The organism is Micromonospora sp. NPDC048909 (assembly GCF_040649635.1).
Classification (GTDB): domain Bacteria; phylum Actinomycetota; class Actinomycetes; order Mycobacteriales; family Micromonosporaceae; genus Micromonospora.
This window is the reverse complement of record NZ_JBEZFU010000008.1, coordinates 1-115,343: the sequence shown is the minus strand read 5'-3', so window position 1 is coordinate 115,343 and position 115,343 is coordinate 1. Positions and strand designations below refer to the sequence as shown.

General features: G+C 72.6%; 95 protein-coding genes (1 of these 95 running past the window's edge). 42 read left to right on the top strand and 53 right to left on the bottom strand.

What is annotated here, in order from left to right; all coding sequences use genetic code 11:
- From AB0C04_RS21995 to AB0C04_RS21950, 10 genes are all read right to left on the bottom strand, one after another.
- On the bottom strand, window positions 1-1,038 hold the 5' portion of the coding sequence (locus AB0C04_RS21995; protein WP_357057483.1) for an ABC transporter substrate-binding protein. 156 nt of this gene lie to the left of the window's left edge; 1,038 of the gene's 1,194 nt are visible here — the first part of the coding sequence; its start codon is at window positions 1,036-1,038; its stop codon lies beyond the left edge, outside the window.
- Between the two features lie 55 nt (window positions 1,039-1,093).
- Window positions 1,094-1,498 (bottom strand): roadblock/LC7 domain-containing protein, encoded by a 405-nt coding sequence (locus AB0C04_RS21990; protein WP_350870304.1) that lies wholly within the window; start codon window positions 1,496-1,498, stop codon window positions 1,094-1,096.
- A 17-nt stretch (window positions 1,499-1,515) separates the two neighbouring features.
- Complete coding sequence (locus AB0C04_RS21985) at window positions 1,516-3,912, bottom strand: nitrate- and nitrite sensing domain-containing protein (RefSeq protein WP_357057481.1); 2,397 nt, start codon at window positions 3,910-3,912, stop codon at window positions 1,516-1,518.
- Between the two features lie 256 nt (window positions 3,913-4,168).
- Complete coding sequence (locus tag AB0C04_RS21980) at window positions 4,169-4,627, bottom strand: helix-turn-helix transcriptional regulator (protein WP_357057479.1); 459 nt, start codon at window positions 4,625-4,627, stop codon at window positions 4,169-4,171.
- Window positions 4,628-4,898: 271 nt separating this feature from the next.
- Complete coding sequence (locus AB0C04_RS21975) at window positions 4,899-6,191, bottom strand: cytochrome P450 (RefSeq protein WP_357057477.1); 1,293 nt, start codon at window positions 6,189-6,191, stop codon at window positions 4,899-4,901.
- Window positions 6,192-6,662: 471 nt separating this feature from the next.
- Window positions 6,663-7,379, bottom strand: a complete 717-nt coding sequence (locus tag AB0C04_RS21970) for a phosphatase PAP2 family protein (RefSeq protein WP_357057475.1) — start codon at window positions 7,377-7,379, stop codon at window positions 6,663-6,665.
- A gap of 232 nt (window positions 7,380-7,611) precedes the next feature.
- Complete coding sequence (locus AB0C04_RS21965) at window positions 7,612-8,574, bottom strand: carbohydrate kinase (protein ID WP_357057473.1); 963 nt, start codon at window positions 8,572-8,574, stop codon at window positions 7,612-7,614.
- Window positions 8,571-9,458: an ATP-binding cassette domain-containing protein gene (locus tag AB0C04_RS21960; protein ID WP_357057471.1), complete on the bottom strand. Its 888-nt coding sequence runs from the start codon at window positions 9,456-9,458 to the stop codon at window positions 8,571-8,573. The genes AB0C04_RS21965 and AB0C04_RS21960 overlap by 4 nt, the downstream gene beginning before the upstream one ends.
- Window positions 9,455-10,483, bottom strand: a complete 1,029-nt coding sequence (locus AB0C04_RS21955) for an ABC transporter permease (protein ID WP_357057469.1) — start codon at window positions 10,481-10,483, stop codon at window positions 9,455-9,457. The genes AB0C04_RS21960 and AB0C04_RS21955 overlap by 4 nt, the downstream gene beginning before the upstream one ends.
- Window positions 10,484-10,575: 92 nt before the next feature.
- Window positions 10,576-11,637 carry a substrate-binding domain-containing protein gene (locus AB0C04_RS21950; protein WP_357057467.1) on the bottom strand — a complete coding sequence of 354 codons (1,062 nt, stop codon included), beginning with the start codon at window positions 11,635-11,637 and terminating at the stop codon, window positions 10,576-10,578.
- Between the two features lie 312 nt (window positions 11,638-11,949).
- Here AB0C04_RS21950 and AB0C04_RS21945 point away from each other — a divergent pair, with 312 nt between their 5' ends.
- Window positions 11,950-12,972 (top strand): LacI family DNA-binding transcriptional regulator, encoded by a 1,023-nt coding sequence (locus AB0C04_RS21945; RefSeq protein ID WP_357057465.1) that lies wholly within the window; start codon window positions 11,950-11,952, stop codon window positions 12,970-12,972.
- Between the two features lie 39 nt (window positions 12,973-13,011).
- On the opposite strand, the gene AB0C04_RS21940 is transcribed toward AB0C04_RS21945, so the two are convergent.
- From AB0C04_RS21940 to AB0C04_RS21905, 8 genes are all read right to left on the bottom strand, one after another.
- Window positions 13,012-13,461 (bottom strand): VOC family protein, encoded by a 450-nt coding sequence (locus AB0C04_RS21940; protein WP_357057463.1) that lies wholly within the window; start codon window positions 13,459-13,461, stop codon window positions 13,012-13,014.
- 59 nt (window positions 13,462-13,520) lie between these two features.
- On the bottom strand, window positions 13,521-14,315 hold the full coding sequence (locus AB0C04_RS21935; RefSeq protein ID WP_357057807.1) for an SAM-dependent methyltransferase: 795 nt from the start codon (window positions 14,313-14,315) through the stop codon (window positions 13,521-13,523).
- 161 nt (window positions 14,316-14,476) lie between these two features.
- Window positions 14,477-15,514: a zinc-dependent alcohol dehydrogenase family protein gene (locus AB0C04_RS21930; RefSeq protein WP_357057461.1), complete on the bottom strand. Its 1,038-nt coding sequence runs from the start codon at window positions 15,512-15,514 to the stop codon at window positions 14,477-14,479.
- The gene (locus AB0C04_RS21925; RefSeq protein ID WP_357057459.1) at window positions 15,511-16,395 is read right to left on the bottom strand and encodes a carbohydrate ABC transporter permease; all 885 of its coding nucleotides are present in this window, start codon (window positions 16,393-16,395) and stop codon (window positions 15,511-15,513) included. The genes AB0C04_RS21930 and AB0C04_RS21925 overlap by 4 nt, the downstream gene beginning before the upstream one ends.
- Complete coding sequence (locus tag AB0C04_RS21920; RefSeq protein ID WP_357057457.1) at window positions 16,392-17,327, bottom strand: sugar ABC transporter permease; 936 nt, start codon at window positions 17,325-17,327, stop codon at window positions 16,392-16,394. The genes AB0C04_RS21925 and AB0C04_RS21920 overlap by 4 nt, the downstream gene beginning before the upstream one ends.
- A 61-nt stretch (window positions 17,328-17,388) precedes the next feature.
- On the bottom strand, window positions 17,389-18,756 hold the full coding sequence (locus tag AB0C04_RS21915) for a sugar ABC transporter substrate-binding protein (RefSeq protein WP_357057455.1): 1,368 nt from the start codon (window positions 18,754-18,756) through the stop codon (window positions 17,389-17,391).
- Window positions 18,757-18,813: 57 nt separating this feature from the next.
- Entirely contained in the window at window positions 18,814-19,575 is a 762-nt protein-coding gene (locus AB0C04_RS21910; protein ID WP_357057453.1) for a DeoR/GlpR family DNA-binding transcription regulator, read from the bottom strand.
- A gap of 274 nt (window positions 19,576-19,849) precedes the next feature.
- Window positions 19,850-20,704: an alpha/beta hydrolase gene (locus AB0C04_RS21905; protein ID WP_357057451.1), complete on the bottom strand. Its 855-nt coding sequence runs from the start codon at window positions 20,702-20,704 to the stop codon at window positions 19,850-19,852.
- A gap of 163 nt (window positions 20,705-20,867) precedes the next feature.
- Here AB0C04_RS21905 and AB0C04_RS21900 point away from each other — a divergent pair, with 163 nt between their 5' ends.
- Window positions 20,868-22,307 carry a nitroreductase family protein gene (locus AB0C04_RS21900; RefSeq protein WP_357057449.1) on the top strand — a complete coding sequence of 480 codons (1,440 nt, stop codon included), beginning with the start codon at window positions 20,868-20,870 and terminating at the stop codon, window positions 22,305-22,307.
- 9 nt (window positions 22,308-22,316) lie between these two features.
- Here AB0C04_RS21900 and AB0C04_RS21895 read toward each other — a convergent pair whose 3' ends face one another.
- The 9 genes from AB0C04_RS21895 to AB0C04_RS21855 form a co-directional block, all read right to left on the bottom strand.
- On the bottom strand, window positions 22,317-22,658 hold the full coding sequence (locus tag AB0C04_RS21895) for an MmcQ/YjbR family DNA-binding protein (protein WP_357057447.1): 342 nt from the start codon (window positions 22,656-22,658) through the stop codon (window positions 22,317-22,319).
- Window positions 22,659-22,706: 48 nt separating this feature from the next.
- The gene (locus AB0C04_RS21890; protein ID WP_357057445.1) at window positions 22,707-23,261 is read right to left on the bottom strand and encodes a gluconokinase; all 555 of its coding nucleotides are present in this window, start codon (window positions 23,259-23,261) and stop codon (window positions 22,707-22,709) included.
- A complete protein-coding gene (gene manD, locus AB0C04_RS21885) occupies window positions 23,251-24,480 on the bottom strand; it encodes a D-mannonate dehydratase ManD (protein ID WP_350870344.1) in 1,230 nt (409 codons plus the stop codon). Before manD ends, AB0C04_RS21890 begins: the two co-directional genes overlap by 11 nt.
- A 35-nt stretch (window positions 24,481-24,515) precedes the next feature.
- Window positions 24,516-25,463: a sugar kinase gene (locus AB0C04_RS21880; protein WP_357057805.1), complete on the bottom strand. Its 948-nt coding sequence runs from the start codon at window positions 25,461-25,463 to the stop codon at window positions 24,516-24,518.
- A gap of 2 nt (window positions 25,464-25,465) precedes the next feature.
- A complete protein-coding gene (locus tag AB0C04_RS21875; RefSeq protein WP_357057442.1) occupies window positions 25,466-26,104 on the bottom strand; it encodes a bifunctional 4-hydroxy-2-oxoglutarate aldolase/2-dehydro-3-deoxy-phosphogluconate aldolase in 639 nt (212 codons plus the stop codon).
- Window positions 26,105-26,109: 5 nt separating this feature from the next.
- Window positions 26,110-27,258 (bottom strand): galactonate dehydratase, encoded by a 1,149-nt coding sequence (gene dgoD / locus AB0C04_RS21870; RefSeq protein WP_357057440.1) that lies wholly within the window; start codon window positions 27,256-27,258, stop codon window positions 26,110-26,112.
- 6 nt (window positions 27,259-27,264) lie between these two features.
- Window positions 27,265-28,080: a carbohydrate ABC transporter permease gene (locus AB0C04_RS21865; protein ID WP_357057438.1), complete on the bottom strand. Its 816-nt coding sequence runs from the start codon at window positions 28,078-28,080 to the stop codon at window positions 27,265-27,267.
- Window positions 28,077-29,027, bottom strand: coding sequence for a sugar ABC transporter permease (locus AB0C04_RS21860; protein ID WP_357057436.1), 951 nt, complete (start codon window positions 29,025-29,027; stop codon window positions 28,077-28,079). Before AB0C04_RS21860 ends, AB0C04_RS21865 begins: the two co-directional genes overlap by 4 nt.
- A 74-nt stretch (window positions 29,028-29,101) precedes the next feature.
- Window positions 29,102-30,283: a sugar ABC transporter substrate-binding protein gene (locus tag AB0C04_RS21855; protein WP_357057434.1), complete on the bottom strand. Its 1,182-nt coding sequence runs from the start codon at window positions 30,281-30,283 to the stop codon at window positions 29,102-29,104.
- A 244-nt stretch (window positions 30,284-30,527) separates the two neighbouring features.
- On the opposite strand from AB0C04_RS21855, the gene AB0C04_RS21850 reads away from it, so the two are divergent.
- A complete protein-coding gene (locus AB0C04_RS21850; RefSeq protein ID WP_357057432.1) occupies window positions 30,528-31,289 on the top strand; it encodes an FCD domain-containing protein in 762 nt (253 codons plus the stop codon).
- Between the two features lie 4 nt (window positions 31,290-31,293).
- On the opposite strand, the gene AB0C04_RS21845 is transcribed toward AB0C04_RS21850, so the two are convergent.
- Together AB0C04_RS21845 and AB0C04_RS21840 are read right to left on the bottom strand one after the other, a co-directional pair.
- Window positions 31,294-32,460, bottom strand: coding sequence for a CapA family protein (locus tag AB0C04_RS21845; RefSeq protein WP_357057430.1), 1,167 nt, complete (start codon window positions 32,458-32,460; stop codon window positions 31,294-31,296).
- 125 nt (window positions 32,461-32,585) lie between these two features.
- A complete protein-coding gene (locus AB0C04_RS21840; RefSeq protein ID WP_357057428.1) occupies window positions 32,586-34,187 on the bottom strand; it encodes a glycosyltransferase 87 family protein in 1,602 nt (533 codons plus the stop codon).
- Window positions 34,188-34,346: 159 nt separating this feature from the next.
- Between AB0C04_RS21840 and AB0C04_RS21835 the strand changes: the two genes are divergently transcribed.
- Window positions 34,347-35,939: a GMC family oxidoreductase N-terminal domain-containing protein gene (locus AB0C04_RS21835; protein ID WP_357057426.1), complete on the top strand. Its 1,593-nt coding sequence runs from the start codon at window positions 34,347-34,349 to the stop codon at window positions 35,937-35,939.
- Window positions 35,940-36,092: 153 nt separating this feature from the next.
- The gene (locus tag AB0C04_RS21830) at window positions 36,093-37,097 is read left to right on the top strand and encodes a hypothetical protein (protein WP_357057424.1); all 1,005 of its coding nucleotides are present in this window, start codon (window positions 36,093-36,095) and stop codon (window positions 37,095-37,097) included.
- 13 nt (window positions 37,098-37,110) lie between these two features.
- Here AB0C04_RS21830 and AB0C04_RS21825 read toward each other — a convergent pair whose 3' ends face one another.
- From AB0C04_RS21825 to AB0C04_RS21810, 4 genes are all read right to left on the bottom strand, one after another.
- Window positions 37,111-37,740: an LUD domain-containing protein gene (locus AB0C04_RS21825; protein WP_357057422.1), complete on the bottom strand. Its 630-nt coding sequence runs from the start codon at window positions 37,738-37,740 to the stop codon at window positions 37,111-37,113.
- Window positions 37,722-39,143 (bottom strand): LutB/LldF family L-lactate oxidation iron-sulfur protein, encoded by a 1,422-nt coding sequence (locus AB0C04_RS21820; protein WP_357057803.1) that lies wholly within the window; start codon window positions 39,141-39,143, stop codon window positions 37,722-37,724. Before AB0C04_RS21820 ends, AB0C04_RS21825 begins: the two co-directional genes overlap by 19 nt.
- A gap of 17 nt (window positions 39,144-39,160) precedes the next feature.
- Entirely contained in the window at window positions 39,161-39,931 is a 771-nt protein-coding gene (locus AB0C04_RS21815) for a (Fe-S)-binding protein (RefSeq protein WP_357057801.1), read from the bottom strand.
- Between the two features lie 66 nt (window positions 39,932-39,997).
- Window positions 39,998-43,384: a glycoside hydrolase N-terminal domain-containing protein gene (locus AB0C04_RS21810; RefSeq protein WP_357057420.1), complete on the bottom strand. Its 3,387-nt coding sequence runs from the start codon at window positions 43,382-43,384 to the stop codon at window positions 39,998-40,000.
- A 301-nt stretch (window positions 43,385-43,685) separates the two neighbouring features.
- On the opposite strand from AB0C04_RS21810, the gene AB0C04_RS21805 reads away from it, so the two are divergent.
- The 10 genes from AB0C04_RS21805 (at window position 43,686) to AB0C04_RS21760 (ending at window position 53,398) form a co-directional block, all read left to right on the top strand.
- Window positions 43,686-44,534, top strand: coding sequence for a fumarylacetoacetate hydrolase family protein (locus tag AB0C04_RS21805; RefSeq protein ID WP_357057418.1), 849 nt, complete (start codon window positions 43,686-43,688; stop codon window positions 44,532-44,534).
- Window positions 44,531-45,916 carry an L-fuconate dehydratase gene (locus tag AB0C04_RS21800; RefSeq protein ID WP_357057416.1) on the top strand — a complete coding sequence of 462 codons (1,386 nt, stop codon included), beginning with the start codon at window positions 44,531-44,533 and terminating at the stop codon, window positions 45,914-45,916. The genes AB0C04_RS21805 and AB0C04_RS21800 overlap by 4 nt, the downstream gene beginning before the upstream one ends.
- A complete protein-coding gene (locus AB0C04_RS21795) occupies window positions 45,909-46,670 on the top strand; it encodes an SDR family oxidoreductase (RefSeq protein ID WP_357057414.1) in 762 nt (253 codons plus the stop codon). Before AB0C04_RS21800 ends, AB0C04_RS21795 begins: the two co-directional genes overlap by 8 nt.
- 165 nt (window positions 46,671-46,835) lie before the next feature.
- Window positions 46,836-47,885, top strand: a complete 1,050-nt coding sequence (locus AB0C04_RS21790) for a sugar ABC transporter substrate-binding protein (protein ID WP_357057412.1) — start codon at window positions 46,836-46,838, stop codon at window positions 47,883-47,885.
- Between the two features lie 68 nt (window positions 47,886-47,953).
- Window positions 47,954-49,420 (top strand): sugar ABC transporter ATP-binding protein, encoded by a 1,467-nt coding sequence (locus tag AB0C04_RS21785; RefSeq protein WP_357057410.1) that lies wholly within the window; start codon window positions 47,954-47,956, stop codon window positions 49,418-49,420.
- The gene (locus AB0C04_RS21780) at window positions 49,417-50,442 is read left to right on the top strand and encodes an ABC transporter permease (RefSeq protein ID WP_357057408.1); all 1,026 of its coding nucleotides are present in this window, start codon (window positions 49,417-49,419) and stop codon (window positions 50,440-50,442) included. Before AB0C04_RS21785 ends, AB0C04_RS21780 begins: the two co-directional genes overlap by 4 nt.
- 51 nt (window positions 50,443-50,493) lie before the next feature.
- Window positions 50,494-50,829: an L-rhamnose mutarotase gene (locus AB0C04_RS21775; RefSeq protein WP_357057406.1), complete on the top strand. Its 336-nt coding sequence runs from the start codon at window positions 50,494-50,496 to the stop codon at window positions 50,827-50,829.
- On the top strand, window positions 50,826-51,836 hold the full coding sequence (locus AB0C04_RS21770; protein ID WP_357057404.1) for an aldo/keto reductase: 1,011 nt from the start codon (window positions 50,826-50,828) through the stop codon (window positions 51,834-51,836). Before AB0C04_RS21775 ends, AB0C04_RS21770 begins: the two co-directional genes overlap by 4 nt.
- Entirely contained in the window at window positions 51,833-52,684 is an 852-nt protein-coding gene (locus AB0C04_RS21765) for an amidohydrolase family protein (protein WP_357057402.1), read from the top strand. Before AB0C04_RS21770 ends, AB0C04_RS21765 begins: the two co-directional genes overlap by 4 nt.
- Before the next feature lie 42 nt (window positions 52,685-52,726).
- Entirely contained in the window at window positions 52,727-53,398 is a 672-nt protein-coding gene (locus AB0C04_RS21760) for an FCD domain-containing protein (protein WP_357057400.1), read from the top strand.
- A gap of 31 nt (window positions 53,399-53,429) precedes the next feature.
- Here AB0C04_RS21760 and AB0C04_RS21755 read toward each other — a convergent pair whose 3' ends face one another.
- From AB0C04_RS21755 to AB0C04_RS21715, 9 genes are all read right to left on the bottom strand, one after another.
- Complete coding sequence (locus AB0C04_RS21755; protein WP_357057398.1) at window positions 53,430-54,878, bottom strand: rhamnulokinase family protein; 1,449 nt, start codon at window positions 54,876-54,878, stop codon at window positions 53,430-53,432.
- Window positions 54,875-55,093: a LuxR C-terminal-related transcriptional regulator gene (locus AB0C04_RS21750; protein WP_357057396.1), complete on the bottom strand. Its 219-nt coding sequence runs from the start codon at window positions 55,091-55,093 to the stop codon at window positions 54,875-54,877. Before AB0C04_RS21750 ends, AB0C04_RS21755 begins: the two co-directional genes overlap by 4 nt.
- A gap of 16 nt (window positions 55,094-55,109) precedes the next feature.
- The gene (locus tag AB0C04_RS21745) at window positions 55,110-57,152 is read right to left on the bottom strand and encodes a bifunctional aldolase/short-chain dehydrogenase (RefSeq protein ID WP_357057393.1); all 2,043 of its coding nucleotides are present in this window, start codon (window positions 57,150-57,152) and stop codon (window positions 55,110-55,112) included.
- 25 nt (window positions 57,153-57,177) lie between these two features.
- Complete coding sequence (gene rhaI, locus AB0C04_RS21740; protein ID WP_357057391.1) at window positions 57,178-58,359, bottom strand: L-rhamnose isomerase; 1,182 nt, start codon at window positions 58,357-58,359, stop codon at window positions 57,178-57,180.
- The gene (locus AB0C04_RS21735) at window positions 58,356-58,709 is read right to left on the bottom strand and encodes an L-rhamnose mutarotase (RefSeq protein ID WP_357057389.1); all 354 of its coding nucleotides are present in this window, start codon (window positions 58,707-58,709) and stop codon (window positions 58,356-58,358) included. Before AB0C04_RS21735 ends, rhaI begins: the two co-directional genes overlap by 4 nt.
- A 65-nt stretch (window positions 58,710-58,774) precedes the next feature.
- Window positions 58,775-59,860 (bottom strand): rhamnose ABC transporter substrate-binding protein, encoded by a 1,086-nt coding sequence (gene rhaS, locus AB0C04_RS21730; protein WP_357057387.1) that lies wholly within the window; start codon window positions 59,858-59,860, stop codon window positions 58,775-58,777.
- 37 nt (window positions 59,861-59,897) lie between these two features.
- Complete coding sequence (locus AB0C04_RS21725; RefSeq protein WP_357057385.1) at window positions 59,898-60,956, bottom strand: ABC transporter permease; 1,059 nt, start codon at window positions 60,954-60,956, stop codon at window positions 59,898-59,900.
- On the bottom strand, window positions 60,946-62,007 hold the full coding sequence (locus AB0C04_RS21720) for an ABC transporter permease (protein WP_357057382.1): 1,062 nt from the start codon (window positions 62,005-62,007) through the stop codon (window positions 60,946-60,948). The genes AB0C04_RS21725 and AB0C04_RS21720 overlap by 11 nt, the downstream gene beginning before the upstream one ends.
- On the bottom strand, window positions 62,004-63,527 hold the full coding sequence (locus AB0C04_RS21715) for a sugar ABC transporter ATP-binding protein (protein WP_357057380.1): 1,524 nt from the start codon (window positions 63,525-63,527) through the stop codon (window positions 62,004-62,006). The genes AB0C04_RS21720 and AB0C04_RS21715 overlap by 4 nt, the downstream gene beginning before the upstream one ends.
- Window positions 63,528-63,841: 314 nt before the next feature.
- On the opposite strand from AB0C04_RS21715, the gene AB0C04_RS21710 reads away from it, so the two are divergent.
- Complete coding sequence (locus tag AB0C04_RS21710) at window positions 63,842-64,873, top strand: LacI family DNA-binding transcriptional regulator (protein WP_357057378.1); 1,032 nt, start codon at window positions 63,842-63,844, stop codon at window positions 64,871-64,873.
- 60 nt (window positions 64,874-64,933) lie between these two features.
- Here AB0C04_RS21710 and AB0C04_RS21705 read toward each other — a convergent pair whose 3' ends face one another.
- From AB0C04_RS21705 to AB0C04_RS21695, 3 genes are all read right to left on the bottom strand, one after another.
- Window positions 64,934-69,580: a family 78 glycoside hydrolase catalytic domain gene (locus AB0C04_RS21705; protein ID WP_357057376.1), complete on the bottom strand. Its 4,647-nt coding sequence runs from the start codon at window positions 69,578-69,580 to the stop codon at window positions 64,934-64,936.
- A gap of 83 nt (window positions 69,581-69,663) precedes the next feature.
- Window positions 69,664-72,477, bottom strand: coding sequence for a family 78 glycoside hydrolase catalytic domain (locus AB0C04_RS21700; protein ID WP_357057374.1), 2,814 nt, complete (start codon window positions 72,475-72,477; stop codon window positions 69,664-69,666).
- Window positions 72,478-72,674: 197 nt separating this feature from the next.
- Entirely contained in the window at window positions 72,675-74,174 is a 1,500-nt protein-coding gene (locus tag AB0C04_RS21695; protein WP_357057372.1) for a phosphoesterase, read from the bottom strand.
- 253 nt (window positions 74,175-74,427) lie between these two features.
- On the opposite strand from AB0C04_RS21695, the gene AB0C04_RS21690 reads away from it, so the two are divergent.
- From AB0C04_RS21690 to AB0C04_RS21675, 4 genes are all read left to right on the top strand, one after another.
- The gene (locus tag AB0C04_RS21690) at window positions 74,428-74,886 is read left to right on the top strand and encodes a DUF5709 domain-containing protein (protein ID WP_357057370.1); all 459 of its coding nucleotides are present in this window, start codon (window positions 74,428-74,430) and stop codon (window positions 74,884-74,886) included.
- Between the two features lie 114 nt (window positions 74,887-75,000).
- Complete coding sequence (gene bla, locus AB0C04_RS21685) at window positions 75,001-75,945, top strand: class A beta-lactamase (protein ID WP_357057368.1); 945 nt, start codon at window positions 75,001-75,003, stop codon at window positions 75,943-75,945.
- 148 nt (window positions 75,946-76,093) lie between these two features.
- Window positions 76,094-77,653: an alkaline phosphatase D family protein gene (locus tag AB0C04_RS21680; protein WP_357057366.1), complete on the top strand. Its 1,560-nt coding sequence runs from the start codon at window positions 76,094-76,096 to the stop codon at window positions 77,651-77,653.
- 133 nt (window positions 77,654-77,786) lie between these two features.
- Window positions 77,787-78,392: a TetR/AcrR family transcriptional regulator gene (locus AB0C04_RS21675; RefSeq protein ID WP_357057364.1), complete on the top strand. Its 606-nt coding sequence runs from the start codon at window positions 77,787-77,789 to the stop codon at window positions 78,390-78,392.
- 96 nt (window positions 78,393-78,488) lie between these two features.
- Here the strand turns inward: AB0C04_RS21675 and AB0C04_RS21670 are convergent, their stop codons facing one another.
- From AB0C04_RS21670 to AB0C04_RS21660, 3 genes are all read right to left on the bottom strand, one after another.
- Window positions 78,489-80,087 (bottom strand): DHA2 family efflux MFS transporter permease subunit, encoded by a 1,599-nt coding sequence (locus AB0C04_RS21670; protein ID WP_357057362.1) that lies wholly within the window; start codon window positions 80,085-80,087, stop codon window positions 78,489-78,491.
- A 238-nt stretch (window positions 80,088-80,325) separates the two neighbouring features.
- On the bottom strand, window positions 80,326-81,129 hold the full coding sequence (locus AB0C04_RS21665) for an IclR family transcriptional regulator C-terminal domain-containing protein (RefSeq protein ID WP_357057360.1): 804 nt from the start codon (window positions 81,127-81,129) through the stop codon (window positions 80,326-80,328).
- 3 nt (window positions 81,130-81,132) lie between these two features.
- Window positions 81,133-82,569: an amidohydrolase family protein gene (locus tag AB0C04_RS21660; protein ID WP_357057358.1), complete on the bottom strand. Its 1,437-nt coding sequence runs from the start codon at window positions 82,567-82,569 to the stop codon at window positions 81,133-81,135.
- A 195-nt stretch (window positions 82,570-82,764) separates the two neighbouring features.
- On the opposite strand from AB0C04_RS21660, the gene AB0C04_RS21655 reads away from it, so the two are divergent.
- From AB0C04_RS21655 to AB0C04_RS21620, 8 genes are all read left to right on the top strand, one after another.
- Window positions 82,765-83,901, top strand: a complete 1,137-nt coding sequence (locus AB0C04_RS21655) for a CoA transferase (RefSeq protein ID WP_357057356.1) — start codon at window positions 82,765-82,767, stop codon at window positions 83,899-83,901.
- Entirely contained in the window at window positions 83,886-84,656 is a 771-nt protein-coding gene (locus AB0C04_RS21650; RefSeq protein ID WP_357057354.1) for a citryl-CoA lyase, read from the top strand. Before AB0C04_RS21655 ends, AB0C04_RS21650 begins: the two co-directional genes overlap by 16 nt.
- A 27-nt stretch (window positions 84,657-84,683) precedes the next feature.
- Complete coding sequence (locus AB0C04_RS21645) at window positions 84,684-85,550, top strand: extradiol ring-cleavage dioxygenase (RefSeq protein ID WP_357057352.1); 867 nt, start codon at window positions 84,684-84,686, stop codon at window positions 85,548-85,550.
- Window positions 85,547-85,906, top strand: a complete 360-nt coding sequence (locus AB0C04_RS21640; RefSeq protein WP_357057350.1) for a hypothetical protein — start codon at window positions 85,547-85,549, stop codon at window positions 85,904-85,906. The genes AB0C04_RS21645 and AB0C04_RS21640 overlap by 4 nt, the downstream gene beginning before the upstream one ends.
- Window positions 85,903-86,868 (top strand): zinc-binding alcohol dehydrogenase family protein, encoded by a 966-nt coding sequence (locus AB0C04_RS21635; RefSeq protein ID WP_357057348.1) that lies wholly within the window; start codon window positions 85,903-85,905, stop codon window positions 86,866-86,868. Before AB0C04_RS21640 ends, AB0C04_RS21635 begins: the two co-directional genes overlap by 4 nt.
- Before the next feature lie 179 nt (window positions 86,869-87,047).
- Window positions 87,048-88,013, top strand: a complete 966-nt coding sequence (gene ligD / locus AB0C04_RS21630) for a non-homologous end-joining DNA ligase (RefSeq protein ID WP_357057346.1) — start codon at window positions 87,048-87,050, stop codon at window positions 88,011-88,013.
- Window positions 88,014-88,251: 238 nt separating this feature from the next.
- Window positions 88,252-89,343 carry a glycosyltransferase family 2 protein gene (locus tag AB0C04_RS21625; RefSeq protein ID WP_357057344.1) on the top strand — a complete coding sequence of 364 codons (1,092 nt, stop codon included), beginning with the start codon at window positions 88,252-88,254 and terminating at the stop codon, window positions 89,341-89,343.
- A 7-nt stretch (window positions 89,344-89,350) separates the two neighbouring features.
- The gene (locus AB0C04_RS21620; protein ID WP_357057342.1) at window positions 89,351-90,493 is read left to right on the top strand and encodes a glycosyltransferase; all 1,143 of its coding nucleotides are present in this window, start codon (window positions 89,351-89,353) and stop codon (window positions 90,491-90,493) included.
- Between the two features lie 166 nt (window positions 90,494-90,659).
- Here the strand turns inward: AB0C04_RS21620 and AB0C04_RS21615 are convergent, their stop codons facing one another.
- Together AB0C04_RS21615 and AB0C04_RS21610 are read right to left on the bottom strand one after the other, a co-directional pair.
- Window positions 90,660-92,222, bottom strand: a complete 1,563-nt coding sequence (locus AB0C04_RS21615; RefSeq protein WP_357057340.1) for a hypothetical protein — start codon at window positions 92,220-92,222, stop codon at window positions 90,660-90,662.
- Complete coding sequence (locus AB0C04_RS21610; protein ID WP_357057799.1) at window positions 92,219-93,106, bottom strand: hypothetical protein; 888 nt, start codon at window positions 93,104-93,106, stop codon at window positions 92,219-92,221. The genes AB0C04_RS21615 and AB0C04_RS21610 overlap by 4 nt, the downstream gene beginning before the upstream one ends.
- A gap of 244 nt (window positions 93,107-93,350) precedes the next feature.
- Between AB0C04_RS21610 and AB0C04_RS21605 the strand changes: the two genes are divergently transcribed.
- Genes AB0C04_RS21605 through AB0C04_RS21595 form a run of 3 tightly spaced genes read left to right on the top strand, consistent with a single transcriptional unit; the run spans window position 93,351 to window position 95,625 of the window.
- Entirely contained in the window at window positions 93,351-93,677 is a 327-nt protein-coding gene (locus AB0C04_RS21605; RefSeq protein WP_357057338.1) for an STAS domain-containing protein, read from the top strand.
- 27 nt (window positions 93,678-93,704) lie between these two features.
- Window positions 93,705-94,667: an RNA polymerase subunit sigma-70 gene (locus tag AB0C04_RS21600; protein ID WP_357057336.1), complete on the top strand. Its 963-nt coding sequence runs from the start codon at window positions 93,705-93,707 to the stop codon at window positions 94,665-94,667.
- A gap of 55 nt (window positions 94,668-94,722) precedes the next feature.
- A complete protein-coding gene (locus AB0C04_RS21595) occupies window positions 94,723-95,625 on the top strand; it encodes an SgcJ/EcaC family oxidoreductase (RefSeq protein WP_357057334.1) in 903 nt (300 codons plus the stop codon).
- A gap of 22 nt (window positions 95,626-95,647) precedes the next feature.
- On the opposite strand, the gene AB0C04_RS21590 is transcribed toward AB0C04_RS21595, so the two are convergent.
- Window positions 95,648-96,472, bottom strand: coding sequence for a DUF3152 domain-containing protein (locus tag AB0C04_RS21590; protein WP_357057332.1), 825 nt, complete (start codon window positions 96,470-96,472; stop codon window positions 95,648-95,650).
- 143 nt (window positions 96,473-96,615) lie between these two features.
- Here AB0C04_RS21590 and AB0C04_RS21585 point away from each other — a divergent pair, with 143 nt between their 5' ends.
- The 4 genes from AB0C04_RS21585 (at window position 96,616) to AB0C04_RS21570 (ending at window position 100,445) form a co-directional block, all read left to right on the top strand.
- The gene (locus AB0C04_RS21585) at window positions 96,616-97,119 is read left to right on the top strand and encodes a SigE family RNA polymerase sigma factor (RefSeq protein WP_357057330.1); all 504 of its coding nucleotides are present in this window, start codon (window positions 96,616-96,618) and stop codon (window positions 97,117-97,119) included.
- On the top strand, window positions 97,116-97,859 hold the full coding sequence (locus AB0C04_RS21580; RefSeq protein WP_357057328.1) for a hypothetical protein: 744 nt from the start codon (window positions 97,116-97,118) through the stop codon (window positions 97,857-97,859). Before AB0C04_RS21585 ends, AB0C04_RS21580 begins: the two co-directional genes overlap by 4 nt.
- An 83-nt stretch (window positions 97,860-97,942) precedes the next feature.
- The gene (locus AB0C04_RS21575; protein WP_357057326.1) at window positions 97,943-99,367 is read left to right on the top strand and encodes an aldehyde dehydrogenase family protein; all 1,425 of its coding nucleotides are present in this window, start codon (window positions 97,943-97,945) and stop codon (window positions 99,365-99,367) included.
- Window positions 99,368-99,611: 244 nt separating this feature from the next.
- Entirely contained in the window at window positions 99,612-100,445 is an 834-nt protein-coding gene (locus AB0C04_RS21570; RefSeq protein ID WP_357057324.1) for a helix-turn-helix transcriptional regulator, read from the top strand.
- Between the two features lie 34 nt (window positions 100,446-100,479).
- Here AB0C04_RS21570 and AB0C04_RS21565 read toward each other — a convergent pair whose 3' ends face one another.
- Both AB0C04_RS21565 and AB0C04_RS21560 read right to left on the bottom strand, forming a co-directional pair.
- The gene (locus AB0C04_RS21565; protein ID WP_357057322.1) at window positions 100,480-101,301 is read right to left on the bottom strand and encodes an alpha/beta hydrolase; all 822 of its coding nucleotides are present in this window, start codon (window positions 101,299-101,301) and stop codon (window positions 100,480-100,482) included.
- Window positions 101,302-101,435: 134 nt separating this feature from the next.
- Window positions 101,436-102,299, bottom strand: a complete 864-nt coding sequence (locus AB0C04_RS21560; protein WP_357057320.1) for an AraC family transcriptional regulator — start codon at window positions 102,297-102,299, stop codon at window positions 101,436-101,438.
- Between the two features lie 50 nt (window positions 102,300-102,349).
- Here AB0C04_RS21560 and AB0C04_RS21555 point away from each other — a divergent pair, with 50 nt between their 5' ends.
- The 7 genes from AB0C04_RS21555 to AB0C04_RS21525 all read left to right on the top strand — a co-directional run bounded on the left by AB0C04_RS21555 (window position 102,350) and on the right by AB0C04_RS21525 (window position 114,954).
- Window positions 102,350-102,772, top strand: coding sequence for a DUF2000 domain-containing protein (locus AB0C04_RS21555; RefSeq protein WP_357057318.1), 423 nt, complete (start codon window positions 102,350-102,352; stop codon window positions 102,770-102,772).
- 146 nt (window positions 102,773-102,918) lie between these two features.
- On the top strand, window positions 102,919-105,177 hold the full coding sequence (locus AB0C04_RS21550) for an esterase-like activity of phytase family protein (protein WP_357057316.1): 2,259 nt from the start codon (window positions 102,919-102,921) through the stop codon (window positions 105,175-105,177).
- Between the two features lie 303 nt (window positions 105,178-105,480).
- A complete protein-coding gene (locus tag AB0C04_RS21545) occupies window positions 105,481-107,094 on the top strand; it encodes an RICIN domain-containing protein (RefSeq protein ID WP_357057314.1) in 1,614 nt (537 codons plus the stop codon).
- Window positions 107,095-107,184: 90 nt separating this feature from the next.
- On the top strand, window positions 107,185-107,967 hold the full coding sequence (locus AB0C04_RS21540) for an SDR family oxidoreductase (protein ID WP_357057312.1): 783 nt from the start codon (window positions 107,185-107,187) through the stop codon (window positions 107,965-107,967).
- Window positions 107,968-108,376: 409 nt separating this feature from the next.
- Window positions 108,377-110,818, top strand: a complete 2,442-nt coding sequence (locus AB0C04_RS21535) for a hypothetical protein (RefSeq protein WP_357057310.1) — start codon at window positions 108,377-108,379, stop codon at window positions 110,816-110,818.
- Window positions 110,819-110,973: 155 nt separating this feature from the next.
- Complete coding sequence (locus tag AB0C04_RS21530) at window positions 110,974-111,720, top strand: hypothetical protein (RefSeq protein WP_357057308.1); 747 nt, start codon at window positions 110,974-110,976, stop codon at window positions 111,718-111,720.
- A gap of 492 nt (window positions 111,721-112,212) precedes the next feature.
- The gene (locus AB0C04_RS21525; protein ID WP_357057306.1) at window positions 112,213-114,954 is read left to right on the top strand and encodes a M36 family metallopeptidase; all 2,742 of its coding nucleotides are present in this window, start codon (window positions 112,213-112,215) and stop codon (window positions 114,952-114,954) included.
- Window positions 114,955-115,343 lie beyond the last annotated feature (389 nt).

Below are 115,343 nucleotides of genomic sequence, written 5' to 3'. Positions count from 1 at the left end.
GATGGCCTGGTTGATGCTCTCCGGGGTGGGGTTGTCCCCGGCGGCGCCGATCGCCCGGTCGAGCACCGCCGCGGCGTCGTACGAGGCCATGGCGTAGGTCGTGGGTGAGCCGTCGTGCTTGGCCTTCCAGGCGGCGACGAAGGCCCGGTTCTCGGCGTTGTCGAGGTCCGGCGAGTAGTTGAGCACCGAGTAGATGTCCCGGGCGGCCTCGCCCTGCGCGTCCAGCACCCCGCCCTCGGTGAGGAAGCCGGCGGCGTAGAGCGGAAGGTCCTTGATCTCCGACTGGGCGTACTGCTTGACGAAGTCGACCGCCGCGCTGCCGGCGTAGAAGGTGAAGACGGCCTTCGCGCCGGAGGCCTTGATCCGGGCGAAGTACGGGGTGAAGTTGGTGGTGGCCGGGAACGGGGTGAAGGTGGTCTTGCCGTCCGGGTTGGCCAGCGTGCCGCCGGTCTTGGCGAAGGCCTCGGTGAAGCCGCGCAGCTCGTCCCAGCCGCCCTGGTAGTCCGGGCCGATCGCGTACACCGAGCCCTTCACGTTGTCCCGTACGTGCTGGGCTATGGCAGCGCCCGGCTCGTCGGAGAGGTAGGAGGTGTGCCAGATCCGGGAGACCTCCTTGAGCTCCGGGCGACCGTTCGACCCGACGAGCGGCACCTTGGTCTCGTTCAGCAGCGGGTAGACCGCGGCGACCGAGCCGCCACCGACGATGCCGGTGAGCGCGACGACCCGGTCCTGCTTGAGCAGCTTGGTCGCGGCGGGCACCGCGGTCGGTGCGCCGTTGCCCTCGTCGGCGACGACGAGTTCGACCGTGTGCCCGCCGAGCTTGCCGTCGTGGGTGGACAGGTAGAGCTCGAAGCCGTCCCGGATCTCGGTGCCGACCGCCTGGTAGGTGCCGGAGAGCGACGCGAGCAGGCCGATCTTGATCGACCCGGCTTCGCTCGCGCCCGAGCCGTCCTGGTTGCAGGCGGTCGCGGCGAACAGGACGAGGGCGAGCAGCCCGGCGGTGCGGGCGCGGCTGCGCCGAGGGGTGGTCACAGACATGTCTTCTCTCTCCAGAGGGGATGGCAGGCCGGCGTCGAGGGGTGTCGCCGGGGTGTCAGCGGCTGCGGGCGAGGGCGGCTCGGGCGGCCGGGGTGAGCGCGTCGCCGATCCGGTTCGCCAGCTCGGTCATCTCGTAGGAGACCTGGCCGACGTCGCACTGCGGCGAGGCGAGCACGAGCAGGGAGGCGCCGTCGTTGAAGGCCATCGAGAACATGAACCCGCCCTCGAGCTGGGTGACGTTGGAGATCACCGTGCCGGCGTCGAAGAACGCGGCGGCGCCGCGGAGCAGGCTCACCAGGCCGCTGCCGGTCGCGGCGAGCTGGTCGGCCCGGTCGGCCGGCAGGTCGCGGGTGGCGGCCACCATGAGGCCGTCGCTGGAGATGGCGATCGCATGACTGACCTCGCTCGCGCGTTCGGCGAAGCTGTCCAGCAGCCAACCGAGGTCCTGGTGGTCGGTCACGTGCACTCCCTGTGGCGTCATTGGTTGCCGAGGTTGGTCAGGGTGGGGCGGCGGGCGGCCACGCCCCGGGCGTACGCGGCCATCGCGCTGGCCACCTGGGCCGGGTCGCGGTACTCGGGGCGCGGCGGCGGGGCCGGCACGGTGACCGCGCCGGGGACGAGGTGCCGCTGCGGCTGCCGCTTGGGCAGCCCGGTGGTGGTGGTGGCGACGACCTCCGGCGCGGCGACCTGCGCGGCGGTACGCCACGCGTCGTCGGCCGGGCTGGCCCACCCGTTGCCCGGCTGAGCGTCCGGCTGTTCGGTGCCGAACCAGTGGTTGACCTGCTGGAAGATGAGCAGTTCCTCGGTCGGCGCGTCGCACCGCCCGGGCGGTGCGGTGGCCGGCCGGAACACCGGGGCCGCGGGCAGCACCCGGTCGGTCGAGGGTCGCCCGGCCCGTGGCTGCGGCACGGTTGGCGGCGCGTACGGCGGTGGCGGGGCGGCGGCGCGCGCCGCCCGCCGGGAGGGCCGCGCCGCGCTGAGCACGTACTCCTCCGGAGGCAGCGGCCGGATCATCGCCGCCGGCAGCGCCGCCTCGGCGATGGTGCCGAGCCGGGGACCGGGGCGCAGCTGGACGTTCACCCCCAGCCGGACCGCGAGCTGCCCGACCACGACCAGCCCCATCGCCCGCACGGCGGCCACGTCGATGGCGGGCGGCCGGGAGAGCAGCTCGTTGAGCTGGTGCAGCCGCTGCGGGGAGAGCCCGACGCCCTCGTCGCTGATCTGGATGATCACCCGGTCACCGAGGCTGCGGCCGGTCACCCAGGCCTCGCTGCCAGGCGGCGAGTAGACGGTGGCGTTGTCCATCAGCTCGGCGAGCAGGTGCACCACCTCGTCGACCGCTTCGGCGGCGACGGCCACGTCGCCGTCGACCATGCCGAGCCGGATCCGCGCGTAGTGCTCGATCTGGGACTGCGCCGCCTGGAGAACCTTCTGCAGCGGGACGTCCTCCTGGCGTACCCGGCCGACGCCGACCCCGCCGAGCACCAGCAGGCTGGCGTTGATCCGGCCCATCCGGGTGGCCAGGTTGTCGAGGGTGTAGAGCTGATCCAGCCGCTCGGGGTCGGTCTCGTCCCGCTCGACCCGGTCGACCTGGGCCAGCACCGCGTCGACCAGCCGCTGTTCGCGCCGGCTGAGGTGGATGAAGATGTCCGCGGTGTTGGCCCGCATGACCGCCTGTTCGGCCGCGGTGCGCACGGCCGCCCGGTGCACGGCGCTGAACGCCTGACCGAGCTCGCCGATCTCGTCGTCGCTGGAGGGCTCCAGCGCCTCGGCGGACTGCCGCCGGGCCAGTTCGTCCGGGTCCACCGCGCTGCTGCCCGGCTGTTGCAGCCGGGCCACCACCTCGGGCAGCCGCTGGAAGGCGACCGCGTTCGCGGCGTCGCGCAGTCGACGCAGCCGGCGGGTGATCTGACGGGCCACCGCCCAGGTCACCACGGCGGTCAGCAGCAGGGCCACCACCACGGCGGCGGCCTCCGCCGCCGCCCGGCGCCGCTGGTCGGCGTGCGCGGACCGGACGTCGTCGAGCACCGCCGCGTCGACCCGTTGGCGTAGGTCGGAGAGGCGCCCGGACCACTGCTGCGTGGCGGTGATCCAGGCGTCGACGTTGAGGCTGAGTCGGCTGCCCGCCCGGGTGCGGGAGACCTCGTCCTGCATCCGCTGCAGCAGCAGCGCCGCTTCCCCGCTGCCGGCCTGCTCCCACCAGACGCCCCAGTCGGAGCGGGCGAGCGCCAGGAACGACAGGCTGGACTCGGTGAAGCTGGTACGGGCGGCGGTGATGTCCTGCTGGAGGGCGGGCGTCAGCTCGCCGGCGGCGACCGCCCGCAGCACGGCCACCTGCTGCTGGCCGACCGCCTCGGCGGTCTTCGACAGCGCGGCCGAGGCGCGGATGCCGTCGGCGATGCGGGCGTTGACCACGCCGAGGGTGACGCTCTCCCGGAGGTTGAGCAGGTCGGCGATGGCGATCCGGTAGCTGAAGGTCATCGCCGAGACCGAGGCGTGCGCCGCTGTGCGGACCTGGGCGCGCAGCGGCGGGAGCGAGTCCAGCGTCGCGTCGATCCGGGTCAGGATCGCCCGGCTCGCGGCGGGCCCGGACGGCACCCGGGCGCGCTGGGCGCGGTAGCCGGCGGTCACCGCGTCGGTGGCCGCGGTGGCGTCGGCGAAGGCGTCCTGCTGCTGCGGTCCGCCGCGGCTGAGCAGGTCGGCGGCGGCGCTGCGTTCCCGTTGCAACCGGTGGGCCAGGTCGCCGGCCTCGGCGCCGAGCCGGGCCAGCTCGCCGAGGTCGCTGGCGCGGGTGGTCTGGCGGGCGCTCTCGGTGAGGGCGAGGCCGGCGAACCCGATCACGGCGACCAGCGGTGCGGCGACGATGAGCCGCATCCGAGCCGCGATCTTCCACCCGCGTCGTCGGCTCGGGTAGGGTCGGGCCGCGTGGGACCTTGTGCTCGTCGCCAAGACTGACTCCCACGGGCTAATCGACGATCGCCTATGTGCACGTTGCTTTATGCACGTCTCATTGCGCCGGAACCCGTGCCGTCAGACCAGACCCACCGCTGGTACAAACAGCCCGTACCAACATCTGTACCCAGAGTCAGCATCGCCGGCGGACCGCACCTCGGGTCGACGCCGGCGAGGCTTACGACCGGCCGGCGCCGCGTCCGGCCGGGCGCTCGCCCGACTCCGGCGGCGCGCTGAGCACCTGACCGATCAACTCGCGCAACTCGTCGATCGCCGCCACGACCGCGCCCGGGTCGCGAGCGTCCCGCCGCGCCGGCGGCACCGGCGGATCCGACGGCGCCCCCAGGAACCGGGGGCCCCGGCGACCGTCCGCCGCCAACTGCTCGGCCGCGACCTGGGGCCACAACGCCGCCAGGCACCCGCCGGTCTCCAGCACCTCGTCGCACCGCACGGCGAACTCGTGACTGCCGAAGCGGCGGCCGGACTCGACGGCGGCGACCGTCTCCCGGCTGAACCGCACCCGCTCCGCCAGCGCCCGCTGGGTCAGCCCCTGCCGGGTGCGCCAGGCTCGCAACTCGGCCCGGAACCGATGGCTGGCACCGGAATGGGCGGCGTTCGACGGGGTTGTGCGATCCATGTGCTCACCTTCGCGACACCGCCGGGCAGGCGCGGCATCAGATCGAGGTCGGGCAATGATTATGCATTCGCAGGTGACAATTCTTAACCCATGGACGGACGGGTGTGAAGACGTGACTCAGATGCGGGCCTTTGCCGCGGGCGGATTCCCGCGGCCGATGAACGGCCCGTCCGGTGGCGGCGGACGCCGCGCCAGGCGCCGCCGACGCCGCCGACCGACCGTTGCCCCGATCGAAGAATGGGCAGGCCAGCACGGTCGACTAAGGCGCTGCTCAGGCGGCGGGCACCTCGGCGCCGGCCGGGTCCGGAGCCACCGCGCGGCCGGTCGGTGGCGCGACATCGATGATCGCCGGCAGGGCGCGGTGGGCGCGAAATGCAACATTCGGCTTGTATGAACGGCGGTGGTCGGGTGTTAACCGCAGCCCCGGAATGGCTGCGGTCAGCCGCGCCAGGGCGATCCCTGCCTCCAGTCGCGCCAATGCCGCGCCAATGCAGAAATGCGGCCCGTGCCCGAACGACAGGTGATCCGCCGCGTCCGGCCGGCCCGGATCGAACCGGTCGGGGTGGGCGAAGACGGCCGGGTCCCGGTTGGCCGCACCGATCAGCAGCAGGCAGCGCGCGCCGGCCGGGATGGTGACCTCGCCGAGCGTCACGGGCCGAAGGGTGATTCGCAGCCAGCCGTCGATGGCCGGCGCGTAGCGCAGCGTCTCGCTCAGGAAGGCCGGGATCCGGGCCGGCTCCTCGACCATCGCCCGCCACCGGTCCGGCTCCGAGAGCGCCTGGTCCAACGCGTGGGCGAGCAGCCCGGCGGTCGTCTCGTGCCCGGCGACCAGCAGGTTGAAGACGATGCTCGCCACCTCGGTCACGGTCAACCGGTCGTCGTCGCCGTCGCGGTACTCCAGCGCGAGACTGACGTAGTCCTCGCCGTACCGGCCGTCGTCCAGGCGAGCCTGGACGAGCCGTTGGCAGTAGCGCCAGAACTCCAGCAGGCTCTCCGCGAGGCGCACCTGCTCAGCCGGTTCCGGGCGCCCCCAGATCAGCGCGATCTGCCCGTCGGCCCAGTCCCGCACCCGCCCGATGTCCTGCTCCGGGACCCCGAGCAGGTCCAGCAGGACGAGCAGCGGGAGCTCGGTGCTGAACTCCCGGACGAGGTCGACCCGCTCGCCCTGACGGGCGACCAGCCGGGCGACCAGCTCGCCGACCCGGCGGCGGACGATTGGGCCGTAGCGCTGCTCGACCCGGTCCGCGGTGTTCGCGAAGGTCACCCGCAGGGCCCGACGGGTCCGCGGGTGCACCGGCGGATCGGCGGCGGCGGTCGTCGGCGGGGCGTCGATCTGCATGATCAGCTGCAACGCCTCCGGGCAGACGTCGTAGATGGGCGCGAGGGTGAGTGCGTTGCCGAAGGTCGCCGGGTCGGCCAGCGCCCGCCGGACGTGGGCGTGGCTGCTGATCAGCCAAAGCCCCAGATCGGGGTCGTGATGGACTCCGCCGGGTTCGTCGAGAATGCGTCGCCAGACGCCGGCCGGGTCGGTGAGATAGGGCTCGTCGAATGGGTTCAACCGCATGACCGCCTCCTGGTACGTTACGCCGACGGACCGGGCTCACCAGTCCGGCCACCGAGCCCGCAATGGCGCCCTAATGGCTGCGGCGACTTCACGGTGCGCCAAATTAACAGGCAAGTCAAGATTTGCCGACGTCAATGGAAATTGGGCCGGGAATTGCGTGGGACGCAGGTCGCATCGACACCGGAGAATGCAAGTTGCGAGCCGGCGCTTGCCCCGCGCATCCCGCGCTGAGCAGTTCAGATGGGCTGCTCCTGGGTCCTCGTCGACCCACCTGAGCCGATCCTGAGCGCCGGTACGGAACGACCGGCGGACGGCGGCCGAACCAGACGGCAGCGGCCACGACGGACCGCCGGAATGACATCCGGGCGCACATTTTCCACGACCCAGAAAACGACGCCCACCGGCACGGGTGACGGCACCGCGGCAATGACCTGAACCACGATTGCCCGGTGGCAGGGTCGACCGGGCGGATCAGCCGGCCCGGTCGAGCCAGTGCGGCAACGGCAACGTGCGCCACGGCACCCGGAGCAGCAACCGGATGATCAGCAGCCCGAGCAGGTAGCCGGCGATGCTGTCGGTCAGCCAGTGCCAGCCGAGGTAGGTCGTACCGATGAAGACCAGCACGCCGGGCAACCACTGCACCACCCGGCGCACGGTCGCGCCCAGATAGGGCGCGAGCAGCGCCACCAGCACCCCGTAGTAGACGATGCCGTTGCTCACGTGGCCGGAGGGGTAGTACTCCTCCCAACCGTCGCTGAACATCTCCACCGAGCCGTGGTGCGGGGCGCCCCGTGACGTCCACCCCTTCAACCCCACGATCAACAGGGTGCTGATGATCGGCGCCAACCCGGCCAGGATGATCGGGCGCACCGTCCGGTGCCGCCAGGCCAGCCAGAACGACACCCCGACGGTCACCGTGGTGAGCAGGCCGCCCTGTCCGACGTGGTCGAAGACCCACATCAGCCACCACACCGGAACGGGCCGGTGCTGGTCACACCAGTCGCGGACGATGATGTCGAGCCGCAGCAGCGGTGGCCACCAGACGAGCGCCGCGGTCAGCGCGGCCAGCGCGGCGAGCAGCAGCCCGTCGAACCACCAGCCGGCCGGCACCAGCCTCGGGGCGGGCACTCCCAGCGGCCGGGGCGGCCGATCCCGGGCGTGTCGTGGCGACGCTCTCCCCGCTGGCATGGCCCCTCCGCTCTGTCGCCCGCCGACGTCCGGCGCCTACAGCAACGACGGCGGGGTGCCGCGGGTGACCGTTGAGCGGCTTTTCGGGTACCGCCGGACCAGGGGCTGGGCGAGCTCCCGCGCAGCACGGCACGCCGGACGGGCCGGGCGACAGCACGTCGCCCGCCCCGTCCAGCCTTCCTCCGGCCACCGTGCCCACACCTGTGCCCGGCGACACCCCGTCAGCGGGCGGTCAGCATCCCGTGCCGGGCACCGCGGCACTCGGCTGGGCGGCCTGCGGTGTTGCCAACTCGGCTCGGGTCGGTGGGTCCGCACCACGGCGGGCACAGGTGCGGGCGGCGACCGTGGCGGCGTGGTCGAGCACGGCGGCGAGGGTGGCCCGGTCGGCGGCGGCGAGCGCCGACCGGCGCTCGGCGCCGAGCAAATCCGCCCCGGCGAGCGCGGAGAGCATCCCGGCGGTGAACGCGTCACCGGCGCCGATGGTGTCGACCACCGTCACCGGGTGGGCGGGCACACTCACCTCGTACCGCCCGGTGCACGCCCAGGCCCCCCGCTCCCCCAGCGTCACCACCACCAGGCTGGCCCCCCGGGCCAGCCAACTGCGGGCCGCCTGCTCGTGCGCCAGCCCCGGGTGGAGCCAGGCGAGATCCTCGACGCTGACCTTGACCACGTCGCTCAGGCCGACCAGCGTCTCGATCCGCCGCCGCGCCGGCGCGCGGTCACCCATCAACGAGGGCCGGCAGTTCGGGTCGAAGCTGATCGTCGCCGACCCGCGCGCCTGCCGCAGCAACGCCGACACGTCGTCCGCGCCGGGCGGCAGGACCGCGGCGAGCGAGCCGGTGTGCAGGCAGGGGCCGACGGGTGCGGTGTCGTCGCCCGGCGCCGCGAACGACCGCCACTCGACGCTGAAGTCGTAGCTGGCCTGCCCCGCCGGGTCCAGCACCGTGCGCGCCACGCTGGTCCGCGCCAGGTCCCGCACCGAGCGCGGGTCCAGGCGTACGTCGTTGGCGCGCAGGTGCGCGAGGAGCATCCGCCCGTGCTCGTCGGCACCCAGCTGGGTCAGCAGGGTGGTGGGGTGGCCGAGCCGGGCCAACGCCACCGCGACGTTGGCCGGGCTCCCACCCGGTCGGGCGGTGACCGGCGCCGGAGCGACGCCGATCAGGTCCACGAGGGCCTCACCGACGACCGTGATCACGTCTGCTCGTCCGCCTCGGTCGTCGGCGTCGCGCCCCCGGCGCCTCCGGGCCGGGCGTCCGCCGGCGGTTCGTCGAGCGTCGCCGCGCCGGTCATGACGGCCACCGCCTCCGGCATGGTGTGCGAGGCCGGGGTCACCACGCCGGCGCAGCGACCCAGCCGTTGGATGTGGATGCGGTCGGCGACCTCGAACACGTGCGGCATGTTGTGGCTGATCAGGATGACCGGCAACCCGCGGGACCGGACCTCCTCGATCATCCTGAGCACCTGGTTGGACTCCTTGACGCCGAGCGCCGCGGTCGGCTCGTCGAGGACGATCACCTTGCTGCCGAACGCGGCGGCACGCGCCACCGCGACCGCCTGGCGCTGACCGCCGGAGAGGGTCTCCACCGCCTGGGTGACGTTCTGCAGGGTGCCGATGCCGAGTTCGGCGAGCGCCTCGGTGGCCTGGCGCCGCATGCCCTTCTGGTCGAGCATCCGGAACACCGAGCCGAGCAGCCCGGGTCGACGCCGCTCCCGACCGAGGAAGAGGTTGCTCGCGACGTCCAGCGCCGGCGCGACGGCGAGGGTCTGGTAGACCGTCTCGATGCCGGCCTCGCGGGCGTCCTGCGGCCGCTTGAACACCGTCGGCCGGCCCTCGACGAAGATCTCGCCGGCGTCCGGGGTGAGCGCGCCGGTCAGGCACTTGATCAGCGTCGACTTGCCGGCGCCGTTGTCACCGATCACGGCGAGCACCTCGCCGGGGTAGAGGTCGAGGTCCACCCCGTCCAGCCCGACGACCCGGCCGAACGTCTTGACCAGGCCGCGGGCCGAGAGCACCGGCGTGCGCTCCACGCTCTCGGCGGCCTCGCGCTGGCCGGCCGACGGAGAAATGGTCGTGGTCATGCCCGCACCTTCCTGATCCACTGGTCCACGGCGACGGCGAGGATCACCAGGAGACCGACGGCGAGCACGCGGTACTGGTCGTCGACGCCGGCGAGTGACAGGCCGCTGCGGAAGAAGCCGACGATCAGCGCGCCGAGCAGGGTGCCGAGCAACGCGCCGCGCCCGCCGAAGAGGCTGGTGCCGCCGATCACCACCGCGGTGATGCTCTCGAGGTTCGCGTCGGTGATGGCGTTGGGGCTGGCCGCGCCGGCGCGTCCGATCAGGATCCAGGCGGTGATGCCGTAGATCGCTCCGGCGACGAGGTAGACGCTGAGCAGCACCCGGTCGACCCGGATGCCGGCGAGCCGGGCGGCCTCCTTGTCGTCGCCCACCGCGTAGACGTGCCGGCCCCACGCCGTGCGGGACAGCGCGAAGCCGACCACGAGGTAGAGCAGGACGACCGCGACGACACCGGTGGTGATCCGGAACGGCCCCACCGGGATCGACTCTCCGGTCCAGCTGAGCACCGGGGGCAGATCGGTGGCCTGCACGCTCTGGCCGCCGGAGTAGAGCAGCCCGATGGCGGTGAAGACGCTGAGCGCGCCGAGCGTGACGATGAACGGCGGCAGTTTCAGCCGGGTCACCAGCGCGCCGTTGATCGCGCCGGCCGCGGCACCGACCGCGATGGCGAGCACGATCGCGAGAGCGCCCGGGATTCCCTCCCCCTCGGCCAGCTTGGCCGAGAGCATCATGGCCAGGATGACGATCGCGCCGACCGACAGGTCGATCCCGGCGGTGAGGATGATCAGCGTCTGGCCGACCGCGAGCGCACCGATGACGGCGACCTGCTGCAGCACGAGGCTGAGCGAGTTGGGTGAGGCGAACCGCGGGTTGAGCGTGGAGAAGACGACGAACGCGATGACCAGCACCAGGAAGGGGCTGATCGCCGGGTGCGCGTGCAGCAGGTGCTGTACGCGTTGCAGTGGCGAGTGCCGGCGCAGCGCGAACTGCTGCGCGGCGGTGGTCGGTGGTGTCGTGGTGGTCACGGCGGCTCCCTGCCGTTGTCGACGGAGGTGGACGAACTGCCGGGGCGAGGCACCCGGGACGGCGCGACCCGGGTGCCTCGTCGGCGGCTGACTCAGCCCCAGCAGCGCTGGGCGCCGTCGGCGCTGGTGATGCTCTCGACGCCGGTGCTCGCCTTGTCGGTGACCAGTGCGACGCCGGTGTCGAAGAAGTCCAGGCCCGCCGAGACCTCGGGCTTCTGCCCGTCGTTTGCGATCTTCTTGATCGCCTGGACGCCCAGCTCGGCCATCTTCACCGGGTACTGCTGGGAGGTCGCGCCGATGACCCCGCCGGCGACCTGGCGTACGCCGTCACAGCCGCCGTCGACCGAGACGATCAGGACGCCCTGCGCCTTCGCCGCGGCCTGCAGGGCCTTGTGCGCGCCGACCGCGGCCGGCTCGTTGATGGTGTAGACGACGTTGATGGCGGGGTTGCGGCTCAGGCAGTTCTCCATCGCCGTCCGGCCGCCGTCCTCGGCGCCGTTGGTGGGCTCGTTGCAGGCGATGGTGTAGCTGCCGCCCGAGTAGCTGCCGGTCTTCGCCTCGTCGCCGTTCTTCTTCTTGTCGCCGGTGGCGATGCCCATCCCGGTGAGGAAGCCCTGGTCACGGTTGTAGTCGACGGAGACGACCTTGTCGTTGAACAGGTCCAGCAGGGCGATGGTCGCCGGCTTGCCGGCGAGCTGGCCGGCCGTCCACTTGCCGATCAGTTCGCCGGCCTTGAAGTTGTCCGTCGCGAAGGTGATGTCCACGGTGTCGGCGGGGTCGGGTGGGGTGTCCAGCGCGATCACGTAGAGCCCGGCGTCGCGGGCCTTCTTGATGGCGGGGTTCACGCCGGGGCCGTTCGGAGTGATCAGGATGCCCTCGTCGCCGCGGGCGATGGCGTCCTCGATGGCCTGGACCTGACCGGCCTCGTCGCCGTCCTCCTTGCCGGCCGCGACGGTGAGCTTCACGCCCTCGGCCGTGGCGGCCTTCTTCGCACCCTCCTGCATGGTCACGAAGAACGGGTTGGTCGAGTTCTTGGTGATCAGCGATACCGCGACGCCGCCGTCGGCGGAGCCGCCGTCCGAGCCGCTACCGCATGCGCTGAGGGCCATGCCGCCCGCGAGCGCGGCGGCAAGCAGGACGCCCGACCGTCCCATGCGTCGAATCATGTTCTCTCCCAAGGAAAAGTCCCGGACCGGCTCGCCGGGCAAGCACGACAACGATGTCACGGCAGTTTCCAGACGGTTGCCGCCGATGTCAATGCCTGCTCGACAGCTCTTGCGAAACGCGCACGTAACCCTGTGGACACTCTTGACATCGATGTCAAGACTGGGCCACCATGCCCGGACGGCCATGGCGTCGCAGCACGGCGCGACATCGGCGTCCCTGATGGAGGGAGGGCACGGGATGGGAATCCGTCCACCTGTTCGCGGCTCGGCCGCCACGTGAGCGCTGCCGTGCCCACCCCGATGGTCACGCGGGCACGACCCACACTCCGCGACGTCGCGCTGCTCGCCAAGGTCAGCCCCAAGACCGTCTCCCGCGTGGTGAACGGCGAGCCGGGGGTCTCCCCGCAGAAGCTGGCCGCCGTGCGGCGGGCGATCGCCCAACTGGACTACCGGCCGAACTTCACCGCGAGCAGCCTCCGCCGGTCCAGCGGCCGGACGGCGGCGATCGCCGCGGTGCTGGAGGATCTCGCCAACCCGTTCTCCGCCGCCCTGCACCGGGCCCTCGAGGACGCCGCACGGGACCGGGAGGTCCTCATCTTCGCCGGCAGCGTCGACGAGAACCCCGAGCGGGAGCGCGAACTGATCCGCGCCTTCACCATGCGGCAGGCCGATGCGCTGGTCGTCGTACCGGCGAGCGACAACCAGAGCTACCTGATGAGCGAGGTCAGCGCCGGCACACCGGTGGTGTTCGTGGACCGGCCACCGATCGGCCTGCCCGTCGACGCGGTGCTCGCCGACGGCCACGACGGTGCCGCGGCGGCCGTGCACCACCTGGTGCGGCACGGGCACCGCGACATCGCCTACCTCGGCGACCTGCAGAGCATCCAGACCGCACGGCAACGGTTCCAGGGTTTCAAGGAGGCGCTCAGCGACCACGGCATCCGGCCGGCGCACATCGTGCACGACCTGCACACCGAGCGGGAGTCCGCGGCGGCCGTACGCCGGTTGCTCGCCGCCGCCATCCCCCCGACCGCGATCTTCACCTCGCAGAACCTGGTCACCATCGGCGCCATCCGCGCGTTGCAGCAGCTCGACCGGCACCGGGACGTCGCGCTGGTCGGCTTCGACGACTTCCCCCTCGCCGACCTGCTGCACCCGGCCGTCACCGTCATCGCCCAGAGCCCGTCCGAGATGGGGCGGGTCGCCGCGGCGCTGATCTTCCGGCGGCTCGACGGCGAGCAGTGGCGGCCGACCACCCACCTGGTGCCGACCCGGCTCATCCCCCGCGGGTCGGGGGAGATCGCCGGACCGCATCGCGCGTGAACCGGCGGGTCAATGCAGCCGGCGGCGGTCCGCGCGCGCTCAGTCGCCGGCGGTCCCGCCCGGGTCGGCCAGGATCCCGGTGCCCTGGCCGAGTTCGATCAGATAACCGTCCGGGTCCCGCAGGTAGCACCGGATCTCCACGCCGTGGTCCTTCGGCTCGGTCAGGAACTCCCCGCCCCGGGAGCGCCACTGCTCGTAGACCGCGTGCACGTCGGTGACCCGGATGTTCATCGCGCCGCTGAGCGTGTCCGGGTCGGCCGGGGCCTGCGCCCGCACGGTGGGCTTGTCGTCGGTCGGGCCGCCCTCGTCGTTGATCACGATGTAGCTGTTGTGGAACAGCAGGATCGCCGGCTGGCGTTCGCGCACCACCGTCGCGCCCAGCACCCGCCGGTAGAACTCCCGCGAACGGTCCACGTCGCGCACGATCAACAGGTGGGTGAGGACCATCCCGCTCTCCGGCCGGAAATAGTCCGGCGCCTCGATCGCCATCCGCGCCTCCCGGAGGATCTCGTCCGGCGGCGCGTACCCGTTCGGGGCGCCGGCACACCTCACGGTTTCCGGGCGAGGCCGGCCCAGTAGTAGGCCGCGTGCGGATCCGCCGGGACGCCGTCCTCCGGCTGCCAGGCCATCACGGGCACGATGCCCGGCTCGACCAGTTCCCAGCCGTCGAAGAACCGCTCCACCTCGGCCCGGGTCCGCGGCACCAGCGTCATGTGCCCCTGGGTGGCCGCGGCGACCGCGGCGGCCATCTCGGTCGGGTTGAAGTCCTGGGTCGGGTGGGTGATCGCGAGGTAGCTGCCCGAAGGCAGCGCCTGCATCAGGGTACGCAGCAGGCCCGCCGGGTCGTCGCTCTCCCGCAGCAGCATCAGCACCGCGATCAGGGTGAGCGCCACCGGCTGATCCAGGTCGAGCGTCTCGGTGAGCCGGGCGTCGGCCAGGATCTTCTCCGGCTGGCGCAGGTCGGCGTGGATGTACTCGCTGCGCCCCTGCTCGGTGCTGATCATCAACGCCCGGGCGTGCGCCAGCACGATCGGATCGTTGTCGACGTAGACCACCCGGGTCTCCGGCGCGACCGCTTGGGCGACCTCGTGCAGGTTGGGCCGGGTGGGGATGCCGGTGCCGATGTCGATGAACTGGCGGATGCCCGCCTCACCGACCAGGTAGCGGGCGACCCGGTGGACGAACCCCCGGTTCTCCTTCGCCATGGTGCGCAGCGTGGGAATCGCCTCGATGAGCGCGGCTCCCATCGCCCGGTCGACCGCGAAGTTGTCCTTGCCGCCGAGCCACCAGTCGTAGACCCGCGCCGAGTGCGGCACGGTGCTGTCCACTCCGGACGGCGGAATCTCCTCGGCGTTGGTGTCGGTGCCATGGTGCGACACGATCGTCTCCCCTCGATCGGCCGATATCGACGTGCGCAGCCTAGAGGACGCACACCGCACCGGTGCCCAAGGCCCGGCCCGGCCGCCGCCGCTGCGGCGGCCGGGAACGCGTCAGCGGTGGCGGATCAGGCCTGCCCGGCCCCGGCCCGATCCGGCTCGGGCACCGGGTCGGCCGCGCCGACGATCGCGATCTTCCGGCCGACGCCGGCCCGGAACTGGGCGATCGCCTCGGCGTAGCTCTCCAGCGGGAACCGGTGGCTGATGAACACCTCGGGGTCGAGCAGCCCGCCGGCGAAGAGTTCGCCGGCCCGTTCGAAGCTGTGCAGCACCGCCATCGAGCCGGTCACGGTGATCTCCTGGTTGTAGACCCGGTACGGCTCGATGGTCGCCCGCGTCCGATACTCGGAGACCCCGAACTGGAGGAACGTCCCGGCCGGGGCCACCCGGCGCAGCCCGTCGTCGATCGCGGCCCGCACGCCGGTGCAGTCGATGACCACGTCCCAGCCACGCGGCCGGGTCAACTCCTCCGCACTGGCAGCGGACGCCGAGCAGCCCAGCCGGACGGCGGTGGCGAGCCGGGTGGGATTCGGGTCCAGCACGCTCACGCTGGCGGCCCCGCAGCGCTTGGCGAGTTCCAGCATCATCAGCCCCATCGTGCCGGCGCCGTAGATCAGGTAGTGGTCGCCGAGCCGTCGGGGCAGCACGTCGAAGCCGCGTACCGCGCAGGAGAGCGGCTCGATCAGCGCCGCGTCGGCCGGCCGCACGCCGTTGGGCAACGGGAAGCAGTTCTTCACCGGGGCCACCGCGAACTCGGCGGCCCCGCCCGGCTCGGTGACGCCGATGGCCGCCCACCGCTCGCAGAGGTTGCCCCGGCCGCGGCGGCACTGGTAGCACTCCCCGCAGTGCAGCGACGGGTCGACCGCGACGGCGTCGCCGACCCGCACCTCGGTGACGTCCCGGCCGGTCGCCACCACCGTGCCGGCGAACTCGTGGCCGGGCACGATGGGATACGCCGGGGCGAACTCGCCGTCCAGGATGTGCAGGTCGGTGCCGCAGATACCGCACCCGGCGACCTGCACCACGACGTCGCGGGGCCCGGGCGCCGGGTCCGGCACCGATTCGATCGAGATCTGACCCGGCGTGACGATGACCGCTGCTTTCACTTGACCGCCCCCATAGAGAGTCCTCGGACGAGTTGTTTCTGGGCGATCCACCCGGCGAGCACGACCGGCAGCGACACCAGCGTCGCCGCCGCGCAGAGCCGGGCCAGGAACAGCCCTTCGGAGGTGATGAAACCGACCAGGAAGATCGGTGAGGTGCCGGCCCGGGTCGCGGTCAGGTTCACCGCGAGGAAGAACTCGTTCCAACTGAAGATGAAGCAGATCAGTGCGGTGGCGGCGAGCCCCGGCGCCACGATCGGCAGCAGGATCCGGCGGATGGTGACGAGCAGGCTCGCCCCGTCCACGGCGGCCGCCTCGATCAACGCCGGTGGGACCTCCAGCAGGAAGGAGCGCATCATCCAGACCGCGAGCGGCAGGTTCATCGCGGTGTAGAGGACGATCATCGTCCAGACGTTGTCGAGCATGCCGAGTTCCTTGACCAGCAGGTAGACCGGCAGGAGCGCGGCCACCGCAGGCAGCATCTTGGTGCTGATGAAGAAGAAGAGCACGTCGCGCCACTTCGCCACCGGTCGGATCGACAGCGCGTACGCCGCCGGAGTGGCCAGCAGCAGCACGAGCAGGGTCGAGAGCAGGCTGGCCATCAGCGAGTTGAGCAGGTAGGGGGTGAGGTCGCGGTCGAAGACCTGCCGGTAGCCGTCGAGCACCGGGGTGAAGAACCAGGACGGCGGGTTGCTCGCCGCGTCCACCTCCCGCTTGAAGCCGGTCAGCACCATCCAGAGCACCGGCAGGAAGAAGAGCAGCCCGGCCAGCCAGGCGACGGCGGTCCACGCCACGCCGGCCGGGGCGACCCGCCGGTTGCGACGGCCCGGCGGGCGAGCGGGCGTCGGGGCGAGCCGCTCGGGGTTCTCGCGTAGGGCGGTCATCGCGCGTCCTCCATCCGGAACAGGCTGGAGATCACCCGCAGCGCGAAGGTCGCCACGACGATCGTGCCGATCACCACCACCACGCCGGCGGCTGCCGCCTCGCCGTACTCGAACTTGCGGAAGGTGGTCAGGTAGATCTCGTACGGCAGGTTGGTGGTGGCGGTGCCCGGGCCACCCTGGGTGATGGTGAAGACCGCGTCGAAGGTCTGCACCAGGTAGATCGACCCGAGCAGGGCGCCGAGTTCCAGGTACGGGCGTAGATAGGGCAGCGTGATCCGGACGAAGACCTGCCACGGGCCGGCGCCGTCGACCCGGGCCGCCTCCAGCGTCTCCGTCGACTGGCCCTGCAGGCCGGCCAGGATGATCAGCATCATGAACGGCGTCCACTGCCAGACCAGGGTGGCGACGACGGAGAGCATCGGATATTGCGACACCCAGTCGGTGCTGCCACCGACGATGCCGTTGATCAGGCCGTACGCCGGGTTGTAGATGGCGTGCTTCCACAGCAGCGCCGCCGCCATCGGCATCACCAGGAACGGGGTTATGAGCAGGGTCCGCACGATCCCCCGACCGGGGAATTTCCGGTCCAGCAGGATCGCGAGGCCGAGCCCGAGCAGCACCGAGACGAGCACCGAGCCGGCGGTGAGCACCACCGTGTTGAGCAGGGCCGCGCGCAGCCGGGCGTCGGTGAGCACCTCGTCGTAGTTGGCCAGGCCGACGAAGCCGCGCTCGCCGGGGCGCAGCGCGTTCCAGTCGAGGGTGGACAGGTAGAGGGTGACCAGGAACGGGACCTGGGTCACGATGATCGCGAAGATCAGGGCGGGCAGCAGCGGCGCACGCCGGCTCCAGCGCTCGGCGGGTCGAGCGCGCGCCGGCGCCGCCGCCCGGGCCCGGCGGGTCGGGCCGGCGCCGGTGCTGAGGGTCTGGGTCATCGGTTCACCTCGTTGCTCGGCCGGGGGCGGCGGCGTACGGACCCACCGCCCCCGATGGCGGCTACCGGTACTCCTTGGCGACTTCCTCGGCCAACCGCTGGCCGTCGGTGAGCGCCTTCTCCACGGTGGTGCTGCCGGCGATCGCCGCCGAGACCTCCTGCGACACCTTGGTGCCGAGGTCGGCGAACTCCGGTATGCCGACGAACTGCACCCCCAGCGCGGGACGGGGCTGCACGCCGGGGTTCTTCGGGTCGGCCTCCTGGATCGACTTCAGCGTCAGGTCCGCGAACGCCGATGCGGACTGCCGGTACTCGGGGATCGCGTAGGTCGACTGCCGCTTCCCCGCCGGCACCCGGGACCAGCCGAGCGAGGAGCCGACCAGTCGCTCGTACTCCTTGCCGGTGGCCCAGGAGATGAACCGCCAGGCGGCGTCGGCGTTCTTGGTGGTCTTCGGCATCGCCAGCGCCCAGGCCCAGAGCCAGCCGGACGAGGAGGTCTTGTTGACCGGCGCGTAGACGTAGCCGACCTTGCCGGCCACGGTGCTGGCCGAGGCGTCCTCCAGCGTGCCGGCGGCCGAGGTGGCGTCGTACCACATCGCGGCCTTGCCCTGCCCGAAGGTGTTCAGGCACTCGGTGAAGCCGGCCTGCGGCGCCCCCGGCGCGCCGTGCGCGCGGACCAGGTCCACGTAGAAACGGGTGGCCTCGACGAACTCCGGCGCGTTGACCCGCGGGGTCCAGCTCTGGTCGAACCAGGTACCGCCGAAGGTGTTGACGACCGTGGTGAGCGGGGCGAACAGCTCGCCCCAGCCGGGCAGCCCCCGCAGGCAGATGCCGGCGACGCCGGCCCGGTCGTCGTCGAGCCGCGCCGCGAACTGCGCGACCTGCTGCCAGGTCGGCCGCTCGGGCATGGTCAGGCCCTTGGCGGCGAAGAGCTCCTTGTTGTACATGAGGAACGACGACTCCCCGTAGAACGGGGCCGCGTAGAGCTTGCCGTCCTCACCGGAGAGCGAGGTGACCATCGGCGGAAGCAGGTCGGACTTGTCGTAGCCGGCGTCCGCGTCGGCGTACGAGCTGAGTTCGTGCAGCCAGCCGTTCTTCGACCAGATCGGCGCCTCGTACGCGCCGATCGTCGCCACGTCGTACTGGCCGCCCTGGGTGGCGACGTCCTGGGTGACCTTGTCGCGCAGTTCGTTCTCCGGCAGGATCGTGAACCGCACCGTGATGCCGGTCTGCCTGGTGAAGTTGTCGGCGGTGACCTTGGCGAGGTCCTCCATCTGCGGGTTGCCCACCATCAGGACGGTGATGGTCTTGGCGTCGTCGCCGCCGGAGGAGCCACCGCCGGCTCCGGAGCAGGCGGTCGAGGCGAGCAGGGCCGCGACGGCGAGGGCCAGTGGGGGTCGCCAGCGGTGCGCAGTCCGTGTTCCGGGCACAGCAAACCTCCAGGATCGGTGGTGGTGGTGTGGTGCGGGGTGCGGTCGGTCGGGCGGTCAGACGCGCTGGACCACGGGACCGAGCAGTGAGTAGCGGTGCGCCTCGGACGCCGGCAGCGCGGCGTCCGTGACGATCGTGTCGACGTCGGTGACGTCGGCGAAGCGACAGAAGCTGCTGGCGCCGAACTTGGTGTGCACACCCGCGAAGACCACCCGCCGGGACACCGCCACCACCTGCGCCTTGACGGCGGCGACGGCGGGATCCGGCGTGGTCAGGCCGTGTTCGCGGGAGATGCCGTTGGCGCCGACGAAGGCCAGGTCAATCACGAAGCCGGCGAGCATCTCGATCGCCCAGTGGTCGACCGTGGCCCGGGTCCGGCCACGGACCCGGCCACCCAGCAGCAGGACGGTGGTCGCCGGCGACGCGGCGAGCATCGCGGCGGTGTCCAGCGACGCGGTGACGACGGTCAGCGCCCGCTCGGCCGGCAGCGCCTCCGCGATCAACTGCGGGGTGTATCCCTCGTCGATGAAGATCGACTCGGCGTCACCGAGGAGTTGCGCCGCGGCCGCGGCGATCCGGCGCTTCTCCGTCACCAGCCGGGTGGTCCGCGTGTCGAGGGTCGTCTCGAACCGCGCGGTCTCCACCGGATAGGCGCCGCCGTGGGTACGCCGCACCAGGCCCTGCTGTTCGAGCCGATGCAGGTCGCGCCGCACGGTCTCGGCCGCGACGACCAGTTCGGCGGCGAGCTTGCGTACGTCGACGACGCCCTGGTCACGGGCGAGGGCGAGGATGCGTTGCCGGCGCTCCGAGGCGTTCATCGCTCACCTCCCGCTCATCGGTGTCTATTGTTCTAACACCGTTACGGGGGTGTGACGACCAGCACATCGCGTCGATCCCGGAGGGTTACTGCCCGCTTCGCGCAACCGGCCACCCGCAGGGAACGCGCCAGATCCGGTGATAGCCGGTAAATGTCCTGCCCGTTTGGGCGACCGTGCTGCCCGGCTCGTGCCCGTCCTCCCTCCGCGGCGCACGACGGGCACCGCGTATGACGGGCACCGCGTATGACGGGCACCGTGCCGCGGGCGGCAGACACTACCCGGCGGCGAGAATCGCCTGCGCGGTCGCGGCGGGCGCGTCGATCTGCACGTAGTGGCGGGCGCCCGGGATCAGTTGAAGGTCCGCGCGGGGGAACAGCCGCGCCAGCGCCCGGGCGACGCGGGGGTTGAGGTAGCGGTCCTCGGCGCCGAAGACCACCCGTACGGGCCGGTCGAACCGGCGCACGTCCGCGAGCCGGCGACGTCGCGCCCAGATCGTGCCGAGCAGGTCGTCGTTCAGCCGCCAGAAGGCCGGTTCGGCGGGGACGAACTGCTGGTACAGGGCGGGCACCACGGCCCTGCGCCGACCCGGGTCCGCCATGAACCGGCCCACCTGCCAGGTGTACAGACGTCGGTCGAGGTCGCGCCACCGGCCGACGACCCGACGGGTCGCACGCCGCAGCAGCGGCGTGGAGAACAACGCGATCGCCGGCGGTCGCCGCAGGCCGACCACGGGATGGTAGTAGGTGTTGAGCAGCACCAGCGCCGCCACCCGGTGCGGGTGCATGAGCGCCCAGTCGATCGCGGGAGGACCGGACGCGTCGTGCGCGACCAGCACCACCGACCGCAGATCCAGCTGATCGATCACGGCGGCGATGTCGCCGGTCTGGTTGTCCGCGGTGTACGGATAGCCGTGCGGCTTGTCGGAGCGTCCCCAGCCGAGGAAGTCGAACCGCACCACGGGCCGACCCCGCAGGTGGGGCAGGAGGTCGTCGTAGAGGTGCAGGTTGTCGGGGAAGCCGTGCAGGAGAACGATCGGCGTGCCGGAGCCCGACGTGACCTCGGCATGGATCCGCTGCCCGGCACGGGGGACCCATCTCGTCGCGGCCCCGTCAGGTTGCGTGATCGCCATCGTCTCTCCCGAGCGGCTACCGTCCGTCGAGTCCGAGTCTGCTCGGTCGCCGCTCCGTAGGTGGATGATTGCCCCGTCCCGCCCGCCGCCAGCGACGAACCCCGCCGAAACTGTCACGCGACGCCGGATCCGAGGCGGTGTCGCACGCTGGCAGGATGGGCGGGTGGACCTCGAATCCGGTGCCGGGCTGCTGCACCGTCTGACGTCGTACCTGCCGGGCCGCGAGTGGGACGTGCCCGTCGACGACCCGCGGGTGCGCCACGACCTCGTCCCGAACGATCCCGGGACGCTGCCGCCGCCGATGAAGGGCTATCCGGCCGGCCCGCCCGTCCTTGAGCTGCCGCGCGAACTGCCCGACCCGGGCGTGCCCGCCACCGCCGTGCTCGCCGGTGCCGCGTCCCCCGCCCACGTCCTCGACGCCGCACAGCTCGGCCGGGTGCTCTTCCTCGGCGCCGGGGTGGTCCGCACCGCCGAGCGCAACGGACGCCCGGTCCTCTACCGCGCGTCCGGCTCGGCGGGCGCCCGCTTCCCGCTCGAGGTCTACGCGAGCACCCGCGGCGTCGCCGGCGTCCCGGACGGCGTGCACTGGTACGACCCGGCTCGGCACGCCCTGGTCCAGGTCGGCCCCGCCGCTGACGGGGCGGCGACCACCCTCGTCGTGACGGGCGTGCCGTGGCGGACCGGGTGGCGCTACGCCGAACGCGGCTGGCGGCACCTCTACTGGGACGCCGGCACCCTGCTGTCCCAGCTCGCCGCGGCCGCCGCGAGCGCCGGCCTCGCGCCCCGAGTGCGCTCGCTCTTCCCGGACGCCCCGGTGCGACGGCTCGTCGGCGCGGACGGGGTGCACGAATACCCCCTCGCGCTGCTCACCCTCGGCGACGGCGAGCCGGCGATCGGGCCGGCCGGGCCGGCGCTCCCGGGTGAGCTGCCGCCGGTCGAGTTTCCGCTCTGCACCGCCGCCCAGCGCGCCGGCGAGCGGGACGAGCTGGGCGCACCCTGGCCGGCCGGCGACCCGCTGCCGGACGTCCCGCCGTCCGGCTCACTCGACGAGGTCATCCGCCGGCGGGGTTCGCAGCGGCGGATGGACCGCTCCGGCACCCTGTCGCGCCGGCAGTTGGAGTGGCCGCTGGCCGCCGCGCTGCGGGACGTGGCGGTGCCGCACTGGGTCGCCGTGCACGGAGTCGACGGCACCGCGCCCGGGCTCTACCGGTGGCCCGACCTGTCGCGTCCGCTGCGCGCCGGGAACCTGCGCGACGAACTGCTGCGGGTCTGCCTGGACCAGTCGCTCGCCGGCGACGCGGCGTACGTCGTCGTCGCGGCCACCCCGCTCGCCGCGCTCGACGACCGGACCTACCGCGACGCCCAGTTGGCGGCCGGGCTGGTGGAGGGGCGGCTGCACCTGGCCGCGTACGCCCTGGGCGCGAGCGCGTCCGGGATGACCTTCGTCGACTCGGCGGTCCCCGCCCTGCTGGGCGAGCCCGACGACCTCGCGACGCTGCTCTTCACCTGCGTGGGTGTCCCGGAGTATGCGTCGCGGGCCGGCGGCGCGCCGGGCGCCCCGGTCGAGGTGCGGCCGGTCGTCCCCCGGCTCGGCGCTTCCTGACCGAGGCCCTCAGCGGCCGAGCCGCTGGCGGGCCAGGAACTTCGGCACGACCATCCGCCACGCCTCGGTCACCAGCTCGGTCATGTAGTCGTGGTCGAGCCGGGCGGTGTGGCAGCAGACCCAGTGGAAGCGCAGGTCGGAGGCGCGGGGAAGGAAGAACAACTCCGGCTCAGCGGCGATCAGGGCGTCGCGCTCCTCCTTCGGGTAGCCGAAGCCCATCGTCGCCTCGTCGCGGCTGAAGGCGACGTAGACGATCGCTCCGACCCGGAACTTCACCCGGTCGTGGACGAGGTGCTCGGTGCTGCGGGGCAGCGTCCGGGCCAGCGCCCGGACGTCGGCGACGGCCACCATGTGACGACCGTAGCGGCCGGCGCCGACAATTCCGCGGACCGACGGCGACTACCGCTCCCCCACCGCCGTCGCGGCCGGCAGGCCGAGGCCGTCGACGGCCGCCGCGACGAGTTCGTCCGCGCCGAGCGCGACGTCGAGCACGAGCACCGACTCGTCCGGCTCGGCCCGCTCCAGCGTGGCGAGCTGCGACTCGAGCAGGCTCGCCGGCATGTAGTGCCCCGCGCGGCGGGACATTCGGTCCCGGATGACCTCAGCCGAGCCGTCCAGGTGCACGAACTCCACCGACGGCGGGCCCTGCCGGAGCACGTCCCGGTACGAGCGCCGCAACGCCGAGCAGGCCAGCACCGTCGACCGGCCCTCCGCGCCACGCTCGGCCATCCAGGCGGCCAGGTCGCGCAGCCACGGCCAGCGGGCGTCGTCGTCGAGCGGTACGCCGGAGCGCATCCGGGCCACGTTGGCCGCGGAGTGGAACTCGTCCGCCTCGGCGAACATCAGCCCGGTCGCCTCGCTGATCCCGCGCGCCACCGTGGTCTTGCCGGCGCCGGAGACGCCCATCACCACGACGTGCCGAGTGGGCTGCCCGTCGCCGCGCTCACCAGTCATGGACCGTCCCGTCCTTGAGCCGGTTGAACGGCAGGTAGGCCGGCACGTAGGGGAACCGCGCCGCGGCCTCCTCGTCGAGTTCCACCCCGAGCCCCGGCTGGTCGCCGGGGTGCAGGTAGCCGTCGGTGAAGGTGAACGACTGCCGGAACACCTCGTTCGCCAGTGGGCTGTGCTTCATGTACTCCTGGATGCCGAAGTTGTGGATGGCCAGGTCCAGGTGCAGCGCCGCGGCCATGCCCACCGGCGAGATGTCGGTGGGGCCGTGGATGCCGGACTTGATCTGGTACTGGGCGGCGAAGTCGAGCAGCTTGCGCATGGCGGTGATGCCGCCGGTGTGGGTCACCGCGGACCGCACGTAGTCGATCAGCTGCTCCCGGATCAGCGTCTGGTAGTCCCACACGGTGTTGAAGACCTCGCCGATCGCCAGCGGGGTGGTGGTGTGCTGGCGGACCAGCCGCAGCGCCTCCTGGTTCTCCGCCGGGGTGCAGTCCTCCAGCCAGAACAGGTCGTACGGTTCGAGCGCCTTGCCCAGCTTGGCGGCCTGGATCGGGGTCATCCGGTGGTGACCGTCGTGCAGCAGCGGCAGCTCCGGGCCGAACTCGTTGCGCACCGCCTCGAAGACGTCGGGCAGGTGGCGCAGGTACGCCCGGGTGTCCCAGTCCTCCTCGGCGGGCAGCGGGATGCGCTGCGCCGGCTCGTAGTCGTAGCGCTTGCCGTCGGCGCTGGGCTGGGCGGCCACCCCGTAGACGGCGTTGATGCCCGGCACCGAGGTCTGCACGCGGATCGACCGGAAGCCCTCGTCCAGGTGCTGGCGGATCGAGTCGAACAGCTCCGGGATGTCCCGACCCGACGCGTGGCCGTACGCCATGATGCCGGTGCGCGACGCGCCGCCCAGCAGCTGGTACAGCGGCATGCCGGCGGCCTTGGCCTTGATGTCCCAGAGCGCGACGTCGACCGCGGCGATCGCGGCCATGGTGACCGGCCCACGCCGCCAGTACGCCGAGCGGTAGAGGAACTGCCAGGTGTCCTCGATGCGGTGCGGGTCCCGCCCGATCAGCAGCGCGGCGACGTGGTCGCGCAGGTAGGAGGCGACGGAGAGCTCACGACCGTTGAGGGTGGCGTCACCCAGGCCGGTGAGCCCCTCATCGGTGGTGATCTTCAGGGTGACGAAGTTGCGGTCGGGGCTGGACACGATGACGTCCGCTGCGACGATTTTCACGGGGTGCCTTTCATCATTACCGGTGCGCGGGCTGGCTAGCGCAGGACGCTGCCCGCTTCGTGGCCGTCGAGAAGGGACAGTTCGGCGCGGCGCGGCAGCCCTTCGCAGTCGCCGCGGGTGGAGACGGCGAAGGCGCCGAGGGCGGCCGCGCGGCGCAGCCGACCGGCCAGGTCGAGTCCGTCGAAGAGGCCGGAGAGGTACCCGGCGGTGAACGCGTCGCCCGCGCCCACGGTGTCGACGGGGGTCACCGCCAACACTCCGACGCTCTCGACCCCGGCCGGGGTGTGCGCCCGGGCGCCGTCGCCGCCCAGCTTGACCAGGACGGTCCGCACGCCGCGCCGGAACAGGCCCGCCACGGTCGCCGCCTCGTCGGCCCCCGGGTCGCCGACCAGGTCCAGCTCGTCGGCGGAGGCGACGACGATCGAGGCGTACCCGGCCAGCGGGGTGAGCACCTCGCGAGCGGCGTCGCGGGACCAGAGCCGGGCGCGGTAGTTGACGTCAAGACAGACCGGGATCCCCGCCTCGGCGGCGGTCTCGGCCGCCCAGCGGGTGGCCGCGCGGGCGGTCTCGGACAGCGCCGGGGTGATGCCGGTCAGGTGCAGCATCCGCGCGCCCGCCGCCAGCGACGCCCGCAGGTCGTCGACGCGCAGCGCCGAACCGGCCGACCCGGCCCGGTGGTACTGCACCCGGGTCAGGTCGGCGGTGCGCTGCTCCAGGAACATCAGACCGGTCGGGCGGTCGGCGTCGCGGGCGACCGCGTCGACGTCGACGCCCTCGGCCCGCAGCTGCCGCAACAGGTACTCGCCCAGCTCGTCGGTGCTCACCCGGCCGACCCAGGCGGCCCGGTGACCCAGCCGGGCCAGCCCCACCGCCACGTTGGACTCGGCGCCGGCCAGGTGCATCCGCAGCGCGCCGCCGGCGGCGAGCGGTCCGTCCGCGCGCAGCGACACCATGGACTCGCCGAAGGTGAGCAGGTCCGGCATGCTCACGCGGGCACCGGCTCTGCCAGGGCGGCCAGGTAGGTGCGCGCCCGCTCCCGCAGGGCGGTCAGGTCACCGCCGGAGGCCGCGTCGCCGACCAGCGGACCGCCGACACCGACCGCGATCGCGCCGGCCCGCAGGTAGCCGGGCACGTCGGCCAGGCCGACGCCGCCGACCGCGACGAACGGGATGTCCGGGAACGGGTCGCGCACCGCCTTCAGGTACGCCGGGCCGCCGACCGACGCCGGGAACAGCTTGACCGCCGACGCCCCCAACCGCATCGCGGTGTACGCCTCCGTCGGGGTCAGCGCCCCGGCGGCGACCGGAAGACCGCGGCGGGCGGCCTCGGCGATCGACTCGACCACGGCGGGGGTCACCACGAACTGTGCGCCCGCGGCGGCCACGTCGGCGACGTCGGCGGTGGTGAGCACCGTGCCGGCGCCGACCAGCGACCCGGCGGGCGCGGCGGCGCGCAGCGCCTCGACGGCGCGCGCCGCGCCCGGCGTGGTGAGGGCGACCTCCACAATGCGTACGCCCTCGTCGAGCAGGGCGGTGCCCGCGGCGATCGCGGCGTCGGTGTCGGTGCCGCGGATGACCGCGAGGATTCGGGTCGCGGTCAGCTCCGCGACGAGGTCGAGGGGCATCTGTCTCACCATTCCGCGTAGGAGCCGTCGAGGTGCCGCCAGGTCGGACTGCGCCAGGCGTGCCCCCGCTTGTCCGCCGTCCGTACCGCGTGCTCGTCGATCTCGATGCCGAGGCCGGGCGCGGTGAGCCGAGACACGTACCCGTCGACGAAGGTCAGCGGAGTCTTGTCGAGGCAGTAGTCGAGCACCTCGGCGCCCTGGTTGTAGTGGATGCCGATGCTCTGTTCCTGGATCAGGAAGTTCGGCGTGGCGAAGCCGACCTGCAGACAGGCGGCGAGGGCGATCGGCCCGAGCGGGCAGTGCGGAGCGAGCTGCACGTCGTACACCTCGGCCAGCGTGGCGATCTTGCGGACCTCGGTGATGCCGCCGGCGTGCGACAGGTCCGGCTGGGCGACGGCGATGCCGGCCTGCAACACGGGCAGGAACTCCTGCCGGTTGTAGAGCCGCTCCCCCGTCGACACCGGCGTGCTGGTGGCGCGGACGAACTCCCCGATCAGGTGCGAGTTCTCCGGCACCACCGGCTCTTCGAGGAAGAACGGTCGGTACGGCTCCAGGAGCGGGGCGATCCGGCGCGCGGTGGCGAGGGTGAACCGTCCGTGGAAGTCGACAGCGACGTCCCGGTCGTCGCCGAGCACCTCCCGGGCGGCGGCCACCCGCTGGACCACGGCGTCGATCTCGGCGACCGACGCGACCGGGCTCATCCGCCCGGAGGCGTTCATCTTCACCGCGGTCAGGCCCGCCTCGACCTGGGCGCTGATCTGGTCGCGGACCTCGGCGGGCTCGTCGCCGCCGACCCAGCCGTAGACCCGGATCCGGTCCCGGACCGGGCCGCCGAGCAGTTGGTGCACGGGCGCGCCGAAGTGCTTGCCGGCGATGTCCCACAGCGCCTGGTCCAGCCCGGCGACCGCGCTGGACAGGATCGGGCCGCCCCGGTAGAAGGAGCCCTTCGTCATCACCTGCCAGTGGTCCTCGATGCGCAGCGCGTCCCGCCCGACGAGCAACTCGCTGAGCTGCTCCACGGCGGTGCGTACGGTCTCGGACCGGCCCTCGCAGGTCGCCTCGCCCCAGCCGACGATGCCCGAGGACGTCTCGACCCGGACGAACAGCCAGCGCGGTGCGACGAGGAACGTCTCCACCTTCGCGATCGTGGTCATGGCGCGTCAGCCCTTCGTGGCGCCGGCGGTGAGGCCGGAGACGACGTACTTCTGCACGAACAGGGCGATCACCATGATCGGCAAGGTGACCACGGTGGCCGCGGCCATCAGGCCGCCCCAGTCGATGCTGGCGTAGCCGACGAAGTCGAAGATCGCCACGGGCAACGTCTTCGTGTCGGCGCCGGCGAGCACCAGGGCGAACATGAAGTTGTTCCAGGAGAAGATGAAGGAGAGGATGCCCGCGGTGGCCACGCCGGGCACCGACAGCGGCAGGGTGATCCGCCGGAACGCGCCGATGTGGGTCAGCCCGTCGACGAGCGCGGCCTCCTCCAGCTCGGTCGGCAGGCCGTCGAAGTAGCCCATCATGATGTAGACGATCAGCGGCAGCGACACGAACATGTGGCTCAGGATCAGCACGCTGAACCCGCCGACCAGCTTCAGGTTCGAGAAGACGTAGTACCAGGGCACCAGCAGCGAGACGCCGGGAATCACCCGGGCCATCAGCACGACCAGCGCGGACTTCTTCATGTTGAACCGGCTCATCGAGTACGCGGCGGGCACCCCGAGGACGAGCGAGAACACGGTGGCCGCGAACGCCACCCAGAGGCTGTTGCCGATGAACTGGACGTAGTTGGCCTGCTGGAGCACCGTGTCGTAGTTCTTCAGGGTGGGCGAGAAGACGAACGCCTTGGCGGTGTCGTAGATGTCCACGTTGGTCTTGAAAGACGCGGTGATCATCCAGAGCAGCGGCGCCATCAGCGCGAACACCACGAGGGTGAGGGCCACCGCCCGGAACGCCTGGTACGGCCTGCTCGGCTTCATCGCTCCAGCCCCTTCTTGCGGTACGTCAGGGCCCACATCACCCCGATGATGATCAGGAAGAAGATGATGAGGACGGTCGACGAGACGCCGTAGTCGTTGTAGTCGAAGCTGAGGCCGTAGGCGTACACGTTGAGGGTCTCCACCTCGTGGAAGGACCCGCCGCCGCGGCCCTTGGTCGCGTAGAGGATGTCGAAGGTCTTCAGCGCGTCGATGCCCCGCAGCAGGATCGCGACGATCACGGTGGGCATCAGCAGCGGCAGGGTGACGTGCCGGAACCGCTGCCAGGTGCTGGCGCCGTCGATGCGGGCCGCCTCCTGGGGCTCGTCCGAGAGCGAGGTGAGCCCGGCGAGCAGGATCAGCACGACCATCGGGGTCCACTGCCAGATGTCGATGAACATCGTCGTGGGCAGAGCCGAGTGCTGGCCGGAGAGCCAGGGCTGGGGGCCGATCCCGATCCAGCCGAGCAGCTGGTTCGCCATCCCGATGTTGGGGTCGAAGATCAGACGCCACATCATGCCGACCGCGACCGGGGTGGCCACCAGCGGCAGCAGGATCGCGACGCGGACCCACTTCTCACCACGGAACGGCCGCCACAGCAGCAGGGCGATCGCCATGCCGAGGACGACCTCGAAGAGCAGCACGACGCCGGTGAAGGCGATCGTCCGCAACACCGCCGGCCAGAACCGGTCGGTGTCGGTGAGCACGTCGAGGTAGTTCTGGAACCCGATGAACTCGCTCTCGGCGCGTACCGAACCCTCGGCGTCGGTGAGGCTGAGGTATCCGGTCCACGCCACCGGGAAGATGATCAGGATGGCGACGAACGCCATGGCGGGCGCCGCGAAGAGCCACTTGCGATGCTCGTTGGCCCAGCGCGACCAGGCCGACTCCCTGGGCGGCGCCGGGGAGGCCTCGGGTGATCTGGTGAGGGGTGTGCTGACGGCTGACATGGAGATCTCCGGGTTCGGGGGTCAGGTCCCGGCGGGGCGGCGGCGCCGACCGGCGTCGCCGCCCAACGCTCGGGTTACTTCGCCTCGTCGTCGAGGAACTTCTGGAACGCCTCGTTGGCCGCGTCCGCGGAGGCGGCCGCGTCCTTGCCGGTGATCGCGTCGACGATCGGCTGGCCGACGATCTCGCGCGCCTCGGCCACCTTCACCACCAGCGGGCGGTCGTGCCCGACGCCGTTGGCGGTGCTGGCCGTGTTGGCCTCGGCGAGGTCCTTCGGCAGGGTGGAGGTGCTCTCCGGGTTCGCCCAGACGGAGGTGCGGGCACCCGGGACGCCGGCCTTCTGCTGCGCCAGCGACTGCTCCTTGCCGGCCGCCCACTGGATGAACTTCCAGGCGTTGTCCTTGTTCTCCGAGCCGTCGTTGACACCGAGCGCCCAGGAGGGGATGTTGTACGGCTTGGAGCCGGCCGGGCCGGCCGGGAAGGCCGTGAAGCCGACGGTGTCGACGACCTTGGACTTGGCCGGGTCGGTGGCGTTCTTGTAGAGCGAGTTGGCCTCGGTGTAGAACGCCGCCTTGCCCTGGGTGAAGATCGCCATCGCCTCCGACCAGCTCATGTCGGTGCTGATGTTGTCCGGGCCGTGGTCGCGCAGCAGCCCGCCGTAGTAGGCGTACGCCTGCTTGGCCTGCTCGGTGTTGACCGTGGCCTTGCCGCTGCCGTCGACGAAGTCGCCGCCGAAGCTGTAGAGGAAGCTGGAGAACTGCGTGACGGCGGCCGCCTTGCCGGTGCGGGCGACGAAGCCGGCGACGCCCGGGTTGTCGGCCTCGACCTTCGCGGCCTGCGCCTTGAGCTCGTCGAGGGTCTTCGGCGGGGCGGCGAAGCCGGACTTCTGCAGCAGGTCCTTGCGGTAGTAGAGGACCTCCTGCTCGGTGATGATCGGCACCCCGACCACCTTGTCCTCATAGGTGGTGGCCTGCACCGGCCCGGCCTGGAAGTCGCTGAACTCGAACGCGCTGTCCGACTTGGCCTTCTCGCTCAGGTCGGCGAGGTACTTGTTCTTGGCGAACAGCTTCCCCTCCTGCAGCGGCCGGTACATCATCACGTCGATGTCGCTGGACCCGGCGTTCAGCTTGACGTTGTACTGGTCGGAGAGCTGGTCCTCACCGAGCTGGGTGACTTCGACCTTGAGGCCCGACTGCTGCTCGAACTCCGGCAGGGCCTTCTTGATGTTCTCCGTCCAGACGTGGTTCACCAGCGTCACGCGAAGAGTCTTCGACCCCTCGCCGCCGTCCCCACCGCCACCGCAGGCGGACAGGCCCATGGCGGCGACCACGGCCAGAGAAGTGCCGATTATCGATCGACGTCGCACGCTTGTCTCTCCTTCAGTCGTGGTCGCTGCCCCGTCGAGAGGCGCCACCTCGGTGTTACATCCGCTTAACGTCGGGATGCTAGGCCGAAAAAGCCGACTTATTCAAGGTGTTGATCTAACTGATATGATCCTTGGCGTGGAACGGTCCTCCTTAGGGGTTGCAGCCGCTCAGACCACCCCTGTGGAGTCCGGGCTGCACGCACGCGTGCTCGACCACCTCGGCACCGCCATCTGCGCAGGTGAGCTGGCCCCCGGCGCGGTGCTCAACATCGACGAGCTGGTCGAGCGCTATGCCGTGTCCCGCTCGGTCGTCCGCGAGGTGCTGCGGGTGCTGGCCTCGATCGGGTTCATCGAGACCCGGCGCCGGGTGGGGGTGATGATCCGACCGGCGAGCGCCTGGAACGTCTTCGACCCGCAGGTGATCCGCTGGCGGCTCGCCTCGGCCGGTCGGATGGCGCAGCTCAGGTCGATCACCGAACTACGCACCGCCGTCGAGCCGCACGCGGCCCAACTGGCCGCCGGTCGGGCCGGTCACGACGAGGCGAGCGACCTCGTCGGGCTCGCGGCGAAGATGTGGGCGGCCGGCAAGGCCGGCGACGAGGAGCGCTTCCTCGATCTCGACATCGAGTTCCATCGCCGGGTGCTGCTCGCCTCCGGCAACGAAATGTTCCTACGGCTCCAGGAACTCGTCGCCGAGGTGCTCACCGGCCGGCACAAGCATCACCTCATGCCGCACCACCCGCACGAGCAGGCCCTCCAGCTGCACGCCGACGTCGCCCAGGCGATCCAGCGGCACGACGGTGAGCGCGCCCGGCAGGCGATGGTGCAGCTGATGGAGCAGGCGTTCGACGAGATGCGGTCGTTGTGGGAGCAGGCCGGCGAGCCCGAGCGGCGCTAGCCGGTCAGTGCGGCATGTGCAGCCCGGCGGCGACGGCGCCGCGCTGGTCCACGTAGCCGGCGATGCGCCGGATGATCGAGGCGTACCGGGCGCGGAGCCAGGCCGGCGAGGTCGGTGCGGCGGCCGCAGCGCTCAGGTCGACCACCCGGGCGAGGGGCCGGTACTCCATCCAGGTCGGCGCCACCGTCACGTCGGTGACCGTCCACCTGCCGGCCGCGGTGCGGGTGAAGGTGAACTGGGGGACGACCGAGTCCTGGGTCTTCTCCGGCGAGCCGTCGGCGAACCGGGTCGTCAGGTTGCCCATGCCGTAGGCGACCCACTTGCCGGCCACCTTCTCGAACGGCTGCACCACGTGCACGTGGTGCCCGACGATCAGGTCGATCTCGGGCGCGGAGAGCAGCTGGCGCGCGAGGTCCGCCTGGTCGCCGGTCGGCTCGTGCTGGTACTCGGTGCCCCAGTGCAGCGACAGGATGACGATCTCCGCGCCGGCGGCGCGCGCCCGCCGAGCCTCGGCCAGGATGGCGTCGGCGTCGATCGCGTTGGCCGCCCACGGCCGTCCGGCCGGCAGCGGGATCTGGTTGAAGCTCTCCGTGTACGACAGGTGGGCGACCTTCACCCCGGCGACGTCCAGGACGTTGGGGCGCCGGGCCTCCGCCGCGCTGCGGGCCGTGCCGGTGTGCCGCAGCCCCACCCGGTCCAGGTTCTCCAGGGTACGGGCGATGCCGTCGACGCCGGTGTCCAGCGAGTGGTTGGACGCGGTGGAGCAGGTGTCGAAGCCGGCCCAGGCCGCCGCGTCGGCCAGCTCCGGCGGCACGCTGAAGTCCGGCCAGCCGGTGAACGGGCCGTCCGGTTCGGCCAGCGGCGTCTCCATGTGACAGATGCCCAGGTCCGCGGCGCTCACCCGGGCCCGGACCGCGGCCAGCACCTGGGTGAAGTCGTGGCCGTCGCGGCCGGCACGCCGGGCGTCCGCGGCGGCCTGTTCGCTCAGCGCCGGATGTACCAGCAGGTCGCCGGCCGCGACCACGGTGAGCGTGGTCCGCGGCGGCTCGAGGGCGGTGGCGCTGGCGGACGGAGCAGACGAAGCGGTGCGTGGCGTCGGCCGCTCGGTGGCCTCGCAGCCCGCCGTCATCGCGGCGACCAGCAGCACCGCCAGGACGGGCTTTCTTCTCATAACACGACATAATGCCGCCCACTTTCAGCGCCGTGGCATGAACGCCGAAAGTCTCCGAGCCACCACCGCCGCGGTCCGCCGAGGGCCGTCCTGGCCGGACCCGCCGGCGGCGCCGACGGGCTTCCCTACCTGGAGCCCGGGCGGAACGCGGCAGCGAGTTCGTCGTCGAACACGCTGATCGGCCGACCGTCAGTGCCATAGGCGACGAGGCGCCCGTGCGTCATCGTCGCGGATCGGAACGAGAAGACCCGGGTGCCCGGGTATGCCGTCAGCAGTGGTATGACCCGTGGCGAACCGCCGGGGGCCGAGTAGTACTCGAGTCGCGCCACGCTCGCCGACACCACCCCGTTCACCCGCACCTTCGTCTTCTCCCGCCGGGTGCCGAAGGTGACCGGCGCCCCGGTGCCGAAGGAGGCGCACGCCGCGGCGCTGCGGCAGACGAAGAAGTACCGAGGGTTGACGACGTCGTCGAGCGCGTACGCCTTGAAGGTCGGATCCGCCCCCGCCGGCAGCGGCTGCACGGCGAAGAACGCGACGGTCGCCGCGACCGCCACCCCGACGCGCAACCAGGCGCGTCCGGTGCTCCCGGAGCGTCTCGTCCGGGCCGCGGCGACCGCCACCCCGCCGAACCCTGTCAGGCAGAGTGCGACGACGCCGAGCGCGCGGGCGTTCTCGAAGAGGAACTGCACCCCCGGCCGTAGCGAGACGGCATCGAGGACCACGCCCAGCGACGCCGTCATCGCGATCAGCAGCGCGACCCCCGCGACCTTGCGGGCCACGCCGGACGTGCCGATCAGCAGCATCGCGGCCAACACCGGCCAGACCTGGTGGTGGGTCCAGGAGACCGGCGACGCGGCTACGGTGGCGCAGCCGACGAGCACCGCGGCGTGCCCGGGACGGCCCTGCGCCGCCAGCTGCCGCGCGCGCAGCAGCGCCACCGCGCAGATCACCGCCACCAGGGCGACCCAGAGCAGGGGCAGCGACGTCTCGTCCACCCCGAGGCGCAGCAGCATCCCGTGCACTGACTGGTTTCCCAGCGACGCGAGGTTGCCGATCCGGCGGGTCTGCGCCACCGTCCCGGCCCAGTAGGTCCAGCTCTCGGCCGGCAGGACGGCCGCGGCGAGCCCGGCGCAGGCCAGAAACGTCGCCATGGCCCGGGCGGCGTCGCGGTAGCGCCGGGCCGCGAGGAAGTACACCACGAACAGCAGCGGGGTCAGCTTGATCGCGGACGCCACCCCGACGAGCACCCCGCGCAGGCGCGGTGGGACGACACCCATGGCGTCGAGCAGCGCCAGCAGCACCACGAAGATGCTGACCTGGCCGAAGCGCAGGTTGCTCTGGACCGGGGCGGAGAGCATCAGCACCAGCGCCACGGCCGCCACGACCAGCGGCCGGCGGGATCGCCCGGGCACCAACGTGTTGCCCACCGGCACGGCGACGGCGACCACCGCCGCGCAGGTCGTCAACAGCCAGAACACCTGCACCACCGGCTCCGCGGCGAGCGTGATCGGCCAGAGCACCAGCGCCGCGAACGGCGGGTAGGTGAACGGGCCCCCGTTCTCCGCGACGTAGGAGTACAGCGGGTGCCCCGCGCGCAGGTCAGCCACCGCGCCGTAGTAGATGTGCAGGTCGGAGAGGCGGTCCTCACGCCGGAGGACGAGCACGACGGAGACCAACGCGGCGGCGACGAAGCCCGCCCACACCAGCGAAACCCGTCGCTCGCGCACGGGACCAGCATAGGTGCCGGCACGGCGGTGCGTGGTGTCCATCGTGGACCCACCATGCGTGGTGCCGGCCCGCCACCGGGAGGTGGCCGGCCCCTTTCCGTTCTGTGATCAACAAACTACGGTGAGCGTGGCGTGTGTGCCACCGGACGGGGGTGCCCAGTGCAGGAATTCGACTACGTGGTGGTCGGTGCCGGCTCGGCCGGGTGCGTGCTGGCCAACCGGCTGACCGAGGATCCGGGGATCCGCGTGCTGCTGATCGAGGCCGGCGGCTGGGACAGCAGCCCCTTCGTCCGCATTCCCAAGGGCTTCAGCCGGCTGATGGACGACCGCCGCACCGCCTGGCACTACCCCGCCGAGGTGGGGCCGGCGCAGCAGGAGGTCTGGCAGCGCGGCCGGCTGGTCGGCGGGTCCAGCTCCATCAACGGGATGGTGTACGGCCGGGGCGACCGGCTCGACTACGACTCGCTGGAGCGCCTCGGCAACCCCGGCTGGGGCTGGCAGACCATGCTGCCGATCTTCAAGCAGCTGGAGGACAACCCGTTCGGCGCGTCCGAGGTGCGCGGCGCCGGCGGCCCACTGCGGCTCTCCAGCGCCACCGGCACGGACGAGCTCTGCGAGGAGACGATCGCCGCCGGGGTGGAGCTGGGCTGGCGCCGGGTCGACGACCTGAACGCCGACGACGACGAGCGTATCGGCTACGTCATGGCGACCATCCGCGACGGACGCCGGAGCAGCGCGGCCGAGGCGTTCCTGCATCCGGTCCGCGACCGGCCGAACCTGACCGTCGCGGTGCGCACCGTGGTGCTCCGGGTGCTCGTCGAGGGCGGCCGGGCGATCGGCGTACGCGCCCGCCGCGACGGGCAGACGGTCGACTACGGGGCCGCCGCCGAGGTCGTCCTCACGGCCGGCGCGCTCGCCACGCCACAGTTGTTGCAGGTCTCCGGCATCGGCCCGGCCGACACGCTGCGCGACGCCGGTGTCCCGGTGCTGCTCGACCGGCCCCGGGTGGGCGTCGGCATGCGGGAGCACCGGCCGATGCCGGCGCAGTTCCGGCTGGCCGCCCGGGGTGGTTACAACCCGCAGCTCAGTGGCGCGCTCGGGCAGGGACGGGCCGCGCTGCGCTACCTGGTCACCCGTCGGGGGCCGCTCGCCCTGCCGGTGCACGACGTCGGGGCCTACTTCCGGTCCGGTCCCGACGCCGAGCATCCGGACGCGCAGCTGTTGATGGCGCCCTTCTCGGCCGCGCCGCGCCGCCCCGGTCAGGCGCTGGAGCTGGAGCGCGAGTCGGGGCTGATGGGGCTGGTCACTGTGACCCGGCCGGAGAGCGAAGGCAGCCTGGCCATCACCTCGGCCGACCCGGAGCGTCCACCTCGGATCGTGGCCAACTACTTCAGCGACCCGTACGACCGTCGGGTCGCGATCGCCGCCTTCCGGCGGATGCGGGAGCTCTTCGCCACCGGGCCGATCGCGAAGCGGATCACCATGGAGACCCTGCCCGGCCCCGCGGTGCAGGACGACGACGACATCATCGATGCCGGGCTGGCGCTCGGCTACTGCGGCTACCACGCGGTGGGCACCTGCGCGATGGGGCCCGGCGACGAGTCCGTGGTCGACCCGCGGCTGCGGCTGCGCGGCGTGGACGGGCTGCGCATCGCCGACGCGTCCGTGCTGCCGGTCCTGGTATCCGGCTACCTGAACGCCCCGGTGATGGCGGTGGCCTGGCGCGCGGCCGATCTGATCCTCGCGGGCTGAGCGGGCGCTCGCCCCGAGCCGCCGATGGCGACTCGGACAGCGAAGGCCGACGACGGGTGGATGTACAGATGACTGCCGAACGGTGAACATGAGGCGGCGAGGACGGTCGATGGCCGCCGGAGAGCCGGCGCCGTCATTCACGAGGGGGCCACCATGCATCCGACTTCTCTGGCGTGGCGGCTTCACCGCCTACTCGTGGTCGTGCTGGTCCTCGGCGCGACCGTACTGGTCCCGACGGCGGCCGGCGCGACGGCGGACGCCGGTGGTCGGCACCACGCGGCGCAGGTCGCCGGCTGGACCCCGGTGCCGGGCCCGGCGCAGGCCCGCTCACGACCGGCCACTGTGGTGTACGGCGGTGACCTGCACCTGTTCGTCCGAGGTGCCGGCGGCAGCGTGCGGACCAACCGGTACTCCTCGACGACCGAAGCCTGGTCGGGCTGGACGACCGTGCCGGGTGCGGCGGGCGCCACCTCGGCGCCGATCGCCACCGTCTACGGCGGCGACCTGCGGGTCTTCGTCCGGGCCGGCGCGGGCACCCTACGCTTCAACCGGTACAACCTGGTGACCGGCGAGTGGTCGGGCTGGTCCACAGTGCCCGGCTCGGCGGGCGCTGCGTCGGCGCCGGCGGTGGCGGTCTACGGCGGCGACCTGCGGGTCTTCGTCCGAGGCGTGGCCGGCGACCTGCGCACCAGCCGGTACACCCTGGTCGGCGACGTGTGGTCGGGGTGGTCCACCGTGCCGGGCTCGGCCGGCGCCAGGTCCGCGCCCGCGGCCGCGGTCTACGGGGGCGACCTGCACCTCTTCGCCCGGGGCGCCGCGGGTGCCGTCCGCACGACCCGCTACACCCTCACCACGGACGAGTGGTCGGGCTGGACGGCGGTGCCCGGCCGAGCCGGCGCCACCTCCGCGCCCGCGGTCACCGTGCACGGCGGCGACCTGCACCTCTTCGCCCGGGGCGCCGCGGGTGCCGTCCGCACGACCCGCTACACCCTCACCACGCAGGAGTGGTCGGGCTGGTCGGCGGTGCCGGGCCGGTTGGGCGCAGCGTCGGGACCGGCGGCCGTCGGCTACGGCGGCGACCTGCGTCTCTTCGTCCGCGGCCCGCAGCACCGGATCTACCAGCACCTCGTCGGACCGCAGTCGGCTCAGCAGGGCTGACCGCGCCGCGGTGTCACGGTGGCGGCCCGCCCCCGACGATGACCACGTGCAGGTTGCGCGGGCCGTGCACACCCTCCACCCGGTTGAGCTCGATGTCGCTGGTGGCGGAGGGTCCGCTGATCCAGGTCAGCGGGCGGCGCGGATCGAGCCGGGCGATCGCGTCCGGCACGCCGGCGACCACCTGGTCGGCGCGCAGCACGCAGACGTGCACGTCGGGCAGGAGCGTGATGACACGCCGCCCCTGGTCGGGGGCGCCGTCGAGGACGATCGTGCCGGTCTCGGCGACGGCCACGGCGGCAGCGGTGACCACCCCGTCGGTGGCGGCGATCTGCTCCGCGGAGAGGCCGTCGTCGGCAAGAGCGGCGACGCTGGCGGGCAGCCACCGCCGAGGCAGCGCCGGGGGAACGACGACCCGCCGGCCGCCGAGGATCGCGTCCACCACCTGCGCAACCGCGTCGTCGGCGCATCGGTGCACGGTGGCCCGGTAGTCGGTGAGCCGCCGTACCAGCAGGTCCAGGTCGACGGTTCCGCCGGCCGGCCGGTAGTCGCGGGCGATGTCGGCGGGTGCGGCCGGGGTGGCGCCGAGGGCCGCGCGGACCCGGGCCAGGACGAGTTCGCGGGGGTTCACCGCTGCGCCCACCATTCACGGAAGGTATGCGCCGGGGGTTCCGGCAGGTCGCGGCCGATGGTCCAGCCGGAGAGCGGCGGAGGCAGGCCGCGACCGCGGCGGCCGGCGAGGCGGGTGAGCCGCGCGGCGCGCTGCGCGGCCGCGTACAGCGCCGGGTGGTCCATGGTGTACGCGGCGGCGGCCATCGCGACGGACTCGACGGACGGCCGACGCTGGGCGGCGACGTGCTCGGCACGGAGATGGACCAGCAGCTCCGGGATGTCGATCTTCACGGGGCAGGCGTCGTAGCAGGCGCCGCAGAGCGACGAGGCGTACGGCAGGGAGGCATTGTCCTCGACCCCGGTGAGCTGGGGCGAGAGCACGGCGCCGATCGGCCCGGGATAGACCGATCCGTACGCGTGCCCGCCGGCGCGCTGGTAGACCGGGCAGACGTTGAGGCAGGCCGAGCAGCGTATGCAGTGCAGCGCCTGCCGGCCGACCTCGTCGGCGAGGACGGCGCTGCGCCCGTTGTCCAGCAGCACGAGATGGAAGGCCTGCGGTCCGTCACCGGGGGTGACGCCGGTCCACATGGAGGTGTAGGGGTTCATCCGCTCCCCCGTCGACGCCCGTGGCAGCAGTTGCAGGAACACCTCGAGGTCGCGCCAGGTGGGCACCACCTTCTCGATGCCCATCACGGTGATCAGCGTGTCGGGCAGGGTGAGGCACATCCGCCCGTTGCCCTCGGACTCCACGACGGCGAGGGTGCCGGTGTCGGCGACGGCGAAGTTGGCGCCGGAGACCGCGACCCGGGTGCTCAGGAATGTCTGGCGCAGGTAGCGGCGGGCGGCGGCGGCCAGCGCCGCCGGGTCGTCGGTCAGCGCCGGGTCGACGCCGGGCATCGCGCGCAGGAAGATCTCGCGGATCTCGGCCCGGTTGCGGTGGATGGCCGGTACCAGGATGTGGCTGGGCCGGTCGTCGCCGAGCTGCACGATCAGCTCGGCGAGGTCGGTCTCCACCGGGGTGATCCCCGCGTCGTGCAGGGCCTCGTTGAGGCCGATCTCCTGGGTGGCCATGGATTTGACCTTGATGACCCGGTCGCTGCCGGTCGCGGCCACCAGCTCGGTGACGATCCGGTTGGCGTCCCACGCGTCGGCGGCCCAGTGCACCGTGCCGCCGGCGACGGTGACCGCGGCCTCCAGCTGCTCCAGCAGCTCCGGCAGGCGGGCCATCACGTCGGCCTTGATGGCGGAGCCGGCGGCGCGCAGCCGCTCCCAGTCGGGCATTTCGCCGATGACCGCGCCGGACTTGGCGCGGATCGTGGTGGTGGCGTGCCCGAGGTTGCGGCGCAGCTGCGGGTCGGCGAGGGCCCGCCGGGCGGCTACCGGGAACGGCTCGTCGCCGCGGAGGTGTCCCACGCCGCGTGGCGCGGTCGCCGGCATGCCGAGGAAGGTGCGGGTCACCGTCGCGCCCCCGTCGCGCCGGCCGCGTCGACGGCGGTCTGTTCCGTGGCGGCCAGGATCTCGGCCAGGTGCACCGTGCGCACCCCGGTGCGCAGCCGGGACAGCCCACCGCCGATGTGCATCAGGCAGGACGAGTCGCCGGCGGCGCACACGTCGGCGCCGGTGGAGAGCACGTGGCGCAGCTTGTCGGCGAGCATCGCCGTCGAGGTGTCGGCGTTCTTCACCGCGAAGGTGCCGCCGAAGCCGCAGCACTGCTCGGCCGCCGGCAGCTCGACCAGGTCCAGGCCGCGGACCTGCCGCAGCAGCCGCAGGGGCTTGTCACCCACCCGGAGCATCCGCAGCGAGTGGCAGGTCGGGTGGTACGTCACCCGGTGCGGGTAGTACGCGCCCACGTCGGTCACCCCCAGCACGTCGACGAGGAACTCCGACAGCTCGTAGGTGTGCCGCGCGACCTCCTCGGCCCGGCTGGCCAACCGCTCCTCGCCGGCCCGGCGGGCCACCATCGCGTGCTGGTGGCGCACCGACCCCACGCAGGACCCCGACGGCGCCACGACCACGTCGTACGGCTCGAACGTGCGCACGTGCCGCCGGACCAGCGGCACCGCGTCGGCCAGGTAGCCGGTGTTGACGTGCATCTGCCCGCAGCAGGTCTGCTGCTCGGGAAAGACCACCTCGTGCCCGAGCCGCTCGAGCAGCCGTACCGTCGCCCTGGCCGCCGCGGGGAACATCGTGTCGGCCAGACACGTCACGAAGAGCGCGACCCGCATCGTCACCCGCCCATCCGGTGCGTGGCGGCCGGTCGGGCCGCCACGTCACCCGTCCGCTGTCGAGGGTCAGCCGAAGGCACGAGTCTGCCAGGTGGCGACCTGGTCGGCCAGGAGCGCCTCGGGCAGGATGGCCATCCGGTCAACCTCGCCGGTGAGTCGCTGCCCGCCGTCCTGGTCGGCCGCGAACCGCAGTTCGCGGTTGGCGCAGCCGAGAATGCCGCCGTCCGGGACCTTGGCCGTGCCGGCCTGCTGACCGTCGACGTAGACCACGATGGCGCCGGCGTCGTCCATGGTGATCACCAGGTCGACGTGACGTCCGACGGGAATGGTGGCGTTGCTGGTGACGCCGGCGCCGGCGCCGATGAACCGCACCTGGTTGCTCGGCGTGAGGTCGATGAGCACCCCGTCGGTGCCCGGGTCGCCGCCGGGCTGGAAGTCGAAGAGCCGCCGGTAGCTGCCGCTGGTGGTCACCTTGACCTCGGCGGCGAACGTCGCGGTCTCCAGGAAGCCCAGCGTGGTGGGGGCGGTCCGCAGGTAGCGGGTGCCGTCCAGCGTCAGCGCGCTGCCGGTCGGCCCGGCCGTGACGTAGTTCGCGCCGCCCTGCACCGTGGCGGTGCGCCCGTTCGGTGACCGGTCGGCGACCGTGTCCCCGCTGGTGGGATCCCAGGCGACGAGCGGGTGGCCCGGGTCGGGTCGCGCGCAGGGCGGCGGGACCGGCAGCGCGATGGCGGTCCAGGCGGAGGCTCGCCAACCGTCGCCGACCAGCCGCGCCTCGATCCGGCTGCGCCCCGGGGCGGCCTGCGCCGTCGGCGTGACCGTGAACCGGTATGTCTGGGAGTCGCCGGCGCGCAGCCGGGGCACCTCGAACCGCGCCGGGCGCACGCTCCAGCCGGCCGGCAGGTCCGGCTTCAGCGTCGACGGGGCGAGGTTCCCCGCGGCGGTGACCGTCACCGAGACCGTCCCGGATTCGCCGACCTCCAGCGTCTGCGGCGCGTCGACGGCGAAGCCGACCTGCGCGTTGGCGACGTAGCGGTGCCCCTTCTGCGCAGCGAAGGTGAGCCGCTCACCCTTCGGCGACGCGGTGACCCGCTTGCCGGTGCTGGCGTCCACCAGCCGGTACGGTCCGGCGAAGAGCGGACTGCGCAGGCTCACCTCGCCGCTCCGCCCGGCGGTGACGGCGATCTCGGTGGCGGCCCCGGCCGACCACTTCGTGTCGACGGTCAGGTCGCCGCGGGCGCGCAACCCGCTGACCGACCCGTCCGGCCAGGCGGTGGGCAGCGCCGGGAGGACGTGCACGCTGTCGCTCTGGCTCTGCAGGAGCATCTCGGCGACGCCGGAGGTGGCGCCGAAGTTGCCGTCGATCTGGAACGGCGGGTGGGTGTCCCAGAGGTTCGCCAGGGTGCTCTGCCGCAGCTGCTCGGTGAGCATCTTGTGCGCGTGGTCGCCGTCGAGCAGCCGGGCCCAGAAGTTGATTTTCCAGGCCTTGCTCCAGCCGGTGCCGCCGTCACCCCGGGCGGCGAGCGAGACCCGGGCCGCAGCGGCCAGCTCGGGGTCCTCCAGCGCGGAGATCTGGGCCCCCGGATGCAGGGCGAACAGGTGCGACACGTGCCGGTGCTCGTTCTCGGGGTCGTCCAGGTCCTCCTTCCACTCCTGCAACTGCCCCCACGAACCGACCCGGATGCCCGGGTCGAGCTTGTCGAGCGCGGCCCGCAGCTCCTTGCGGAACGCGTTGTCGCCGCCGACGATCCCGGCCGCCTCGACGGTGTTGGTGAAGAGGTCCCAGACGATCTGCTGCGACATGGAGGCCCCGGCGGTGAAGTCGCCCTGCTCCGGGGAGTAGCTCGGCGAGACGACGAGCTGGCCGTCACGCGGGTCGACCACCAGCTCGTCGAGCCAGAAGAGCGCGAGCTGCTTCATGATCGGATACGCCCGGTCGCGCAGGAACCGCTCGTCGCGCGTGAACTGGTAGTGCTGGTAGTAGTGCTGGGCGAGCCAGGCGCCGGCCTCGGGGAACCAGAACGAGGTGGCCCAGTTGTGCAGGCCGGTGAAGCCGTAGATGTTGGTCTCGTTGTTCACCACCCAGCCCCGGTTGCCGTAGACCTGCGCCGCGGTGACCTGGCCAGGCGGCACCATCGAGTCGACGTAGTCGAAGAGCGGCGCGGTGGTCTCCGACAGGTTGGTGATCTCGGCCGGCCAGTAGTTCATCTGGAGGTTGATGTTGACGTGGTAGTCGGCGTCCCAGGGCGGGTTGGTCGAGTTGTTCCAGACCCCCTGCAGGTTCGCCGGCAGTGAGCCGGCCCGGGACGACGCGATCAGCAGGTAGCGGCCGTACTGGAAGAAGAGCGCCTCCAGGGCCCGGTCCCCCGGCGATCCACCGCCGGTGTAGCCGCGCAGCAGGTCGTCGGTCGGGACGTCGGGCATCACCTGACCGATGTCCAGTCGGACCCGGTCGAAGAGCGCGCGGTGGTCGGCGGTGTGCGCGGCGAGCAGTTCGGCGTAGGTCTTCCGGGCTGCGGCGTCCACCGTCGCGGTCACCCTCGGGTGCGGGTCGGCGCCGCGGTAGCTCGGGTAGCCCGCCGCGTAGTCGGTGCCGGCGGCCAGGACCACGGTGGCCGCGTCGGCGTCCCGCACGCTGACCGTGCCGTCGGCGCCGGCGGTGACGGCGCCGCCCTCCGCGTTCACCTGGATCTGCGACTCGTACCTGAGCTTGTTGTCGTTGAGCGCGCCGGTGAAGGTGATCCGGCCGCCGCTGGCGGTGACCGTCCGGGACCGGTTGTTCGGCGCGGTGACGCCGGCCGTGAAGCCGATCCGGCCCGGCTGGTCGGCGGCGAGGCGGACCACCAGCACCCCGTCGGGGTGGCTGGCGAAGTATTCGCGGGTGTAGCGCACGCCGTCGTCGAGGTAGGAGACCGTCGCGACGGCCCGGCCGATGTTCAGCTCGCGGCGGTACTCCTGGACGGCGCCGGGATCCTGGCTGAGCCGCAGCGACAGGTCACCGAAGGTGTTGTACGAGCCGAAGCCGCTCTTGGGCTGGCCGAGCCGGCTCGCCACCTCCTCCGGAGTCAGCCGGCCGCGTTCGTTGATCAGGCGCTGCACCTCCTCGATGGCGCCCGGGCGGGGCGAGGTCCAGTTGCCGAAGTTGTAGCCGCCGGCCGAGCCGGGGCCGCCGGTCCAGAGCGTCTTCTCGTTGAACTGCACCGTCTCCGCCGCCACCCGACCGAAGACCATTCCACCGAGGGCGCCGTTGCCGATCGGCAGCGCCTGGGTCTCCCAGTCGGCGGCCGGTTCGTCGTACCAGAGGGTGAGCGGGTCCTGGGCGGCCGCGGCGGGCGCGCTCGTGGTGGCGACCGCCGGGGAAGGGGCGGACCAGGCGGGGAGCGCCGCGGCCAGCACGGCCACCAGGGCCACTGCGGTCAGCCGACGAGGGGCTCGCCACCGGCGAGGGTCATCCATGGGGGTCTCCGGATCGTCCGAGGGCCGAGCGGGAGCCTGGCGGGCCGATCTCCATGAGAACCGACCGCCTGCGGCATGCCTCCGATGTTTGAGCACGAGGTTACAAAGGACACCCTCGAGAAACAAGGACTCAATCTCATCGATCGCGCCTTCCCACCTCGGGACTACCGCTCGTGACACCGCGTCCACCTTCGACGGAGTCGGCCCAGATGCGGGCCGCGGTCTTGTGGAGCGTCGCGAGGGCCTGATAGACATCGGATGTATTGCCGGCACATTGCGAGACGGGGTCTGGGGGCGACGGGTGAGGCTGTTGCGGGTGGGCGCGCCGGGGCAGGAGTCCCCGGCGCTGCTGGACGAGGATGGACGGCTACGTGACCTCAGCGGGGTGATCGGCGACCTGGACGCCGCGTTCCTGGCGGCCGACGGCCTGAGCCGGCTGGCTGCGCTCGCGATGGACGACCTGCCGGTGCTCGACCACCCGGGCGTACGCGTGGGCCCGCCGCTGCGCCCCGGAAAGATCGTCTGCATCGGGTTGAACTATCGCGACCACGCCGCCGAGACGGGCGCGCCGCTCCCCGCCGAGCCGGTGGTCTTCCTGAAGGCGCCCGACACGGTGATCGGCCCCGACGATGCCGTCCTGGTGCCCCGGGGCAGCACCAAGACCGACTGGGAGGTCGAGCTGGCGGTGGTCATCGGCCGTCCGGCGCGCTATCTCGGCAGCACCGAGGAGGCGATGGCCTGCGTCGCCGGTTACGCCGTCGCCAACGACGTCTCGGAGCGCGAGTTCCAGCTCGAGCGCGGCGGCCAGTGGGACAAGGGCAAGTCCTGCGAGACCTTCAACCCGTTCGGGCCCTGGTTGGTGACCGCCGACGAGATCCCCGACCCGCAGCAGCTCCGGCTGCGGCTCTGGGTCAACGGTGTGCTGCGCCAGGACGGCACCAGCAAGGACATGGTGTTTCCGGTGGCCGAGGTGGTCCGCTACCTGAGCCAGTTCATGGTGCTGCACCCGGGAGACGTCATCAACACCGGCACTCCGGCCGGGGTCGCGCTCGGCCAGCCGGATCCGAAGCCCTACCTGGCCGCCGGCGACGTGATCGAGGTGGAGATCGACGGCTTGGGCCGACAGCGACAGGTGGTGGGGCAGGCATGATCTTCACCGAGCTGGACATCGCCGACATCCGGTTCCCGACCTCGCGGGCGCTCGACGGCTCCGACGCGATGAACCCCGATCCGGACTACTCGGCCGCCTACGTGGTGATCCGCACCGACGCCGGTGACGGCCACGAGGGGCACGGGTTCGCCTTCACCATCGGTCGCGGCAACGACGTCCAGGCGGCGGCGATCGCGTCGCTGCGTCCGTACCTGGTGGGGCGTCCGGTGGCCGCGGTCCTCGCCGACCTGGGCGGTCTCTGGCGCGAGCTGGTCCACGATTCCCAGCTGCGCTGGCTCGGCCCGGAGAAGGGCGTCATGCACATGGCGATCGCCGCGGTCGTCAACGCGCTGTGGGACCTGCGGGCCAAGCGCGAGGGGCTGCCGCTCTGGCAGCTGCTGAGCCGACTGAGCCCCGAGGAGCTGGTCGACCTCGTCGACTTCCGCTACCTCAGCGACGCGTTGACGCGGCAGGAGGCGCTGGAGATCCTGCGGGCGGCGCGACCCGGACGCGCCGAACGCGAGGAGCACCTGCTGTCGGCCGGTTTTCCGGCCTACACGACGTCACCCGGCTGGCTCGGCTACGACGACGACAAGCTGCGCCGGCTCTGCAAGGAGGCGGTGGCCGACGGCTTCGGCCAGATCAAGCTGAAGGTCGGCGCCGACCTGGCCGACGACATCCGGCGGATGACCATCGCCCGGCAGACCTGCGGGCCGGACTTCCCGATCGCGGTCGACGCCAACCAGCGTTGGGACGTGCCGACGGCGATCACCTGGGTACGCGAGCTGGCGCCCTTCGACCCGTACTGGATCGAGGAGCCGACCAGCCCCGACGATGTGGTCGGGCACGCCACGATCGCCCGGGAGCTGGCGCCGATCCGGATCGCCACCGGCGAGCACGTGGCCAACCGGGTGCTCTTCAAGCAGTTGCTCCAGCTCGACGCGGTCTCCTACCTGCAGATCGACGCGACCCGGGTGGCCGGGGTCAACGAGAACATCGCGATCCTGCTGCTGGCCGCGAAGTTCGGCGTGCCGGTCTGCCCGCACGCCGGCGGGGTCGGGCTCTGCGAGCTGGTCCAGCACCTGGCGATGTTCGACTACGTGGCGGTCGCCGGCGAGATGCGCGGCCGGGTCATCGAGTACGTCGATCATCTGCACGAGCACTTCGTCGATCCGGTGGTGATCAACCGGGGCCGCTACGTCGCGCCGACCGCGCCCGGCTTCAGCGCCACCATCCGGCCCCGGACGCTGAGCGAGTACGCGTACCCGCACGGCCCGGTCTGGGCGACCGGAACGCCCGAGGCGCCGGAACCGGTCCCCCGGCCACCGCAGCCGCGACGGCCCGGATCGGCGCTGCCGGAGGCGGGGTGGCACCGTGGCTGAGTTCACCGGTCTGGCGGCGGTGGTGACCGGTGGCGCGTCGGGCATCGGCCTGGCGACCGCCACGCTGCTCGCCGCCCGTGGAGCGCGGGTGGCCTGTCTGGACCTGCGTCCGGAGGGCGTACCCGAGCCGCTGCTCGGGTTGGCCGCCGACGTGACCGACGACGCGGCCGTCCGGGCCGCGGTCGCCGCCGCGGCGCGGTCACTGGGCGGCATCGACATCCTGGTCAACAACGCCGGCATCGGGGCGAGCGGCACCGTGGAGGCCAACTCCGACGAGGAGTGGCACCGGGTGTTCGACGTCAACGTGGTCGGCATCGTCCGGGTGACCCGGGCCGCGCTCCCCCACCTGCGCGCCTCGGCCCACGCCGCGATCGTCAACACCTGCTCGATCGCCGCCTCGGCCGGCCTGCCGCAGCGGGCGCTCTACAGCGCCAGCAAGGGCGCCGTGCAGGCGCTCACCCTGGCGATGGCCGCCGACCACGTGCGGGAGGGCGTCCGGGTGAACTGCGTCAACCCCGGCACGGCCGACACGCCCTGGGTACGCCGGCTGCTCGACGCGGCGGACGACCCGGCGGCGGAGCTGGCCGCGCTGCGGGCCCGTCAGCCCACCGGTCGGCTGGTGAGCGCCGACGAGGTGGCCGCCGCGATCGCCTACCTGGCGAGCCCGCTGGCCGCGGCGACCACCGGAAGCGTGCTCGCCGTCGACGGCGGAATGCACGGCCTACGACTGCGCCCCGCCCCGCCCTCGGGCTGAACATCCGATGTACCACGGCCATCTCATCTGGCCTGTCCCGCAAAATCGTGCTATCAGGTCTTGCCGGGCCTTAGATCGACTGATAGACATCCGATGTATTAACAGCGTGTTTCCCGCTTGCCTCCGAGAAGCGTTCACCGTATCCACACTGGATGGAGGACCACCGTGAGACATACCGCCAGGACCCCGATCGGGATCGCCGTCGCCACGATCCTCGCCCTGGGCACCGTCGCCTGTGGTGACTCGTCGTCGAGCGGGACGGGCGGCCAGGCCGGATCCAGCCCGCAGATCGGCATCGACCTGCCCCGCGCCGACTCCGACTTCTGGAACTCCTACGCAAAGTACGTCCCGCAGTTCGCCGACGAGTACGACATCAACCTGATGTCACCGACCAACTCCCAGAACGACGTCGCCAAGCTCGTCGCCAACGTGCAGGCGATGACCAGCCAGGGCGCCAAGGCGATCGTGATGGCGCCGCAGGACACCGGCGCGATCGCCTCCACCCTGGACACCCTCGCCAACCGCAAGATCCCGGTGGTCTCCGTCGACACCCGCCCCGACAAGGGCAAGGTCTTCATGGTCGTGCGCGCCGACAACCGCGCCTACGGGCAGAAGGCCTGCGAGTTCCTGGGCGAGAAGCTGGGCGGCAAGGGCAAGGTGATCGAGTTCCAGGGCTCGCTCTCCTCGATCAACGGCCGGGACCGCTCCGAGGCCTTCGCCGAGTGCATGAAGACGAAGTTCCCCGGCATCACCATCTTCGAGGAGCCGACCGAGTGGGAGGGTGCCAAGGCCGCTGCTGCGCTGCAGACCCGCCTGGCCCAGCACCCCGACATCAAGGGCGTCTACATGCAGGCCGGCGGCGTCTTCCTGGCGCCGACGCTGCAGGTGCTCCGGTCGAAGAACCTGCTGGTCCCACCGACCGACCCGAAGCACATCTTCATCGTCTCCAACGACGGCATCCCGCAGGAGTTCGAGGCGATCCGCAAGGGCGAGATCGACGCCACCGTCTCCCAGCCCGCCGACCTCTACGCCAAGTGGGCGCTCTACTACGCGAAGGCGGCGGCCGAGGGCAAGACGTTCCAGGCCGGCCCGACCGACCACGACAGCACCATCATCGACATCGGCAACGGCCTGGAGGACCAGATCGCGGCACCGCTGGTGACCAAGGAGAATGTCGACGATCCGGCGCTCTGGGGAAACCAGATCGGCAAGTGATGACCAGTCACGAGCAGAGTGCGAGCTCCGCGGCCGGGGCCACGGCTCCGGCCGCGGAGGCCCGCGGCGTGTCCAAGCGGTACGGGGCGACCGTGGCGCTGGACTCCGCCGGCATCGCCGTCCGGGCCGGCGAGACCCACGGCCTGGTCGGCCGCAACGGCGCCGGCAAGTCCACGCTGGTGTCGATCCTGACCGGGTTGCAGCGGCCGGACAGCGGGGAGATCCGCTTCGACGGCGCGCCAGCCCCGGCGCTGGCGAACCGCGGCGCCTGGCGGCAACGGGTCGCCTGCGTCTACCAGAAGTCCACCATCATCCCCGCGTTGACCGTGGCGGAGAACCTCTTCCTCAACCGGCAGGCCGGCGGTGGCCTGATCGACTGGCGCGGCCTGCGCCGCCGCGCCGCCGACCTGCTGGCCGGGTACGGGGTGGACGTCGACCCGGCGGCGCTCGCCGGCTCGCTCACCGTGGAGCAACGGCAGCTCGTCGAGATCGCCCGGGCGCTCTCCATCGGCGCCACGTTCATCATCCTCGACGAGCCGACCGCGCAGCTCGACGCCGCCGCCATCGAGCGGCTCTTCGCTCGGATGCGCGAGTTGCAGGCCGCCGGGGTCACCTTCCTGTTCATCTCGCACCACCTGCAGGAGGTCTACGAGGTGTGCCAGACGGTGACCGTGCTGCGCGACGCGCGGCACATCCTCACCCAGCCGGTGCAGACGCTCTCCCGTGACGAACTGGTCGCCGCGATGACCGGTGACAGCGGCCTGACGCTCGACGCCGGGACCGCCCGGCCGCCGGTGCCGGCGAGCGCGCCGGTGGTGCTCGGCCTGGACGGCCTGCGGCTGGCCGGCTACTACGACGGCGTCGACCTGACGGTGCGGGCCGGGGAACTGGTCGGCCTGATCGGCTCGGGCAGCAGCGGCAAGGTGGCCCTCGCCGAGACGATCGCCGGGCTGCGCAGGGCCGACTCCGGCACGGTGACGATCGCCGGCAGCACCCCGAAGCCGGGCAGCGTCCCGGCCACCCTCGCGGCCGGGCTCGGCTACCTGCCCCAGGACCGGCACCGGGAGGGTCTCGTGCCGCTGCTCTCGGTGGCGGAGAACGCCACGCTGCCGATCACCGACCGGCTCGGGCGCGGCGGGATCGTCGCGCCCGCCCGGCGCCGCGCCGCGGCGGAGCGCATGATCCAGACGTACGACATCAAGACCGACGGACCGCACCAGCCGGTCAGCGGCCTCTCCGGCGGGAACGCCCAGAAGGTCGTGCTGGCCCGGGCGCTGGCCAACGAACCCAAGGCGCTCGTCATGGTGAGCCCCACGGCGGGCGTGGACGTCCGCTCCAAGGCGTCGCTGCTGGGCGCCGTGGCCGAGGCGGCGGCCGGGGGCACCGGCGTGCTGATCGTCTCCGACGAGCTGGACGACCTGCGCTCGTGTGACCGGGTGCTGGTGATGTTCCACGGGCAGGTGGTCCGGGAGGTGTCCCGGGGTTGGGCGGACGCCGAGCTGGTGGCCGCAGTGGAGGGAGTGGAGCAGCCGTGACCGGCACCCAGACCATCGTCAAGCCGCCGACGCCGACCGGCGGCCGGCCCGGTATCGGCCGGCTACCGCTGGCCCGACTGCGGGACCTCGCGCTGGTCCCCGCGATCCTCCTGCTCGTCGTGGTGGGCGCGCTCATCGACCCGGTGTTCCTCAGCGCCGCCAACATCACCAACGTGCTGCAGCAGCAGACCGAGTTGGCGCTGCTGGTGCTCGCCGAGGCGATCATCCTCATCGCCGGCAAGTTCGACCTGTCGCTGGAGTCGACGATCGGGCTGGCGCCGGCGCTTGCCGTCGCGCTGGTCATCCCGGCGGCCAGCAACGGACTGGGCACCGAGCTGCCGGCCGGCCTGGCCATCGTGCTCTGCCTGCTCACCGGGCTGGCGATCGGAGCCTTCAACGGCCTGCTGATCCTGCGGTTCAAGCTCTCCGCGTTCATCGTCACCCTCGGCATGCTGATCGTGCTGCGCGGTCTGCAGATCGGGATCACCGGCGGGCAGAACCTCTTCGACATTCCACCCTCGGTGCTCTACCTCGGCAGCGCGGTCTGGCTCGGCGTACCGGCGTCCATCTGGATCAGCGGCACGCTCTTCGTGGTGGGCATCGCCGCGCTCGGCTTCTTCCGGCACGGCCGGTCCGTCTACGCCATCGGTGGCAACACCGACGCCGCCCGGGCCGCCGGTATCCGCACCGACCGGGTGGTCTGGGCGGTCCTGATGATCGGGGGCCTGCTGGCCGCGCTGGCCGGTCTGCTGATGACCGGGCGGCTGGGCTCGGTCGCGGCGGCGCAGGGCGACGGCATGATCTTCACCGTCTTCGCGGCGGCGGTGATCGGCGGGATCAGCCTCGACGGCGGCAAGGGGACGCTCTTCGGCGCGCTCTGCGGCGTCATCGTCCTCGGCCTGATCAACAACATCCTGACCCTCGGCGGGGTGTCCGCGCAGTGGATCCAGGCCATCTACGGCGGCATCATCCTGGTCGCGCTGATCCTCGCCCGCCTCACCTCCGGCAAGGCCCAGGACTAGCCGGCCGCGCACCAGCAGCGACCCGGACAGGCAACGGAAGGAGCGTCGCCCATGCAGCGGATCGCCCTGCACACCCGGCTCAGGCCGGGCAGCGAGAGTGAGTACGACGACGTCCACGCCAGCATCCCGGCGGAGCTGGCGACCGCGATCCGCACCGCCGGGGTGCACGGCTGGTGGATCTGGCGGGACGGGCCGGACCTGTTCCACCTGGTCGAGGTCGAGGACTACCAACGGATGCGGCACGCGCTGCGGGAGCACCCGGCGAACGTGGCGTGGCAGGCCCGAATGGCCCCGCTGCTCGACGTGCCGGACGACTACTCGGGCACCGACTCGGGGCTGCCCCTGGTGTGGGCGCTGCCCGCCGAGCGGGACGGGGAGATCCGATGACCGGCGTGCGGGTGGGCCGGTCGGAGGTGACCGTGGGTCGGCTCGGTCTCGGCTGCGCCCAGCTCGGCAACCTCTACACGCCGATCGGTGAGGCCGACGCCATCGCCACCGTGGCGGCCGCCTGGGACAGCGGGATCCGCTACTTCGACACCGCGCCGCACTACGGTCTCGGGCTCTCCGAGCGCCGGCTCGGCGACGCGCTGCGCGCCCTGCCCCGGCCGGAGTACACGGTCAGCACGAAGGTGGGCCGGCTGCTCGTTCCGGAGCGCTCGGGGGCCGGCCGGCGCGACCCCGAGGGCTTCGACGTCGTCGCCGACCACCGGCGGGTCTGGGACTTCACCGCCGACGGGGTGCGGCGCTCCCTGGAGGCGAGCCTGATCCGGCTCGGCCTCGACCGGATCGACATCGTGCTGATCCACGACCCGGAGGACCACCAGGCGCCGGCGCTGGCGCACGCCTACCCGACGCTGCACGAACTGCGGGCCCAGGGCGTGGTCGGCGCGATCGGCGTCGGCTCGAAGCAGTGGCAGGTGCTGCACCGCTTCGTCACCGAGACCGACGTGGACGCGGTCATGGTGGCTGGCCGGTACACCCTGCTGGAGCAGCCGGCCCTCGATGCGCTGCTGCCCGAGTGCCAGCAGCGCGGCGTCTCGGTCTTCAACTCGGGCGTCTTCAACAGCGGTCTGCTGGCCGTGCCGCGCCCGCACGCCGGTCTTCCCTACGAGTACGCCGATGTGCCCGCGATGGTGCTGGACCGGGCCCGGGCGATCGCCGAGGTCTGCTCCCGGCACGGCACCTCGCTGCCGGCCGCGGCGCTCGCCTTCGCCGCCGCGCACCCGGCCGTCGCGGCAGTGGTGGTGGGCGCCCACGACCCGGACCAGGTCCGGCGCAACGCCGCGCTGTCGGCCGCGGCGCCCCCGGCCGACGAGTTCTGGTCGGAGCTGGTCACCGCGGGGCTGCTCCGCCCGGACGCGCCGCTGCCCGCCCCGTCGGTCGGTGCGCTGTGATCGTCGACGCGCACCACCACCTGTGGCGGGTCGAGGACGGCTACCGGTGGTTGGACGCGGCCGAGCTGGCCCCGATCCGACGCTCGTTCGGCCCCGACGACCTGCTGGCGGAGCTGACGGCCGCCGGCGTCGACCGGACGGTCCTGGTGGAGGGGGGCCGCTGCGACCTCGACGAGGCGGCCCTGCTGCTCGACCACGCGCGGCGCACCCCGACGATCGCCGGGGTGGTCGCCTGGGCCGACCCCGCCGACCCGGCGCTCGCCGACACCATCGCCGGCTACCGGCGGTTGCCCGGCGGCGAGTTGCTGGTCGGCCTGCGCCCGCAGCTGCAGGCCGAGACGGACCCGGACTACCTGGACCGCCCGCAGGTCCGGCACGGCCTGCGCACCATCGCCGACGCCGGGCTGGCCCTCGACGTGGTGGTCCGGGACGACCAGCTGCCGGCCGTGACCCGGGCCGCCCGCGGCGTGCCGGAGCTGCGATTCGTCCTCGACCACCTGGGCAAACCACGGATCCGGGACGGCCGCGCCGGTCTGGCCGCGTGGGCCGGTCCGATCTCGGCGCTCGCCGCCGAGCCGAACGTCACGGCGAAGCTCTCCGGGCTGGTCACCGAGGCCGACTGGGCGCGCTGGACGGTGGCCGACCTGCGCCCGTTCGTGACCGAGGCCCTCGCCCGCTTCGGTGCGCACCGGCTGATGTTCGGGTCCGACTGGCCGGTCTGCCGACTGGCCGCCGACTACCAGGCGGTGCTGGCGGCCCTGACCGAGGCGCTGCCGCCGCTGTCGGCCGGGGATCGGGCGGCGGTGTTCGGCGACACCGCCGTGCGGACCTACCGGCTCGGGCGTTGAGCGGTCTCATACTCTGCGGTACGGACGAAGGCGGGGGAGAACGTGGCTGTCACGGACGAGGCGATCGACAAGATCAAGCAGATGATCGTCGCCGGCGAGTTGCGCCCGGGCGACCGCCTGCCCCGCGAACCCGACCTGGCCGAACGGCTGGGGCTGTCCCGCAACTCGCTACGTGAGGCGGTCCGGGCGCTGTCGCTGATCCGGGTCCTCGACGTCCGGCAGGGTGACGGGACGTACGTGACGAGCCTGGATCCGGCGCTGCTGCTCGACGCCCTGAGCTTCGTCGTCGACTTCCACCGCGACGACACGGTGCTGGAGTTCCTCGAGGTCCGGCGGATCCTCGAACCGGCCGCGACCGCGCTCGCCGCGCAGCGGGCGACCGAAACTGATCTCGCCGCGCTGCGTGACGTGCTCGACGGGCTCGGCGACGATCCGAGCATCGACGAGCTGGTCGCCAACGACCTGGAGTTCCACCGGCTGATCGCCGTCTGCGCGGGCAACAAGGTGCTCTCGTCCCTGCTCGACAGCCTCTCCGGGCCGACCACCCGGGCCCGGGTCTGGCGGGGGCTCACCCAGGAGGGCGCGGTCGCCAAGACCCGCGAACAGCACGCCGCCATCCTGGACGCGGTCGCCTCCGGGCACGCCGACCTGGCCCGGTCCTGGGCCACGGTGCACGTCGCCGGCGTGGAGCAGTGGCTGCGCCGGGTGCTCTGACCGGGCGGGCCGGGCAGGAGGCCGGCGCACGTCACGACGAGCGCGGCAGCGGCACCCCACCCATCCGGTCCTCGGCGGCCCGCCAGGCCGCCTGGTCGCCGCGCGGCTCGTACCGCACGATCTGCTGGGTCTCGCGCAGCACCGCCCGCAGCGCCGGCAGGTCCCCACCGACGACGCCGGCGGCCCGGGCCTGCACCAGGACGTTGCCCAGCGCGGTCGCCTCGACCGGCCCGGCGAGCACCGGCAGCCCGCAGGCGTCGGCGGTGAGCTGACAGAGCAGCTCGTTGTGGGCGCCGCCACCGACCACGTGCACGACGTCCACGTGCCGGCCGGAGAGCTGCTGCGCCTGGCGTACCGCGCGGCGGTGCGCCAGGGCCAGGCTGTCCACGACGCAGCGGACCGTGCCGGCCGGGCTGGTCGGCACCGGCTCGCCGGCCCGCCGGCAGGCGTCGGCGATCCGGGCCGGCATGTCACCGGGCGGCAGGAACGCCGGATCGTCCGGGTCGACGACGGACCGGAAGGCCGGCTCCCGGGCCGCCTGCCGCAGCAGGGTGGGCAGGTCGACGCTCCCCCACGCCCGCACCGACTCCTGCAACAGCCACAGGCCCATCACATTGCGCAGGTAGCGGATCGTGCCGTCCACCCCGGACTCGTTGGTGAAGTTGGCCAGCCGGCTCGGCTCGCCGAGCACCGGCGCGTCGAGCTCCACCCCCACCAGGGACCAGGTGCCGCAGGAGACGTACGCGAAATGCTTCCCGGCCGCCGGCACTCCGACGACCGCGGACGCGGTGTCGTGCGAGCCCACCGCGACCACCCGGGGCTCGCCGGGCAGCCCCAGCCCGGGCAACACCGGGCCGACCGGGGCGCCGGGCTCGCGCAGCGGCGGGAACAGTTCGGCGCGGATCCCGGCGTCGGCCATCAGGTCGCGGGCCCACGCCCGTCGGCGCAGGTCGTAGAGCTGGGTGGTGGAGGCGTTGGTGATCTCGGCGCCGATCGCGCCGGTGAGCCAGTAGGTGATGAGGTCCGGGATCAGCAGCAGCCACCGCGCCGCCACCAGCTGTGGCGTGCCGGCGGCGGCGGCGAGCTGGTAGAGGGTGTTGAACGGCAACTGCTGCAACCCCGTCGTGGCGTAGAGCCGCCGCTCCCCCAGCCGCGTCGCCACCCGCTCGGCGACCCCGTCGGTACGCCGGTCGCGGTAGTGCACCGGGTCGCCGAGCAGCTCGCCGGCGGCGTCGAGCAGGCCGTAGTCCACGGCCCAGGAGTCGATCCCGATGCTGGTGACCGGCCCGGCGGCCCGTAGGCCGTCGAGCACACCTCGGTAGAGGCCGCGGATGTCCCAGTGCAGGGAGTCGCCGACCCGCACCGGCTCGTTGGGAAACCGGTGCGCCTGGGTGAGCTCCAGCGAGCCCGGGTCGACGCGGCCGACCATGACCCGGCCGCTGGACGCGCCGAGGTCGACGGCGGCGACGCGCAGGCTCACAGCATCCCCCGCCGGGCCGCCCACACCACGGCCTCGATCGGCGTCGTCACGCCGAGCCGGTCACAGATGGCCCGCACCCGCCGCCGCACGGTGCGCTCGGAGAGCGCGGTGCGCCGCGCCACCGTCTCCAGCGGCAGGCCGGTCGCGAGCAGTCGCAGCAGTCGCAGGTCCGCCTCGCCGAGCATCGGATCGTCCACCGGTGGCGTCGTCCTCATCTCGCCCGCACCGGCCTCAGCGGAGAAAGGCCGCGGCGACGCCGGCGTCCACCGGGACGTGCAGCCCCGTGGTGTGCGACAGGTCGCCGCCGGTGAGCACGTAGACGGCGTTGGCGACGTGTTCCGGCAACACCTCCCGCTTCAGCAGGGTGCGCTGGGCGTAGAACTCGCCGAGCTTCTCCTCGGGCACGCCGTAGACCGCGGCCCGTCGGGCGCCCCAGCCGCCGGCGAAGATGCCGGAGCCGCGTACCACCCCGTCCGGGTTGACGCCGTTGACCCGGATGCCGTGCCCGCCCAGTTCCGCGGCGAGCAGCCGGACCTGGTGCGCCTGGTCGGCCTTGGCCGCGCCGTAGGCCACGTTGTTCGGGCCGGCGAAGAGCGAGTTCTTGCTGGCGATGTAGACGATGTCGCCGCCGAATCCCTGCTCGAGCATGACCCGGGCGGACTCCCGGGCGACCAGGAAGGAGCCCTTGGCCATCACGTCGTGCTGCACGTCCCAGTCCGCCTCGGTGGTCTCCAGCAACGGCTTGGAGATGGACAGGCCCGCGTTGTTCACCACCAGGTCCACCCCGCCGAAGGCGAGCGCCGCGTCCCGCAGCGCGGCGGTGACGGCCGCGGCATCGGTGACGTCGGCGGCGACGGCGACCGCCACGTCGCTGGTGCCGATCTCCGCGGCGACGGTGGCGGCGGCCTCGGCGTCGCGGTCGGCGACCACCACGCACGCCCCCTCGGCGGCGAGCCGGTGCGCCACCGCCCGGCCGATGCCGGAGCCGCCGCCGGTGACGAACGCGACCCGGGTGGCCAGCGGCTTCGGCTCCGGCATCCGGCGCAGCTTCGCCTCCTCCAGGGCCCAGTACTCGATGCGGAACTTCTCGGCCTCGTCGATCGGCGCGTAGCGCGACACCGACTCCGCGCCGCGCATCACGTTGATCGCGTTGAGGTAGAACTCGCCGGCGACCCGGGCGGTCTGCTTGTTCCGGCCGAAGCTGAACATGCCCACCCCCGGCACGAGCACGACGGCCGGGTCGGCGCCGCGCATCGGCGGGCTCTGCGCCGTGGCGTGCCGCTCGTAGTAGGCGCGGTACTCGTCGCGGTACGCGGCGTGCAGCTCCCGGAGCCGAGCGGTCACCTCCTCGATCGGCGCGGTGGGCGGCAGGTCGAGCACCATCGGTCGGACCTTGGTACGCAGGAAGTGGTCGGGGCAGGAGGTGCCGAGCGCGGCGAGCGCGGGATGCCGTTCCCGGGCGAGGAAGTCGAGCACCACGTCGCTGTCGGTGAAGTGCCCGACCTGCCGCCGGTCCGTGCTGGCGAGGCCGCGCAGCAGCGGGAAGAGAGCCGCGGCCCGCTGCCGCCGCTCCGGTGCCGGCAGCGGCTGGTAGCCGGCCCGCACCGGGCCGAACGGCTCGGCCCGGCCCCGCTCGTCGAGGAACGCCTGGGCGGCGCGGATGATCTCCCGCGAGTTGCGCTCGCACTCGTCGCTGGTCGAGCCCCACGCGGTGATGCCGTGTCCGCCCAGGATGACGCCGATCGCCTGCGGGTTGGCCGCCGACACGGCGGCGATGTCGAGGCCGAGCTGGAAGCCGGGGCGCCGCCACGGCACCCATCGCACCCGGTCGCCGAAGATCTCCTTGGTCAGTGTCGGGCCGTCGGCGGCGGTGGCGATGGCTATGCCGGCGTCGGGGTGCAGGTGGTCGACGTGCGCCGCGTCGACCAGCCCGTGCATCGCGGTGTCGATCGAGGGCGCCGCCCCACCCCGGCCGTGCAGGCAGAAGTCGAACGCGGCGACCATCTCGTCCTCGCGCGCGAGGCCCGGGTAGACGTGGACGAGGGCGCGCAGCCGGTCCAGCCGGAGCACGGCCAGGCCCGGCTCGGTCAGGGTGCCGAGGTCGCCGCCGGAGCCCTTCACCCAGAGCAGTTCGACCGGGCCGCCGGTCACCGGGTCGGTGGCCTCGCCCTTGGCCGAGGTGTTGCCCCCGGCGTAGTTCGTCGTGGTCGGGTCGGCGCCGAGCCGGTTGCTGCGCGCGATCAGCGCCTGAACCTCGGAATGCATCGTCCTCACGTCCCTGTCTGCGTACTCGTGGTGGTCAGGCGCCCCAGCCGGCCTGCTGCCCGCCGGCGCGCTCGGCCCGGATCGTCTCGAAGTAGCCGGAGCGGGCGTAGGCGGCGATCGGGTCCGGGTCCAGACCGAGGTCGGCGCGCAGCTCGGCCAGCATCGGCCGCACGTCGGTGTGGTACGCGTCCATCAGCGCCGCGTTGGCGCCCAGCACGTCACCGGTGCGTTGCGCGGCGGCCAGCGCGCCGGCGTCGACGAGCAGCGCCTTCGCGGTCGCCTCCTGCACGTTCATCACCGACCGGATGATCGCCGGGATCTTCGGCTCGATGTTGTGGCACTGGTCGAGCATGAACGCGATGCCGGCCGCCGGCGTCAACGCGTCGGCACGGACGATCTCGTGCATGATCCGGAACAGCTGGAACGGGTCCGCGGCCCCGACCATCAGGTCGTCGTCGGCGTAGAAGCGGGAGTTGAAGTCGAACCCGCCCAGCTTCCCGGCGCGCAGCAGGAAGGCCACGATGAACTCGATGTTGGTGCCCGGGGCGTGGTGCCCGGTGTCGATGACGACCTGCGCCTTCGGCCCGAGTTCCAGGCAGTGCGCGTACGCGGTCCCCCAGTCCGGCACGTCGGTGGTGTAGAAGGCGGGCTCGAAGAGCTTGTACTCCAGCAGCAGCCGCTGGTCGTCGCCGAGCCGGTCGTAGGTCTCGCGCAGCGCATTGGCGAGCCGGTCCTGCCGGGCGCGGATGTCGTCCTGGCCCGGATAGTTGGTGCCGTCGGAGAACCACAGCTTCAGGTCCCGCGAGCCGGTGCGGTCCATGATGTCGACGCACTCCAGCAGGTGGTCGATCGCCTTGCGCCGCACCCCCGGATCCGGGTTGGTGACGCTGCCGAGCTTGTAGTCGTTGTCCTGGAAGACGTTGGCGTTGATCGCGCCCAGCGTGACGCCCAGCTCGGCCGCGTGGCGCGCCAGGTCGGCGTAGTCGTCGACCCGGTCCCACGGGATGTGCAGGGCCACCGTGGGCGCAACCCCGGTGAGCCGGTGCACGACCGCCGCGTCGGCGATCTTCTCGTACGGGTCGCGCGGGACACCCTCCTGCGGGAACACCTTGAACCGGGTGCCGGAGTTGGCGTACGCCCAGGAGGCGGTCTCGATGCGCTGGGCGCGCAGGGCCTGCGTGATCCGGTCCCGGGTGGACGCGTCGGGCTGCGTCATGGTGTCTCTCCCGTCTCCGCGGCGAGTTGCGCCGCAAGGTTGAAGACCTCGTCCAGTGGCCGCATGGCACGGTCGGCGGCGCCGTGGTCGAGGTCGAGGAAGAAGGGCGCCATCTCCGCCTGCCAGCGGGCGTTGACGTCACGGGCCTGCATGGCGGCCAGGGCCGCCGGAAAGTCGTCGGTCACCAGGAACCCGACGAGCAGGCCGTCCGCGCGGAGGAAGAGCGAGTAGTCGTGCCAGCCGCTGTCGGCCAGCGCGGCGAGCATCTCGGGCCAGACCCGCTCGTGCCGGGCGCGGTACTCGGCCAGCCGGGCTGGATCGACCTGAAGGGTGAAGCAGACGCGGGGCATGGTTCTCCCGTCGGCGCCCCCGGCGGTGCCGGCGCCGTTCGACGCCGGCACCGCCCGGTGAGCGGTCAGAAGTCGAACTGGTCGATGTTGTTCTTGTCGAAGACGGTCGGTGGGCCGAGGATGACGACTCCGTCCTTGCCGACCGTGTACTCGCCGAGCTTGCCGGCGGTGAACTTCTCGCCCTCGGCGCCGGTGATCTGCCCCGAGGCCAGCGCGGCACCGGCGTACGCGGCGAGGTAGCCGAGGTCGGCGGGGTTCCACAGGGCGAACGCGTCGACGCTGCCGTCCTTGACGTACTCCCGCATCTGGTTCGGGGTGCCCAGCCCGGTCAGCTTGACCTTGCCCTTGTACTGGGAGCCGCTGAGGTAGCGGGCGGCGGCCGCGACGCCGACGGTGGTCGGGGAGATGATGCCCTTGAGGTTGGGGTACGACTGCAGCAGACCCTGGGTCTCCTGGAACGACTTCTGGTCGTCGTCGTTGCCGTACGCCACGGTGACCAGCTTGATCTTGCTGTAGTCGGGTTTCTTCAGCTCCTCCTTCATCAACGCGATCCAGGCGTTCTGGTTTGTCGCGTTGGCGGTGGCCGAGAGGATGGCGATCTCACCCTCGCCACCGATCTGCTGCGAGATGAGCTTGACCTGGTTCTCCGCGATGCCCTGCGCCGTCACCTGGTTGACGAAGATCTGGCGGCACTCCGGTTTGGTGTCGGAGTCGAAGGTCACGATCTTGGCGCCGGCGGCCTTCGCCTGGTTCAGCGCGCCGCAGATCGCGTTCGGGTCGTTGGCCGACGTGACGATGACGTCCATGCCCTGCTGGGACAGGGTGTTGATGTAACTGACCTGGGAGGAGGCACTGGCCTCCGACGGGCCGACCTCCTTGTACTCGCCCTTGAACTCGGTGACCGCGGCCTTGCCACCGTTGTCGGAGACGGTGAAGTAGGGGTTGTTCACCTGCTTCGGCAGGAAGGCGATCTTGAGCCCTTCCTTGATCGCGGCGTCGGGATCGGCGCCACCGCTGGCCTGGCTGCCGGCGCCGGGTTCGTTGCCGGAGTTCTCCCGGGTGGTGCCGCCGCAGGCCGTGGCGCTGAGCAGCAGTGCGGCGAGGGTGAGGCTGGTGGCCCCGACACGGAGCCCTCTGCGATAAGCGGACATCGTCATCCTTCCGGGGGTGGTTGGTGAGCGGGGGACGTCACGGCGCGACGGGCCGCGCGCGATGGCGGCGGCGGTGCAGCCGGGCGCGCACGTCCGCGACGGCGTTGGGCAGCACGACGGAGACGATGAGCAGGGTGCCGGTGACGATCGTGAGCGCGTTGGCGTCGACGTCGGCGAGTTGCAGGGCGTTGCGGAGCACACCGAGCAGCAGGACGCCGGCCACCACACCGAGCAGACCGCCCCGGCCGCCGAAGATCGAGACGCCGCCGAGCAGCACGGCGGTCACCACGGTCAGCTCCAGGCCGGTGGCGTTGTCGCCGCGGGCGCTGGCGTAGCGCAGGGTCCAGAAGACGCCGACCAGCCCGCAGACCGCTCCGGAGACCACGAAGAGCCAGAACTTCGTCCGAGCCACCGAGACACCGGCGAAGGTGGCGGCCTGGTCGTTGTTGCCCATCGCGTACAGCGCGCGACCGACCGGGGTGAAGTGCAGCACCACGCCGAAGAGCAGGGCCAGCAGCAGCACCCCGACGAGCGCGACCGGGATCGACGTGCCCGGGATGTTCCGCACGACGGCCGCGGTCCAGCCGGCCGGGAAGTCCGCCACCGCCTGGTCGCCGAGCACCACGAACGACAGCCCGCGGTACAGGGCGAGCGTGCCGATGGTCACCGCCAGCGACGGCAGGCCGAAGCCGGTGACGAAGAGGCCGTTCACCGCGCCGAGCACGGCGCCGAGCAGCACGACGAGGAGGCAGATCAGCTCCAGGGAGAGTCCACTGGAGAGCCAGAGCTGCCCCATCAGGGTGCTGCCGAGGCCGACCATGCTCGCCACCGAGAGGTCGATCTCGCCGGTGATCACGATCAGGGTCATCGGCAGCGCGAGGAGCGCCAGCGGCACCAGGTCGAGCAGCAGGAACTGGGCGTTGCGGCCGGTGGCGAAGTTCTCCACGGTCAGGCCGGCGAGCAGCACGGCGACCACGAGGGCGACGACGATCACCGCATCCCAGGAGCCGAGCACGCCGCGTACCGTGGCGAGCCGGCCCGCGCCACCCTCGGCGTCGGCCCGGGGCGGTGCCGCGTACAGGCTGTCATGCGCCATGGGCGCTCCTTCCTCGGAGCCGGGCCGCCGTCCGCAGGGCCAGGAGCCGGTCCAGACCGATGGCGGCGAGGATGAGCGCGCCGACCACGGCCTGCTGCCAGAACGGGTCGATGCGCAGGACGGCGAGCGAGCTGCCGATCGTGGTGAGCAGCACGGCGCCGAGCGCGGCGCCGTAGGCGCTGCCGCTGCCGCCGAAGATGGCCACCCCGCCCACCACGGCGGCGGCGACCACCTGGAGTTCCAGGCCGGTGCCGGCGGCGGCGTCGAGCGTGCCGAACCGGGCCGCGTAGAGCACGCCGGCCAGCCCGGCGAGCGCACCGTTGGCCACGAAGACGGCGAAGACCCGCCGGCCGACCGGGATGCCGGAGAGCCGGGCGGCGGCCGGCTCGGAGCCGATCGCGTAGAGCTCCCGCCCGCTGCGGTAGGAGCGCAGATAGAAGCCGACGGCGGCAACGACGACCAGCGCGACGAGGAACAGCACGGGTACGCCGAGCAGCGTCTGGTTGCCCAGCCGCAGGAACGACCGCGGCATGTCGGCGGCGTTGATCTGCCGGCCGGAGGCCCAGTAGTAGTCGATGCCCCGGAAGGCGTAGAGGGTGCCGAGGGTGATGACCAGGGCCGGCACCCGGGCCACCGCGATGAGGCCGCCGTTCACCACCCCGCACATCGCACCCAGGCCGACGCCGAGCAGCAGCGCCACCGGCCACGGGGTGCCGGGCGCGGAGAGGAACAGCGAGCCGGTGGCGAACGCGACCAGGCCGAGGATCGAGCCGACCGACAGGTCGACGTTGCGGGTGACGATGACCAGGGTCTGCCCGACCGCCAGGATCACCAGGAGCGCGCAGCCCAGCAGCAGGTCCTTGACGCTCTGGCTGCTCAGGAAGCGGTCGTTGCGGACGCTGGTCACCAGGACCAGCGCCGCGAGCGCAATCAGCAGGCTCAGCTCCCGTACCGCGAGCAGGCGCTCGGTGAGGCCGCGGCGCTGCCGGTCGGGAACGGTCGGGGCGGTCGCGGCGACCTGCTCGGGCGCGCCGGCGTCGGTGCGGCTCATGCGGTCGCTCCCTGCCCGGTGGCGGCGAACATCACGGAGGTCTCGTCCGCCTCGGCGCGGGACAGCTCGCGGACCAGACGCCCCTCGTGCATGACCAGGACCCGGTCGGCCATCCCGAGCACCTCGGGCAGCTCGCTGCTGATCATCAGGATGGCCAGCCCCTCGCCGGCCAGCTCCGACAGCAGCCGGTGCACCTCGGACTTGGTGCCGACGTCGATGCCCCGGGTGGGCTCGTCGATGATCAGGACGCGCGGCTCGGTGGCGAGCCACTTGGCGAGCACCACCTTCTGCTGGTTGCCGCCGGAGAGGGTGGCCACGGGCGCGCCGAGCCGGGCCGCCTTCACCTGTAGGCGCCGGGTCCAGTGCCGGGCCTCGGTGCGCTCCGCGGCGCCGAGCAGCAGGCCCAGCCGGCTCAGGGCCCGGCGCCGGGCCAGGGTGGCGTTGCGCTCGACCGACAGCTCCATGACCAGGCCCTGCTGCCGCCGGTCCTCGGGGACCAGCGCCATCCCGGCGCGGATCGCCCGGCCCGGTCTGCCCTGCGGAAGACGCTGGCCGGCCACCCGCACCTCGCCCGCGTCGTACCGGTCGACGCCGAAGACGGCCCGGGCGACCTCGCTGCGACCGGCGCCGACCAGCCCGGCCAGCGCGACGATCTCCCCACCGCGGACGGTGAACGACACGTCGGCGAAGACGCCGGCCCGGGTCAGCCCGCGCACCTCGAGCAGCGTGTCCCGCACCGGGGCCTCCTGCTTGGGGTAGAGCGAGGCGACGTCGCGGCCGACCATGCGCCGCACCACCTCGTCCACGGTCAGGTCGGCGGCCCGGTCGGTGCAGACCCAGGCGCCGTCGCGCAGCACGGTGACCCGCTGGCAGAGGTCGAACACCTCGTCGAAGCGGTGCGAGATGAACAGGACCGCGGCGCCCCGCTCGCAGAGCGACCGGGCGACCCCGAAGAGCCGTTCGACCTCCACCCCGGAGAGCGCGGCGGTCGGCTCGTCCATGACCAGGACGCGGGCGTCGAAGGAGAGGGCCTTGGCGATCTCGACGAGCTGCTGGTCGGCGATGGAGAGCCCGCGAGCGGGCCGGGTGGGGTCGATCCGGACGCCGAGCCGCTGGAACAGCCGCTCGGCGTCGCGGTTCATCGCGGCGGCGTCGATGCGGCGCAGGCCGCGCAGCGGTTGCCGGCCGATGAAGATGTTCTCCGCCACCGAGAGGTCCGGAAAGAGCGTCGGCTCCTGGTAGATGACCGCGATGCCGGCGGCCCGGGCGTCGGCGGGGCCGCGCAGCTCCAGTGGCCGCCCGTCGAGGGTCATCCCGCCGGAGTCCGGGGCGTGCGCGCCGGCCAGGACCTTCACCAGGGTCGACTTGCCCGCCCCGTTCTCGCCGACCAGGGCGTGGGCCTCACCGGCGTGCAGCGCCAGGTGCACCCCGCGCAGCGCGGCGACCGCCCCGAAGGACTTCGTCACCGCGTCGAGTTCCAGCAACGGAGCGCCGCCCGCGCCCGGTGCGTCGGGGCTCATCCGATCCCCTCCTGAATCGTTTCACGTGTCGTGCATGGACCGTAGGGGGACGCATTCACGAGCGTCAAGAGTTTCCCGCTGATTTCTCCCCTGTTGCCGAGGCGGACGTGGGATCCCGTGCGGACCGGTCCGAACGCCGACGATCCGGGACGCGCGGGCCGGCACCGGCCAGCTGGATGAAACGTTTTAGTCGCTATACACTGCCGGTCGACCCGGCTCGCCCGTCCGGCGCGACGCGCCCGGCCGGCCCGGGCCGACCGCGACCGCGTGCCCGCACCGGACCGCGAACCACCGCACGGATCGTCGAGGGAGCCATGGCAGGGGCGAACATCAAGCAGGTCGCCCGGCACGCCGGCGTCTCCCTCGGCACGGTGAGCAACGTGCTCAACCGGCCCGACAGCGTCGCCCCCGCCACCCGCCAGCGGGTGCTCGACGCGATCACCGAACTCGGGTACGTCCGCAACGACTCGGCCCGGCAGCTGCGCGCCGGGCACAGCCGCACCGTCGCCATCGTCGTGCTGGACGTGGCCAACCCCTTCTTCACCGACGTGGTCCGCGGCGCCGAGCAGGTCGTCGAGGAGGCCGGCGCCATGCTGGTGGTCTGCAACAGCGGCGGGGACAGCGCCCGGGAGCGCCGCCACCTGGAGCTGCTGGAGGAGCAGCGGGTCCGCGGAGTGCTCATCACCCCGGTCGGCCACGGTCCCCAACCCCAGCTGGAGAAGCTCATCGACCGGGGCATCCCGGTGGTGCTCGTCGACCGGGGCACCGGCCGGGCCAGCCGCTGTTCGGTCGCCGTGGACGACGTGCTGGGCGGCCGGCTGGCCATGGACCACCTGCTGGACCAGGGCCACCAGCGCATGGCGTACCTCGGTGGGCCGCTCTCCATCGCCCAGGTCGCCGACCGGCACGCCGGGGCCGCCGCCGCGGTGGAGGAGCGTGGCACCGGGGCGGAGCTCCAGGTGGCGGTCACCACCAACCTGACCGTCGCCGCCGGCCGGCGCGCCGCCGAGCAACTGCTCGCCCTGCCCGCCCGGCAGCGCCCCACCGCCGTCTTCTGCGCCAACGACCTGATCGCGCTCGGGGTGCTCCAGGAGGTGACCGCGCGCGGCCTGCGGGTGCCGGCCGACGTGGCCATCGTCGGCTACGACGACATCGAGTTCGCCGACGCGGCGGCGGTGCCGCTCTCGTCGGTGCGCCAGCCCCGCGAGCAGCTCGGCCGGACCGCCGCGCAACTCCTGCTCGAGGAGGCCGAGCCCGGCGACACGCACCGGCACCGGCACGTGGTGTTCCAGCCGGAGCTGGTGGTGCGCCGTTCCAGCGAGCAGCCCCGGCGCGCCCGGCGCTGACCGCCCACCGGCACGCCACCGTACCGACCCCTCCCCGGCGCGGTGGCGGCCCGGTGGACCTCAGGACGGCACGGGCACGGACCACACGTCGGCGATGGACGGGTCGTAGCCGTTCCCGCTGTCCCGGAACCGCACCCGGACGACCCCGTCGCGGGTCGCGTCCGGCAGGTCGACGACGAGCTGGTAGCTGACCGTGCCGGCCCCGGCCGCCGTACGCCGCCAGCTGCGGGCCTGCGCCACCACTCCGTCCACGACCACCTCGTAGTCCTTCAGCTGCGGCTGGTCGTAGGTCTCGACCGCGCGCAGCAGGAACGGCTGACCGGGTGCGACGGCGAGGTCGAACTCGAACCAGCCGCCGGGGCGGGTCACGTCGGTGTAGCGGCGGGTCAGGCCGGCCTCGCTGTTGGTGCCCGAGTACTGCGAGGCGGCGAGTCGGTGCGCCTGCTCGGAGGCCGGGTCGCCGAGGTCCACGTGGTCGTACGCACCGGGCGGCGGATTGTCGATCCGGACCGGGACCGCGAGGACGCGGCGTTCGGCCTCCGTACCGCCGGTGGCCACCGTGACCTCCACCGACCCCTCGGTCACCGACAGCGGCGCGGCGAGCACGGTGGACACGGTGGTCTCCGCGCCCGGGGCGAGGTCGTACCCGGCGGTGACCGGTTCGGCCCGCCAGCCCTCCGGCGCGGTGACGGTGAGCCGTCCGGTCACCGGCACGGCGGCCCGGTTGCGCAGCACCGTGCCGACCGTCGTCGCGGCGCCCGGCGCGACGGGGGCGGGAGCCGCGGCCGCCGACACGATCTGCACGGCCGGCGCGACGGTGATCGTCCCGGCGACCGGCAGGGTCGCCGTCCCGCCCCGGTGGCGGTAGCCGGCGAAGCCCTCGACCGGCTCGCCCGCCGGCGTCTGGCCGGCGGGGATCCGCAGGTCGTAGCGGTGGCTCACGGTGCCACCCGGCGCGACCGTGGTGGCCCGGCCGCCGACCGGGGTGATCGTCCAACCGGCCGGCGCCCGAAGGTCGGAGGTCACCCCGGTCAGCGGATCGGGGCCGCCGTTCGACACCAGAACGGTCGCTCGGACGACGTCGCCGGGCAGCCGCTCGCCGACCGGAAGCTCGAGCCGCACCACCGCCCCGACCAGCGCCGACGACGCCGCGGAGAGCCGCTGGTCGAGCCGGGTGAGCGGCGCGGTGAACCCCTCGGCGAGGGCTGGGTCCAGGCGGCCGGCGGCGACCTGGGTGCGCAGCCACCGGGCCAGGTCGGCCGTCGTCGCCAGGGCCCGGTGCACGTCGGCGGCGGCACGGGGGTCGCCCGCCAGGTACGCCGTGCGCGCCGCCGCGGTCTGGGCGGCGAGCCGGTCGAGCCGGGCGCGCAGGTGCGCGACCGTCGGCCGGCCCAGCTGACCGGCGAGTTCGTCGGTCAGCGCCGTCAGCTCCCGTACCGCGTCGGCGGAGTCACCCAGGTCGCCCAGCACCCGGTCGACGGCGAAGGCGTAGGAGCCGGAGCCGACCTCGTAGACGGCGGTCCGGCCGTCCATCCGGACGAACCGCACGCCGTCGGCCTGCTCAGCCGGCCGGCCACCCTCGGTGACCGCGTGCCGCCCCGGCGTCGGGACACGTACCGTGGCGGTGGTGTTGCCCGGGACGGTGAGGCGCAGCCGCATGTCGCCGCGGGCGTCGAGGTCCCAGTCGCTGCCGATCACCCCGTACATCGACCGGTAGGACGCCCGCGCCGAGGTGAGGCCGCCGCCCGGCTGCGGCGCGAACGTCAGGTGCGCGTAACCGGGGTGGTCGGGGTCGGGTTGGATGCCGGCGACCGTCCGGTACATCCAGTCCCCCACCGCGCCGTAGGCGTAGTGGTTGAAGGAGTTCATCGACACGTCGCCGAAGCTCCCGTCCGGCATGATCGAGTTCCAGCGCTCCCAGATCGTGGTCGCGCCCTTGGCGATCTCGTAGCCCCACGACGGATAGCTGTCGTTGAGCAGCAACCGGTAGGCGACGTCCAGATGCCCGGTGTCGCTCAGCGCCGGCAGCAGGTCGGGGGTGCCGAGGAATCCGGTGGAGAGGTGCCAGTCGTGCCGGCGCACGTTGTCGACCAGTCGGTCGGCGGCCCTGGCCCGCAGCGGCTCGGGCAGCAGCCCCATGCCGATGGCCAGCACGTACCCGGTCTGGCTGTCGCCCTGGACGGTGCCGTCGGCCGAGACGTACGCGTCGACGAACGCCTGCGCGATGTCGCCGGCCAACGCCGTGTAGCGGGCCGCGTCGGCGTCCCGACCGAGCGCGCCGGCCAGTTCAGCCAGCAGCCGGATGCTGTACGCGTAGTAGGCGGTGCCGATGACACCGGCGGGCGTCGGATCGTCGAGGTTGAGCCAGTCGAGGTACGGGCCGGCGTTGGTACGCCGGTTGCCCGAGCTGGTGCTCTCCAACCAGGACGCGTACCGCACCATCGACGGGTAGTGCTCCTCGACCACCCGGGTGTCGCCGTAGCGCTGCCAGAGCGTGTACGGGACGGTGATGCCGGCGTCGGCCCACCCGGTCGCGCCGTCCCCGCAGCAGGCCCGCGGCGCGACGTCGGGGTACGCGCCGTTGGCCGACTGGGCGTCCCGCAGGTCCTGCAACCACTTGCTGAGGAACGTCAGGCTGTCCATGTTGAACGTCGCGGTCTCGGCGAAGACGTTGATGTCACCGGTCCAGCCGAGCCGCTCGTCGCGGGCCGGGGTGTCGGTCGGGATGGAGAGGAAGTTGCCGCGCTGCCCCCAGGTGATGTTGCTGTGCAGCTGGTTGACCATCGGGTTGGAGGTCTCGAACTCGCTGGTCAGCTCCCCGTCGGTATGCATGACCAGCCCGGTGACGGTGGTCAGGTCGGGGGTGCCCGGATAGCCGGTCAGCTCGACGTAGCGGAAGCCGTGGAAGGTGAAGGTCGGCTGGTAGACCTCGGCGCCGCCACCGCGCAGGGTGTAGAGGTCGGTGGCCCGGGCCGACCGCAGGTTGGCGGTGTAGGCGGTGCCGTCGGGATTGAGCACCTCGGCGTGCCGGACGCGCACGGTGGCGCCGGCCGGGCCGTCGAGCTTCAGCCGGACCTTGCCCACCATGTTCTGGCCGAGATCGAAGATCCAGGTGCCCGGGGTGGGTTGGGTCAGCGCCCGGGCCGGCAGTTCCTGCACGACCCGCACCGGCGGGTCGACCTGGGCGACGATCCGCCCGGTGGCGCCGGTGTCGTCCACGCTCGCCGCCGACCAGCCGGAGTCGTCGAAGCCGGGCCCGTCCCAGCCGGCCGGCAGCCGCCGCGCGTCGTAGCTCTCGCCGTGGATCAGGTCGCTCTGCCGGAACGGCCCGGGGGTGGCCCGCCACCCGCCGTCGGTGCCGATCGTCTCGGTGCGCCCGTCGGTGTAGTCGATCACCAGTTGGGCGCTGAGGTGCGGGCGCGAGCCGTAGTTGTCGGTGCCGAACCAGGCGATGCTGCCGGCGTACCAGCCGTCGCCGAGCAGGGCGCCGAGCGCGTTGTCGCCCGGGCGCAGCTGCCGGGTCACGTCGTACGTCTGGTACTGCACCCGCTTGTCGTAGTCGGTCCAGCCGGGGGCCAGTTCGTGGTCGCCGACCCGCTGGCCGTTGAGCGACAGCTGGTAGACCCCGAGCGCGGTCGCGTAGATCCGGGCCCGGGCGATCTCGCCGTCGACCCGGAAGCCCCGGCGCAGCAGCGGGTTCGCGTCCAGCGCGGTGAGCATCGCCTCGGCGTCCCCGCCGACCCGCAGGCCGCCCGCGGTGGGCGTACCCGCGCCGAACGGGTTCTCGCCGTCGGTGAGCGGCGCCGCGAAGAGGGCGTCGCCGCCGCTGGTCACCGAGAAGTCGGAGAAGACGCCGGTCTCCACCCCGTTGGTACGCAGGCCGACCGAGCCGGCCCGGTGCGCGGTGTCCCGGGTGACGTCGACCTGGGTGCCGTCGACCCAGCTGGTGATGGTGTCGCCGGCCGCGGTGATGCGCAGGGTGTGCGGTGCGGTCAACCGGTCGGCCGGCACGATCCCGCCCAGCGGCACCTCCTTGAGCAGGGTCCAGGCGCCGTCGACCCGCCGGTGCGGGCGCAGCTTGGCGCTCCCGCCGGTGATGGAGAACTGCCACATGTAGGCGTTGCCCGACCCGCTGGCCCGCAGGAAGATCCCGGCCGCGTCGCGTTCCAGACGAAGCGTCGTCTGCACCGTGTAGTCCGTCCAGGACTCGGTGGGCGACGGCAGCCCGATCCAGTCGGCCCGCCAGCCTTCGGCCCCCCGCACGCCGGTCTCCCAGGAGGCCGGGGCGCTCCACCCGGAGGCGCGGCCCCTGGTGTCCCAGACCCGGACCTGCCATTCGTAGCGGGTGCGCGGCCGCAACTGCGGCCCGGCGTACGGCACGAGGGTGCTCGCCCGCGAGGTGACCCGGCCGCTGTCCCAGACGTCGGCGTCGGCCAGGCGGTCCCGGCTGGTGGCGACGCGCACCTGGTAGGACTCCTGGACCACGCCCCGGGCGGTGGAGTCGATCCGCCAACCGAGGCGGGGCCGGGCCACGTCCAACCCGATCGGGTCGGTCGCCCGTTCGGTGGTCAGGCCGGTCACCGTGAGCCGGGGTGCGGCTTCCGGTGCGGCGGCCGCCGCCGGACCCGGCGCCACCGTCGGCGTCAGACCGAGGAGCAGTACGACAGTCGCGGACAGTGCGGCGCGGTACCGCCTCGTGCGCATCATGGCTGGTCCTCACCCTTCTGTGCGGCGGTCCGCACGCGACGTGGGCGGCGCCCGGGCGGCCGGCGGGCGGCCCGGACCTCTGGTCAGCGGGGTTGGGCGGCCGGTTGTCCGACCGGGTGGAAGCTGGACCGGCCGGAGCCGACCTCGAACACGGCACGGCCGTCGGAGATGCCGAGGAAGGTGGCCCTGCTCGGTCCGGCCGCCCGATAGCTCTTCCCGGCGGTGACCGGCAGCGCCACCCGGGCGGTCACGTTGACCGGCACGTCGAGGTCGACGCGCAGGCCGGAGCCGGTGCGCCGCCAGTCGAGACGGACCGGACCGCGCTGGGTGGGCACCGTGCCGGCGGCGCGGTCGAGCCCGATCGCGGGCGGCGCGACCTCGACGACGGCGGCACCCGGGCTGGCGGTGCGGACGCCGAGCAGGGTCTCCTGCACGTCGACCACCGCCTGCGCTCCCCAGCCGTGCGACTGGCTGAAGTTGCTGCCGGGGTCGAGGGTCCACGCCTCCCAGGTGAAGGTGCCGCCCCGGGCGAGGATGTTCGCCCAGCCCAGGTCGTCGGGGTTGGTCAGCAGCCGCAGCACCGCGTCCGGCCGGCCGGCGTCGGCGAGGGCACGCAGCAGCCAGTGCGCGGTCATCGGTCCCTGCTTCATGCCCATCGAGGCGAGCTGCCGGGCCAGGACCGGCAGGTCCGTGCGGGGGGCGACCCCGTGGGCGACGGCGTACGAGGTGGCGTGCTGGCCGGCGTGGCCGCTGCGCTCACCGGTGGCCGAGAGCCCGTCGACGTAGCCGCCGTCGGCGGCGCGCAGCGTCGCGTTGATCGCGCTGGTGAGCTCCGCGGCGCGCCCGTCGTACCCGGCCACCTCGGCGGCCGGCCGGTCGAGGGCCTCGGCCATCCGGGCGGTGGTGCGCAGCACGTCCACGCCCTGGGCGTTGATGGTGGTCCGGGCGGCGGCCGTCATGTCGTAGCCGAACCGGCCGGGCTCGGGCCAGTCGACGATGCCGTAGCGGTAGGCGCCGCTGCCACCGGCCAGGTCGGTGACCAGGCCCGCGGTGGGACCGCTGGCCGGGATGTGCCGCAGCACGTAGTCGGCGGTGTCCCTGATCGCCGGATACGCCTCGGCCAGCAGCTCGCGGTCGCCGGTCTCGGTCCAGTACCGCCAGACCCAGTCGACGAACATCAGCGAGTAGTCGGGGATGTCCCGCTTGCCGTCGCCGTTGGGATAGACCGCGTTGTACCGGCCGCGGTCGTCCCCGGTGTTCCAGTAGCGGGTGGCCGAGCGGAGGAACTCGCGGATGGCCTGCTGGGTGGCGTCGCGCTCACCGAACCCGGCCATGGTGGCGTAGGAGATGTTCGCGGCGTCGCCGAGGAACTGGCCCTTCTCCCGGGTCGGCGTGTCGACGAACGCCTCCTGGACGGAGTAGAGCGCGGAGCGCTTCATCATCGACCACACCGCGTCGAGGGTCGCGTCCGAGCTGGTGAAGGTGGCCTGCCCACCGGTCGGCACGTCGGTGTGCACCAGGACGGCGGAGACGTCCCGCAGCGAGATCTCCTCGCCGGCGTCGGGGATCTCCAGGTAGCGGAAACCCAGGTGGGTGAAGGCCCGGAACTCCTGCGCCCCGTCCTTCTGCAGGTACGGAAAGCTCATGTCGGTGCCCTGCGAGTCCAGGGTGGAGGTGGCGACCCGGCCGCTGTCGGTCAGGGTGTAGCCGGCGCGCAAGGGGACCGTGCGTCCGGCCACGCCGGCGTCGAACCGGACGACCGGGCGGGCGGGGACGACCACGCCGAAGTCGGCGACCACCGTGCCGTCGGCGGCGGTACGCAGGGCCACCGGCGCGACGGTGCGCTCGGCCAGCCGGGTCTCCTGCCCGATCAGGTGCGGGTACGACGGGGTCGGGTGCGCGCCGAGCACCTCGGCGGCGGTGAACGGCGCCGCGCTGTCGTCGTAGCCGGGCCGCATCCACCCGGTGACCTCGGCGCGGGCGTCCTGCCGCTCGACCCGGTCGCCCTCGCCGTTGCGGCGTTCGGCCCCGACGACGAAGCGGGTGTCCCGGGCGACCCGCCAGGAGGAGTCGGTGCGGAACACCTCGCGGGAGCCGTCGGCGTGCTCGACGACCAGCTTCACCAGCAGGCCGCGGGCACCCGCGGGGCGACCCTGGCCGCTGCCGTACCAGTGGTAGCGCACCCCGATAACGAGCGGCCTGCCGGCGGCCACCAGGGCGGTGACGTCGGCCGCCTGGTAGTAGTCCTCGCCGGGGTAGCCGAAGGAGGTGCCCCGGTCGGCGCGGGCGCCGTTGAGGTAGAGCTCGTAGGTGTGGTCGGCGGCGGTGTAGGCGCGGGCCCGGACGACGCGGCTGGCACTGGGGCGTACCTCGGTGCGGGCCAGCGTGTAGTCGTCGGCCTCGGCGCTGGCGCGCCGGATCCAGCTCGCGCCCTCCCACTGGTCGTCGGAGATGCCGGTCTCGAAGGCGCCGATCCCGGGCGGGGACTGCCGGCCGGTGCGATCCCAGGTGCGCACAGTCCACCGGTACGCCGCGCCGGCGCGCAGGGCGGGCCCGGCGTACGGCACGTAGGACTGCTGGTCGGAGGTGACCTTGCCGGAATCCCAGACCCGGTCGCCGCCGGCCTCGCTGACGGTGATCCGGTAGGCGGTCTGCCGCTCGCCGGGGTCGGTGTCGCGGGGCAGCCAGCCGAACCGTGGGGCGCCCTCGACGTTGAGCGGGCGGACCCGGTCGCCGACCGTGAGCGCGACCGGCGCGTGCGGGGCGTGGCCGTGGGCGGCCAGCGCCGGTGGCGCCCCGGCCACGACCGTTGCGACGACGGTGGCGGCAGCCAGGAGCGCGGCTCGGCGGCCCAGCACGGGGAACAGCGGTCCGGCTTTGAGATTCCGAGGTGTCACGCCTGCCTCCACCTGTGAATCGTTTCAGGCAGGCTACGTGCTCGTGTTCGCCCTGTGAAGACGTCCTCCGTGGCCGGATCCGGCCATCACGGGGATCGATGTAGGACCTGGGCCACCGGGGTCGCGGGGTGGGGCGTACCGCCCGCCCGGGCGGCGCCGGCTGGTTGCGCCGGACACCCGGGCGGGCGGTGTGGTGCTCAGCGGACGTGGACGAAGACCGGGTTCGAGTAGAACCAGAGGTCGTCCCACGGGCTCTCCAGCCCGTCGGCCAGCGGCTCCATCTCGTCGGTGCTGGTGCCCCGGACCCGGGCGTACAGGTCGGTCTCGACGCCGCGCAGGGTGTGCCGGATGACGTAGTCGGCACCCTGCTTGCGCCAGTCCCGCGGGCCGAACCGGGCGACGACCTTGGTGGTCGGGTTGGTGTCGGCGTCGGGGTTGGCGTTCGGGCCGGTGATCTCGCCGACGATCAGGTCGACCCGCCGGACCTCCGGCCGGTCGCCGTGGGCGTTGCGACCGTTGAGCGGCCGGAACCGGATCTCGATCTCGACGTCGGTGCGGTTGCGGCGGCTCAGCGTGACGGTCTCGCCCATCTCGGCGTTGCGGCCCTGGCTCGTCGCGGTGAGGTCGAGGCTGCTGATCAGGTCACCGGTGGTCACCCAGATCCGGCCGTTGCGCAGACCGTCCATGATGTCGCCGTAGTCCTGGCGGGCCAGCACGTAGGTCTTGCTGTACTCCCCCGGCCAGAAGTCGGAGCCGCCGCGGGTCCAGTGCACGTGCGAGTCGGAGGTCGCGGTGATCCACCACCGGCGGCCCTCACCGAGCAGCGAGTCCCACAGGCCGCCGACCCGGGCCGTCATCTGGTCGAAGCCACCGTGGGTGGGGTAGTTGCCGTAGCCACCGCGCTTGCCGCCGTTGAGCGGGCCGGCCTGGTGCCCCGGGGCGCCCTCGAAGCCGACGTAGATCTCCGGCGCGACGTTGTGCCCGTTGCGGAACTCACGCGGGGTGTCCTGCCCGTAGACACCGAGCCCGGGCGCCGACCGGGACGCGTGGTGCGCGATCACCAGCGGCTTCAGCGGCATGCCGCGGGCGACCTTGAGGAACTCGATCATCTTGGCCTCGGTGTCCCGGCCCGGGTCCGAGGGGAACGCGTCGTACTTGGCGAACCTGCTCTCCAGCTCGTGGAGCTGCTTCGCCTCGTCCGCGTGGTGCGGGATCATCAGCGTGTGGTGGTCCAGCGCCGGCGCGTCGAACTCCATGCCCCAGAACTGCAGTACCTCGGGCACCAGCTTCCGCGACAGCAGCAGGTCCGGGTAGGCCTGCTCCAGGTTGACCTTCGAGTGGGTGGGCCCACCGTGGTCGGTGCACATGGCCCAGGTCAGGCCGAAGTTCTTCGCCATGATGGCGTTGGTGACGATCGGGTAGACCGCGTCGGCGCCCTTGCTGAACGTCGGCGGGTTCACCGACGTGTCGAACTCACCGCTGTACTCGGAGTGGACGTGGTGGTCGCCGGCGCGCCACGCCCGGTTGCGGCTGTTTCCGTGCTGCTTGCTGCCCTGCTCACCCTCCTCGGCGTAGGCCGCGCCGGCGCCCACCAGCGGGCTCGCGGCGGCGAGCGTCGCGCCGACGCCGGCGTACTTGACCAACTGCCGCCGGGACAGCTGCGACCGCTCGGCGTTTTCCAGATCCTTGTCCGGCAAGACGAAGCACCCCTCGAATCAACTAGTTGCCTGTGTCAGCACCGAGCCTTCGCACCGAGGTTGAACCGGGGTTGTACGGGACGCGCGCGGCGAATGAACACCGACGCGATCTCCGTTGAAGGGCGGCTCCGCCCGGCGCGACAAGCTGCGGGTGGACGGCCTTCGTCACGTTCGGCGGGCCACCATTTCAAGATCGGCCAGACCCGACCTAGGCTGGCCTGCATCGCTACACCGTGACGAAGAGGAGACCGTCGTGAGCCAGACCGAACGGATGGATTCCGACGAGGAGTGGAACGTCGCCGAGGACGACGGGGTCCTGGACGCGTCGGACACCCTGGACGACCGGGTCGGTGACCCGCTGGACACCGGCATCATCGCCGAGGACCACTGGCGGGGCGCGAACCGGTTCGGCACCACGCCCGCCGAGGAGCGGGCGGGCGAGTCCCTCGACCGGCTGCTCGCCCAGGAGGAGCCGGACGTCGACCCGTACGCCGAGGGGGGCGACGACGAGGACGAGCTGACCCGGCGCGGGTACGAGCGCGAGGCGCGCGCGGGCCGCCTCGTCTCCTACGACGAGGGCCTCGGCGAGGACGAGGAGGCCGAGTCGGTGGCCTGGGACGCGGGCATCGACGCGGGTGCCGCGAGCGCCGAGGAGGCCGCGGTCCACCTGGTCGACGACCCGAACGGCCCCGGGGACGGCCCGCTGCGCTGAGCGCACCCACCGGGGTCACGCCCCGTCGGGCTGCCCCCGAGGTGGGGCAGCCCGACAGCGTCAGCTCGGGTGAGCCGAAAACGGCTCACCCCCCGGCCGGACGGAGAAGGACGCATGCGACCTTCGCGCATAGGGGCCGTCGTCGCACTCGCGGTGCTCTCGCTCACTCCGCTCGCCGCCTGCGACGCCACGGACCCCTCCCCCGCGGACAGCCCCGTCGCACCGACCGGCACCGCCACCACGTCCGGCCCGGGTGGCACCGCGGTCGCCACACCCCGGGCCGAGCAGGAGTTTCGCCGGCTCGAGACCGCGTTCGACGCACGGCTGGGCATCCACGCGGTCGACACCGGGACCGGCCGGAGCGTGCGGTACCGGGCCGACGAGCGGTTCGCCTACGCCTCCACGTTCAAGGCGTTGGCCGCCGCGGCGCTGCTCGACCGGACGTCGACCACCGACCTCGACCGCGTCGTCCGCTACCCGCGAGCCGACCTGGTGGCGCACTCCCCGATCACCGAGAAGCACGTGGCCGCCGGGATGGCGCTGCGCGACCTGGCCGACGCCGCGGTCCGGTACAGCGACAACACCGCCGCCAACCTGATCCTGCGCCACCTCGGCGGGCCGCGCGGCTTCGAGGAGGAACTGCGCCGCCTCGGCGACACGACCACCGAGGCGGCCCGCTACGAGACCTCCCTCAACGAGGCCACGCCGGGCGACGAGCGGGACACCACCACACCGCGAGCCTTCGCCGACGACCTGCGCGCGTACGCCGTGGGCACCGCGTTGTCCGACGAGGACCAGGACCTCCTGAACGGATGGTTGCGGGGCAACACCACGGGCGACGGCCTCGTCCGGGCCGGCGTCCCGGAGGGCTGGGTGGTGGGCGACAAGACCGGCTCCGGCGGATACGGCACGCGCAACGACATCGCCGTCCTCTGGCCGCCGGACGGCGCGCCGATCGTGCTCGCCGTGATGTCGAGCCGGAGCGGCAAGGACGCGACGTACGACGACGCGCTCATCGCGCAGGCGACCCGGGTCGTCGTCGACACGCTGCGCCGCTGACTCCCGTCCGAGGTGTCCGCGAATGATCCACCGCCGTCGACTGCTGTGCCCAGGATGGCCGCCGGTCGGCAACGACAGGGAAACCTGATCCTCACCGGTGCTGCCGAGGATCGAGTTGATCTTCCCCTCTGTCGTAAGGAGATCTTCGATGCAGCAGTTCGATCGGCGCGCGTTCCTCGGCCTGGCCGGGGCGGCCGGCGCCGGGGTCGCAGCGGCGGTGGCGGGCTGGTCCGCCGCTCCGGCCTGGGCGACCGGCCGGCTCCCTGACAACCCGTTCAGCCTGGGCGTCGCGTCCGGCGACCCATTGCCCGACGGTGTCGTCCTCTGGACCCGCCTCGCCCCGGAGCCGCTGGCGGCAGACGGTCTCGGCGGGATGCCGCAGCACGTGGTGCCGGTGCGGTGGGAGGTCGCCGAGGACCCCCGCTTCCGACACGTCGTCCGCCGGGGGGTGGAGCTGGCCACCCCGGAACTCGGGCACTCGGTGCACGCGGAGGTGGGCGGGCTGCGCTCCGACCGGGAGTACTTCTACCGCTTCCGGGCCGGCACCGAGATCAGCCCGGTCGGGCGCACCCGCACCGCCCCGGCCTTCCGGGACCTGCCACGCAGCCTCGCCTTCGCGTTCGTCTCCTGCCAGAACTTCCCGACCGGCCACTTCACCCCCTACCGGCACATGCTCGACGAGGACCTCGACCTGGTCGTCCACCTCGGCGACTACATCTACGAGGGGCCGGCGGCCGGCACGATCGGCCGGGCGCACCTGCCCGCCGCGGAGATCTTCTCCCTCGCCGACTACCGGGTCCGGCACGCCCAGTACAAGACCGACCCGGACCTGCAGGCCGCGCACGGCTGGTTCCCCTGGGCCGTCACCTGGGACGACCACGAGGTGGAGAACAACTACGCCGACGAGAACTCCGAGGACGCCGCCCAGTCGCCGGAGAGCTTCCTGACCCGGCGGGCCGCCGCCTACCAGGCGTACTACGAGCACCTGCCGCTGCGGCGCAGCGCCCTGCCGCACGGGGAGGACATGCGGCTCTACCGACGGCTGCGCTACGGCCGGCTCGCCGAGTTCAACATCCTCGACGGCCGCCAGTACCGCGACGACCAGGTCCCGCCGGGCTCGCCCGAGGCCGACGACCCGACGCGCTCGATGCTCGGCGCGGAGCAGGAGAAGTGGCTGCTGGAGGGCCTGACCGCGTCGCGCGCGACGTGGAACATCCTGGCCCAGCAGACGGTCATGGCCCGGGCCGACCGCGACCCCGGACCGGGCGAGCAGCTGTCGGACGACAACTGGAACGGTTACGAGCCGGCCCGGCAGCGGATCTTCGACGCGGTCGCCAGCAGGAACGTCGACAACATGGTGGTCGTCACCGGTGACGCGCACTGCAGCATGGTCGCCGACCTCAAGCAGAACTTCGACGACCAGAACTCCCGCACCGTGGGGACGGAGTTTCTCGGCACCTCGATCAGCTCCGGGGCCGACGGCGCCGACATGGACGCCCGCGGCCAGGAGTGGCTCGCCTCGAACCCGCACATGAGGTACTACAACCAGCGGCGCGGGTACGTGCGCTGCACGGTCGGACGCGACGAGTGGCGCAGCGACTACCGGGTCGTCCCGTATGTCACGACCCCGGGGGCTCCGGTGAGCACGCACGCCAGCTTCGTCGTCGAGAACGGCCGCCCCGGCGTCCAGACCGACACGCTCTCCTGACCTCGCACCCGCTACGGCGCCGCCGGCCCTGGTCCCAGGCCGGCGGCGCCGCCGCATGTCGTGCCCGCGCCCGCCCGGACACGACATGCAGCCGCTAGAATTGGACTGGTAAGTCCAGAAGAGGGGTGGGGACTTGGCCGCGACATTCACCCGGAAGGGCAGCGCGACCCGGCAACGCATCGTCGAGGGCGCGGCCGCGGAGATCCGCGAGCGGGGCATCGCCGTGTTCCGGCTCGACGACGTGCTGGCCCGGACGAAGACCAGCAAGAGTCAGCTCTTCCACTACTTCCCGCAGGGCAAGGAAGAGCTGCTGCTCGCCGTGGCGCGATTCGAGGCCGACAAGGTGCTGAGTGACCAGCAGCCGATGTTGAGCCAGCTCACCTCCTGGCCGGCCTTCCAGGCGTGGCGCGACCGGGTTGTGGCCCGCTACCTGGCCCAGGGTCAGGAGTGCCCGCTGCACATGGTCTTCTCCCAGCTGGACCAGCGGACTCCGGGGGCTCGGGCCGTGCAGACCGAGCTGATGCGCCGGTGGCAGTCCGAACTCACCGCGGGAATCCGGCACATGCAGCGGGCCGGCGAGGTGGCAGCCGAGCTGGACGTCGAGCGCGCGGCGGCGGCACTGCTCGCCGGGATCCAGGGCGGCGTGCTGTTGATGCTCATGACCGGGGACATCACCCACCTCGAGGCCGCCCTGGATGTGGCGATCGACAACCTCCGGGCGAGCGCGCCGGCCGCGTAAGCAGTTGCGGCCAGGTCGGGCAGCCGGCGGGGGCGACGGCGCGCGGGACCAGCCCACCCGTCGGGCACGCCGTGACGTGCCCGACGGGTGGTCGGCTCAGTGGATGACGACGGGCGCCTTCGGCTGCTCCGGCTGCTCGCCGTCGAGCAGGTGCGACGGCTCGCGCCGGCGGGGCAGGAACAAGGCCGGGATGAACGTGGCCGCCACGAGCGCGAACGCGACCCAGAACGTGTTGGCGAACGAACTGGCCGCGAAGTCGAGCCCGCGGTCGATGATCGACGGGTCCACCGGGAGCTGCTGGGTCAGCTCCGGCCGCTGCTGGCTGGCGATGGCCAGACCGGCTTCGGTGAACGTCTCACCGCTCGGGTCCGTCACGCCGGGGATCGGCCGGGAACCGTTGAGCTCGTTCGTGAGGATCACCGACATCACGGCCGCGCCGACCGAGCCGCCGATCTGCTGGAGGATGTTGACCAGCGTGGAGCCGCGGGCGACCTCCTGTGCGTTCAGCGTCTTCAGCGCCGAGGTCATGATCGGCATCATCGTGCCGCCCATACCCAGCCCCATGACGAACAGCGACCCACAGAGCAGCAGGTACGACGTGTCCGCGTCGAGCTGCGTGAAGGTGAAGAACCCGAGGACGATGAGCGCCAGCGAGAACGGCACCGTGCGACCGACGGGCACCCGGTCGGCGAGGGTGCCGGCGATCGGCATGGTGATCATCGCGCCGATGCCCTGCGGCGCCATCAGCAGGCCGGCGGTCAGCGTCGACTCGCCGCGCACCTGGAGGAAGTAGCTCGGGAAGAGCAGGCCGGCGCCCATGAACGCGATGATGAACACGAACAGCGTCAGCGACGCGATGGTCAGGTTGCGGTTGGTGAACAGCCGCAGGTCGAGCAGCGGGTGCCGGGGCCTGAACGAGTAGAGGACGAACGCCACCACCAGTGCGGCGCCGACCAGCATGGGCGCCAGGACCTTCGCGTCGACGAACGTGCCGGCCTCGGGCAGCGAGGAGACGCCGTAGAGGAACAGGGCGAGGCCCGGCGAGAGCATCAGCATGCCGACGAAGTCGAACGACTCCGACGGCTCCGGGCTGTCCTTCGGCAGGGCGAACTGGGCGTAGATGAGGGCGATCACGCCGATCGGCAGGTTGATCAGGAAGATCCAGTGCCAGCTGGCGGTGTCGATGAGCCAGCCGCCGAGGATCGGGCCACCGATCGGGCCGAGCAGCATCGGGATGCCGAGGACGGCCATCAGCCGGCCGATCCGGTGCGGCCCGGCCGCCCGCGTCATGATCGTCATGCCGATCGGCATGAGCATGCCGCCGCCGAGGCCCTGCACCACCCGGTAGGCGATGAGCTGCCCGATCGTGTCGGCGGTGGCGCAGAGCACGGACCCGATCGTGAAGAGCGCCAGCGCCACCATGTAGAGGCGCTTGGTGCCGAACCGGTCGGCGGCCCATCCGCTGAGCGGGATCACCGTGGCCAGCGCGAGCGTGTAGGCCGTCATCGTCCACGCCACCCGCGCGTAGGACGCGTCGAACTCGGCCTGGAACGTCGGCAGCGCGACGCTCACCACGGTCACATCGAGGATCGACATGATCGCGCCGAGCACGACGACGCCGGCCACCTTGAGAACCGCGGCGTCGAGCTTGTCCGATGTCGCGACAGGCGGTGCCACGACAGGTTGCTGTGTCACAAACTCTCCTGTAAATCGAATGTGCCGGCCAATGGTGGGTGGTGGCGGCGGTGCCGCGCCCACCGGGCGCGGGGCGCGACGTACCGAGGCGACGACGCGCGCTGGGAAGACTAACCGCAGGCACCGACGAGTCGCCGCCGGATTACCGACGATCGCCGCGACACACCCGTTCGGCCGCCCCGATGGTGACCGGACGTCGGGGTGTCGATCAGCCGGCACTCCTGCCGGGGTCTGCGCGTCAGCCGGTGACCACCGGCACCGCCGCGGTGAGCGCCCAGTCGTGCCCGATGTCGGCGGCCGCGCGCAGCAGCTTCGGCAGGTGCTCTTCCAGCAGCGTCTCCACCGAGGTCTCGGCGGCGTGCACGGTCACGTTGAGCGCGGCGACGACCTGGCCGTCGCCGTCGCGTACGCCGGTGGCGATGGATCGGATGCCCGGGGCGAGATCCTGGTCGGCGAGCGCCCAGCCCTTCGCCCGGACCTCGCGCAGCGCGGTGTCGAGCTCGCCGGGCGAGGGCTGCCAGCGGGGCGTGATGCCGGAACGGGTCGGCTCGGCGAGCACGGCGGCCAGCGCCGCCGGGGGCAGCGCCGCGAGGAGCACCTTGCCCATCGACGTCGCGGGGGCCGGGAAGCGGGTGCCGATGGTGACGGCGAGCGTGACGATCTTCGGTACGGCCACCCGGGCGACGTAGACGACGTCACTGCCGTCGAGCTGGGCCATCGAGGTCGACTCGTTGGTCTGCTCGACGAGCCGCTGCATGTGCGGCCGGGCGATGTCCCACATGTTCAGCGCGTTGACGTAGGCCATGCCCAGTTCGAGCACACGCGGGGTGAGGGCGAAGCCGCGATCGACCGCGCGGACGTAGCCGAGCGCTTCGAGCGTGATGAGGATGCGGCGGACCGTCGGGCGAGCCAGGCCGGTGGCCGTGGCGATCTCGCTGAGGGTGGTCGACGGGCAGCCCGGCCGGAAGGAGCGCAGGACGTCGAGCCCGCGGGCGAGGGCTTCGATGAAGTCGGGCCCCGCGCCCCTTCCGTTGTCACTCATGTCCTAATGCTTCCACTGGGCCGAGCCGGCGTCCCACTCGGTGTACTGGTAGGGGTTCTCGAGGAGGTCCGTCTCGGGAATGTCCGGGTTCATGCCCCGCTGCCACGCCTGCTCGCCCATGGTCTCCCGCAGGTGGGCGACGGTGGCCCCCACCTTCGCCCGGGCGGCGGCGAGGTCGACGCCGACCAGCCGGCCGTCCTGCTTGACGATCCTGCCGCCCACCAGCACGGTGTGCACGTCGCCGCGCTGGGCCTGGAAGGCGACGTGGCCGTGCGGGTTGAGGATCGGGAACATCACCGGCGAGGCGTCGTTCTTGATCAGGACGATGTCGGCCTGCCGCCCGGGGGTGATCGCGCCGATCGCCGAGTCCATGTCGAGGGCCCGGGCGCCGCCCCGGGTCGCCCACTCGACGACCTGCTCGGCGCGCAGGTGGCAGTGGGTGACGGTTTCCTGCTTGGCGTGCGCCTCCAGGTGCTCCCGGGACCGGTCGGCGCCGAGCGTGGTGCGCATCGCGGAGAAGAGGTCGCCGCTCCACCACACGCTGGTGTCCATGGAGAGCGAGACCGGGATGTCGTGGTGGCGCAGTTGCCAGGTGGGCGGGTAGCCCTGCCCGGCGCTCTGCTCGCTCTCGGTGGAGACGGAGACGGATCCGCCGGTGGCGGCGATCCGGTTGTACGAGTCGTGGGTGAGCGTCGACGCGTGCACGTAGACGGTCGACGGGGTCATGAAGCCGTGCTCGTGCATCAGCCGGATGCCGTCGTCGTTGGTCGCGCCCCAGACACCGGCGTGCGTGGTCACCGCAACGCCGAGTTCCCGGGCCACCTCGAAGGCGGCCCGCTCGGGGAAGGCGGGATCGCCGGTGACGTCGAAGGCCAGCTGGAAGCCGGCCAGCTTGCCGCCGTCGACCCGGCGGCGGTGGAAGTCGCGGAACTCCGGCGAGGTGGCCCACTGCCACGGACCCTGCTGGATGTTGCCGTAGGCGAGGACGAACCGGCCGGGCACCGCCTCGAGCGCGTCGACCGCGGCGTCGGCGTGATCGGGCGTCTGCAGGCCGTGCGACCAGTCGACGGTGGTGGTGACGCCGGCGTCGATCGCCTCGATCGCGGCGAGCAGGTTGCCGGCGTAGACGTCCTCGGGCCGGAACAGCTTGCCGGACTCGAGGTAGTACCAGACGAAGTACTGCGTCAGGGTCCAGTCGGCCCCGTACCCCCGCATGGCGGTCTGCCACATGTGCCGATGGGTGTCGACCATTCCGGGCATGACGATGCCGCCGGTGGCGTCGATCTCCACGGCGTCGTCGGGCGCGGTGAGGCCGACGCCGACCTCCGCGATCCGGTCGCCGATGACCAGCACGTCGGCGCCGGAGAGCACCGTGTGCGTGTCGTCCATGGTCAGCACCAGGCCGTTGCGAAGGACCACCGGCCGGTCGGTTGCGCTCATCGCCACCCATCCTTTCCGGGTACGGAGTTTTCGGACCGTTGTCCGCTGTGCGGGCAGCCCGAGTGGCGCCAGTGTGGCCCCCGTCACGAGTAGTGTCAAGAGCGTGTTTCCGCGCGGTGAAGGGCCCGTTGACACGGCGGGTTCGACTGTCGCAAGCTGTCCTCGCGGACAGGTGTCCGCAGAACGGGCGGTGACATGGTGCAGCACTCGGCAGGGCCGCTGGCAGGCCTGCTCGTCGCGGACTTCTCCCGGATCCTGGCCGGGCCGTACGCGACGATGCTCCTGGCGGACCTGGGCGCACAGGTGATCAAGGTGGAGAGCCCCGGCGGCGACGACACCCGGACCTGGATGCCACCCACCCGCGACGGCGTCTCGACGTACTACCTCGGCATCAACCGCAACAAGCGGTCGGTCGCCCTCAACCTGAAGGACCCGGACGACCTCGAGGCCGCCCGCGAACTCGCCCGCCGCGCCGACGTGATGATCGAGAACTTCCGGCCCGGCGGCCTCGCCCGCTTCGGCCTGGACTACGACACCGTCGCCGCCGGCAACGAGAAGATCGTCTACGCCAGCATCAGCGGCTTCGGCACCGGCGCCGGCGCGGACTTCCCCGGCTACGACCTGATGGTGCAGGCGATCTCCGGGCTGATGAGCCTCACCGGCGATCCGGACGGCCCGCCCTACCGGGCCGGCATCTCGGTCTTCGACGTGATGGCCGGGCTGCACGCGAGCATCGGCATCCTCGCCGCCCTGCACCACCGCGGCGAGACCGGCCGGGGCCAGCACGTCGAGGTGAACCTGCTCAGCTCCGCGCTCTCCGGCCTGGTCAACCACTCCAGCGGCTACGTCGCCGGCGACACCGTCCCGTTCCGGATGGGCAACGCGCACCCCAGCCTCTTCCCGTACGAGCCGCTGCCCACCGCGGACGGCGAGCTGATCGTCATCGCCGGCAACGACGGGCAGTTCCGCAAGCTCTGCCAGGTGCTCGACCTGCCGGAGCTGCCCGACGACCCGCGCTTCGGGCGCAACCAGGACCGCACCGCCAACCGCGAGCAGCTGCGACCCCTGCTGGTCGAGCGGCTCGCCAAGCGGACCAAGGACGAGTGGTTCCGCGAGCTGCTCGCCGCCGGCGTCCCCTGTGCACCGATCAACACGATCGACGGCGGCGTCGCGCTCGCCGAGGAGTTGGGGCTCGACCCGGTGGTCACCGTCGGCGACGTGCCCGGGGTCCGCAACCCCATCACCTTCTCCGACACCCCGGCCCGGTACGAGCTGCCGCCGCCCGGGATCGACGAACACGGCGAGGAGATCCGCGCGTGGCTGAAGAGCTGAGCTTCCCCACCGGTATCGGCACGTCCGACCCGACCACCATCTCGCTGCTGGGGCAGGACCTGGCCGCCGACCTGATGGGCCGAGTCGGCTTCGGCGAGCTGGCGTACTGGCTGGTCGCCGGCCGACGCCCCACCTCGGGCGAGGTAAGGGTCTTCGAAGCGGTGCTGGTGGCGCTCGCCGACCACGGCTTCACCCCGACGGCGATCGCGGCCCGGCTGACCTACCTCTCCGCGCCCGAGGCCCTGCAGGGCGCCCTCGCCGCCGGCCTGCTCGGCGGCGGTTCCCGCTTCCTCGGCGTCACCGAGGACTGCGGGCGCTTTCTGGCCGACACGCTCGCGCAGGCCGGCGAGGTGACCGACTACGACGCGGTGGCCCTCGACGCCGTCACTCGGGCCCGGCAGGAGCGCCGCCTGGTTCCCGGCCTCGGGCACCCGGTGCACAAGGAGGAGGATCCGCGCACCCCGGTGCTGATCCGCATCGCCGAGGAGGAGGGGCTGCGCGGCCCGCACCTGCGGCTCTTCGAGGCGATCGGCCGGGTGCACCCCCAGGTGCTCGGTCGGACCCTGCCGCTCAACGGCGCCGGGGTCTGCGGCGCGGCGCTCGCCGACCTCGGTCTCCCCGTCGAGCTGCTGCGCGGTTTCGCCCTGCTGGCCCGCGCGGCCGGGCTGCTCGGGCACCTCGCCGAGGAGCGGCGCCGGCCGCTCGGCATGAAGATCTACCGCACCGTCGACCGCAACGCCGTCTACGAACCCTGAGCCCCTTCAGCAGCGAGAGGAGCGGGAATGGCCACCGTCGTCGCGGTCATCGCCTCCACCCACCACCCCTTCTACTACCGGGCCAGCACGGCCACCGGCGAGGACCGGCCGCCGTTCGCCGACGAGTGGACCAGCAAGATCCTGGCCTTCCGGGAGACGTTGACCCGGGCCAGGCCGGACGTGCTGGTGATGGTCGGCTCGGACCACTTCCACCAGCTCTGGCTGGACAACATGCCGCAGTTCCTGGTCGGCAAGGCGCCCGCCTACGACGCCAACTGGTACAACGAGGAGCGCGAGTTCGGCCTGCCGCGGATGCTGCTCAAGGGCCAGGAGGACCTCTCGGCGCACATCCTGCGGGCCGGCCTCGACTCCGGCTTCGACCTCGCGTTCAGCAATGAGCTGCGGATCGACCACAGCATCACCTGTCCGATCATCACGCTGCGGCCCGAGGCCGACCTGCCGATCGTGCCGATCTACACGAACATCTTCGCGCCGCCCCTGCCGCAGCCGAAGCGCTTCGTGCAGCTCGGCGCCGCGATCCGGGAGATCGTCGAGTCGTGGCCGTCGCACCTGCGGGTCGCCATCATCGGCACCGGCCACCTCTCGCTCGAGCTGGGCGGGCCCCGGCAGTTCGGACCACACGGCCCCGACCCCGAGTTCGACCGGCGGGCCGTCGAGTGGATCGCGAACGGCGACCTGGACGGGTGTCTGCGCGAGGTCACCCTGGACAGCCTGCACGCGCCCGGCAACGCCACCCACGGCTTCATGGACTTCATGCTGATGATGGGCGTGGCCGGGGAGGGCGCGAAGGCCGACCACGTCGACACCCTCGATCTGTTCCACACCATGGAGGCCTACTTCACCTGGTACCCGAACGGAGCGCCGGCCACATGAGCAAGTACCTGCTGAACAAGTTCCTCTACACCGTGGATCGTGACCCGGAGCTGGTCGAGCGTTACCGGAACGAGCCGCGCGAGCTGGTCGCCTGGTGGGAGGCGGAGTTCGCCAACACGGTGCTCAACTGCCACACCGGCGAGGCGAGCACCTGGCTGCGCTTCGACGACGTCGAGCGCGAGGCGCTCGCCACCCACGACCACGTGAAGCTCTTCGAGCTCGGCGCGCACCCGTTCCTGACCCTGACCCTCTTCATCGCCCTGTTCGAACGCGACCACGGGCCGCTGGAGTACCAGCTGGCCTACGGCGCGCGGCTGGCCCATTTCGACCTGCCGTACCCGGACATCGCGACATGATCCGGGCGGCCCTGCTCACCGCCTGCGGCACGGCGCCGACGATCGCCGAGCGGCCGGCCCCGGTGCCGGCCGCCGGCGAGCTGCCGATCACGGTCGAGGCCGTGCCGATCACCCCGCTCGACGTGCTCTGCGCCTCCGGCACCAGCTACTTCGGCACGCCGCCGGCCCCGTACGTGCCGGGGGTGCAGGGTGTCGGCCGGCTCGCCGACGGCACCGCCGTCTGGTTCGGCACCTCAGCCGGCATGCGGCCGGGCGTCGACGGCAGCATGGCCGCCGCCGTCGCGGTGCCGACCGCCGACGTGGTGCCGCTGCCGTCCGGCGTACCGCTCACGCTCCTCGCCGCCCTGGGACTCTCCGCCGTCGCCGCGCACGGGGCCCTGACGCACGCCGGCGAACTGGCGGTCGGGGAACAGGTCATCGTGCTCGGCGCCGGCGGGGTGGTCGGGCAGGCGGCCGTCCAGCTGGCGCGGCTCGGCGGGGCCAGCCGCGTTGTCGCCGTGTCCCGCTCCGCGAAGGCCCGGGCTCGCGCCGAGGAGCTCGGCGCCTCGGTGTCCGTCCCGTTCCTCCCCGACGACGACGTCACGACGCTGACCGACCGGCTGCGCCAGGCCGTCGACGGGCCGGTCGACCTCGTGCTTGACCCGGTCTTCGGGATTCCGGCTGCGGCTGCGCTGCGGGTGGTGCGCCCGGGAGGTCGCCTGGTCAACCTGGGCAGCGCGGCCGGCGCCACCGCACCGATCGAGTCCGCGGTGCTGCGCAGCGGTTCGCTGCGGATGATCGGCTACACGAACAACGGGCTGTCGGCCGAGGAACGGTCAGCGTCGCTCGCCGTGGTGGCCGGGCACGCGGCGTCCGGCCGGCTCACCGTCGACCACGAACTGGTGCCGTTCGGATCGGTCGCGCAGGCCTGGTCACGACAGGCCGAGGGCAGAGCGGCCGGGCGCCTCGTCCTGGTTTTCTGACCGGTCGCTCACGCACAGCGGTGGACACGCGACCGCCGCCGGTGCCCGCGTCGGCGCGGCTGACCGCGCCTTACCACCAGATCTTGCAGTTGATCGGGCGTTCCTCGCACGGTCGTCCGGAAGGCCGACAACCGGCCAAGACGACCTGCTCCGGGTGCGGGGTTCGTGATGATCGGGACGTGAGCGTCAGGATGCCCACGCTCGTGCGGCCGATGCTCGCCACGAGCGGCGCCCTTCCCTCCGGGCCTGGCTGGGCGTACGAGTTCAAGTGGGACGGCGTCCGGGCGATCGCGTACGTCGCCGACGGCGTACGGCTGCTCAGCCGCAACGACCGCGACGTCACGCGGGCGTACCCCGAGCTGGGCGGGCTCGCCGACCTGCTGGCGAAGCGGCGGGCGGTGCTGGACGGTGAGATCGTGGCGCTGGACGGCAGGGGCCGGCCCGACTTCTCCGCCCTCCAGCACCGGATGCACGTCCGCGCGCCGTCGGCCAGTCTGGTGAGCACCACCCCGGTACGGCTGTACCTGTTCGATCTCCTGCACCTCGACGGACGGGACACCACGTCCCTGCCGTACACCGAGCGGCGCGCTGCGCTCGAGGAGCTGGACCTCAGCGGGGAGAGTGTGGACATCCCGCCCTACTGGACCGGCGACGCCGGCCGGGACCTGGCCACCGCCGCCGCCGATCTCGGCCTCGAAGGCGTGGTGGCCAAAGAGCTCGGCTCCCGGTACGAGCCCGGCCGCCGCTCCCCTGCCTGGGTCAAGGTGCCCCTCAACGACACCGTCGAGGTCATCGTGGGCGGCTGGAAACCCGGAACCGGCCGGCGCGAGGGCACGATCGGTTCGCTCCTGCTCGGCATGTACGACCGGGGTGACCAGCTGACCTACATCGGCCATGTGGGTACCGGCTTCACCCAGGCCGCCCTGCGCGACCTGGGGGAACGCCTCCGGCCGCTACGCCGACGGGATGCGCCGTTCGCCTCCCCCGTCCCGCGGGAACACGCCCGGCACGCCGTCTGGGTCGATCCGGTCCTGGTGGGCGACGTGACCTTCCGGTCCTGGACACCCGACCACCGACTGCGCCACCCCTCGTGGAAGGGCCTGCGCAGCGACCGGGAACCGGCCGAGATCCGGCTGCGCGGCTGACCCGACCCGCACGGCGCTCAGCCGGGTGCCGGATCGGGAGCGCCGGCCCTCGCCAGGCGGCGGCCCAGGGCGACGGTGGCGCGCTGGAGATCGGGCGACCCGACGGGATGGCCGCAAGGGGATCGGATCCCGCCCCCGTTGTACGCCTGCGCGCTGGATTCTATTCACCGAGGTGAGAGGTGGGGCCCATAGCGTCGCCTGCGCACACTTTCGTCTCCGGCCGAATGAGCAGGTGAGCATGTCCTCGACACCCGAGGTCAGCGTCGTCATCCCCACGTTCGCCCGTCCCGACCTGGTCACCCGAGCCGTCAGTAGCGCGCTCGCCCAGACCGTGACCGACATCGAGGTCATCGTCGTGGTCGACGGGCCCGACCCGGCGACCCGGGACGCGTTGGGCGAGATCGGCGATCCCCGCCTGCGGCTGGTGGAGCTGGCTCGCAAGGGCGGCGCGCCGAACGCGCGCAACATGGGCGTGCTGGCGGCCCGGGCGCCCTGGACCGCGCTGCTGGACGACGACGACGAGTGGCTGCCGGAGAAGCTCGCCGTGCAGTTGGAGACCGCCCGGGCGAGCACGGTCCCGACACCGGTCATCGCCAGCCGCCTCATCAACAAGACCCCGCGCGCGGAGTTCGTCATGCCCCGTCGGCTTCCCATGGCCGGCGAACCGGTGTGCGAGTACCTCACCGTCCGACGGGGACTGTTCCACGGCGACGGGTTCATCCAGACCTCGACGATCATGGCGCCGACCTCCCTGCTGCGCCGCGTGCCGTTCACCGTCGGTCTGCGCCGCCAGCAGGAGCTGGACTGGACGCTACGGGCGCTGGACCACGACGACGTCGATCTCGTCATCGCCGCCGAACCACTGGTGCTCTGGCACCAGGACGAGGACCGGCCACGGATCAGCCTGAACTCGCCGTGGGAAGCCCAGCTGGAGTGGCTTCGCGGGATCCGTCCCCTGCTCACCCCCAAGGCGTACGCCGCGATCGTCATGAGCATCATCAGCTCGATGGCGGCGCCCACCCGCAGCTTCCGCGTCTTCCGGATGCTGCTCGCTGAGGCGCGCGGGCACGGGCGGCCGAGCGCCATCGACTACCTGACATTCCTGCAGATCTGGCTGATCCCGCCCCAGCTGCGGCACACCCTGCGCGACAGGATCCTGAGCCGCCGACGACCGGCCGGCCCGGCCGGCGACACCGAGCCGCACACGACGGAGCAGACGTTCGGTGCCGCCGAACCGGCCGCGCTGAGCAGCGTGGTCGCGTCCGACGAGGCCGCACTGCCCGCGTCGCCGGCCCCGAGCCCCACCTCCAGGAACGATGTCCACGCCTAGGATCGCCGTGATCTGGCGCAGCTGCCTGCTGCCGGTCTCCGAAACGTTCATCCGCAACCAGGGCGACGCGCTGCCCTCGTGGCGGCCGGTCTATCTCGGTGCCACGAAGACCGCCTCACCCATCGCCTCGGACACCGACATCATCGTCTATCCCGACACACCGCGCGGCCGTCGCGGTTGGCGGTTGCTCCGGCTGACGGGCGGCTCGCCCCGGCTGCGGCGACTGCTGACCCGGGTGAGGCCGGCCGTGGTGCACGCCCACTTCGGCGGCGACGGGTGGCTGATCAGCCGTACCGCGAAGCAGTTGGGCGTACCGCTGGTCATCACGCTGCACGGCCTGGACGTGACGCGGCAGCCCGCAGTGCCCGGCCCGCGTGGCGCCCGGCACCGCCGCAACCTGCGCGTCGCGTTCGCGCGAGCGGACCTGATCATCGCCGTCTCCGGGTTCATCCGGGACCGTGCGGTGGAGTTGGGCGCCGATCCGGCGAAGGTACGCGTGCACTACACCGGCGTGCCGATGCCGCCGCAGCCCTCGGCGGTGCCGAAGACCTGGGACGTCATCTTCGTCGGCCGGTTCGTGGAGAAGAAGGGCGTCGACGACCTCGTCGAGGCGCTCGGCCTGATCCCGGAGCTGCGACCCCGGGTCGTCCTCGTCGGGACGGGACCGCTGGCGGAGTCGACCCGCGAGCGGGCGGCGCAGCTGGGCGTGGACGCCACGTTCCTGGGGGCACAGCCACCGGCGGTGGTGCTGCGTCACATGGCGCAGGCCAGGATCCTCGCCGCGCCGTCGAGGACCGCGGCGGACGGGGACTCCGAAGGGCTGCCCACGACCATCCTGGAGGCCGCGAGTCTCGGTCTACCGGTCGTCGCCACCTGGCACAGCGGCATTCCCGAAGCGGTCCGGCACGGGGAGACCGGCCTGCTCAGCGCCGAACGGGACCGGGTGGCGCTGGCGGCGAACCTCCGGCAACTGCTCACCGACGAGCCGCTGCGCGAGCGCCTCGGCCGGGCGGCCCGGCAGCACGCCGAAACCACCTTCGACCTCCGGCGGCAGACCCGGTTGCTGGAGGAGCTGTACGCGAGCCTCGTCGCACCCGGCGCCGACGCCGCTCGCCCGGACGCCGAATCCGCGGTCCCGGCCCCGTCCTGAGCGTGCGGGGTCCGCAACGAGCCGACCGGGCGGCCGGGGACGTCGCTGCCGGACAGCCGGGGACGTCGCTGCCGGGGACGTCGCTGCTGGACAGCCGGGGGCGTCGCTGCCGGACAGCCGGGGGCGTCGCTGCCGGGCAGCCGCGGCGGGCCAGCCGGGCCGGCCGTCACTCGCGCGGCAGGACCCGCCGCACGGCCGCCCCGGCGGTCCGGCGGGCCCGCCGGGCCCCGGCCAGGAAGAGCTTCCCGGCCCGTGCCGTCGGCGTGCCGCTGAGCAGCGCCAGCATGCCTCTGGCCCGGCGCAGCTCGCCCTCGCAAGCGGCGAGCGTCCGCTCGTACCACGCCTCCCGTTCGCGGGCCTCGGCCAGCTCGCGGGAGAGCCGGTCCCGGCTGATCAGCAGCTCCCGGTAGGCCAGGGCGTCCGGCCGGGCCGGCTCGTCGCCGGCGGGCGCGACCGGTTCGGCCCGACCGGCGAAGGCGGCCAGGGTCAGCGCCAGCTCGGCCGGGTCCGCGGGTGACGGCCAGAGGTGGCCGAGACCCGCGTCGAGCAGCCGGGCCGCGAGGCGCCGCAGCGCGGCCGGGGGCGGGCCCGCGGGTGCCAGCGGCGCGAGCTCACGGCCGCGCGTGGCCACGATCCGGTCCGCGGCAACGCCCGCGTGCCCGCCGGCCTGCCAGCGGTGCAGCAACTCCCGCACGGTCGGCAGCTCCCGCCGCAGGGCCGCGACGACGAGCAGGTCCTCGAGGGTACGACCGGTCGGCACCGCCTGGGTGCCACCGTCCGGACGGCACAGGACCAGAGCGCCGCCGGGGCCGTCGACCACGTCGTGGCGAGCGTCGTCGACCGAGATCAGCGCCTCGGGCAGGGCCGCCCCGCCGGCGCGCGGGGCCCGCGCAACGGCCGGCGGACCGGACGGGCCCGGCGCCGGTACGATCCGCTCGGCCTGCAGGATCCAGGCCGGCGCGAGCTCGGTGGCCGCGCCGTGCCGCAGCGCCCTGGCCGCCAACCGGCCCGGGTCGGTCAGCGCCTCCGCCAGCGGCTCGCAGGCCCGGCCGAGCGTCACCTGGAGGAACCCGATCACCTCCGGGTTCGCCAGCAGCCGCGGGCGCAGCAGTGCGGTAGGCGCGATCGCCGTCGGCCAGGCGGCGTGGGTGTCGGTGACGACCAGTCCGGCGCCGGCCAGGCAGGCCCGGAGGCGATCCAGGCCGGCGGGCCGGTCGGGGTCGTACTCGCCCGCGCCCGCCCAGTCCGTGTCGGTGACCTCGGCCGGCAGCGCCACCAGCCGGTGCAGGCCGAGGTGGTTCTCGGCGGCGAGGATCAGCCGGCCGCCGGGTCGCAGGGCCCCCACCAGGAGCCCGAGGGCGTCCGCCCAGCTCAGTTCGGCGCCCTCGGTCGAGCCGAGCCGCTCCAACCCGTCGAGCGCGATCACCGTGTCGTACGTCGGCTCGATGGCGAGCTTCTCCGGGCTGCCGCAGAGCACGGTGGCGCCGGGCCGGTCGGCCAGGCGTGCGGCGAGCGCCTCGGCGTCCGGAACGCCCCGCACCAGCACGGTCAGCTCAGCCACCGGCACCGCGTCGAGCAGCGTCGGGTCGAGCGGGCCGACGACGAGGGTGCGCCCGGACGCGGTGCTCAACAGCGGGGCCAGCACCGGCCCGCGGACCGGGCCGGGTCCGTGCCGGCCGTCCAGGTCCGACCAGACCTGCATCTCCCCGCCGATCAGTCGCAGGTTCACCGGGTCTCCTCGGTCAGGTCGGGGTCGGTGTCGGTGTCGGCGTCGGTGTCGGCGGGGCGGGACGAGGGACGAGGGTCGGGCCAGCCGAACAGCCGGCGCAGCACGGCGGGCGGGAGCAGCCGGTCGGCGCCCAGTTCGGCGACCGCGACCTCCCGCGCCGCGACCGGGTCGACCTCGGCGCCGTGCAGCTCCGCCCACTGCCGCCGGATCCGCGGCTGCCCGCCCCAGATCGGGACCTCCCCGGCCAGTTGCATGGGATCGCCGTACACCGCGGGTTCGCAGCCGGCGAGGGTGGCGTAGAGGACGGCGGTGCTGAGTCGGTTCGACGCGACCCGGCGGTGCCGGCGCTGCTCGGCCAGTTGCCGGCGCAGGAAATCCGGGTCCAGGCTGTCCCACCGGCCGCCCCGGTAGCCGTGGCAGATGACCCGGAAGCCGGCCCGCTCGTACTGCTCGCGCACCCGGGCGGACCGGTACTCCTGCCAGTACAGGCAGACCGTGACCGGGCCGGGTTCGGTCGCCTTGATCTCCGCGATCAGCCGGTCGTGCTCCCCCACCACGTGCTGGCCCTCCCAGCCGTGGAACGGGTACCAGATGGTGCCGTCACGGGGTTGCGCCGGCTCCGGCTCCATCGCCAGCAGGTACGCCCAGGGCGCGCCGACGGCGTACGTCTGGCGGCGGCCCAGCGACCAGGCCCGGCGGCGGGTCCGTTCCGACCACACGAACAGCGGCACACCGGGGAGGAACTCGTGGTCGGCGGCCATCCCGTCGCCGATGTTCCAGCCGTGCTGCAGATAGCCGCGGATGCGCTGAGGTGTCCGGTCGTCCAGCCCGCAGTAGCGGGCCAGCACGTGTGAGTGGCCGTAGTAGTGGTTGGCGTGATGCACGGTGGCGACGACCGTTCCCCCGGGAGTTGGCGCGAGCGGGAGCGTAGCCACCGGACGTGAATGCCGGGCCACGGGCACGTGGACACGCGGGGCGCGCGCTCGGCGGGTCGGGCTGCGCGGTTTCACCCCGGTTCGTCGGGAGTGACGGAACGGGCGATTTCCTCCCCGCCACTTCTGTCCGAACGGGGACGCGGACATTAGCGTGGGCGGTGGCAAATGACCACGTGCGCGGGATGGGAGATGCGTGGCGAATCCGCCGTTGACCGTGCGGACGAGCGACGACGGCACGGTCGTGCTGCAGCCGCGCGGTGACGTCGGCGTCGACGCGGCGGTGGAGCTGCGTCAGGTCCTCGTGCACCTGATCCGCCGGGTTCGCCCGTACCGGCTGGTGGTCGACCTCGCGGAGGTCAGCGGCCTGGACGACATCAACGTCGGGACGCTGGTGGCGATCGTCCCGGTGGCCGACGAACTCGGTGTCGCCGTCTTCCTCGACAACCCGTCGGCCGGAGTCGCGGACCTGCTGTGCGCGTCCGGCGTCCCGCACCAACGGCTGCGTCCGGTACGCGCCTGACCGCCCGCCGCGTGCGACGATGCTCGGATGCTGCCCGCAGCGCAGGACACCGGTCCGGTCGACAGCCGCGCCGAGCTGATCGAGGCGTTCCGCGGGGAATTGCACGCGCACTGTTACCGGATGCTGGGCTCGCCGCACGACGCCGACGACGCCGTCCAGGAAACCCTGGTACGGGCGTGGCGCGGGCTGGCGCGGTACGAGGATCGCGGCGGGATCCGGCCGTGGCTCTACAAGATCGCCACCAACCGCTGCCTCACGATGTTGGAGAGTCGCGGCCGCCGGCCGGCCGACCTCTCGGTGGAGGCGACCGAGGTGCAGCCGTACCCGGACGGCCGACTCGAGTGGGCGCGCGCGCTGACCCCGGAGGCCCGCGTGCTGGCCCGCGAAGGCGTCGAGTTGGCGTTCGTCGCCGCTCTGCGGCACCTCACCGCTCCGCAGCGGGCCGTGCTGCTGCTGCGCGAGGTCCTGGGGTTCCGCGCCCGCGAGGTGGCCGGCCTGCTGGACACCACGGTCCCCGCCGTGAACAGCGCCCTGCAGCGGGCCCGCGCGGCGCTCGACGGGCTGCGGCCCGAGGCCAGCCAGCAGCGGACGCTGCGCCTGCTGGGCGACCGGGCGGTCCGCGAGTTGGCACAGCGGTACGCGGCCGCGTGGGAACAGGGGGACGTCGACGCGATCGTCGCCCTGCTCGCCGAGGACGCCCGCTACTCGATGCCACCGCTTCCCGTCGTGTACCAGGGCCGGCTGAGCATCCGCGCCTTCCTCGTCGAGGTGACCACCGCGCGACGTTGGCGTTTCCTACCCGCCTCGGCCAACGGGCAGCTGACCTTCGGCACCTACCGGTGGGACGACGACCGGGGCAGCTGGCTGGCCGCCGGGCTGGACCTGCTGGCCGTGCGCGGTTCGGCGGTCAGCGAGGTCGTGTCGTTCCTGACCGCCGACTTTCCCTCCTTCGGCCTGCCGACGGAGATCGCCGGTCAGCCGGCGCGATGAGTTCGGGCCGGCGCGCGGGTTGTACCGGTGACCACAACCCGCAGGAGGCAACAGCATGCAGACCGAAACGCACGGCGGCGCCGGCAACGCGGACGACCGGCGGCTCGTCACCGAACTGATCGAGCGCTGGGCGGAGGCGGTGCACACCGGCGACCTGGACACCGTGCTCGCCGACCACGCCGACGACATCGTGATGTTCGACGTGCCGCCACCGCACGACGGGGTCCGCGGTCTCGCCGCCTACCGTGAGACCTGGCCACCGTTCTTTCGGTGGCAGGCGCAGGGCGCCGCTTTCGAGATCATCTCGCTGGAGGTGACCGCCGGCGACGACGTCGCGTTCGCGCACGCCCTGCTGCGCTGCGGAACACCGCAGGACCTGGCCCGCGACCCGGGCCACCACCTGCGCCTCACCATCGGGCTGCGCAAGACGCACGGACGGTGGATGGTCACGCACGAGCACCACTCCTTCGCCGACACCTCCGGCGACCAGGACACCCCCGGCGAGCAGGACGCCGCCGGCCGGCAGGGCACGGCCGGCGCGGAGGAGGAGGTCCGGGCGATCCACCGGCACTGGTTCGACCGCACTGCCGCCGGTGACCTCGACGGCCTGATGGCGCACATCGACGACGACGTCGTCTCCTACGAGCACGACGGGCCGCTGCGACACCTCGGTATCGACGCCGTACGCGAGGTCTGCCGGCGCGGTCTCGACGCGAGCAGCGGGCCGGTCAGCTGGGAGGTGCCCGACCTGACCGTCATCGCCCGCGACGACCTCGCCGTCGCCTGGGGGTTGAACCGCATCCGGGCCGAGCAGTCCCCCGGCCGGACCGAGGAGAGCTGGTCACGGGGCACCCGGGTGTTCCGCAGGACCGGCGGGTCGTGGCAGATGATCCACCAGCATCTCTCCGTCCCGTACGACCCGGGCACCGGCGAGGCGCGGGCCGACCTGCGGCCGTGACCGGTCCGCCCGCGCCGGCGGCTCAGCCGGAGCGGCCCCGCTCCCGGGAAGGAATGGGGTCGTCGTAGGCGCCGGAGACGCCGTGGTACCGCTCACCGTCGAGGAACGGGTCGGCGTTGGCGGTGCAGCCGTGCAGTCCCAGGGTCTGCTGCTGCATCACCGGCGCCGGCCGGCCCCGGCCCGGGCACCGCTCGTGCCCGAAGCCGAGCCGGTGCCCGACCTCGTGGTTGATCATGTAGCGGCGGTAGGTGGCGAGGTTGGCGCCGTAACCCGGCACGCCCTTCACCCAGCGGGCGACGTTGAGGACCACCCGGTCGCCGTTGCGGCAGGAGGTGTAGCCGTCCGGCCTGTCCTGGCACAGCTCGTCGCGGGTGCCGGGGGTGGCCAGGTAGACGGTGAAGTCGGCGCGCTGGCCGGGCCCGACCCGACGCAGGGTCAGCTCCCCGTCGGCGGTCCAGCCGCGCGGGCCGGACAACGTCCGGGTGACCTCCGCCGCGACGTCCGCCACCGGCAGGCCCCGGATGTCGCGCTCCACCGCCACCCGGTAGCGCAGCAGCCGGCCGTGGCCACGCGGGGCCGACGGCTCGGCGGCGGCCACCTGCCACTCGCCGCCCCCGTCTGCCGGATAGCTGACCGCGGCGGGTCGGGGCGGTGGTGACACCACGGGCGCGGCGGTGCTGGCGATCCCGCCGGCGGGCGGACCGGCGGGCGACCGGACCGGCTCGGCAGCGGCCGGCCGACCGCTGGCCGGCAGCCCGCAGCCGGCGAGCAGCGCGGCGCAGAGCAGGGCGGTCAGCGCCGACGCCGCTGATCCGCCCGGTGCCCGGCCCGTACTCTTGCTGGTCATGTGCCTCCCCTCGCCTCCCACCGCGGGTCGGTGGTGCGCAGGGAAGAGGACGAGCGGACCGGTCGAAAAGTTGATCTCTTACGGACTCAACCTTCCGCCCGTCCCACTCGTCCTCTCCCCCGTGGGGTACGCGAAGGCCGGCCATGGCCCGGGGTGACGCCGAGTTCGTCGAGTTCGCCCGGGCGGCGTCGGGGCGGCTGGTGCACGCGGCCTTCCTGATGACCGGCGACCACCACCAGGCCGAGGACGCCGCGCAGACCGCCCTGGTCCGCACCTACGCGTCGTGGGCCCGGATCCGCGACAACGACGCCTACGGCTACGCCCGCCGGATCCTGGTCAACCATCTCGTCGACGGCTGGCGCCGGCCGATCCGCGAGTATCCCCGCGACGACGTCCCGGAGCAGCGCCGCGGCGACGTCGCCGACGAGGTGGTCACCCGACGCTGGTTGCTCGCCATCCTCGGCACGCTCAGCCCTCGGGAGCGCGCCATCGTCGTACTGCGCTACTACTTCGACCTTCCGGAGTCGCAGGTGGCCCGCGAACTCGACGTCTCGGTCGGGACGGTGAAGAGCACCAGTTCCCGCGCCCTGGAGAAGCTGCGCATCGCCGGCGCCGGGGCGCCGCAGCCCGAGGGGACCCGGCGATGAACGAGGCGGAGCGGCTCCGGCAGGCGATGCGGACGACCGAACGCGGCGATCGGGACAGCCTCGACCTGGCCGAGATCATGCGTGCGGGGCGTCGGCTGCGCCTGCGCCGCCAGCTTGCCGGCACCGGCGCGGCGGCGCTCTCGGTGGTGGTGCTCGTCTTCGGTGTCGCGGTCGTCGGGCGGCTGGCCGGCCCACCGCAGCCCTCGCCACAGCCCGGTCCGGTCGGCACCGCGCCGGCCACCCGCGAGGCACTGCCGTCGCCCTCCACCACCGCGAGCCCCTGGGAGCCGAGACCGGCACCGCTCGGCGCGGTGGTGCGGACCGACCTGCGGTACGGCGACGAGGAGCGGGTCTTCTACTTCGTCCCGGTCGACGTGCCCGCCGCGCCCCGGGTGACGATGGGGTTGGTCGCCGGTCGGCGCTCCGCCGATGGGGAGCTGACCTCGGACTACCTGGTCAACGACGTCGAGGGCTTCGACCGCCGGCCCGGTTTCCACCAGATCGGTAACGACCAGCAGGGCTTCCCGCCGCATCGCAGCCCGGTGCCGACCTTCGGTTACTTCGTCGGGCCCGCCAAGCGGATCGTCGGCACCGCCGACGGCCGTCAGATCACCGCCCGGCTGGCGAGGTGGAGCGAGGATCCGCAGGTGGTGATCTTCTGGTTCCCTCCGGATTCGCTGGCGCCGGGGGTGGAGTTGGACGGCATCGTCGCCCGGGACGCGGCCGACCGGCGGCTCTGACACCCGGGCCCGCAGCCAGGGACCGCCGGACCCTGGATAAACCGCACCTGGATGGGGTTCCGGGCGGGTGCCACGGTCGGTCCATGACCACTTCGACCTACCCCGTCACCGGCCACTGGATCGGTGGCGAGACCGTCGCCGGCTCGGCCGGCACCCTTCCCGTCGTCAACCCGGCGACCGGCGACCTCGTCGCGGAGACACCGGCCGGCACCGCCGCCGACGTCGACCGCGCCGTCGCCGCCGCCCGGGCCGCCTTTCCCGGCTGGGCCGCGACCACCCCGGCGGAGCGGGCCGACCTGCTGCGCCGGGTCGCCGCGGGCCTCGCCGCCCGCCAGGAGGAGATCGCCACCGCGATCACCGCCGAGATGGGCTCCCCGATCAGCCTGTCCCGGACCGCCCAGGTCGGCTTCCCGGCTGCCGTGATCGAGTCCATCGCCGGCCTCGTCGGGGAGTTCCCGTGGACCGAGGAGATCGGCAACTCGCTGATCGTCCGCGAGCCGATCGGCGTGGTCGGTGCGATCACCCCGTGGAACTTCCCGCTGCAACAGGTCGTCTCCAAGCTGGCCCCGGCGCTGCTCGCGGGGAACACCATGGTCTTCAAGCCGTCCGAGAACGCGCCGCTGACCGCGGGGATCCTCGCCGAGGTCGTCGCCGAGGCGGGCGTGCCGGCCGGCGTGTTCAACGTCGTGTACGGCACCGGCCCGGTCGTCGGGGAGGCCATCTCCGCCCACCCGGACGTCGACATGATCTCCTTCACCGGCTCCACCCGCGCCGGGCGGCGCATCTCCGCCGTGGCCGGGGAGACCGTCAAGCGGGTCGCGCTGGAGCTGGGCGGCAAGGGCGCGACCGTCATCCTCGACGATGCCGACCTGCCGCAGGCGGTCACCGCCGGCGTGATGATGGCGTTCGCCAACGGCGGCCAGGTCTGCGGCGCGTGGCCGCGGATGCTGGTCCCGGCGGCCCGTCAGGAGGAGGTCGTCGCGCTGGCCGTCGAGGCGGCGAAGCAGCACACGGTGGGCGACCCGACCGACGAGGCGACCCGGATCGGCCCGATGGCCTCCGAAGCGCACCGGGAGAAGGTCAACGGGTACATCGAGCGGGGTATCGCCGACGGCGCGCGGCTGGTGTTCGGCGGCCCCGGCCGGCCGGAGGGCCTGGCGAAGGGCGCCTACGTCCGGCCGACGATCTTCGCCGACGTCGACCCGCGGTCCGCGATCGCCCAGGAGGAGATCTTCGGTCCGGTGCTGACGATCATCCCGTACGCCGACGAGGAGGAGGCGGTCGCCATCGCCAACGGCACGGTATACGGCCTGACCAGCGGGGTCTTCGGCGCACCGGAGCACGCGCTGGCGGTCGCCCGGCGGCTGCGAGCGGGCCAGGTCGACGTGAACGGCGGCCACTGGAACCCGCTCGCCCCGTTCGGCGGCTACCGGCAGTCCGGCAACGGCCGCGAGTTCGGCCGCTTCGGGCTGGAGGAGTTCCTGGAGACGAAGTCCATCCAGCGCTGACCGCCAAGGACGACCCCCGGCCCGGACCGTCGGGCCGGGGGCCGTCCCACGTCCGCGGGGACAGGGGGGCCGATGGTGCTGGTGTGTCGAATGGGACGGCCACCGGTTCCTGAGCCAGGGACCGATCCGCCCTGGATAACGCCCGGTGGCGGAGCGAGGGTGGAGCGAGGAACAGGGGCACCGGGCAACCCGTTGTACCGGACGGTGTGCCGCCCGAGCCGTACGGGCCGGAAGGAGACCGACCGTGGACCGCGCACAACTCGCCAGCTTTCTGCGTACCCGCCGGGAGGCGCTGCAGCCCGAGGACGTCGGGCTGCCCCGGGGCCGCCGTCGGCGCACCGGTGGGCTGCGGCGCGAGGAGGTCGCCGCGCTCAGCGGGATGTCGACCGACTACTACAGCCGGCTGGAGCAGCAGCGCGGACCGCACCCCTCCGAGCAGATGCTCGCCGCGCTGGCCCGGGGTTTGCGGCTCTCGCTGGCCGAGCGGGACCACCTGTTCCAGCTCGCCGGGCACGCCGTCCCGCACCGGGCCGTCCGGGCCGACCACGTCAACCCGGGGATGATGCGGATCCTCGACCGGCTGCACGACACCCCCGCCCAGGTGGTGAACCACCTCGGCGAAACCCTGGCGCAGACCGCGCCGGCGGTCGCGCTGCTCGGCGACGAGACCCGGCACACCGGGTTGGCCAGCAGCGTGCACTACCGCTGGTTCACCGACCCGGCCGCGCGGCTGCTGCACCCGGCCGCGGACCACGCCACGCAGAGCCGGCTCATCGCCGCGCATCTGCACGCCGCGTACAGCCGGGACGGCCGGGCGTCGCGGGCCGCGGCGATCGTCGACGCGCTGCTCGCGGCCAGCGCGGAGTTCGCCGAGCTGTGGCGGGAGCACCCGGTGCCGGGCTCCTACTGCCCGCCGAAGCGGTTCCAGCACCGCGAGGTCGGCTCGTTGGAGCTGCACTGCCAGGTCCTCGTGGATCCGGACCAGTCCCAGACGCTGCTGGTCTACACCGCCGTGCCCGGCTCGGAGAGCGACGAGAAGCTTCGCCTGCTCTCGGTCATCGGCGCCCAGCGGGTCTGACCGCTCGCCCGGGCCGGCGGGGGTTCCGGCGCGGTCAGCTCCGCAGGAAGGCGAGCAGGTCCTTGTTCACCTGGTCCTGCATCGTCGCCGTGACGCCGTGCGGCGCGCCCGGGTAGTAGATCTCCTGCGCGTTCGCCACGAGCTGGGCGGTCTTGTGCGCCGAGTCCTTCACCGGAACGATCTGGTCGTCCTCGCCGTGCATGACCAGCGTGGGGACGTCGAACTTCGCGAGGTCGGCCCGGAAGTCCGTCTCGGAGAAGGCCTTGATGCTCTGGTACGCGTTCCACAGCCCGGACTGCATGCTCCACAGCCAGAACTGGTCGAGGATCCCCTTGGAGACCTTCGCGCCCTTGCGGTTCGCGCCGTAGAACATCTGCGCCAGGTCCTGGTAGAACTGCGACCGGTCGGCGAAGAGCTGGGCCCGCAGGTCGTCGAAGACGTTGATCGGCAGGCCCTCCGGGTTGTCCGCGGACTGCACCATGATCGGCGGCACGGCCGAGATGAGCACGGCCTTGGCGACCCGGCTCGTACCGTGCCGGCCGATGTAGCGGGCCACCTCGCCGCCACCGGTCGAGTGCCCGACCAGGGTGGCGTCGCGCAGATCGAGCGCCTCGATGACCGCGGCCAGGTCGTCGGCGTACCCGTCCATGTCGTTGCCGGCGCTGGCCTGACCCGACCGGCCGTGCCCACGACGGTCGTGGGCGACCACCCGGAAGCCGTTCTGGACGAGGAAGAGCATCTGCCCGTCCCAGGCGTCGGCGCTCAGCGGCCAGCCGTGGGAGAAGGTGACGACCGGACCCGAGCCCCAGTCCTTGTAGTAGATCTTGGTGCCGTCCTTGGCCTTGATGTAGCTCATGCGGTGCTCCCCCGTCGTTCTGACAGTCGCGAGTGGCGGCGGCAGGCGCAGGGTTGCCGGCGCCGGGCGTGCGGACAGCGACCGCCGCAGCGAACACCCCGCCGACGGTGGGGTCCGGGCCGCTCTTTCCGATGCTAGGTGTGGGAACTGGCCCGCACGGCCGCTTCGGCCGAACGGCGCACGATCACCGGCCCCGGGGCGGGCCGCGCGTAGCGGGCCGGGCCGACCCCGAGATGGCGGGTGAAGTGCCGGGTCAGATGGGCCTGATCGAAGAACCCGGCGGCGGTCGCGACGTCGGCGGGGCGCTGGCCGGCGAGGAGCAGGCGGCGGGCGAGTTCGATCCGCCGGCTGGTCAGGTACGCGTGCGGCGGCAGCCCGTGCACGCGGGTGAAGGTCCGCACCAGATGGGTCGGGTGCGCGTGCAGCAGCTCCCCCGCCTCCCGCAGGGTGAGGCCCTCGGCGGTTCGCGCGTCCAGCAGCTCGCGCATCCGCACGGCGAGACCGCGGTCGGCGCGCCGGACAGTGGCCGGGGTCTGCCGGCGTAGGTGCCGGCCGAGCCGTTCCAGGACGAACGCGAGCCGGCTGTCGGCCTCCAGCTCGTCCCCGGGCCGGGCGAGCACCTGGTGGAGCTGGTGGATCCGATGGCGCAGCCGCGGGTCGGCCAGGCTCGGCCGGCCGACGGCGCGGCCGGCGAGTTCCGCGCCGAGCACCGACGTGTCGAGGTACAGCACCCGCTTGCGGAAGCCGTGTCGGGTGGCGGAGCGGCCGTCGTGCGGCACGTGCGGAGGAAGCAGCGTGACCGACGCCGGCAGCGCGCCGTGCCGGTGCCGGTCCAGGTCGTAGCGGACCGCTCCGTCGTCGACGATCAGCAGCGTCCACGCGTCGTGGGTGTGCGACGGGTACGCGTGGTCGACGAAGTGGGCGTGGAAGACCTCGGCGACCCCGGGCACCGCGGGTCGCCAGGCGCTGACGTGCGCACCCGTCGGCGGGCTGGCCACGCTAAGAACGTACAAGACCGGCGGGTCCGCGAGCAGACAGGCTCGACGCCATGACCGAACCGATCCGCTTCCCCACCAAGATTGCCGTCCTGCTCAGCGACGACCTGGCGACCTGGCAGCGGCTGAACGTCACCGCCTTCCTGGTCAGCGGCATCGCGCACGCCGAGGCGGAGCTGCTCGGCGAGGAGTACCGGGACGCGGACGACACCCGCTACCTGCCGATGTTCCGCCAACCGGTGCTGGTCCTCGTCGGCGACCGGTCCACGTTGGCTGGTGCGCACTCCCGCGCGCTCGGCCGCGGGCTGCGTATCTCGGTCTTCACGCGGGAGCTCTTCGCCACCGGCAACGACCGCGACAACCGTGCGGCCGTCCGGGCGGTCGGCCGCGACAAGCTCGACCTGGTCGGGTTGGCGCTGCATGCCCCGCGCAACGTGGTGGACAAGGTCCTCAAGGGCGCCCGGATGCATCCCTGACCCGGGGCGCCGGCTCCGGCGAGCCGGCACGGGCATCGTGCACCGGGTGTTCATGCCGTGTTCCGGCGGGGGTTCCAGGGTGGCGGGCCGCGGCCGTTTGCATCAGGCCCGGCGGTAACGACCGTCCACAGCATGCTGGAGGCAATGTGGGTACCTCTTCGATACGGGCGCGGGTCGTCTCGGTCGGCGCGGCCGCGATCTCGCTGCTCGCGGCCGCGCCGGCGGTCGGCGCCCCGACGCACCCGACCCCCGGGCACCCCGCCGCGGGGGCGAGCTGCGCACCGGACGCGTCGCTGCTCGGCTTCTCCGACGCCCTCGACAAGACCACCTTCCGGGGCACCCCGGTCGCCGGTCTCTCCGCGCTGGCGTTCGCCCGACCGTCGCGGGCCCTGGCGCTGGTGGACAACATCGGCACCACCCCGGCACGCGTGTACGAGCTGGGGCTGGAGACCGACAGGCGCGGGGTCGACGTGGCCGTCCGCGACGTCACCGTGCTCACCCGGCCGGACGGCACGCCGTACACCGGCGCGGACTTCGACGGCGAGGGGCTCGTCGCCGAGCGCGGTGGGGCCACCGTGCTGGCCAGTTCGGAGCGGGAGCCGTCCATCCGGCGGTTCCGGCTCTCCGACGGCCGGGAGATCGCGTCGTTGCCGGTGCCGGCCCGGTTCCAGGTGACCCCGGCCGGGGAGGCCGCGGTCAACCAGACCTTCGAGGCGCTCGCCACCACCCCGGACCACCGGACGCTCTACGCCGGGATGGAGGGGCCACTGGCCGCGGACGGCCGTGACGCCGCGGGCCGCGGCCTGCAGCGAATCATCCGGTACGCCGGTCGCGAGGGCGAGGCCTACACCCCGGCCGCCCAGTACGCGTACCGCACCGACGCCAACCTCGGCCTGGTGGAGCTGCTGGCGCTCGGCGACGACCAGCTGCTCGCCGTGGAGCGGGGTTTCACCACCGGCGTGGGCAACACCGTCCGGGTGTACCGCGTTTCCGCAACCGGCGCGCCGGATGTCTCCGCCGTGCCGTCCCTGTCGACGGTGACCGACCAGCGTTCGTGGCTGGGCAAGGAGTTGCTGGTCGACATCGCCGACTGCCCGCCGTCCGGCGCGACCACCAAGCAGCCGCAACCCAACCCGCTTCTGGACAACATCGAGGGCGCCGCGCTCGGCGGTCCGCTGCCCGGCGGCCGCCGCGCCCTCTACCTCGTCTCGGACGACAACGGCAGCGCCACCCAGACCACCCGGGTGTACGCGCTGTCGGTGACGCTGCGCCCCGAGGTGAGCCTGCGCGGTCGGGCGCTGATCTCGGCGACCGCGTACCAGCCCGGCCCGGTCTCCGGCACCCAGCTCGCGCCGACCCCGGTCAACGGGATCGCGGCGCCGTTCCCCGGCCAGCCCATCCCCGGCTTCTCCGCGGTGATTCCGGCGCGGGCCGGCGACCGCTCCGGCGAGCGGCTGCTCGCCATGCCCGACAACGGCTTCGGCGCGAAGACCAACTCGGCCGACTTCCTGTTGCGGGCCTACGAGATCGAGCCGAAGTACGGCACCCACCGCGTCAAGATCGGCGGGCACATCAGCTTCCGCGACCCGGACCGCAAGGTGCCGTTCCCGATCGTCAACGGCGACACCCGCGACCGGCTGCTGACCGGCGCGGACTTCGACATCGAGTCGCTGGCCCGGGACGCGCGGGGCAACCTGTGGATCGGTGACGAGTTCGGCCCGTACCTGATCCGCACCGATCGGACCGGCAAGGTGCTCCAGGCGCCGATCCCGCTGCCGGACGGCACCAGGTCTCCCCAGTCGCCGGATCTCGCGCCGGGCGAGACCCCGACCCTGCGCGCCAGCAACGGCTTCGAGGCGATGGCGGTCAGCCAGGACGGGTGGACCCTCTACCCGATCCTCGAGGGCGCGAAGACGGCCGACCCCGACCAGCGGCGTCGGGTCGTCTACGAGTTCGACGTGCGGGCCAACCGCTACAGCGGCCGCACCTGGTCGTTCCGGGTGGACGACCCGTCCCTGCTGGTCGGCGACGCGGCGGTGCTCGACGGGCGGCGGCTGCTGCTCATCGAGCGGGACAACGCCATGGGGCCGCAGACGCTGGTCAAGCGTCTGGTCGTCACCGACCTCGACGCGGTCGGTAGCGACGGCTACCTGACCCGGCGCACCGCGGTCGACCTGATGCGGGTCGCCGACCCGGACGGCGTCTCCACCCCGGCCCGCCCGGGCGAGTACGGCGTCGGCCCGCTCTTCTCCTTCCCGTTGCAGTCGGTCGAGTCGGTCCTGCCGCTCGGCGGCGACCGGGTGCTCGTCGCCAACGACAACAACTTCCCCGGCAACGACGGGCGCATCGCGGGGCGCGCGGACGACACCGAGCTCATCGTTCTCGACGTACCCGGCCTGCGGTAGGCGGCGGAGGGACGGCCCCCGGCGCGCTGCGCCGGGGGCCGTTCTCCGTCCATGGTCCACGTCGCTCAGCGACGACGATCGTGGGATCCGCCGACCTTCGCGGGATCCGCCCCGCCCGCAAGACATTGATATCAATGCCCGCGCCTGTAATACTTAACACACTTTACAGTTGGATCCGCCGTCCCGGACGAGCGCCCGCCACCGTGCTACCGGCACCCCTGCCAGAGCCCCACCGGTGACCGGCGTGCCCGCGCGCCGGCGGAGTCCCGATCTACCGCTCCGCGCGGTGGAAAGGACCAGGACATGGCGCGACGATTGGCCGGGATCCCTCCCCGCCGGCTCCGCACCCGACTGGCCGCCGCGCTCAGCGCGGCGGTCCTCATCGTGCCGGTGAGCCTGCTGCTCGGCACCCCACCCGCCGCCGCGGCCACCGTGGGCGCCATCACCGGCTACGGCGGCAAGTGCGTCGACGTGGCCGCCGCGAACCCCGCCAACGGCACCCAGGTGCAGCTCTACACCTGCAACGGCTCCACGGCTCAGCAGTGGACCGTCGCCGACGACGGCACGATCCGGGCGCTCGGCAAGTGCCTCGACATCGCCGCCGCCAGCACCGCCAACGGCGCCCGGGTGCAGATCTACGACTGCAACGGCACCGGGGCGCAGCGGTGGTCGTACAGCGCCGGGCAGGTGGTCAACCCGACCTCGGGCAAGTGCCTCGACGCGACCGGCCCGAGCTCGGCCGACGGCACCCCGTTGCAGATCTGGACCTGCACCGGTGCCGCCAACCAGACCTGGACCCTGCCCACCGGCGGCACCCCGCCACCGCCGCCCTCGGGCGGGTTCACCCACCCCGGGGTGCTGGTCAGCCGCGGCCAGCTCGACTTCGTCCGGGGACGGGTGCAGGCCGGCGCGCAGCCGTGGACGGCGGCCTACAACCAGATGATGGGCAGCCGGTACGCCTCGCTGTCGCGGACCCCGGCGCCCCGCGCGGTCGTCGAGTGCGGCTCCTACTCCAACCCCAACTACGGCTGCACCGACGAGCGTGAGGACGCGATCGCCGCGTACACCGACGCGCTCGCCTGGTACGTGACCGGGGACGCCCGGTACGCCCAGAAGGCCATTCAGATCATGGACGCCTGGTCCGCGACGATCACCGCGCACACCGGCAGCAACGCGCCGCTGCAGACCGGCTGGGCCGGCTCGGTCTGGCCCCGGGCCGCCGAGATCATCAAGTACACCTACAGCAGTTGGCCCAACGCGAACCGGTTCGCCACCATGCTGCGCAACGTCTACCTGCCGGTGGTCCGCAACGGCTCCAGCAGCAACGGCAACTGGGAGCTGAGCATGATGGAGGCCACGGTCGGCATCGCCGTCTTCCTCGACGACCGGGCCAGCTACGACGCGGCGGTCACCCGCTTCCTCAACCGGACGAGGGCCTTCATCTACCTGCCCAGCGACGGAGCGCTGCCGTACACGGTGCCCGGCAGCGGTCTGGACACCAGCAGCGAGATCATCAACTACTGGCACGGCCAGTCCACCTTCGTCGCCGGCCTGGCCCAGGAGACCTGCCGCGACTTCACCCACACCGGGTACGGGATCTCCGCCATCTCGCACGTCGCGGAAACCTCCCGGATCCAGGGTCGGGACCTGTACCCCCAGGTCGGTGAGCGGCTGCGACACGCCCTCGGCTTCCACTCGACGTACCAGCTCGGCACGGCGGCGCCCTCCTGGCTCTGCGGCGGCAGCCTCACCCGGGGCCTCGGCCCGATCACCGAGGTCGGCTTCAACGCGATGGGCAACCGCCTGGGCAACACGATGACCAACACCCAGACCCTCACGCTCCAACAGCGACCCGCCGGCAGCAACAACCTCTTCGTCGCGTGGGAGACGCTGACCCACGGCGACAACCCGAACTGACCGGGCCGGGGTCGGGCGCCGTCGGATCGGCGCCCGGCCCCGTGATCCGTGCGACTGCCCGCCCCGTCCGAGTTCGGCAGAATGGGCGGCATGCGCCTAGATCTCTCCGGTAAGACCGCCCTCGTCACCGGCTCGACCCAGGGCATCGGCCGTGCCATCGCCGCGGGACTGGCCGCGGCGGGGGCCCGGGTCGGGGTGAACGGACGCTCGACCGAGTCCGTCGACCGCGCCCTGGCCGAGCTGGGCGAGGGCGACTTCGTGGCGGTACCCGCCGACGTCGCGACCGCCGACGGGGCGGCGGCGGCGCTCGACCTGCTCCCCCGGGTCGACATTCTGATCAACAACCTCGGCATCTTCGGCGCGCAGGCCGCGCTGGAGATCACCGACGACGACTGGCGGCACTACTTCGAGGTGAACGTCCTGGCCGCCGTGCGGCTTACCCGGGAGCACCTGCCGAGGATGCGCGAGCGCGGCTGGGGCCGGATCCAGTACATCGCGAGCGACTCCGCGGTGGTCACCCCGACCGAGATGATCCACTACGGCGTCTCCAAGACGGCGCTGCTGGCCGTCTCCCGCGGCTTCGCCAAGGAGGCGGCCGGTTCGGGCGTCACCGTGAACAGCGTGATCGCCGGGCCGACCCACACCGGCGGGGTCGAGGACTTCGTGCGATCGCTGGTCGGCACCGACCTGCCCTGGGACGACGCGCAGCGCGAGTTCATGCTCCGGCACCGCCCGCAGTCGCTGCTGCAGCGGCTCATCGAGCCGGAGGAGATCGCGAACATGGTGGTCTACCTGTCGTCGCCGCTCGCGTCGGCGACCACCGGGGGCGCGGTGCGGGTGGACGGCGGTTACGTCGACGCCATCCTGCCCTGACGCCGCCGATCGCGGGCCTCCCCGCCGCCTGATGACCCGACGCATTTCCCGTCAATGGGAATCAGATCGGGTCGGAAGAACGACTCCGATGTCCTTTGAAAGCGATTGCCAGCGTTCGTGCGGAGCCGGCATGGCGGCAACGAATTCCTGTCCGGGAAATGACATCCCGCGTTCCACAGCATGTTCGATTCGGCGTTTCAACGGCACGCTCATGCAGGTTGACCTGCCCTTTCGCGCTCACCGCCCGAGATCGACGTGCGCTCGGTCCATTTTGCCGCATCGCCATGTCGCCAACCGGTCAAAGGCTTTTCCGGACCGGCTTTGAATACGCATGCTCTCCCGGGGCCCAATCAGCGGCCCGATCGACGCAGGGCCGGAGAATGGCCCCACGTTGGGGGGAGGAACATCAATGTTCGGTAAGCAGGCCATCAGGCCCACGAGAACGGCGCTCGCCGTGCTCGTGTCGGGCGTCATGGTGGCGGTCGCGGGGGTAGCCGCACCGGCGTACGCCGCGGACCCGGAGGAGGCCGCGAAGGCCCGGGCCACGCCGGCCTATCAACTGGCGAGGGGCGAGACGTGCGGGCTTCGCCCGTCCGCCGGCAAGAGCCCGAAGGACGAGACGCTCAGCTGCCTGGGCGTCGAGACGAAGCTGGACCGGACGCCCGCGGTCGGTGAGACCGCGATCCTGCGGGTGGCCGTACGCGCCCAGGGCAAGATCGGGCCGAGCGACATCAGCGTCACCCTTCCGGCCGAGCTGGAGTGGGTCACCGCGCCGGCCGAGCTGGGCGTCCAGAAGCGCGCCAGTGCCCAGCCCGAGCGGGCCGGGTCGGTCTCGGTCGCGCGTACCACCCGCACCCTGCGCAGCGGCGACAGCGTCGCGTTCAGCGGCGTGGTCCGGGCCGTCAAGGCCGGCCAGGTGCAGATCCAGGCGCGGGCGACCGCTCCCTACGGCAAGGACGTCCAGGCCGGTCAGGACGACGTCTTCCTGACCATCGGGGCGAAGGCCGGGCTCTCCCGGCTCGGGCACTCGATTCCGACGAGCGACAACGCCACCCGGCTCGTGCCCACCTCGGCGCGAGCGCCCCGGCCCGCCGGGCAGAAGCTGAAGAGCGTCGGTGTGTCGAGTGTGGCCGGCGAGGCCCGGGCCGAGGCCACCGCCAAGGGGCTGACCGTGATCAGCCCGCAGGCGCCGTGCGACACCCGGGTGGCCGGCAACTGGAGCTTCCAGGACCAGAACGGCGCCTGGCACAACCAGATGAACATGCAGGTGCAGGTCTGGGACGACGACACCTTCGGCGACTCGCTGCTCGCCAGCGGGGTGACCGACGGCGCCGGCAACTACAACATCTGCTTCGACTCCCAGGTCGAGGGGTGGCCGGACAGCGGCACGGCGGACATCTACGTCCGCTTCATCACCTCCAACTCGCTGTGGCGGGTGCAGCGCGGCGGCAACCCGTTGACGTTCCAGACCGGTACGACCAACGACGTGGCCACCGGCAGCACCCTGAACCTCGGCTCGCTCAGCGCCGCGGACGGGGCGCTGCAGCGCGGCCTGCACGCGTTCGACTCCGGCAACGACGCCTGGCTGTGGGTGCCGAAGCCCAACAACCTGTGCTGGGACCAGGACGACGCGAGCTGCCGGCAGGTGGTCGTCAACTGGGCGCCGGACTCGACCGACGGGACGTACTACGACCTGGGCGGCAACCAGGTCCACCTGGCCGCCGACGACCCGAACGCGCCGACCACCGTGGTGCACGAGATCGGCCACGCGGTGATGGACGACCTGTACAACGACAGCTTCCCCGCCGCGCCGAGCTGCAGCCCGCACAGCGTCACCGGCGCCAGTTCCACCGGCTGCGCCTGGACCGAGGGGTGGGCGGAGTGGTTCCCGGCCACGGTCTACAACGATCCGTTCTTCCGCTGGCCGAGCGGCGCATCGCTCAACCTGGAGAACGCCAGTTGGGGCAACGGCTGGGGCGAGGGCGACACCACCGAGGGCCGGGTCGCCGCGGCGTTGATCGACATCACCGACTCCGCGAACGAGGGGACCTGGGACCGGTACGGCGAGGGTCCGTTCAACATCTGGACCACCTCCCGCCGGCACAACTCCGCGACCTTCGCGGCCTTCTGGGCCAACCGCACCGCCGACGGTTTCGACGTGGCAGACTCCGGCGCCCGCGCCTCGGTCTACCAGAACACGATCGACTACCAGTTCCGGGACCCGCTGGGCAGCTACGCCCCGCTGACCCGTCCGGTGCCGACGCCGCCGCACAACTTCAGCTACTCGACGTCGTCGCCCTACTGGTCGGTGGTCGCGCTCAAGCCCAACTCGGGTGACTTGGACCTGCAGCTCTACGACGACCGGGGACAGGGCGCCTACCTGAGCGGCAGCGCCTGGGGTGGCACCGCCATCGACTTCGTCACGGTGGACTCCAACCGCCGGGCGGTGGGCGACTACTACCCGCGTGTGTCGAACTACTCGGGTGGCGGTGGCTACCGCGTCGAACTCGCCCAGGGCTCGTCGGTGCTGAACGCCGGCAGCAGCACGATCACGATGGGCAGCAACAACGTGGTCACGGTGCGGGACGCGTACCTGACCGCCGGGGTGCCGGTCACCATCTCGGTGGCGGCCAGCAACGTCGGCCAGGACGCCGAGCTGTTCGTCTTCGACAGCGACCCGGCCAACTCGGCGACCTGGATCCGCTCCCGGTCCAGTGCCGTGGCCGCGGCCAGCGGCGGCGGCGCCGGCGCGACCGAGACGGTCACCCTCACCCCGACCCGCACCGCCTGGTACGGCGTCGTGGTGACCAACAAGGCAGGCTCCGGGAACTACACCCTCACCCGGTCCTGAGCATCTGAGGGCCGTGCGGACCGGTCCGGGAGCGCCCACTCGGCGCTCCCGGACCGCTCTGCGCCGCGACCCGCTGTCCCGCGTTGCGGCCGGGACGGAACCGGCGACGCCGGCAGGGCGTCCGACCAGGGTGAACGTGACGTGGGAGGCGACCGATGCACCGACGTGGAGTCCTGGCCCTGCTCGCTGTGCCGGCTCTCCTGGCCGCGGCGACGACCTCGGGCTGCGCCGGCGGCGACGACAGCGGATCGGAGCCGCCGACCGACGCCCAGGCGCTGGTGCTGCGGCTGAGCGAGCTGCCCGGCATGCTGCCACTCGGCGGCGCGGCAGCCATTCCGCCGCGCTTCTCCCTCTTCGGGGACGGCCGGCTGATCAGCGTCCCGACCGGATCGCCCAGCGGTTGGCCACAACTGCGCGAGGACAGCATACCGCCGGACGGCGTACGCGATCTGTTCCGCCACGCCGTCAGGTTGCCGAAGCAGGACGCGGCCGGCGGCCCCGACGAGCCCGTCGTCCGGGTCGTCGTCGGGTCGACCGACGGGCAGCGCACCGTCACCCTTCCCCGGGCCGACCCGGCCGCCGCGCGGCTGCGGGCGGCGCTCGCCCGGTACGCCGACGGCCAGTCGGTGCCGTACCAGCCGACGGCCGTCGCGATCGTCGCCACGCCGGGCGACTCCCCCGAACCGGCCCGCCCCTGGCCGTTGCCGGCGCTGGCCGGCGAGGCCCTCGCCGGTACGTCGGCCGGCTCCACCTGCCTCGTGCTGCGCGGCGCCGACCTCGACACGGTCCGCCGCACGGTCACCACCGCCGACGCCGGCACGCACTTCACTGGCGGTGGGCGGTTGTGGCAGGTGACCCCACGACCGCTCCTGCCGGACGAGACCGACTGCGCCGACCTGTAGCCGCCGCAGATGAAGCTGCCGGCCCGGAATCGGGTCGAGATCGCCGCCTGGGCCTGGGAACGCCGCCTGCTCGGCTAGCCCGCGCCCGGTTGGCGCCCCGGGCAGCGCCCGCCGGCGTCCGCAAGGGATCGTCCGGCTCCGCCCTGCCGGCGGGCCGGATGGGCGGGCTGGGCGCTGGCGGGCTGGCTGGCCACGACAGGCGTAGGACCAGCCATCGAAATATTTCGCCACTCGTCGGATGAGCGGTCGCCGGGCCCACCGTAGCGTCGAGGCAATTCACCCCGCACCGACCCGATCACCGAACGTGACAGCCGGGCGGGTGCTGCGGACCATCGCGGCGGGCCGCTGCTGCGGTCGTGAGCCGGAGCTCCACGCCTTTCGCCTCTCCTGAAGGGAGCAGCGGTGCTTGTACCTCTCGGTCCATCCCGTGCTCGACGCAACACCGCGTTACTGCTGTCCACGACCCTCGTCGCGACCCTCACACCGCTGGCCGTGAAACCCGCCTGGGCCGAGCCCGAGCAGGCCCGTCCCGCGAACCCGATCTTCCTCACCGGCGCCAACAAGGGCGCGCCGAACGACATCGCCGTCAGCTACCTGCGGGCACACCCGGCCGAACACGGTGTCCGCGGCGCGGACCTCGCCGACCTCGCGGTGGCCTCCAGCTACACCAGCCGCCACAACGGCGTGACGCACGTCAACCTGGCCCAGCGCCACAAGGAACTGGAGGTCTTCGGCGCGACGGCCACCGTCAACATCGCCCGGGACGGAAGCGTCATCTTCGTCGGCGACACCCTGGTTTCCGGCCTGTCCGACAGGGTCACCGGAACTGTCTCCCTCGACGCGGTGGAGGCGGTGGAGGCGGCCGCCGACGCCCTCGACCTGGCCGACCCGGCCGGCCCGCGGGTGATGAGCCGCAGCGGCGGCCCGGCTCAGCGCACCGTCGTCTCCGGCAGCGGCATCTCCGAGCAGCCCATCCCGGCGAAGCTGGGCTGGCAGCCGACCGACGACGGACTGCGCCCGGCCTGGCAGCTGGTGATCGACGACTCGTCCGACGTCCACCTCTGGAACGTCACGATCGACGCCGAGACCAGCGAGCTGCTCGACACCGAGGACTGGACCCACCAGGACAGCCCGGACGATCTCGCCAGCACGCTGGGCCGCCGGGAGAACCAGACGCCGGCCCTCGCCACGGCGAGCGTCCCCGCCGCGAAGGTCACGCCGCCGAACCCGGTCGACGACGGATCGAGCTACCGCGTCTTCGAGTTCCCGAAGGGCGACCCGAACGACGGCCCGCAGAGCCTGGTGACCAACCCGGCGGACGGCACCGCGTCGCCGTACGGCTGGCACGACACCGACGGCGCGCCGGGCGCCGAGTACACCATCACCCGGGGCAACAACGCGCACGCCTACACCGACCGGGACGCCAACAACCAGATCGACCCCGCCAGCGGAGCTGATGGCGGGGCCGGCCTGAGCTTCAACTTCCCGGCCGACCTGAACGAGCATCCGCAGACGTACACCCAGGCCGCGGTGGTGAACCAGTTCTACTGGTGCAACATGGTCCACGACCTGACCTACCGCTACGGCTTCGACGAGGCGTCCGGCAACTTCCAGGTCAACAACTACGGGCGGGGCGGAACCGGCGGCGACGACGTGCAGTGCGAGGCGCACGACGGCTCCGGCCAGAACAACGCCAACTTCTCCACCCCCGCGCTGGACGGCGGACGACCCCGGATGCAGATGTTCCTCTGGCCGGGCAACCAGTTCGGCCTGCCGAACGCCGTGACCATCGACGGGGGCTCCGCCGCCGGCACGTACGAGGCGGAGTACGCCCGGTTCACCCCCGCGCCGACCAGCGCCGGCTTCGCCGGTGCGGTGGTGGCGGTCGACGACGGCACCGGGGCGACCGGCGACGGCTGCAGCCCCTACAGCCTGCCCGCCGGCGCGATCGCCCTGGTCGACCGGACCAGCACGTGCAACGCCCACACGCAGGTGGTCAATGCCGAGGCGGCCGGCGCCGTCGCGGTGGTGGTCGTCAACAACGTCGCGGGCGCCCCGGCGGTGATGAGCGGCTCCATGAACCCGGCGGTCGGCATCCCCGCGGTCATGGTGAGCCAGGCCGACGGGAACACCATCAAGGCCGGGCAGCCGGCCTCCGGCCGGGTGCACCGCAACCTGAACCGGCCGGCGATGCGGGACGCCTCGTTCCGCTCCGAGACGATCTTCCACGAGTACGGCCACGGCGTGTCCAACCGGCTGACCGGTGGCCCGACGGTCAACTGCCTCACCGGTGAGGAGCAGATGGGTGAGGGCTGGAGCGACTTCCTCGCGATCACCTCGCTGCTGAACCCCGCGATCGACGATCCGGAGAACGCCCGCGGCTACGGCCAGTACGCGCTGTTCCAGGACAGCCGGGTGGGTGGCGGGATCCGCCCGCGGCCCTACTCGCGCAACATGGAGATCCAGCCGTTCACCTACGACAGCATCAAGACCGGCGGTTGGCTGGACGGCACCTCCCTGGCCGCCCCGCACGGCATCGGACACGGCTGGGCGGCCGTGCTGTGGGACATGACCTGGGACCTCGTCGACCGGCACGGCTTCAATCCCAACGTCTACGAGGCGTGGCACACCGGCGGCAACAACCTCGCCCTGCAACTCGTCATCGACGGGCTGAAGATGCAGGGCTGTGGCCCGGGCTTCGTCACCGGCCGCAACGCGATCATCGCCGCCGACGCGGCCCTCACCGGCGGCGACAACGCCTGCACCCTGTGGGCCTCCTTCGCCCGCCGAGGTCTGGGCTACAGCGCCGTTCAGGGCACCACCGGCCGCAACGACAACACCGAGGCGTTCGACACCCACCCGTCCTGCCGGGGCGACTTCCAGGGACGGGCCGCCCAGCCCGCCCTCAACACCGTCGTCGCCGGTGACGCCGTACCGATGAAGTTCAAGCTCGCCACCAACCGGGGCCTGGACATCCTCGCCAGCGGCTCGCCGTACTCCCGACTGGTGGACTGCGAGACGCTCAAGACGGTCGGCCCGGACGGCGCCGTCACCCCACGGCCGACCCCGGTCGCCGCCGTCAGCCCCGGCGGGTCAGGGCTGTCGGCCAACGCCAACGGCCGGTACAACTACCCGTGGAAGACCGACCCCGCCTGGGCGGGCACCTGCCGCGAGTTCGTGCTCACTCTCGACGACGGGTTCCAGCACCGCGCCTACTTCAGGTTCACCGACTGAGCCGCGGCAGCGGTACCAGGTGAGCCGGCGGGAGCGTTCCGGAAGCGGAACGCTCCCGCCGGTCGGTCCGCACCCGGTGGCACGCGCCCGGGTCACCATGCCCCGCGAGGAACCCCGTCGGGCTGCGAGGTCTCGGCCTGGTTGACCGAATATGACCACGGCCGGCGGCCCTTCCGCAGCGCGGCTCAGCCGGCCATGATCCGGGCCGCTGTCCGCTCCAAGCCAGCTCTCAGCTTTGTCGGTTACCTTTGGTCACGCTCGGTGACCGGGCGGGGCGCGGCTGAGGTGGGGAGAGGCTGGAGCGGGTGCAACGACGATCACGGCGCATTCTGATCACTGTGCTGGCGGCACTGCTGGTGCTGGGCGGCGGGGCGACGATCGCCATCGGG

Coding starts and splice junctions, on each gene's coding strand:
- AB0C04_RS21910 (WP_357057453.1), bottom strand. CDS start 19,575: ATGAACGCCTCGGAGCGCCGGCAACGCATCCTCGCCCTCGCCCGTGAC.
- AB0C04_RS21820 (WP_357057803.1), bottom strand. CDS start 39,143: ATGCCGGCGACCGCGCCACGCGGCGTGGGACACCTCCGCGGCGACGAG.
- AB0C04_RS21925 (WP_357057459.1), bottom strand. CDS start 16,395: ATGACCGCCCTACGCGAGAACCCCGAGCGGCTCGCCCCGACGCCCGCT.
- AB0C04_RS21880 (WP_357057805.1), bottom strand. CDS start 25,463: ATGCCGGACCTGCTCACCTTCGGCGAGTCCATGGTGTCGCTGCGCGCG.
- AB0C04_RS21975 (WP_357057477.1), bottom strand. CDS start 6,191: ATGCGGTTGAACCCATTCGACGAGCCCTATCTCACCGACCCGGCCGGC.
- AB0C04_RS21710 (WP_357057378.1), top strand. CDS start 63,842: ATGGCAGGGGCGAACATCAAGCAGGTCGCCCGGCACGCCGGCGTCTCC.
- AB0C04_RS21875 (WP_357057442.1), bottom strand. CDS start 26,104: ATGCCCCTCGACCTCGTCGCGGAGCTGACCGCGACCCGAATCCTCGCG.
- AB0C04_RS21810 (WP_357057420.1), bottom strand. CDS start 43,384: ATGGATGACCCTCGCCGGTGGCGAGCCCCTCGTCGGCTGACCGCAGTG.
- AB0C04_RS21705 (WP_357057376.1), bottom strand. CDS start 69,580: ATGATGCGCACGAGGCGGTACCGCGCCGCACTGTCCGCGACTGTCGTA.
- AB0C04_RS21660 (WP_357057358.1), bottom strand. CDS start 82,569: ATGAGCGCAACCGACCGGCCGGTGGTCCTTCGCAACGGCCTGGTGCTG.
- AB0C04_RS21825 (WP_357057422.1), bottom strand. CDS start 37,740: ATGGTGGGCGCAGCGGTGAACCCCCGCGAACTCGTCCTGGCCCGGGTC.
- AB0C04_RS21905 (WP_357057451.1), bottom strand. CDS start 20,704: ATGGCGATCACGCAACCTGACGGGGCCGCGACGAGATGGGTCCCCCGT.
- AB0C04_RS21845 (WP_357057430.1), bottom strand. CDS start 32,460: ATGAGAAGAAAGCCCGTCCTGGCGGTGCTGCTGGTCGCCGCGATGACG.
- rhaS (WP_357057387.1), bottom strand. CDS start 59,860: ATGTCCGCTTATCGCAGAGGGCTCCGTGTCGGGGCCACCAGCCTCACC.
- AB0C04_RS21665 (WP_357057360.1), bottom strand. CDS start 81,129: ATGAGTGACAACGGAAGGGGCGCGGGGCCCGACTTCATCGAAGCCCTC.
- AB0C04_RS21920 (WP_357057457.1), bottom strand. CDS start 17,327: ATGACCCAGACCCTCAGCACCGGCGCCGGCCCGACCCGCCGGGCCCGG.
- AB0C04_RS21960 (WP_357057471.1), bottom strand. CDS start 9,458: ATGACCACGACCATTTCTCCGTCGGCCGGCCAGCGCGAGGCCGCCGAG.
- AB0C04_RS21720 (WP_357057382.1), bottom strand. CDS start 62,007: ATGAGCCGCACCGACGCCGGCGCGCCCGAGCAGGTCGCCGCGACCGCC.
- AB0C04_RS21940 (WP_357057463.1), bottom strand. CDS start 13,461: ATGGCGATCGAGGCGCCGGACTATTTCCGGCCGGAGAGCGGGATGGTC.
- AB0C04_RS21640 (WP_357057350.1), top strand. CDS start 85,547: ATGAGCAAGTACCTGCTGAACAAGTTCCTCTACACCGTGGATCGTGAC.
- AB0C04_RS21950 (WP_357057467.1), bottom strand. CDS start 11,637: ATGGGACGGTCGGGCGTCCTGCTTGCCGCCGCGCTCGCGGGCGGCATG.
- dgoD (WP_357057440.1), bottom strand. CDS start 27,258: ATGACCACGATCGCGAAGGTGGAGACGTTCCTCGTCGCACCGCGCTGG.
- AB0C04_RS21545 (WP_357057314.1), top strand. CDS start 105,481: ATGGCGCGACGATTGGCCGGGATCCCTCCCCGCCGGCTCCGCACCCGA.
- AB0C04_RS21725 (WP_357057385.1), bottom strand. CDS start 60,956: ATGGCGCATGACAGCCTGTACGCGGCACCGCCCCGGGCCGACGCCGAG.
- AB0C04_RS21600 (WP_357057336.1), top strand. CDS start 93,705: ATGCTGCCCGCAGCGCAGGACACCGGTCCGGTCGACAGCCGCGCCGAG.
- AB0C04_RS21770 (WP_357057404.1), top strand. CDS start 50,826: ATGACCGGCGTGCGGGTGGGCCGGTCGGAGGTGACCGTGGGTCGGCTC.
- AB0C04_RS21895 (WP_357057447.1), bottom strand. CDS start 22,658: ATGGTGGCCGTCGCCGACGTCCGGGCGCTGGCCCGGACGCTGCCCCGC.
- AB0C04_RS21580 (WP_357057328.1), top strand. CDS start 97,116: ATGAACGAGGCGGAGCGGCTCCGGCAGGCGATGCGGACGACCGAACGC.
- AB0C04_RS21595 (WP_357057334.1), top strand. CDS start 94,723: ATGCAGACCGAAACGCACGGCGGCGCCGGCAACGCGGACGACCGGCGG.
- AB0C04_RS21865 (WP_357057438.1), bottom strand. CDS start 28,080: ATGAAGCCGAGCAGGCCGTACCAGGCGTTCCGGGCGGTGGCCCTCACC.
- AB0C04_RS21625 (WP_357057344.1), top strand. CDS start 88,252: ATGTCCTCGACACCCGAGGTCAGCGTCGTCATCCCCACGTTCGCCCGT.
- AB0C04_RS21830 (WP_357057424.1), top strand. CDS start 36,093: ATGCATCCGACTTCTCTGGCGTGGCGGCTTCACCGCCTACTCGTGGTC.
- AB0C04_RS21680 (WP_357057366.1), top strand. CDS start 76,094: ATGCAGCAGTTCGATCGGCGCGCGTTCCTCGGCCTGGCCGGGGCGGCC.
- AB0C04_RS21540 (WP_357057312.1), top strand. CDS start 107,185: ATGCGCCTAGATCTCTCCGGTAAGACCGCCCTCGTCACCGGCTCGACC.
- AB0C04_RS21815 (WP_357057801.1), bottom strand. CDS start 39,931: ATGCGGGTCGCGCTCTTCGTGACGTGTCTGGCCGACACGATGTTCCCC.
- AB0C04_RS21945 (WP_357057465.1), top strand. CDS start 11,950: ATGGTCACGCGGGCACGACCCACACTCCGCGACGTCGCGCTGCTCGCC.
- AB0C04_RS21590 (WP_357057332.1), bottom strand. CDS start 96,472: ATGACCAGCAAGAGTACGGGCCGGGCACCGGGCGGATCAGCGGCGTCG.
- AB0C04_RS21800 (WP_357057416.1), top strand. CDS start 44,531: ATGATCTTCACCGAGCTGGACATCGCCGACATCCGGTTCCCGACCTCG.
- AB0C04_RS21530 (WP_357057308.1), top strand. CDS start 110,974: ATGCACCGACGTGGAGTCCTGGCCCTGCTCGCTGTGCCGGCTCTCCTG.
- AB0C04_RS21775 (WP_357057406.1), top strand. CDS start 50,494: ATGCAGCGGATCGCCCTGCACACCCGGCTCAGGCCGGGCAGCGAGAGT.
- AB0C04_RS21575 (WP_357057326.1), top strand. CDS start 97,943: ATGACCACTTCGACCTACCCCGTCACCGGCCACTGGATCGGTGGCGAG.
- AB0C04_RS21985 (WP_357057481.1), bottom strand. CDS start 3,912: ATGCGGCTCATCGTCGCCGCACCGCTGGTCGCCGTGATCGGGTTCGCC.
- AB0C04_RS21565 (WP_357057322.1), bottom strand. CDS start 101,301: ATGAGCTACATCAAGGCCAAGGACGGCACCAAGATCTACTACAAGGAC.
- AB0C04_RS21750 (WP_357057396.1), bottom strand. CDS start 55,093: ATGAGGACGACGCCACCGGTGGACGATCCGATGCTCGGCGAGGCGGAC.
- AB0C04_RS21645 (WP_357057352.1), top strand. CDS start 84,684: ATGGCCACCGTCGTCGCGGTCATCGCCTCCACCCACCACCCCTTCTAC.
- bla (WP_357057368.1), top strand. CDS start 75,001: ATGCGACCTTCGCGCATAGGGGCCGTCGTCGCACTCGCGGTGCTCTCG.
- AB0C04_RS21735 (WP_357057389.1), bottom strand. CDS start 58,709: ATGCCCCGCGTCTGCTTCACCCTTCAGGTCGATCCAGCCCGGCTGGCC.
- AB0C04_RS21970 (WP_357057475.1), bottom strand. CDS start 7,379: ATGCCAGCGGGGAGAGCGTCGCCACGACACGCCCGGGATCGGCCGCCC.
- rhaI (WP_357057391.1), bottom strand. CDS start 58,359: ATGACGCAGCCCGACGCGTCCACCCGGGACCGGATCACGCAGGCCCTG.
- AB0C04_RS21555 (WP_357057318.1), top strand. CDS start 102,350: ATGACCGAACCGATCCGCTTCCCCACCAAGATTGCCGTCCTGCTCAGC.
- AB0C04_RS21635 (WP_357057348.1), top strand. CDS start 85,903: ATGATCCGGGCGGCCCTGCTCACCGCCTGCGGCACGGCGCCGACGATC.
- AB0C04_RS21890 (WP_357057445.1), bottom strand. CDS start 23,261: ATGACTGGTGAGCGCGGCGACGGGCAGCCCACTCGGCACGTCGTGGTG.
- AB0C04_RS21585 (WP_357057330.1), top strand. CDS start 96,616: ATGGCCCGGGGTGACGCCGAGTTCGTCGAGTTCGCCCGGGCGGCGTCG.
- AB0C04_RS21655 (WP_357057356.1), top strand. CDS start 82,765: ATGGTGCAGCACTCGGCAGGGCCGCTGGCAGGCCTGCTCGTCGCGGAC.
- AB0C04_RS21535 (WP_357057310.1), top strand. CDS start 108,377: ATGTTCGGTAAGCAGGCCATCAGGCCCACGAGAACGGCGCTCGCCGTG.
- AB0C04_RS21860 (WP_357057436.1), bottom strand. CDS start 29,027: ATGTCAGCCGTCAGCACACCCCTCACCAGATCACCCGAGGCCTCCCCG.
- AB0C04_RS21715 (WP_357057380.1), bottom strand. CDS start 63,527: ATGAGCCCCGACGCACCGGGCGCGGGCGGCGCTCCGTTGCTGGAACTC.
- AB0C04_RS21980 (WP_357057479.1), bottom strand. CDS start 4,627: ATGGATCGCACAACCCCGTCGAACGCCGCCCATTCCGGTGCCAGCCAT.